This is a genomic window from Microbispora sp. CA-102843 (assembly GCF_050936215.1).
Classification (GTDB): domain Bacteria; phylum Actinomycetota; class Actinomycetes; order Streptosporangiales; family Streptosporangiaceae; genus Microbispora.
Window position 1 is genome coordinate 9,042,018 of record NZ_JBNJNF010000001.1, and the last position, 110,912, is coordinate 9,152,929.

The following is a 110,912-nucleotide window of genomic DNA, read 5'->3' on the forward strand; positions in this document are numbered from 1 at the left end:
CCGATGGTGATCTTGCCGCCGTCGACCGCGCCGATCTCGGCCGCCGTCGCCTCGGACAGTAGCGCCGCCGTCGAGCGGGCGGTCCCCGCCAGGTAGGGCTCGCCGTCCTGCATCCGGCCGTCGTCGAGCAGCAGGTGCCAGGTCGCCAGCACGGCCTCGCCCGCCTGCGGCTCCCTGACCGGGCGGCCGGTCACGGAAGGCGCGACCGGGCGGGTGCCCTTCCACGCGCCGAGCGCGGCCATCTCGCGCCGGGCGGCGGCGGGGTCGGGCAGGCCGAGGTGCACGTCCATCTGGTCGGCGATCGAGGCGATGGCGCGCAGGTCGCTCATCAGGCCGGGGACGGCCGTGGCCACGCCGAACGAGCGGCCCCTGCCCTCCCAGTCGACGAACGTGCCGGACTTCTCGGCCACCGCGGCGACCGGCAGGACCACGTCGGCCCGGTCGGTGACCGCGCTGGCGCGGATCTCCAGGCTGACGATGAACGGCGTGTTCTCCAGCGCCGCCAGGGCCCTCTCCGGGTCGGGCAGGTCGTAGGGGTCCACGCCCGCCACGACCAGCGCGTCGACCTCGTCGTTCAGCGCGGCCTCGATGATGCCGGCCGTGTCGCGGCCGGGCGCCTCGGGCAGCGCGGCGACGCCCCACGCCCGGGCGACCTCCGCGCGGGCGGTCTCGTCGGCGGCCGGGCGGCCGATCGGCAGCAGGCCCGGCAGGGCGCCCGCCTCCAGCGCGCCGCGCTCACCGGCCCGGCGCGGCACCCAGGCGAGCCGGGCGCCGGTGGCCTGCGTGAGCCGTAGGAGCGCAGACAGGGCGCCGGGGGAGGTGGCGAGCCGCTCGCCGGCGAGGATGATCGCGCCGGCGGGCAGCACGTCGCCGGTGACGAGGTCGCCGAGCGCCTCGGCCTCGCCGCCGGGCAGCGTGCGGATCAGCGTGCCCTTCATCTTGGCCAGGCCCGGCGTGGCGAACGGCGCGAGCGAGTAGACCTTCAGGCCCCGCTTGCGCGCCGCCTTGCGCAGGCGCAGGAAGACGATCGGCGACTCCTCCTCGGGCTCGAACCCGGCCAGGAGCACGGCCGGGGCCGTCTCCAGGTCGGCGTAGGAGACCTCGATGCCCTTGCCGGCCACGGCGTGGGCGAGGAACCGCGTCTCCTCCTCGGAGTGCGGGCGGGCCCGGAAGTCGATGTCGTTGGTGCCGAGGGCGATCCTGGCGAACTTGCTGTACGCGTAGGCGTCCTCGACCGTGAGCCGCCCGCCGACCAGCACGCCGGCCTTGCCCCGGGCCCGCAGCAGGCCCTCGGCGGCGACGGCCAGCGCGTCCGGCCAGGAGGTCGGGACGAGCTTGCCGCTCTCGTCACGGACCAGCGGCGACCGCAGGCGGTCGGGCTGGGTGGCGTAGGTGAAGGCCCAGCGGCCCTTGTCGCAGTTCCACTCCTCGTTGACCTGCGGGTCGTCCCCGGCCAGGCGGCGGGTGACCTTGCCCCGGCGGTGGTCGGTGCGCAGCGAGCAGCCCGACGCGCAGTGCTCGCACGCGCTCGGCGTGGAGACCAGGTCGAACGGGCGGGAGCGGAACCGGTAGGCCGCGCCGGTCAGCGCGCCCACCGGGCAGATCTGGATGGTGTTGCCCGAGAAGTAGGACTGGAACGGCTCGCCGTCGGCGACGCCCACCTGCTCCTTGGCCCCGCGCTCGAAGAAGTCGATGAGCGGGTCACCGGCGATCTGCTCGGAGAACCGGATGCAGCGCGCGCACTGGATGCACCGCTCGCGGTCGAGCAGCACCTCGCTCGACAGCGGGACGGGCTTCTCGAACGTCCGCTTCTGCTCGACGAACCGGCTCTCGCCCTGGCCGTTCGACATGGCCTGGTTCTGCAGGGGGCACTCGCCGCCCTTGTCGCAGACCGGGCAGTCGAGCGGGTGGTTCAGCAGCAGCATCTCCATCACGCCGCGCTGGGCCTTCTCGGCCACGGGCGAGGTGAGCTGCGTCTTGACCACCATGCCCTCGGCGACCTCGATCGCGCAGGACGGCTGCGGCTTGGGGAAGCCGCGGCCGTTGCCCGCGTCGGGGATGTCGACCAGGCACTGGCGGCAGTTGGCCGCGGGCGAGAGCAGCGGGTGGTCGCAGAACCGGGGGATCTGGATCCCCAGCAGCTCGGCGGCCCGGATGATCAGCGTGCCCTTGGGGACGCTGACCTGGAAGCCGTCGATGGTCAGGGTGACCATGTCCACGACAGGCTGCTCCGGCTGCGTCGTCTGAACTGTCACTTGGACCCCCACACCGTGGAAGCGGCGGGATCGAACGGGCAGCCGCCGATCTCGAAGTGCTTGAGGTATTCGTCGCGGAACTGCTTCACCGACGAGTGGATCGGGCTCGTCGCGCCGTCGCCGAGGGCGCAGAACGAGCGGCCGAGGATGTTGTCGGCGATGTCGGTGATCGTGGCCAGGTCCTCCTCGGAGCCCTGGCCCTTCTCCAGCCGCTTGAGCACCTGCTTGAGCCAGTAGGTGCCCTCGCGGCAGGGGGTGCACTTGCCGCAGGACTCGTGCGCGTAGAACTCGGTCCAGCGCAGCACGGCCCGCACCACGCAGGTCGTCTCGTCGAAGATCTGCAGGGCGCGGGTGCCCAGCATCGAGCCCTTGGCCCCGACCGACTCGAAGTCGAGCGGCACGTCGAGGTGCTCGGCCGTGAAGATCGGCGTCGAGGAGCCCCCCGGCGTCCAGAACTTCAGCTCGTGCCCCTCGCGGATGCCGCCCGCCATGTCGAGCAGCTCGCGCAGCGTGATGCCCAGCGGGGCCTCGTACTGGCCCGGCCGGGTCACGTGGCCCGACAGCGAGAAGATGCCGAAGCCCTTGGACTTCTCGGTGCCCATCCCGGCGAACCAGTCGGCGCCGTTGGCCACGATGCTCGGCACGCTCGCGATCGACTCGACGTTGTTGATCACGGTCGGGCACGCGTACAGGCCGGCGACCGCCGGGAACGGCGGCTTGAGCCGGGGCTGGCCGCGGTAGCCCTCCAGCGAGTCGAGCAGCGCGGTCTCCTCACCGCAGATGTACGCCCCGGCGCCGCTGTGCACGACGAGTTCGAGGTCGTAGCCCGAGCCGAGGATGTCCGTCCCGAGGTAGCCCTTCTCGTACGCCTCCCGGACCGCGGCCTGCACCCGGCGGATGACGTGGAGCACCTCGCCGCGGATGTAGATGAACGCGTGGTTGGCCCGGATGGCGTAGGACGCGATGATCACGCCCTCGACCAGCGCGTGCGGGTTGGCCATCATGAGCGGGATGTCCTTGCAGGTCCCCGGCTCCGACTCGTCGGCGTTGACCACGAGGTAGTGGGCCTTGCCGTCGCCCTGCGGGATGAAGCCCCACTTCATGCCGGTCGGGAAGCCCGCACCGCCACGGCCGCGCAGGCCGGAGTCCTTCACCGCCTGGATGACGGCGTCGGGCTCCATGCCCAGGGCCTTCTTCGCGGCCGCGTACTCGCCGTACCCGTCGAGGGTGAACGAGTCGGCCTGGTCCCAGTTCCTGGTCAGAACGGGCGTGAGGGTGGTCACTTCTCTTCGCTCCCCTCGGCCTTGGGGGCCTCCCAGCCGTTGGCCTTGGCGACCTTCAGGCCCTCCAGCGACGGGCCGGCGGCCGACGGGCCGTCACCGGCCTGGCCGTCGGGCAACCCGGCGAGGACCCGGGACGCCTCCTTGAACGTGCACAGCCGGCGCGGGCCGCGCGTGGGCGCGACCTCCTTGCCCGCGCGCAGGTCGTCGGCGAGCTGCTTGGCCGACTCCGGCGTCTGGTTGTCGAAGAACTCCCAGTTGACCATCATGACCGGCGCGAAGTCGCAGGCGGCGTTGCACTCCAGCCGCTCCAGCGTGATCTTGCCGTCCGCGGTGGTCTCGTCGTGGCCGACGCCCACGTGCTCGCTGAGCTCTTCCCAGATCTGGTCGCCGCCCATGACCGCGCACAGCGCGTTGATGCAGACGCCGACGTTGTACTCGCCGGCCGGCTTGCGCTTGTACATGGTGTAGAAGGTCGCCACACCGACGACCTCGGCCTTCGACAGGCCCAGCATCTCGGCGCAGAACTCCTGCCCGTCGTCGGAGACGTAGCCGTCCTCCGACTGCACGAGGTGCAGCAGCGGCAGCAGCGCCGAACGCGGCCGGGGGTAGCGGCCGATGATCTCCTTGGCGTCCGTCTCCAGACGCTCGCGGACCTCGGGCGCGTAGCTCACTTTGCCCTCCTCGCCTTCGGCTCGGAGCCAAGTTCGCTATTGGCGCTGTGCTTAATGGTTCGCTCGCTGCGCTCGCTCACCGGTCCACACCTCCCATGACGGGGTCGATCGAGGCGACCGCGGAGATGACGTCGGCGACCATGCCGCCCTCGCACGTCGCGGGCACCGCCTGCAGGTTCGTGAACGACGGGTCGCGGAAGTGGACCCGGTAGGGCCGGGTGCCGCCGTCGCTGACCACATGCGCGCCGAGCTCGCCGCGCGGCGACTCGACCGAGGCGTACGCCTGCCCGGCCGGCACCCGGAAGCCCTCGGTCACCAGCTTGAAGTGGTGGATCAGTGCCTCCATGGAGCTGCCCATGATGTGGGCGATGTGGTCGGGCGAGTTGCCGAGGCCGTCGGGACCGAGCGCGAGCTGCGACGGCCAGCCGATCTTCTTGTCCTCGATCATCACCGGGCCGCCCTTGAGCGGGCCGGACAGCCGGTCGAGCGCCTGCTCGATGAGCTTGAGGGACTCCTCCATCTCGGCCACCCGCACGAGGTAGCGGCCGTACACGTCGCAGGTGTTCTGCGTCGGCACCTCGAACTCGTACGTCTCGTAGCCGCAGTAGGGCTGCGACTTGCGCAGGTCCCAGGGCAGGCCGGCGGCGCGCAGCATGGGGCCGGTGACCCCCAGCGCCATGCAGCCGGTCAGGTCGAGGTAGGCCACGTCCTTGGTGCGCCGGGTGTAGACCGGGTTCGCGTCGAGGAGCTTGCGCATCTCCTTGATCCGCCCCGGCATGATCTTGAGGAACTCACCGATCTTGTCGACCGCGCCGGCCGGCAGGTCGACGCTGACGCCGCCCGGACGGATGTACGCCATGTTCATCCGCAGGCCGGTGATGTACTCCATCAGGTCGAGCACCATCTCGCGCTCGCGGAAGCCGAACAGCATCGGCGTGGTCGCGCCCAGCTCCATGCCGAACGTCGCGATCGCGACCAGGTGCGAGGAGATCCGGGTGAGCTCCATCGTCAGGACCCGGATGGCCTGCGCCCGCTCCGGGATCCGGTCGGTGATCCCGAGAAGCTTCTCGACGGCCATGCAGTAGGCGGTCTCGTTGAAGATCGGCGCGAGGTAGTCCATGCGGGTGACGAACGTGACCCCCTGGGTCCACGTCCGGAACTCCATGTTCTTCTCGATGCCGGTGTGCAGGTAGCCGATCACCGTGCGCGCCTCGGTGACGGTCTCGCCGTCGAGGGTCAGCACGAGCCGGAGCACGCCGTGGGTCGACGGGTGCTGCGGGCCCATGTTGACGACCAGGCGCTCTTCGGCCGACTCGCTGACGGTCTTGACCAGTTCGTCCCAGTCCTGACCGGCGACGTCGTAGATCCGGCCCTCGGTCTCGGTGGTGCTCACGACGCTCTCCTCGCTGCCCTCGTCCACTCGTGCAGGTCGCCGCGGATGCTCATGAGTACGACCTCCTCCGGTCCGGCGCGGGGACCTCGGCGCCGCGGTACTCGACCGGGATGCCGCCGAGCGGGTAGTCCTTGCGCTGCGGGTGCCCCTCCCAGTCGTCCGGCATCTCGATCCGGGTCAGCGCCGGGTGGCCGTCGAAGACGATTCCGAAGAAGTCGTACGTCTCGCGCTCATGCCAGTCGTGCGTGGGGTAGACCTGAACCGTGGAGGGGATGTGCGGGTCGGCGTCGGGGCAGGAGACCTCCACCCGGATGCGCCGGTTGTGCGTGATGGAGCACAGGTGGTAGACGGCGCGCAGCTCCGCACCGGTCTCCTCGGGGTAGTGGACGCCCGAGACGCCGAGCGACAGCTCGAACCGCAGCGCGGCGTCGTCGCGCAGGTGCTGCATCACCTCGGGCAGCCGCTCGCGCCGCACGTGGAAGGTGACCTCGCCGCGGTCGACGACCACGCGCTCGACGGCGTCGGCGAACGTCGGCTCCAGCGCGTCGGCCACCTCGTCGAAGTACGAGCCGTACGGCCGGCTGCTGGACAGCTTGGCCGGGCGGCGGACGACCAGGCGGTTGTAGCCGGAGGTGTCGCCGCTGTCCTTGACGCCGAACATGCCCTTGCGGGCGACGGGCTCCTCGGGCAGCCCGGGCAGGTTCTCGGTGGTCACTTCCCGGCCCCCTGGTCGATCAGCGGCAGCGTGCGCAGCGCCTGGAGCTCCAGCTCCTCGATCTGCTTCTCCCGGTGCGCGCCGAACTTGATGTTCTGAATCTTGTCGTGCAGCTTCACGATGGCGTCCATCAGCATCTCCGGGCGCGGCGGGCAGCCGGGCAGGTAGATGTCGACCGGCACCACGTGGTCCACGCCCTGCACGACGGCGTAGTTGTTGAACATGCCGCCGCTGGACGCGCACACGCCCATCGCGATGACCCACTTGGGCTCGGCCATCTGGTCGTAGATCTGGCGGAGGACGGGCGCCATCTTCTGCGACAGCCGGCCGGCCACGATCATCAGGTCGGCCTGGCGCGGGGACGCGGAGGCGCGCTCCATGCCGAACCTGGCCAGGTCGTGGTTCGGGCCGCCGGTGGCCATCAGCTCGATCGCGCAGCAGGCGAGACCGAAGGTCGCAGGCCAGACGGAGTTCTTCCGGGCCCAGCCGGCCACCTGCTCGACGGTGGTGAGGACGAACCCGCTCGGGAGTTTCTCTTCAAGACCCATGGCTAATCCCAATCGAGGCCGCGACGCCGCCACACATAGGCGTACGCCACGAGAACGGTGACGATGAACAGCACCATCTCGACGAGTCCGAACACGCCGAGTTTGTCGAAGGCCACCGCCCACGGATAGAGGAAGATGATCTCGATGTCGAACACGATGAACAGCATCGCGGTGATCATGTACTTCAGCGGGAAGCGGCCGCCGCCGACCGGCTGCGGAGTGGGCTCGATGCCGCACTCGTAGGCGTCCAGCTTCGCGCGGTTCCAGCGCTTCGGACCGGTGAAGGGCGCGATGCTCACGGAGAACACGGCGAATCCCGCCGCGATGACCGCGAGCACCACGATCGGCACATACAGCTCCATGGCTACATGTCCTCGCTTACTCGGTGAATTTGGGCGATCACGAGAATGCCGGAGAGCACGGCCGGCCGGGCGGCCACCTGCGGGGCCGGCGGCGATGTGCGCGTCGTCTCGGTCATGCGGGCTTCAGTCATGCTGGCTTCGGTCATGATGGCGGAGCCACCTTGGACAGGGCGTTGATTATGCGGTCGGAGACGTCGCCCCGCCGGTCTGTGAGATTAGCGAGCAGCTTGAAGGCGAATCTCATCAGGGTGGGATGGGGCATCCCGTGCCGGGTGGCGAAGCTCATCACTCCCGGCCTCCCGATCGCCTCGACGAACAGGCGGCCGAGGGTGAAGTATCCCCCATGGGCGTCTTTGAGGATACGCGGGTAGGCGAGTAACACGCGCTCACGCTGGGCGGGCGTCGGCCGGGACAGCGCCTGGACGATCACTTCGGCCGCGGTCCTGCCCGTCTCCATGGCGTACGCGATGCCCTCGCCGTTGAACGGGTTGATCGACCCGCCCGCGTCGCCCACGAGCACCAGCCCGCGGGTGTAGTGCGGCTGCCGGTTGAAGCCCATCGGCAGCGCGGCGCCCCTGATCGGGCCCGTCATGTTCTCTTCGGTGAAGCCCCACTCGGCCGGCGTGTTCTTCATCCAGCGCCGCAGCAGGTCGCGGTAGTCGATGTTCTTGAACGCCTCGCTGGTGTTCAGCAGGCCGAGGCCGACGTTGGAGGTGCCGTCGCCGACGGGGAAGATCCAGCCGTAGCCGGGGAGCAGCCGGTCGCCGTCCCACAGTTCGAGCCACGTCTCCAGATAGTCGTCGTCATGGCGGGGGCTCGTGTAGTAGGTGCGCACCGCCACGCCCATCGGGCGGTCCTCGCGCTTGTGCAGGCCCAGCGCGAGCGACAGCCGGGTCGAGTTGCCGTCGGCCGCCACCACGAGCCGCGAGCGGTAGGACACCTCTTCGCCGTCCGTCTTGGCCGTCACGCCCACGACGTGGCCGCTGCGCTCGTCGAGCAGCGGGCCTGTAACGTTCACGCCCTCGCGCAGCCGGACGCCCGCGCGCTCGGCGTGCCTGGCGAGGATCTGGTCGAAGTCGGCACGGGTGCGCACGAGGCCGAAGTCGGGGTAGCTCGACAGCTCGGGCCAGTCGAGTTCGAGGCGCATGCCGCCGCCGTAGACGCGCAGCCCCTTGTTCCTGATCCAGCCGGGCGCGTCGATGTCGACGCCCATGGCGACGAGTTCCTTGACCGCCCGCGGGGTCAGCCCGTCACCGCAGACCTTCTCACGCGGGAAGCGCGTCTTCTCCAGCAGCAGCACGTCGAGACCGGCGCGCGCGAGATGGAAGGCCGTCGTCGCACCCGCGGGACCAGCACCGACGACGATGACGTCGGCGTCGACCTCTCTCCGCGTCACGCGGGCTTGCTCGCTCACGGGGGACCTATCCATTCCAGGGAAGGAAGGCCTCGAATTGGTTTAGACCTTCGTGCCTTTGTGAACAACTTCACAAACTGTCGCGCCGCAGTCTAACCCCTATCGGGCGCGCAGTGTCAGAGGGGTATGGCCAAGCGCGCATCATCAGGCTTTGACCGCCCGATGCAGGGCCGCGATGCCGAGCGTGAGGTTGCGCCAGGCCACCTTCCGCCAGCCGGCCTCCTGAGTGATCCTCGCGAGCGCCTCCTGGTCGGGCCAGGCCCGGATCGACTCGGCGAGGTACTCGTAGGAGTCGGGGTTCGAGCTGACCATCCGGGCCACCGACGGCAGCAGCTTCATCAGGTACTGCGAGTAGACGAGGTCGAACGACCGCGGCGTCGGCCGGGAGAACTCGCAGATCACCAGCCGGCCGCCCGGGCGGGTCACCCGCAGCATCTCGCGCAGCGCCTGCCCGGTGTCGGCCACGTTGCGCAGGCCGAAGGAGATCGTCACCGCGTCGAACGTCTCGTCGCGGAACGGCAGGCGCAGCGCGTCGCCCGCGACGAACGTCACCCCGCGCACGCCCCCGCCGTACAGGCCGGAGCCGCCGCGCCGCTCGACGCCCGTGCGGAGCATGCCGAGCGAGAAATCGCACGCGATCGCCCGCGCACCGAGCGCGGTGAACGCGTCGGTCGAGGTGCCGGTGCCCGCGGCGAGGTCGAGGACCAGCTCGCCGGGCCCTGCGTCGATCGCCGCCGCGGTGGCCTTTCGCCACAGGCGGTCCTGGCCGAGCGAGAGGACGTCGTTTACCAGGTCGTAGCGCCGGGCCGTGCGATCGAACATCGCGGCGACCTCGTGCGGCTGCTTGTCCAGCGATGCGCGCGTCATGCACGCAAGCCTAGGCGGCGACGGGCAGGCCCCCTCACCGCCGCCACAGGATGAGCGGAACGTAGTTCATCGATTACGCTGAGTCTGCTAGAAATTGGGGAATGCGCGTCACCACCGCACTGCTCGCAGTCGCATCACTCGCCACATGCGCCGCCGTCATCCCCGCCGTCCAGGCGTCCGCCGGGGTGCCGCAGCCCCGCGTGGTGTCGGAGAACCCGGTGAACACCACTCCGCACGTGCTGGACGGCATCGTCACCGCGTTCGCGCTGGTCGGCCGCACCGTCGTCGTGGGCGGCGATTTCAGCGCGGTCCGCGAGGCCCGGGGCGGGGAGGAGCTGCCGCGGGCCAACGTCTTCGCCTTCGACCTCTACACCGGACGGGTCCTGCGCGACTTCGCGCCGGACCTCGACGGGCCGGTGGCCGCGCTGGCCCCCGGTCCCGGCGGCACGGTCTACGTGGGCGGCGCGTTCGGCGCGCCCTCCCGGGGCCTGGTCCGCCTCAACGTGTCCGACGGCGCTCCCGTCGACGATTTCTCCGCCCCCGTCTACGGCGGCGAGGTCACCAGCCTGGTACGGCTGGGCGACGCGCTCTACGTCGGCGGCGACTTCAGCAGGATCGGCCGCAGCCCGCGCACCGCGCTGGCCCGGGTGGACGCCGAGACCGGCGAGGTGGACCCCCGATTCACCGTCACGCCCGGCGACGGGCGCCACGGCGATCCCCGGATCTACGCGATGGCGGCCGTCCGCGACCGCTTAGTCGTGGACGGCTCGTTCTCCACGCTCGACGGCCTGCGCCGCCCGCAGCTCGGCGTGATCGACCTGACGACCGGGCGGGTGGCCGACTGGCACACCGAGGCGTACGCCCCGGCGTGCAAGCCGGACTTCCCGTCATACGTGCGGGGGCTCGATCTGTCCCCCGACGGGCGGTACTTCGTGGTCGTCACGACCGGCGGGCCGGCCCCGCGCACGTCCAAGCTGTGCGACTCGGCCGCCAGGTTCGAGACGTACGCGAAGGGCGAGGCGGTCCGTCCGACCTGGGTGAACCTGACCGGAGGGGACTCCCTGTACTCCGTCGCGGTCACGGGGTCCGCCGTCTATGTGGGCGGACACCAGCGCTGGCTGGACAACCCCCGGGGCGCCGACACGGCCGGTCCGGGAGCGGTCCGCCGGCCCGGGATCGGGGCGATCGACCCGGTCAAGGGCAAGGCGCTGCGGTGGAACCCCACGCGGGAAAGGGGAATCGGGGTAAAGGCCTTCCTGACCGTAAAGACAGGTCTTTTGGTGGGAAGCGACACGACGGAGCTCGGGCATGAGTACCATGCCCGCGTCGGCATGTTCCCGACGGCCTAGTTCTTCCCCGCCTCCCGCCGTTTCCCGGCGATGCGCTCGCTCACCGCGTCGCGCTGTTTGGTCAGCAGCACGTAGCTGGCCAGACCGCTGACCAGGACCGCGACCAGGAGTAGTGGGAACGACCGCAGGCCGACGAGATACAGGACGCCGAGAGCCACGGCGAACAGGCCAAGGCGCGAAAGGGTGTAAACGACAACCGGATGCACAGCGTCGAGGTTACGTCACTCTCCCGACGCGCCAGTCTCTCTTCGCATCTGCTGCGGGCACTGCTAGTGTTCACAACAAGGCGCTTTTGTAAAGAAACACCCATGAGCGCCCCAAAGAGGCTCTATCATATAACAATCGGGCACTGAGCCGGTAACAACCCGTGATCTTCTGCGAAAACCACGGATAAATCAGGCTTCGCTCGGCACACTGGTTACCTGTCCGCCCGCTGCAGGACGCGGGACGCGAGGGGGAGAGATTGTGGAGAGTAGCAGCGAGCGACTGCTGACTCCTGGAGAGGTTGCCGCTCTCTTCAGGGTCGACCCGAAAACCGTGACCCGTTGGGCCGCGGCCGGGCGCATCAGCAGCATCCGTACCCCCGGGGGGCACAGGCGGTTCCGTGAATCGGAAGTGCACGCCCTCCTTCGCGGTGAGGACGTCCTCACGGCCGAACGGCCGAACGGCGACTCCCCGCGAGTCTGACGCAGTACCAGCACCAGGTGATCCTGCGCGCTACCCGGACGCCGCAGGGTCACCGGAGCCAGCCCCACGTCGAGTCTGCGTCCCGGCCTGTCCTGCTCCCTTGCCGGGTACGTCAGTCCTGCTCCGCCTTGAAGGCCAGGAACGCCTGCTCAAGCGCGTCGTCGCCCTCACGCCAGCGGCGCCGCCGCTCGGCGTCCTCTTCCTCGGTGATCGACTCGGCCAGCCAGCGATCGTAGTCCGGCTCGCCCGGCGCGACCTCCACGTACGCGTTGCCGATGATGCGTCCGTCATCCGTGGTGAGTGACCTGGGCACGCGCAGCGTCCCGTCGCCGAGCCGGATCACGTACATCCGAATCACCTAGATTCCGTAACGCCGGTTGAAGAAGAGCATGACGTTGAGGGCGGCCCGTGTGTCGCCGCCCAGCATGTCGACCAGGGCCGGACGCTGCCGGGACGCGATCGCCGCGAACGCGTCGGCGAAGAACTCCTTGCACCCCAGGCCGCCGGGCTGCCGGTGGAACGACGACGCGAACAGCGGCAGGCACTCCTCGTAGAGCGCCGCGAACTCCGGGGAGTCCGACACCCACTCTCCCGGACCAGCGTCCACGTCGTCCAGCGCATGCCCGACTTCGTGCATCATCACGTCGGGCGTGGGCGACGGCCGGTCCCCCACCACGATCTTGCGGTCGCCGTACGCGCCGGCGCAGATGTCCCAGGTGGCCCGTCCCGACGGCAGCGGCGCCCCGCGGAGGTAGCCCATGTCGTCCAGATCGGGCACCCCGCCGCGCCCGACGTAGATGCCTTCGAGCCCGATGGCGAGCTTGGTCTTGAGCTGCTCGGGCAGACTCGCCAGGCTGTCCACGGCCCGTACGGCGTCGGCGGAGGGAGGCCCTTCCGCGGCGTCCCACTCGCGGTAGAGGATGCGCTCCAGCGGTCCGCAGTGCCGCCTGCCGTCCCGCAGGTCGGGCGCGTCCGGTGGGTGGGGCGCGGCCCGCGTCGGCAGGTCGTCGAGCTCGAAGTCCCGCCAGGTGTACTGCGGCCGGTCGTCCACCACCGGCGCCGTCACGGTGTGGACCCGGTCCACCGGCTGCTCCGGCGGCCAACCGGTCCAGTCGGCGCCCCACTGCGCTTCCCACTGCGCGCGACGGCCCTGCGGCCGTTCCGCGGGCCGGTCCTGGGTTCGCTCCGCCGTGCGGTCGGCGGCCCGGTCGGAAACGCGGTCGGTGGCACGATCGGGAGCGCGTTCAGGGACGTCCGTGCGGCGGTGGGAGGACCAGTAGGGCCCTCGCTGCCACCACCGCGACCCCCGCCGGTGGCGGCCCCTGTCGCCCGGCTCCGCCATCGCACCCCTCTGTCAGGCTCCGCGTCCCTCGGCATGCCGTGTACCGGTCCACCGTACGATGCCGGGCTGTCCCCGTCACCCCGAAGCCCGACACGATCAGTCGCCGGTATGGCTTACCGTGTGGGCATGCCTAGCGTGATTATCGGCCTGGCGCTGCTTGCCCTCTGGCTTTACTGCCTGTTCGACGTGATCACGACCCCCGAGGAGAACGTGCGCAATCTCCCCAAGTTCATGTGGGTCCTCATCGTGATCTTCCTGGCGGACGTGGGCGCGCTGACCTGGCTCCTCGTGGGTCGTCCCCGCACCCGGCACGCCATGTACGCGGCGGGGAGCGGCGGATGGGCCCCGAGCGGCGACGCGCCCCGCGGCCCCGACGACGACCCCGAGTTCCTCCGCAGCCTGGAGCGGCGCCTGCGCGACGAGGACTGATCCCCCCGCAGGCGCCGCCGCCCGTCACTTCGGGACGTCGGCGTAGGAGTGCAGTCCCGAGAAGAAGATGTTGACGCCCACGAGGTTGAACAGCAGGCAGGCGAAGGCGACCAGCGAAACGATCATCGCGGCCTTGCCGCGCCACCCGGCCGTCGCCCGGGCGTGGAGATAGGCGGCGTAGACCACCCACGTGACGAACGCCCACACCTCCTTCGGGTCCCAGCCCCAGTAGCGGCCCCACGCCCGGTCGGCCCACAGAGCGCCGGCGATGACGGCGAAGGTCCAGATCGGGAAGGAGATGACGATCGCGCGGTGCGCGACGCGCTCCAGGCCCTCCCTGCTCGGCAGCACCGACGGCCGCCCGTCCTTGCGGATCAGGTAGAGGATCGCGCAGACGCCCGCCAGGATGAACAGCCCGCTGGCCACGATCGCCGCCGTGACGTGGATCGCGATCCAGTAGGAGTGCAGCGCGGGCATCACCGGGCCCGCCTGGACGTGCAGGAACAGCACGGCGAAGCCCAGCCCGAGCGCCGCGGTGACGGTCACGAACGCGCCGAGGAAGCGGATCGGCTGGCGGATGAGCAGCGCGAGGAACGCGGTGACGGCGGCGAAGCAGATGGCCACCACGAACTCGTACATGTTGGCCCACGGCCACCGGTCGACGGCGATGCCCCGGGTGAGGATGCCGCCGAGGTTGCCGGCCCACGCGATCCAGGTGAGGACCACGCCGACGGTCCCCGCCCTGACCGCCCACGCGGCCGGCTGCGGACCTGAATCCTCCGTCGTTTCCTCAGGCAGCGCCGGGCCGCCCGCGCCGACGAGCTCCCGCCGGCGCGCGGCCACGACCGTGCGGGCCCGGCCGAAGGCGAGATCCAGCGCGTAGCAGATCATCGCGGCGAGATACAGCAGGACGGTGACCAGGATGAGCTGGTCGCTCAGCGTGGCGAGACTCTCGTTGACCTCGGCGGGCATCACTCACTCCTCGTCCGGGCGGGCACCCGGCGCAGCGTTTCCGGTGGGCGCGTCCGGCGCGACGTGCCCGGCGCTTCCGGACTCGTCCGGCTCGCCGCCCTGGTCGCCGTCCGGGTCGCCGGCGGGCTGGTCGCCGCGCAGGGCGGTGACGATCTGGGCGAACTCCTCGGCGAAGGCCGGGCCGCCGCCTTCGGTGCGGGTCAATCCTCCCACCGTGGCCGTCCCGTCCTTCACCCGCACCCAGACGCGGCGGCGGCGGATCGTGAGGGACAGCACGAGCCCGATCACCGCGGCGGCCGCCGCCAGCAGGGCGGGCTCCCGGCCCGGGTCGTAGGTGATCTGGAGGCTGATCCACTCCTTGACGCCGGTGAACTGGATCTTTCCGGCGCCGTCGGCGAGCTCCTTGGTCTCGCCGACGTTGAGCGGGGTCGGCTGCGCCGACATCTTGCCGAGCGGCTTCAGGCTGGTGGTGTCGAGCTGGTACACCGACTGCGGCTGCCCCGACTTCAGGCCGAGGTCGCCGGCGAACGGGAAGACCTGCACGGTCGGGTTCGCGGCGCCCGGGAAGACCGACACCCAGGCGTCGCCGTTCGGCACTGTCGTGGGCAGGAAGCGCGCCAGGAACCCGAGCTGGGTCGGCTGGGCGTCCGGCACCTTGATCACGCACTCGGACGTGTACGTGGCCTGGTCGTCGGCCAGGCACGGCACCGGGCCGTCGTAGGCCACCTGGCCCTTGCCGTCGGTCACCCGGAACGTGGGGGCGTAGCCGTGCCCGATCAGGTAGGTCAGCGTGCCGTTCACGTCCAGCGGGTCGTTGACCTTGAGGTCCACCTCGCGCGGCGCGGCCGTCGGCGAGTCCTGCACGGTCAGCTTGGCGAGGTAGTCGAGCGGCTGCCCCTGCTTCTCCCCCGCGGCGACGTAGCTGGCCTGGAAGTCCTTCAGGGTGAAGGAGAACGGCTCCAGCGACTCGGCGGTGACCCGGCTGCCGGGCATGAAGCGGTCGTAGGCCGCCACGGCGTTCGAGAAGCCGTCGCCCTCCACCACCAGCACGTTGCCGCGGTAGCCGAACAGGCCTCCGGCGCCGACGGCGAACAGCAGCACGAGCAGCGCGACGTGGAACAGGAGGTTGCCGGTCTCGCGGAGGTAGCCCTTCTCCGCCGCCACCCAGCCGTCGCCGGTGACCACGCGGAACCGCCTGCGCCTGAGCGTGGCGGCGGCCTGCTCCAGGGTGAGACCGCCCTCGAACGCCTCGCTGTGCGGCAGGCGCAGGAGGTTGCGCGGCGCGGCGGGCGGGCGGCGCCGGATCTCCTTGATGTGGGTCAGCGCGCGCGGGAACACGCAGCCGGCCAGCGAGATGAACAGCAGCAGGTAGATCGCGGCGAACCAGGGCGAGCTGAAGACGTCGAACAGCCAGAACCGGTCGAGCCACTTCGCCTGGGTCGGGTTGTCCTTGAAGTACTGCGCGACCCTGGCCGGATCGACGCCACGCTGCGGATAGATGGACCCGGGAACCGAGCCGAGCGCGAACAGGAACAGCAGGATCAGGGCCGTGCGCATCGAGGTGAGCGTGCGCCAGGTCCAGCGCATCCAGCCGATCGGGCCCAGGCCGACCGGCCGCGTCCGCTCCTGCGTCTCCTGCCGGGCCTGCTCCTGTGCCTGCTCCTCGGCCGCGGTCTCGTCGCGTACGGCGGAGGCGAGGTCGTCGGGGGGGCTCATCAGATCACCGGCCTGAAGCCGCCGACCCACACCTGCAGGTGGACGATGATCTCCGACCACTGCCCGGTCACGAGCAGCACGCCGACGGCCACGAGCATCACGCCGCCGACCTTGGTGATCAGCGGGGTGTAGCGGCGCACCGCCTTGAACGTGTGGAGCGCCTTGCGGTAGGCCAGCCCCGCCAGTACGAACGGCAGGCCGAGGCCCAGCGCGTACGCGAAGGCGAGGGCGGCGCCGCGCAACGCGCTGCCCTGGTTCACCGAGAGCGTCATCACCACCGCCAGCGTCGGGCCGATGCACGGCGTCCAGCCGAGGCCGAAGACGACCCCGAGCAGCGGGGCCGTCGCGATCCCGGCCGCGGGAAGCCGGTGGATGCGCACGTCACGCTGGAGGCCGGGGACGATCCCCACGAAGGCCAGCCCGAGGACGATCGTCACCACCCCGAGGACCTTAGTGATCACGTCGGCGTTGCCGTGCAGGGCCGCGCCGAGGCCGCCGAACAGCGCGCCCCCCAGCATGAACACGACCGCGAACCCGAGCACGAAAAGCGCGCTGCCGAGCACCATCCGGCCCCGCTTCGGGTCGCCGCTCATGCCCGTGACGTACGACAGGTAGCCGGGGACAAGCGGCAGCACGCACGGCGAGACGAACGACACGAGCCCGGCGACCGCGGCGATCGGCGCGGCCAGCAGCAGCGACCCGGTCGCGACGGTGCTGCCGAGGTCACTCATCGGTCACCTTGGTGACGGCCGAGAGCAGGTCGTCGTACTTGACCGCGCCGAGCGCGCGGGCGGCGATGCGGCCCTGGGCGTCGATGATCAGCGTGGAGGGGATGGCGGCGGGCGGCACCGTGCCCTGGAACTGCAGCAGCACCTTGCCGCTCTGGTCGTAGATGCTCGGATAGCCGGGCTTGACCGCCCGGTCGTACGCCTGCGCGGACGCCTCGAGGTCCTTGAAGTTGACGCCGAGGAACTCCACGCCCTTGGACTTCGTGGTCGCCGCGATGTCCTTGAGCGTGGGCGCCTCGGCCCGGCAGGGCGCGCACCAGGAGGCCCAGAAGTTCACCACGTGGACCTTGCCCGCGGTCAGCGTGGCGGTGCCGCCGTCGAGGGTCGTCCCCTCGATCACGGGCGCCTTGTGACGCTGCGCCGCGGCGAAGAATTCGACACGACCGTCCCCCGCGACGAAGCGCGTGTCGCCGGAGCGGGGCTGAGCCGCCTGGCCACCCGCGCAGCCGGCGAGGGACGTGACGACCACGGCCACGGCGGCGAGCGCGGTCATACGCTTGGCGGTCAGGCGCTTGGCGGACACGGGAGGAGGATCTCCTTGTACTACGACCGGTAGAGCTGTAAGCCTACCGACCGGTGGGGGTGCCCCGTCCGGCGGGTCACACGCCGGGAACGGATTGCGGACCGGGCGTCTCCTCGTCCTCCGAGCCCGCCCGAAGGGCCTCCGGGAGCGCCTCGTCGGCCTTGTCGAACAGCGCGGCCTCGCCCTGCGGCGACGTGCCGACCCTGAGCAGCGCCCCGGCTGGCTCGCTGTAGCCGACGCTGATGAGCCGGTCGCCCTCGAAGGTCAGGCTGGTGAGGCTGGCGAGCGCGCACTGACGGCGGCGCGGGTCGTGCCACAGCCGCCTGCCCTCGGCCGCCAGTCGAATGATCCAGATGGGCAGCTGGTGGCTGACGAGCAGTGCCTCGTGGCCGCGCGCCGCCGCCCGCGCGTCGTCCACGACCGCCTTCATGCGTGCCACCACCTGGGTGTACGGCTCGCCCCACGACGGACGGAACGGGTTCCTGAAGTGGCGGTAGGAGCGGGGGTCGCGGAAGACGTTGTCGCTCCCGGTCATCCGCAGGCCCTCGAAGACGTTGCCCGCCTCGATCAGCCGCTCGTCGGCCGCCACCTCCAGGCCCAGGGCCCGGGCGGCCGGAGCCGCGGTCTCCTGGGCGCGCTCCATGGGAGAGCTCCACACCGCGACGATGTCCCTGCCCTCGACGGCCTTGGCGACCACCTCCGCCATCCGGCGGCCGGTCTCGGACAGGTGGTAGCCCGGCAGCCTGCCGTACAGGACCCCACGGGGATTGTGAACCTCACCGTGCCGGAGCAGGTGAACGATGGTCATCTCTGTCATGACCTGGACAGCCTACCCGCCGGGCAGCTCGGAGCACGCGGAGCGCAGCGCGTCGGCGGCGGCGCGGATCGCGGGACGCCGGGCGGCGTCGGTCCGCCAGGCCGCGTAGATCCGCCGCACCGGCGGCGGCTGGACGGCCAGGACGGCGACTCCCTCGGGCAGCGGTCCCCGGCCCAGCCGGGGGATGAGCGCGCAGCCGTGGCCCTCGGCGACCAGCGCGAGCTGGGTGGGGTACTCGTCGGCCATGCAGACGATCCGCGGCTCCCGCTCCTCGGAACGCAGCAGGAACACCAGGAAGTCGTGACACACCGTGCCGGGGGTCGAGCTGATCCAGCTGTCGCCGGCCAGGTCGCTCAGCCGCACCCGGTCGGCGCCCACCAGGGGGTGGTCGGCCGGCACGACGACGTCGGCCACATCGTCGAGCAGCGCCGTGCGCGACAGGCCCTCGGGCAGCGCCATCGGCCGGTTGAGCCAGTCCTGCAGGACGGCGAGGTCGAGGTCGCCGCGCGCCAGTTCGCGGGTCTGCCGCTCCGGCTCCCTCTCGTAGACGAGCAGGTCGAGATCGGGGTGCTGCCTCTTGAGCGTGGTCAGCGCGCGCGGCACGATGCCCCGGGCCGCGGTGGGGAAGGCGGCCATGGTCAGCTTGCCGACCACCGCCCCGCGCAGCGCCTCGAAGTCGGCCTCCGCCGTCTCCACGAGCGCGAGGATGCGCTCGGCGTGCTCGGCGAGCAGCCCGGCGGCGTCGGTCAGCTTGACGCCGCGCCCGTTGCGTTCGATCAGGACGGCGCCGGTCTCCCGTTCGAGCTTGGCGAGCTGCTGGGAGATCGCCGAAGGGGTGACCATCAGCGCGTCGGCCGCCGCGCCCACGGAGCCGTAGATCGACACGGCGTGCAGGGCCTTCAACCGGTTCAGGTCCAACATGTAGACAGTCTAAACCGTTCTCCTTAGAAAAACTTGTTTGTGCTCAACTGTTTAGCGATGCGACGATATAGCCATGCGAATCTTCAACAAGCTCTTCACGAAGTCCACCCGTTCCGAGCAGACCTCCTATCTGGAGACCCTGGCGAGGCAGGCCCGGCAGACCCGCGAGCGCCGCCCCTCCTCCGCCCGCTGACCTCACCGCAATGCCGCGGGAGGCGGCGGGGTCCACCGGGCCGTCGCCGAGCGAATGCCGTATTGGGGCTTGAGTTCCTGCGGGATCGCGTAGTGCATCACGCGCCCGCGGGTCAGCGACGACAGCTCCAGCATCGTCAGCAGATGCCCCAAGCGGTCGGCCAGCTGCGCCGCCCAGGGCCCGCGGTCCTCGAAGCTCTCCAGCGCCCGCAGCAGCGTGGGCGCGACCTTGATGACGGAGTCCCAGCGGGAGCGGGGAACCTCCAGCCAGTCGGCCGCGGTGTCGCCGATGAGGAAGCGGATGAGAGCGGGCACCACCGGGTCCAGCAGCGTTCCCGGCACGACCTGCTCGTACATCTCGATCAACTGCCGGGTCAGGTGCGCCCCTTCGGGTGACGGGCCCATGTGGCGCACCATGTACCGGTCGGAGAACTCCCGGGCCGCCGGCAGATCCGGGGGGATGTCCGCCGGATCGCAGCCGAGGATCGCCCCTACGACCCGCCAGGCGTAGTAGTACGCCTCGGCCCCGTCCGGCGTGATGTGGACGCCCATGCGGTGCAGCGCGTCCAGGACCTGCAGGCTGAACATCATCAGCCCGCCGAGCATGTCCTCCTGGCAGATCGGAACCGGCTCCGGCCACCTGTCCTCCTGCTTGAGGTGACGGCGGATGGAGGCGTGCAGCAGTCGCACTTTCTGCGCGGCGGGCAGGAACCGGCCGCCGGCCTCGAACGCGTCGGGCTGCATCAGGTACACGGTGAACTGGCCGGTCTCGGCCATCCGCCGGGAGGGGTAGGCCAGCGAATGCGTCGCCGACAGCAGCCTGGCCACGTGCGGGACGACGTAGCACGCCGGCATCGCCGCGAACGAGAGCGCGGTGGATATGTGCACGTCGTTGTCGATGAAGAACTGCCTCGCCTGCTCCATGACCGCCCAGTCGACCCAGTCCGGCGGCATGGCCGTCGCCCTCAGGTAGTCCCTGGCGACGTTGGGCAGCCCCTCGGGCAGTTCCTGGCCCGAGGTCGTGAACCAGCGCATCAGCGTGTTGAACCTGCCCACCTGCCCGTCCACGAACAGGGCCTCGACCGTCGCGTCCGCCAACTCGTCCCCGCGCAGCCGCAGGCCGTTCATGTACTCGTCCGTGTAGCCCCTGCAGTCAGGCATCCGCTGTCACCTCGTCGATCAGTTCGGTCAGGGCGTCGGCGGCGTGGGATGCCAGCCGGGCCGTCCGCAGCGCCGCCCGCGCGGTCTCGGCCCGTTCCGCGATCATCCGTCGGACGCCTTCGGGCGCTCCCGACCGCCGCATGATGTCCCGGATCTCCATGGCGCCATGCGGGGTGACGACGCCGTCGAGCAGGTCGTGCAAGCGCCGGCGGTCGGGCTCCGAGGCCTCGGCCAGTGTGAGGGCCAGCAGCGCGGTCGGCTTGCGGCCTGAAAGGTCGTCCAACACCGATTTGCCGGTCCGCTCCGGGTCGCCGAACACTCCCCACAGGTCGTCGCGGAGCTGGAACGCCTCGCCGAGCGGACGGGCGTAGGCCGCCAGCGCGGCCAGCACGGCCGGGTCCGCGCCGCCCAGCACCGCGCCGATCCGCAGGGGTCCCTCGATCGTGTACGACCCGGTCTTGAATCTCACGATCGTCAGGGACCGGGCCAGTTCCGGAGAGCGTCCGGTACGCAGGATCTCCAGGCATTCGCCCGCCACCAGCTCGCGGCCCATCGCGGTCCACAGCGGCACGGCGCGAGCGAGGAACGCCCGCGGCAGGCCCGAGGTGTGGAACATCTGGGCCGCCCACACCATCAGCAGGTCACCGATCAGGACAGCAAGAGCGTCCCCCAGCTTCTCGTGTGCCGTGGGTCGTCCGCGGCGTAACGGACTGCGGTCGATGAGATCGTCGTGGACGATCGCGGCGGCGTGCACCAGTTCCAGCGCGGCCGCGGCGCGGACTGCCGCGTCCGCATCGGCCTGTCCCGACGCCCGCCAGCCCCAGTAGCAGAAGGCCGGGCGGATGCGCTTGCCGCCGGCGACTGACACACGCAACTGCTCGGCGACGGGGGCGAGCTCCCCGTCCAGCGCCAGCAGCTCGGCGATCTCCGTGTCGACGAACTCCCCCAGCGCCTTGTCCACGCGGACCAGGAGGTCACCCACGGGAGTGCCGCTCGGCCGCTCGTCTGGCCAGGATCTCCATGTGCGCCTCGGACGCCGGGGCGGCCCGCTTGAGCGCCAGCTCGCCGCGTGCGCGCAATTCCTCCCTGACCTCCGTCAGGCCGGGAAGCAGCCGGGCCGCGCCGCGCAGCCTCTCCGCCACCAGATCGGCCGCCCCGGCCACCAGGTGAAGCACCTCGTCCTGCGGCTTCACTCCACCCACCCCATCCGTACGCTCGGTTCACAGGCCACCACAGAAAGTGATATCAGCCGAACCGTCGCCCTGTACGGTGAATGCCGCATCGCTCAACACGGCCCCCCACACCCACCGGCGCTCCCCTCGCCGTTCTCGTGCGGATCAGCCTTCTGGCGGGTGGAGGAGAACGACGGGCGTCCCGTCGTCTACGTGTACGAGCGGGACCCCGCCACGGGCGCGTACACGCCGACAGGGATAGGGCGTCAGACCCCGGCGGCCTGGGCGGCGGCCTTGGCGGCCAGGGGCAGGGCCTCGGCCACCCGGGTCAGCGCCTCGTCGTCGTGGGCGGCCGACAGGAACCACGCCTCGTACGCCGACGGCGGCAGGTAGACGCCCTGGTCGAGCATGCTGTGGAAGAACGCGCGGTACGCGTCGGTGTTCTGCGTCCGGGCAGAGTCGAAGTCAGTGACCGGGGTGTCGGTGAAGAAGATCGAGAAGAGGTTCCCGGCCCGCTGGAGGCGGTGCGGGACCCCGGCGGCGGCCAGCGCGTCGGAGGCGGCCCTGCCGATGACCAGCGCGGACGCGTCGATCCTGTCGTACACGTCGTCGTCGCAGGCGCGCAGCGTGGCCAGCCCGGCCGCACAGGCGAGCGGGTTGCCCGACAGCGTGCCGGCCTGGTAGACGGGCCCCTCGGGGGCGAGGGCGGCCATGACCTCCGCCCGCCCGCCGAACGCGGCGGCGGGCAGCCCGCCGCCCATGACCTTGCCGAACGTCATGAGGTCGGCCTCGACGGGATCGATGCCGTACCAGCCGGAGGCGGACACGCGGAACCCGGTCAGCACCTCGTCGATGATCAGCAGCGCGCCGTGCTCGGTGCACAGCTCGCGCAGGCGCCGGTTGAAGCCGTCGGCGGGCGGCACCACGCCCATGTTCGCCGGGCACGCCTCGGTGATCACGCAGGCGATCTCGAACGTGCGGAACGCCTCCTCGACCGCCTCGAGCGAGTTGTACGGCAGCACGATCGTGTCGGCCGCCGAGGCGCCGGTGACGCCGGGGGTGTCGGGCAGGCCGAAGGTGACGACCCCGGACCCGGCCGAGGCCAGCAGCGCGTCCACGTGCCCGTGGTAGCAGCCGGCGAACTTCACGACCTTCGCCCGCCCGGTGAAGCCGCGGGCCAGCCGTACGGCGGACATGGTGGCCTCGGTGCCGGAGCTGACCAGGCGGACCTTCTCGACGGGGACCACCCGGGAGACGATCTCCTCGGCGAGCAGGACCTCGCCCTCGGTCGCGGTGCCGAACGAGAAGCCGTGCGCGACGGCCTCCTCCAGGGCCTCCACGACGGCGGGGTGGCGGTGGCCGAGGATCATCGGGCCCCAGGAGCACACCAGGTCGACGTAGCGGTTGCCGTCCACGTCGGTGATGTACGGCCCCTCTCCGGAGGCCATGAAGCGGGGCGTGCCGCCCACGGCGCCGAAGGCGCGCACCGGCGAGTTGACGCCGCCGGGAACGATCCGGCGGGCGCGGTCGAACAGGTCCTCGGAGGTCTGCGTGCGAGTCACGCCCTCCAGATTACGGGCCCACCCGTGCGGGGCCCGTACCGGGAACTACTCGCAGAAGTCGGCGAGCAGGTCGAGCACGCGCAGCGGTTCGGGCAGCGGACGCCCGTCAGGGGGCCTGATCCAGCTCACGACCCCGCCCGTGGGCGTGGTGGACGGCGGCGCGAGCACGTAGCTGTCCCGGCAGTGCCAGCGCAGCCCCGGCGTGCTGTCGATCGTCTCGGGTCCCGCGTCCAGGCTGCAGGACCACCACTCGTCCTCGTCCTCGGGAGCGCCGCGCGTGGCCACGAAAAAAAGCACCCGGTCGCCGTTCTCGGCGACCGGGCCCGTGTCGAAGCCTGCGGCGTCCATGGCGGCCAGGGCGGGACTGCCCGCCGAGGCCGGTACGTCGAACACGTCGAACACCCTGCCGGTGGGCAGGATCACGTTCGCGTCCGGGTCCTGTTTCCACCACCGCGTGAGCAGCGCGGTGTCCGTCGTGGCCTGCATCTGCCACGCGGGCGACAGCGGGTGCATCCCCGGGTCGGGACAGCCGACCCGGTCACAGGAGCACGCCCTGCCTCCTTCGCTCAGCGGATGGGCGCCCATACAGCTCGCCCAGCCCAACTGCGCGTACTCGAGCACCGACGTCATCTTGCGCGGCGCGTGATGCGCACGCCGTTTCGCACGTCGGGCCAGCGGTACCCCCACCATGGCGCTCCTCCCCACAAGCGTCACACCCGCTGCCTTCCTGCGGTACGCAAGATGCTCGCGGTACGTACCTGATAATGCCTTCTGGCCGATTTCGGTGCGGCAGGACCCCCCTGATGAGGTGTCAGGATAGTCCGCGGGCGACCTCTGTGGCCCAGTAGGTGAGGATCATGTCGGCACCGGCGCGGCGGATCGCGATCAGCGACTCCATGATCACCCGCTCCCGGTCGATCCAGCCGTTGGCCGCCGCCGCCTCGACCATCGCATACTCGCCGCTCACCTGGTAGGCCGCGACCGGCACCTCGACGGTGTCGCGCACCTGCCGCAGGATGTCGAGGTAGGCCAGGGCGGGCTTGACCATGACGGCGTCCGCGCCCTCGGCCAGGTCGAGGCGCACCTCGCGCAGCGCCTCACCGATCGGGCCGGCCGGGTCCTGCTGGTAGGCGCTGCGGTCGCCGAACTGCGGCGCGCACTCCGCCGCGTCGCGGAACGGCCCGTAGAACCCGGAGGCGTACTTGGCGGCGTACGCCAGGATCGGGACCTCGGCGAAGCCGTTGGCGTCGAGAGCCGCGCGGATGGCCCCCACCTGGCCGTCCATCATGCCGCTCGGCGCGATCATCTTGGAACCGGCCGCCGCCTGCGCGACCGCCGCCGACGCGTACCGCTCCAGCGTCGCGTCGTTGTCCACCTCGCCATCGGCCGTCAGCAGGCCGCAGTGGCCGTGGTCGGTGTACTCGTCCAGGCAGGTGTCGGTCATCAGCACCAGCGCGTCGCCCAGGTCGGAGGCGAGGTCGCGCAGCGCCACCTGGACGATGCCGTCCGGGTCGTCGGCGCCCGAGCCCCGGGCGTCCTTGTCCGCGGGGATCCCGAACAGGATGATCCCGCCCACGCCGACCTCGGCCGCCTCGTGGGCCGCCTTGCGCAGCGACTCGCGGGTGTGCTGGACCACCCCGGGCATGGAGCCCACCGGCTGCGGCTCGGCGATGCCCTCCTTGACGAACATCGGCAGGATGAGCTCGGCCGGGTGCAGCCGCGTCCCGGCGACCATCCGGCGCATGGCGGCGGTACGGCGCAGCCGCCGGGGCCGCGCCACCGGGTATTGGGCGTTCACAGTGATCTCTCCGCTCTGGATCGCGCCGGCCCGCCGGGTGTCCCCGGCGGGCCGTACGCGAGTCGGTTCATTTCACGCGTCGCCGCGCGCCCCTGCGCATCTGGGACGGACGACGGGGCACCTCCCCCGCCGAGACGGCGGCGTGCCGCATCTTCGCACCATAGTCCGCCAGCGCGGCGGCGAGGGCCGAAGCGGACGGCTTGTCGGACATCACGTCGACCCGCAGACCGAACTCCTCGGCCGTCTTGGCCGTCTGCGGCCCGATGACCGCGATCACCGTGACGTTGTGCGGCTTTCCGGCGATGCCGACGAGGTTCCGCACGGTCGAGGACGAGGTGAACAGCACGGCGTCGAACCCGCCGCCCTTGATCGCCTCGCGGATCGGGGCGGGCGGCGGCGCGGCGCGCACGGTCCGGTAGGCCGTCACGTCGTCGCACTCCCAGCCGAGCTCGGTCAGCCCCGCCACCAGCGTCTCGGTCGCGATGTCGGCCCGCGGCAGCAGCACCCGGTTGATCGGGTCGAGCATCGAGTCGTACGGCGGCCACTCGGCCAGCAGGCCCTCGGACGACTGCTCGCCCGTCGGCATGAGGTCGGGCTTCACGCCGAACTCCACGAGCGCCCGCGAGGTGGCCTCGCCCACGGCGGCGACCTTGAGCCCGGCGAACGCCCGGGCGTCCAGGCCGTACTCCTCGAACTTCTCGCGCACCGCCTTGACGGCGTTGGCGCTGGTGAAGGCGACCCATTCGTAGCGGCCGGTCACCAGGCCCTTGATGGCGCGGTCCATCTGCTGCGGCGTGCGCGGCGGCTCGACGGAGATCGTCGGCACCTCCTCGGGCACCGCGCCGTACGAGCGCAGCTGCTCCGACAGCCCCTTGGACTGCTCCTTGGTGCGCGGCACGAGGACCCGCCACCCGAACAGCGACTTGGTCTCGAACCAGGACAGGCGGTCGCGCATGCCGACGGCGTCGCCCACCACGATCAGCGCGGGCTCGGTCATCCCGGCGTGCTTGAGATCGGGACCGAGCCGCCCGAGCGTGGAGACCACCGTGTACTGCTCGGTGGTCGTGCCGTCGCTGGTCACCGCCACCGGCGTCGAGTCGGGCTTGCCGGCCGCGATCAGCGCCTTGCTGATCGGGACCGCGTCCGCGACGCCGTTGTAGATCACCAGGGTGCCCTCGCACGCGGCGTGTTTCGCCCAGTCGTCCACCTGCGCGGCGTCCACGATGCGGAACTCCGGCGCCGACGCCGCCGGCGGGATGCCCGCGTACGTCAGCACGGCCGTGGCCGGCGGCACGCCGGGCACGATCTCGAAGTCCACGTCCGCCTTCGCACAGGCGGCCACCTCGTCGGTGACCGACGAGAAGAAGGACGGGTCGCCCGAGCACAGCCGCACAACCGTGTGGCCCGCCTTGGCGGCCTGGATGGTCTTCAGCGACACCGAGTTCTCCGCCGCGTCGGCGGAGATGTCGACGACCTCGGCGCCCTCGCGGCAGTGGCGCAGCAGCGAGCCGTACACCTGCCGGTCGAGCACGACGACGTCCGCCCTGCCCAGCAGGTCGGCGCCGCGCAATGTGAGCAGGTTTTCGTCACCGGGGCCGGCGCCGACGAAGGCGACGAACCCCGACCGGGTCTGAGTGCTGTGATTCGCGGGGCTCAATGGGCCTGCTCCCCCATCAACGTGTCGGCCCCCTCGGCGATCATGGCTGCCGCGAGTTCGCGGCCCATCTCCACGGCCGTCGTAGAGGGTCCGGAGGCGGACTTGCGCACCGACCGTGTGCCGTCGACGGCGACGACGGTGGCGGTCAGATTGAGAATGTGCCCGTCACCGGAGGCGAAAGCACCTACCGGGGCCGCGCAACCGGCCTCGAGGGCGGCGAGCACCGAGCGCTCGGCGTCGACCGCGGCCCGCGTCAGCGGGTCGTCGACGGCACGCAGCAACTCGATGAGATCGTCACGGTCGGCCAGGCACTCGACGGCGAGGGCGCCCTGCCCGGGAGCGGGCAGCATCTCGTCGACCTCGAACACCTGGGCGATCTCCCCGTCCCGGCGGATCCTGGCCAGCCCTGCGGCGGCCAGCACGATGGCGTCGAGCTCGCCCGACGTCACCTTGCCGATGCGGGTGTCCGCGTTTCCCCTGATGGGGACGTAGTCGATATCCGGCCGGAGCAGGCGCAGCTGGGCCACCCGGCGCGGTGATCCGGTGCCCACGCGGGCCCCGGCTGGCAGGTCGTGCAGCTTGACCGGGCCGACGAGCGCGTCGCGCGGGTCGTCCCGCCGGGTGATCGCGGCCATCGCGATCCGCTCGTCCGGCTTGGTCGGCAGGTCCTTCAGCGAGTGGACCGCGAAGTCGACCTCGCCGGCGAGCAGCCGGCCGCGCAGGTCGTTCACGAACACGCCGGTGCCGCCGAGCTGGGTCAGGTGGGCCCGGGACACGTCACCGAACGTGGTGACGCCGACGAGCTCCACCTCCCGGCCGGTCAGGGCGGTCAGCCGGTCGGCGACGATCTGCGACTGCGAGGTCGCCATCAGGCTCTTGCGGGTGCCGAGCCGCAGGGGGGCGGTCACTGCTCCACCTCCAGGCTCGAAACGGCTTCGGGCTTCTTCGGGTCGAGGCCGAACAGCTCGCGCAGCGCCTCCGCGTACTGGTCGCCGCCCGGGGATGCGGCCAGCCGCTTGACCCGTACGGTCGGCTCGTGGAGCAGCTTGTCCACGACCCGCCGTACAGTCTGGGTGATCTCGTCGCGCATCCGCCCGTCGATGTCCGGCAGGCGGGACAGCAGCCGGCCCATCTCCGCCTCGACCACCCCGGCGGCCTTGCTGCGCAGGGCCACGACCGTGGGGGTGACGAGCGCGGCGCGCGCGGCGTCGAGGTAGGCGGCGACCTCCTCGGCCACGATGCGCCTGACCTCGCAGATCGCCTCGGCCCGGCCGCCGTCGGAGACGTCGTCCACGCCGTCCTGCTGCATCGACTTCAGGTCGACCAGCGTCACGCCGGGCAGGTCCCGTACGCCGGGGTCCACGTCGTGGGGCAGCGCGAGGTCGAGGACGAACAGCGGCCTGCCGCGGTCCCCGATCGTCTCCGGGGTGATGGTGCGGGTCCCGGCGCCGACGCAGGAGATGACCAGGTCGGCCTCCGCCAGCTCGGCGGGGACGTCGGCCAGGTCCGCGGCCCGCCCGCCGACCGTCTCCGCGAGCCGCTCGGCCCGCTCGCGGGTGCGGTTGGCGATGACGATGTCGGTCACGCCCGCGCGGGACAGCGTCGCGGTGGACAGCGAGCTCATCGAGCCGGCGCCCACGACCAGGGCCCGCCTGCCGGTGATCGGGCCGAGCACCCGCTCGGCGAGCGTCAGCCCCACCCCGACCAGCGACGCGCCGGCCCGGTCGATGCCCGTGTCGGCGTGCGCGCGCTTGCCGACGCGCAGCGCGTGCTGGGCCAGCTCGTTGAGCGTGGTCCCGGCCGTACCCTCCTCCTGCGCCAGGCGCAGCGCGGCCCGGATCTGGCCGAGGATCTGCCCCTCGCCGATCACCATGGAGTCGAGCCCGCAGGCGACGGTGAACAGGTGCTGGACCGCCCGGTCCTCGTAGTGCACGTACAGGTGCCGCGCGAGCATCTCCTGCGGCAGGCCCGAGTGCGCGGCGAGCATGTTCGTCACCGCGGTGACGCCGCCGTGGAAACGGTCGACCACGGCGTAGACCTCGACGCGGTTACACGTCGAGACGACCAGTGCCTCGGACACGTTCTCGTCGGACTGCACGTCGTGCAGCAGCTTGACGAGCGCGTCCCCGCTGACCGTGACACGTTCGAGCAGCGCGACCGGCGTGGTCCGGTGGCTCAGGCCGACGACGAGGACACTCATGAGCTCGCTCCGATCGATGGCTCACTCACATGACCACCCCGTCCGGCCACTCCTCGGCCATGATGGGCCCTCCATTAGCCTTGCGCTGCTCGTGGAACGCAAGTATCTGCAGTTCGATGGATAAATCGACTTTACGGACATCCACGCCGTCAGGCACAGCCAAGACGACGGGGGCGAAGTTCAAAATACTGGTGACACCGGCCGCGATGACACGGTCGCAGACCTGCTGCGCCGCCGTGGCGGGGGTGGCGAGCACCACGATCGAGACTCCGCGCTTCTTGATCACGGACTCCAGTTCGTCGGCGTGTTCGACGACGAGACCCGCGATGCGGTCGCCCACGACGTGCGGATCGGCGTCCAGCAGGCCCGCGATCCGGAATCCGCGGGAGGCGAACCCCCCGTAGTTGGCCAGCGCCCGGCCGAGGTTTCCGACGCCCACGATGGCGACGGCCCAGTCCTGAGTGAGACCAAGCTCACGCGATATCTGGTAGATGAGGTACTGCACGTCGTAGCCCACGCCCCGGGTGCCGTACGACCCGAGGTGGGACAGGTCCTTGCGGAGCTTGGCGGAGTTCACGCCGGCGGCGAGCGCGAGATCCTCCGAGCTCACTGTCGCGGTGCCCCTTTCAGCCATCCCGTTGAGTGCGCGCAGATAGAGCGGCAACCTCGCCACCGTGGCGTCGGGAATGCCACGGTCGCGGGCCTGCGGGATACGGCGGATCACTTGCCGGGGCTCCAGGGGGACGGACGGCCGGTTGCGCCCCCGGCCGCACAGCGGATGCGACGGATGAGTACAGGTTAGTGCCTTTGTGAAGCTATGCACAAAGTCGATCGTGCGCGGCCTCCTATGTGTCAAGGGTCCCAGGAGGGGGCGGCGGTCTCCATTCCGGGCCCGAGGGATCGCGATAATCGAGAGCATGGCTCCTCGAGACCACCGGATCACGCTGCTCGGCAAGCCCGGCTGCCACCTGTGCGACGACGCCCGCGCGGTGGTCGAGCGCGTGGCCGCAGAGCTGGGCGTCCCCTGGGACGAACGCGACATCACCGCCTCGCCGGAAGACCAGGCCGAGTACTGGGAGATGATCCCCGTCGTCCTGATCGACGGCGTGCAACACGACTACTGGCGGGTGAACGAGAACCGGCTCCGCGAGGCCCTGCTGCGTTGAAGCCGAGGCCGGCGTCGATGCGGTCACCCTGATCCGGCTCAGGGTCGTCTCGTCCGGCCGGACGAGCCCGACCTTGGTCAGCGAGAACGATGCCGGGCGCGCGAACCGCTGCGAGCCTCCTGGCTATGTCCATGCGAGCACTCATGTCCATACGAGCATTCAGTGCGGCGATCGCGGGATCGATCGCGGTCTCACTTCTGCCCCTGTCGGCCGCGGCGGCCGCCGACCATCCAGGGTTACGCCAGGCTCTCCAGCGGCTGACCACCGGCGACGACGTGCCGGGAGCGCTGGCGGAGCTGCACGACCGGCACGGGGACGTGACGATCACCAGTGGGGTGCGGGACACGGTCACCAAACGACCGGTACAGAAAGACAGCAGGTTCAGGATCGGCAGCAAGACCAAGACGTTCGTCGCGACTGTGGCGCTCCAGCTCGTCGCCGAGGGCAGGATCGAGTTGGATGCGCCGGTCGACCGCTACCTGCCCGGCCTGCTGGGGCCCGACATCACCGTGCGCCACCTGCTGCAGCACACGAGCGGTGTGCCCGACTACCTGGCGCTGCTGAACCCCGCCGACATCGTGGCCCACCGCTACGACCACTGGAACGCGACGGACCTGGTCGAACTCGCTCTGCGACACCCCATGGAGTTCCCCGCCGGCACGGACTGGAGCTACTCCAACACCAACTACCTCATCGTCGCCCTGATCATCGAGAAGGAGACCGGCAACACCTACGGCGCGGAGATCCGCAGGCGTATCCTGCGCCCACTGCACCTGAACGCCACCTCCGTCCCCGATGACGGGCTCGACATCCCCGGCCCTCATCCCCGCGGATATCTCAAGACCGGTGAAGGCCTGCTCGACATCACCCGCCTCAACCCCACGGTCGCCGGGGCCTCAGGCGGGATGATCTCCAGTGCGTCGGACCTCAACCGCTTCTACGCCGCCCTCCTGCGAGGTCGCCTGCTGCGTCCCGCCGAGCTGAGGCAGATGATGGCGACCCGTCCGACAGGCCCCGGCGGCACCGGCTACGGCCTGGGGCTGATGAGCACGCCGCTGCCCTGCGGCGGGGTGCTCTGGGGCCACAGCGGCGACATGCTCGGCTTCAGGACCAGCGGCGGGGCGACCCTCGACGGCAGGCAGATAACGGTGATGACCAACCTGTACCGCATCGACGGCGTCCACAACGCCGACCTCGACTCAGTGGTCACCGCCGCCCTGTGCGAGACCGCGGAGAAGTCGTGATCGAGGGGTCCTCGCGGGCCTAGAGGATCTGGCGGGTGGGGAGGGGGACCACCTTGGCGGCGTTGACGCTGAGCTCGATGACGTTGGCCGCCAGCACGTACTTCACCCGCTCGGTCGCGAACCGCTCCATGTGCGGCTGTCGCTGGTGCTCGCCGTAGCCGACCTCGTCCCGGTAGAGCTCGTAGACGATGCGCTGGAGCGGGGCCGACTTGACCGCGTGGCAGACGAACAGCAGCGTGTCGGGCTCGTTGCGCTGGACGGCCTCCACCGTCTCCTCCGCCAGCTTGTCGAACGCCTCGCCCGAGCCGTCGAGCAGTGTGAAGACGGTGAGCAGGCCGTAGATGCCGGGGGCCGGCTTCACCGAGCCCCCCTGACCGGCGGGCCGGCCCGTCTGCTGCGGCGCATGCGGGTCCCCCTGCCCGCCGCCCTGGCGGCTCATGGCCGGCCGGGACCTGCCGCCGAATCCCACGCCGAAGCTCGCCGCGAGATCGGCCGGGTCGGGGACCTCCGCCCCGGGATAGAGGGCCCCCGTGGCGGGCATCGCCCGGTCGGGCTCGGCCGGAGACGCCGCGGGCATGCCGTACTCGGGCCGGCGGGGCTGGCCGTACTGGTCGGCCGCGAGAAGCTGGCCGGTCGCGGGCCCGCCGAAGTCTTCGGCGGACGGAGTGCCGTCGGAGGGCCGCATGCGGGCGGCGTAGTCGACCTCGCCCGGCTCTCCCGCCCGGTATTCGGCCACCAGGTCGCCGAGCCCGGAACGGCGCGGCCCTCCTTGCCCCCTAGGCGCTCCCGGCATCCCGGGCGGAACCGCGCCCGGTCCGGCCGGGTGGCCTCCCGGAGCCCCACGCGGCGGCACGGGCGGCCCGGAGGGCGCGGAGGGCACGCGGGTCTCGGCCCGCAGGGCGCTGTCGGCCCGGCCGCCGCGCCGCCCCTGCCATTCCTCCTGCGGAGCCTCGTCGTCCTCGCCCTCGTCGTCGTACGGCGCGAGCGGGCGGGCCACGGCGTACCAGACGCCTCCGGCGGAGGCGGCCAGCACCACGACGACGACCAGCCCCGGGAGTCCGAATTCGAGCACACCCGAGATCGCCATTCCCGCCGGGGCGAGCACGACGGTCGCGTTCATGTTGTCGACGTCGTACTCGTCTCCGTCCCGCCACGCCATCACCGCCATGGCGAGGCAGAGCAGGAGCAGGAAGACCACCAGGCCGTGGACGCCCCGCAGCAGCCACTCGGGCCAGAGGTCCCAATGGGTCGGCCCGTCGGGCAGCGACTTGTCGAACCCCGCGGTGACGACGGGGTCGAGCACCATGATCACCGTGCCCACGACCGTGAGCGCGGCGCCGAGGAGCCAGCCGGCGAAGCGCGCGCTGCCCTTCTCCGCGAGGAGCTGGATGACGCCGACCGCCAGCCAGAGCGGCGCCAGCAGCGAGCCGGTGATCTGGTAGGCCCGGAACGTCACGGGCCCGAACCCGGTGAGGTGGCCGACGGCGACGGCGCCGAGCGACAACGCCAGCGCGCCCGTGGCGATGCTCCACGCGATCAGCCAAGCGGCCGGCTCGTCACGGAGACGCCCGACGAGGACGCCGGTGGTGATGCCGGCGAGCAGGGCGCCGGCGAACGCGAGGATGGCGACGAGGACTTCCATGGTGGCACCCATGCTGCCGGACATCGGCTCCCCACCGGTAGCCGGTCACCCTGTCCGGGAATGTCACCACCCGCGTCTCCACTCCTGAAGTCGATTCCTCCACCCGAACGGATTGTGTTATCTCCCGTTGATTTCTAGAGTGTTCGAGCACGCCGACTCCCCTTCCTCCATGGGATAACGGATGCCGAACACGTGGCCGTTGGCCGGGCTTTCCCCTCCGGCCGCCGCAGGAGCAGCGCAACCCGCGCGTTCCGCCGGTCTCCCCGACCGCGAGCACGAGCACGACGAGATGCGGAGCCTCGTGCTGCGCGCCAAGACCGGCGACAGCGAGGCGTTCGGCGTGCTCTACGACCACTACCTGGAGCTGGTCTACCGATACGTCTACTTCCGGGTCGGCAGCCACGCGCTGGCCGAGGACCTGACGAGCGAGACGTTCCTGCGGGCGCTGCGGGGCATCGCCGAGTTCACCTGGCAGGGCCGCGACTTCGGCGCCTGGCTCGTCACGATCGCCCGCAACCTCGTCACCGATCACTACAAGTCGGGCCGCAACCGGCTCGAGGTGACCACCGCCGAGATACTCGACACGCCCCTGGACGGCCCGCACATTCCCGAGAACGCGGTCGTCACGAACATGGTCAACGAGCGCGTGATGCAGGCGATCAAGCAGCTCGGCGCGGAGCAGCAGGAATGCGTGATCCTGCGCTTCCTGCACGGGATGTCGCTCGCGGAGACGGCGAAGATCATGGGCAAGAAGTCCGGGGCGATCAAGGCGCTCCAGTTCCGGGCGATCAGGGCGCTCGCCCGGGCGCTCCCCGACGATCTCGGCTGAGAGCCCCGTAACCATTACCCATACCCCATCGTTGGGCATGTGGCAGGTCGGATCTTCAGGCGGATTTCGCGGGCCGGCCGGGAGGCGACGAACGCTTCCCGAGGGCCCGCGACGGATCTCCGCTGGGCGTCAAGCGGGGAATGGCGGGAGCGGTGATGGGCTGGTGGCGATCCCCGCGCCGCGCGGGCGGCCGGTCGGCGGCCCGCACCCGCGGCGTCGCCGCGCGCGTGGCCGGCCTCCGCTCCGTTCTCGGCGGCGGCCCGAGACCGGAGTTCCGCGAAAGGCTGCGGGCCGAGCTGATGCGCGCCCACGCCGCCGAGCGCGCCGCGGGCAGGCACACGGCGGGAAAGCGTGTGGCGCCCCCAGGCGCATCCCCGCGGCCCCGGCCCCGCCGGTCCCTGCTCGTACGGCTGCGCCCCCCGCTGGTGTTCTGCGTGCTACTGGCGGGGATGTTCGGCACCGGTGTGCGCACCTACCACTCGGTGCCCGGCGAGGTGCTGTATCCGCTGAAGAGGATGGCGGAGTCCACGGTGCTCGACCTCGCGTACGACCAGGAGGATCTGGCGCAGCGGCAGATGGTCGCGGCGCGGCAGCGGGCGAACGAGACCGCCTCGCTGGTGGACACGTCGACCCCGGAGCGCCGCCGGCTGATCGGGCAGACGCTCGACGACATGGAGTCGACCACACGCGCCGCGTTGAGCCGGGTGGCCAGGCAGGGGCGCACCGGCGGCGAGGCGCGCGAGTTCGCCCGTGAGCAGCGCAATCTCGTGGAGCCGCTGCTGCCGAAACTCGACCGGGAAAATCGCGATAAGGCCAACCAATATCTGAGTTATATCGAGTCGTTCACGGGTTCCGGACGTTGACACGTCATGTCCCGCTCCCGTTCCGTCCACTCTCCGGCGGTTAAGCTGATGAGTCATGAGGCGGCTATTGCGACGGCGGGAAGCGGCGGAGATCGCCGGCGAGGTGGCGGCCGCCGCGGCGGTGTCCGTCCCCGAGGTCGTCCCCGACCTCACGGCGGCGGCGTTCTTCGACGTCGACAACACCATGATGCGCGGCGCCTCGATCTACCACTTCGCCCGGGGACTGGCGGCGCGCGGCCTGTTCACCAGCCGTGACCTCATGAAGTTCGCGCTCGGGCAGGCGTGGTTTCGCGTGCGGGGCAACGAGAACCCCGAGCACATCGCCAAGGCCAAGGAGATGGCCCTCGCCTTCGTCGCCGGGCTGAAGGTGGACGAGGTCGTCCGGCTGGGCGAGGAGATCTACGACGACGTGATGGCCGACCGCGTGTGGCAGGGCACCCGCGCGCTGGCCCAGGCGCACCTGGACGCCGGCCAGCGCGTGTGGCTGGTCACCGCCACGCCGGTCGAGCTGGCCCGGGTCATCGCGCAGCGGCTCGGGCTCACCGGCGCGCTCGGCACGGTCGCCGAGACCGCCGACGGCGCCTACACCGGAAGGCTCGTCGGCGACCTGCTGCACGGCCCGGCCAAGGCCGAGGCCATCCGGGCGCTGGCGCGCCGCGAGGGCCTCGACCTGGCCCGCTGCTCGGCCTACAGCGACTCGGCCAACGACCTGCCGATGCTCTCCCTGGTCGGGCACCCGCACGCGATCAACCCGGACAGCGAACTGCGCGAGCACGCCAGGGAGAACGACTGGGAGATCCGCGACTTCCGCACGGGCAGGAAGGCGACGATGATCGGCCTGCCGATCGCCGCGACCGCGGGGGCCATCGCGGGCGGGGTCGCCGCGGGCATCGCCCTGCGCCGCCACTACCGCTCCGCCCTCTGATCAACCCCCCGGTCACCGGCCCGCGGGCTCCGCAGGGGACTCGCGTACGCCCATCAGCGCGGCCGTGACGGCCGTAACGGCGACGAGCGCCGCGGCGATCCAGAACGTGAGCTGGATCGCCCCCAGGGCGGCGCTGCCCGGATCGGCGTGCGACCGGACGTCCGCGGTGAACCTGTGGAGGAACGCGGTGCCGAGAACGGCTACGCCGAGGGTGCCGCCGAACTGCTGGACGGCGTTGAGCAGGCCGGCGGCGGAGCCGGTCTCGTGCGCCCGCACCCGTGACAGGGCCGTGGTGAAGAACGGGACGGTGAACAGCCCGTTTCCCGCTCCGCTGAGCGACAGCGCCGCGAGCAGGGGCCAGGGGTAGCCGTCGGCGGGTGCCGAGTGGTAGACGGCGACGGCGCAGACCAGCCCGGCGAACAGAGCCGCGAGCCCGACTAACATGATCTTCGCTCCGTGGCGGGGAACCAGACGGGCGCCGGCGTACCAGGAGGCGGCGGCCATGGCGGCCGACCACGGGAGCAGGGTGAGCCCGGCGGTCAGGACGTCGCTGCCGAGCCCCAGCTGCACCTGCAGGACGATCGCCACCATCAGTCCGTTCATCACCGCGAAGAACAGCGTGGAGGTCGCCAGCGCGGCCGGGAAGGCCCGGTCGCGGAACAGGCTCGGTTCGATCAGGGGGCTGCGGCCCCGCCCGGCGCGGTGACGCTGGTGCCATCCCAGGACCGCGAGGACGACGACGCCCGCGGCGAGAGCGATCCAGACCCAGGTCGGCCAGCCGGCGGCGTCGCCCTGGATGAGGGGATACACGATCAAGCCGGTGCCGAGCACCACCAGCCCCGTGCCGGGCAGGTCGACGCGGGGAGGGTGAGGCGACCTGCTCTCCCGCAGGGCCGGCCCGATGGCCAGGACGAGGGCGGCGAGGGGAACGTTGACGAGGAACGCCGCCCGCCACGACATGCCGAACAGGTCGGCGCGGGTGAGGAGAGCGCCGAGCACGGGCCCGCAGACGGCGGCCAGGCCCATCACCGGCCCGATGGACCCCATGGCCCTGGCCAGTTCGTCGCCCTCGAACATGGTCCGGATCAGTCCGATGGTCTGCGGAATGACCAACGCGGCCGCGGCTCCCTGGACCGCACGTGTGGTGATGAGCATTCCCGAGCCGGTCGCGCAGGCGCAGATCGCCGATGCCAGCGCGAAGAGGGCGACCCCGGCCGCGAACACCCGCTTCCGTCCGGCGAGATCACCCAGGCGGCCGCCGGGCACCAGCAGCACGGCGAAGGGCAGGGTGTAGGCGGCGCTGAACCACTGGATGTCGGACTCGGCGCCGCCGAAATCGCGGTGGATCACCGGCGCGACCACCGTCGTGATCGTGGCGTCCAGCAGGTTCATCGCCTCGGCGACCAACAGCGCGAGCAGGGCCGCCCACCGCCATCGATATCCCGTCGTGGCGGCGGTGTCCTCCCGTACGAGCATGGCTTGTCCTTCCCGATCGCGTCGTGGGCAGGCAGCAGCCTGGGGCGTACGGGTGGGACGTTCCAGCCAGCAAGCCGAATTTGCGGATTTCTTCCGTGGAGGGCGAAACAGCGAGAGAATCCGACGATGCTGGATGAACTGGACCGGGGTCTCGTCCATGCCCTGCACATCGACGGGCGAGCGCCGTTCAGCCGGATCGCCGATGTCCTCGGCGTGTCCACCCAGACCGTGACGCGCCGTTACCGTCGGCTGCGCGCCGAGGCCGGGCTGCGCGTCGTCGGCCTGCCCGAGCAGGACCGCACCGGCCAGGCACAGTGGGTGGTCAGACTCACCACGACCCCCACCGCGTCTCAGGCTCTGGGGCACGCGCTGGCCCGGCGTCCCGACACCTCCTGGGTCAAGCTGGCCTCCGGAGGCACCGAGATCTTCGCGATCGTCCACGCGGAGGACGACAGCCGGCCGTCACGGTCGCTGCTGCTGCACGACATCCCGCGTACGTCCGGGATCACGGCCGTCTCGGCGCATCTGCTGCTCCACACCTACCTGGGCGGTCCGACCGCCTGGCGCGGACGGCTGCGCACGCTCAGCGACGAGCAGCGACAGGCACTCGCAGGGCCGGCCCCCTCACCCGACAGCCGCGACCAGGTGAGCCTGACGGACGGCGACCGCGTCCTCGTCGACGCCCTGCGCCACGACGGCCGCGCCGGCTATGCCGAACTCGCCGCGGCCACCGGCTGGTCCCCGGCCACCGTGGCGCGCCGTCTGGCCGACCTGCGCGCCAGCGGGACGATCTTCTTCGACGTCGAGGTCGACGTCGCCGGCTACGGCGTCACCGCCCAGGCGCTGCTGTGGATGGCCGTCGCGCCGGCGCATCTGGACCAGGTCGCGGCCACCCTGGCCACCCACGACGAGCTCGCCGTCGTCGCGGCCACCACCGGCGCCACCAACCTGCTCGCCCACGCGCTCTGTGCCGGCCCCGCCGACCTGCACCGCTACCTCACCCGCAGGCTCGGCACGCTCGACCAGATCCGCACCCTGGAGACGGCACCCGTCCTGCACACGCTCAAGGCGGCCGGACACCTCACTCCCGTGGCCGCCCGGCCGGGATTCCGCGCGGCACGCACCTGATCGGCGATCAGGCCGCGGACCGGCGCGGCACGGCCCGCTCGATCAGGCCGGTCAGCTCCCGGTGCACCAGCCCGGGGCGTTCGAAGCCGATCATGTGCCCGGCGCCGGGGATCTGGACGAACCGGGCGCCGGGCAGCGCATCGGCGATCCGGCGGCTGTGGGCGAGCGGGGTGAGCCGGTCTCGCTCACCCACCATGACCAGCGTCTCCGTCCGCTGGAGCGCCTTCAGCGCGGCGAACTTGTCGTGCACCCGGAAGTCGCGGAAGAACCCGACCATGACCTCCGTCGGCGTCGCCGCGGCCATCGCGTTCACCAACCGGATGTGCCGCCGGCTCGCTCCCTTGCCGAAGGCGACGTATCGGGTCACCGGCAGGTTCGTCCAGTCCTTCACGCGGGGCCGCGCGTCGATGGCCGCGGCGCGGGCCAGCATGTTCTCGAACAGCAGGGGCGTGACGCGGGGAGCCAGCCGCCCGAGCGGCCCGGGGAGGCCGAAGGTGCCGGCGTCGAGCCCGCCGGACGAGGTGCTGAGCAGCGCCGCGCCGGCCATCCGCGACTCGACCAGGGCGGGATGCCGGTCCGCGAGCGCCATGATCGTCATGCCGCCCATCGAGTGGCCGACGAGGACGACGGGCAGCCCCTCCGGCACAGTGGCCTCGACGACGGCGGCCAGGTCGTCGCCCAGCCGGTCGATCGTGCACGCCTCCAGCGCCCCGGCCGAGGAGTCGCCGTGCCCGCGCTGGTCGTATAAGACGAGCGTGCCCAGGCCCGCCAGGGCCTCGCGCTGGGGCTGCCAGCAGTGCCGGTTCATCAGCCAGCCGTGCGCGAAGACGACGGCGCAGCGGGGTTCGGGGTGGTCGTCGATCTCCACGGCCAGGCGGACCCCGTCGTCGGTCGTGACCGTCGTCCGGCGCCCGGACGCGCCGTTCGGAGCCGGTGCGGCCTTCGCCCGTCTGGTCTGGATGCGTCGCGCGGTGCCGATCGCCAGGCCGAGGGCGAGCCCGGCGAGGGCGGCGTTCCGCCCCTTGCTCATGGTGGTGCTCCTCCGGAGGTGAGAGTGAGCACACCATACCGACCAGTAGGTCTCTTTGTTAGACGTCGTCGCCAATAAGTTTCCGGCGGTGCCGTGTCAGATCGGGGGAAACGCCGGCCCCCGGCGCAGCCGCAGAGCGTCGAGCTGCCGTTGCATGGTCTCCCGGATGTGGTCGGTCAGGTCGAAGACCAGCATGGGGTCGTCGGCCTCCTCCGGGGCGTACTCGTCGGTCCGGATCGGCTCGCCGAACTCGATCAGCCACTTGGACGGCAGCGGAAGCAGGCCGAGCGGCCCGAGCCAGGGGAACAGCGGCGTGATCGGGAGGTAGGGCAGGCCGAGCAGCCGGGCGAGCGACGGAATGTCACCGATCTTGGGGTAGATCTCCTCCGCCCCCACGATGGCGCACGGGACGATCGGCACCCCGGCCCTGATCGCCGACGCGACGAACCCGCCCCGGCCGAACCGCTGGAGCCGGTAGCGCTCGGAGAACGGCTTGCCGATGCCCTTGAAGCCCTCCGGGAAGACGCCGACGACCTCGCCCTTGCGCAGCAGCCGGTCGGCGTCCTCCGGGCACGCGAGCGTGTGCCCGGACTTGCGGGCCAGGTGCCCGAGCACGGGAAGCTGGTAGACCAGGTGCGCCCCGAGCAGGCGCAGCGGCCTGCCCAGCTCGTCGTGCACCGCGACCTGCAGCATCAGCGCGTCCACGGGCAGCGTGCCGGAGTGGTTGGCCACGATCAGCGCGCCCCTGTTTGGCGGCACGTTGTCGAGCCCGAGGGCCTCGGCCCTGAACCAGTGCCGGTAGAGCGGGCGCAGCGCCTCCATCAGCACCGTGTCGTTGAGGTCGGGGTCGAAGCCGAACTCGTCGATCTCGTACTCGCCGGTGACCCTGCGCCGCAGGAAGGCGAACAGCTCGGCGAGCCGCTCGTCGGCCGTGCTCCCGTCCTCGCGCCGACCCTGGAAGTCGTCCATCAACGTCCCGTCACGAAATCGGCCGGACGAAGTCGGCCAGCCAGTCGACCAGGGCGCGCGGCAGCTCGCCGGGTCCGCCGCGCGATCGGAGGAAGTCGTCGAACGCCGCCGCCGTGCTGTACTTCGGCCGCCAGCCGAGCTCGGCGGCGAGCCTGGTGGTGTCCACCGCGCGGCCGTGGCTCATGAGCGACAGCTGCTCGGGCGAGAAGTCCACCAGCCGCGCGCCCCGGGCGAGCCCGCTGACGAGGCGGAAGGCGGGAGACGGCATCGGGACCACCGGACGGCCCGTGCGCCGCGCGCACTGCGACAGCAGCAGGACGCCGTCGCCCGCGAGGTTGAACACGCCCGGGTGGTCGGCCCGCGCCGTACGGCACAGCACCTCGACGGCGTCGTCCTCGTGGACGAACTGCAGCCGGGGGTCGAAGCCGAGCACGGTGGGCAGCACGGGCTGGGAGAAGTACCGCGTCAGCGGCGAGTCGACGCCCGGCCCCATGAGGTTGGCGAACCGCAGCGTCGTCGTCGTCACGTCGGGCCGGCGCCGGGCGAAGCCCCGCACGTACGTCTCGACCTCGGTGGCGTCCCTGGCGTACCCGGAATGCGACACCTCGACGGGCTCGGTGTCCTCCGCGAACACGGCGGGAGCGTGCGGCGAGGAGCCGTACACGGCCGTGGTGGACCGCACGACCACCCGGCGCACCGTGGCGGAGCGCTGACACGCCGCGAGCAGCTGCATCGTCCCGATGACGTTGTGCTCCTTCATGGCCGGCCGGCCGCCGCCCGTGCCGCTCACCCGGCCACTGCCGCCGGGACCGCTGACCAGGCTGAGATGCACGACGGTGTCGACATCGGCGTCCCTGATGACCTTGATCAGGTCGGGACTGCGCAACGCGACCCGGACGAACTCGGTGCGGCCGAGCGCCGCGCCGTCCTCCCCGGCAGGGGATGGCGGCGGCGCCGTGTCCACGCCGATGACCCGGTCGATCTCCGGGTCGGCCGCGAGCGCGATCGCCACGCGAGCGCCGATGTGACCGGAGACACCGGTGACCAGCACAGTACGAGTCATCGACGCCTCGCCGGGGGTGTGCGTGTTCACGGTCGCCCGGTCCCTTGGGACCGGTGCGCGCTCCGTCTCGGCTACTTCTTGTTACGCCGCTGGATGCGGGTCTTCTTCAGCAGCTTGCGGTGCTTCTTCTTGGCCATGCGCTTGCGGCGCTTCTTGATCACAGAGCCCACGGGACCCCCAGGTGAAGGTGTGACTGTCAGACCGGCGCGCGAGCGCACACCGGCTCAACAGACTACCGGCGATCCGTGGTAGATCGCTCCCCCGGGGGACCCCGCGTCGACCGGGAGTCGGCCACGCCACCGTCAAGCGTGGTCGCCCGGACGGTTCATCCTGCTTCGATGAACGCGTCCCGCAAGTAGTCGTGGACCGCCTGCTCGGGCACTCTGAAGGACCGGCCGACACGGATGGCCGGTAACTCCCCGGAGTGCACAAGCCGGTACACGGTCATCTTGGACACCCGCATGACGGTCGCCACCTCGGCCACCGTCAAGAACTTCACCTCGCTGAGAGGTCTTTCGCCTGCACCCATCGGACGCCTCTTCCGCACGTGTTTCCGGGTTATCCCCACTGGTGCCATTGCTCACGCACGTGTACTGCTGTCAGCGTAAGTCCGGACCCCGAGTAGGCAAACCCCTCATTCCATCAGTCAACGGAGCCGTGTGCCGTCAAAATCGGGAAAGTCGCTGGCAGCAGCCGGGCCGTGCCCCTCGCCTCAATCTTGGAACGGACCAACTTCTCTCACATTAGAGTCGCCCAGACACACGAAAAAGTTGGCAAACGGTCGACACAGAGGTACAAAAGCGGGCGCGAAATGCCCGGTTTGGGAGGTCCGGAAGGGGAGTCAGAGGCTGCGGGCGACCCGGGCGAGCAGGTACGCCGTCAACGGAGCGTAGAAGCGCGGCAGCACGTTGTCATCCAAGGGCACGGTGACGGCGATCTTCCCCTCGGCCTCGCCCACGAACAGCGCGGGGTCGTTGCTGTCGGCGAAGCCCACGGTCTCGACCCCTGCCTCGCCCGCGGCCCCGGCCCAGCCGTGGTCGGCGATCACGAAGTCGGGCCGCTCGTCGGCCAGCATCGCCTCCATCGGCGCCGCCTCGTGGGTGTGCACGAACGTGCCCCGGTCCTCCAGCATCGCCACGCCGTCGAGGTAGCGGATCCGCCTGCGGCGGCCGAGACCGCCGACGTACGTCCACCCCTCGGCCGGGAAGAGCAGGGTCGCCCCGTTCTCCGCGAGGAACCGCGCCAGCGCGAGGTGGATGGTGAGCAGGCCTGTCGGGTGCCCGGTGGCGAGCACGATCCGGGGCGAGCCGCGCCGGAGCACCTTGGCGATCCGCTCGCCCATCTCCTCGACGGCGTCGATGGTCCGCTCGGGGTCGATCGTGTCGGGGCCTTCGCGGTGGCCGGGATCGGCCGCCACCCCCGCCTTGCCGGCCATGAGCGCCAGCACCTCGTGGTAGGACCACTCGCCTTCGAAGGTGAGCCCGAAGAGGTAGTGCGGGTCGCGCAGCGCGAGCGACCGGTAGTGGTCGAGGTTGTTCTCGCGGCTGGTCGCCACGTCACCCGCGATGGCGGTCCGGACAAGGTGTTCGCGCAGTTCGGCTCGGGTGGGCTTTCGGGAGGGTGGTGGTGCGGTCACGACAGGTACAGCGCTCCTCGGCTCGGCATGATTCCAGACCTCTCACGGCATGGGGTCCAGGCCGTGGAAGGGGAACACCGCGTTCCTGGTCGCCATGACGGCCCGGTCGACGGCGTCGGCCGGATCGTACCCTTCCGAAATATCCCGCCATTGCGGGTGCCGTCCGTCCGTCATCGTCAGAGGCGGTATCTCCCCGGTGCGCTCCTCCACGTACGTCCGCCAGGTCGCCGGTGTGGCGGTCGACGGTTCGACGGGGCGTCCCAGCGCCTCGGCGATCAGATGCGTCCACGCCCGCGGCACGACCTGGACCAGTTCGTATCCCCCGCCGCCCACCGCGATCCACCGGCCGCCGGCGGTCTCGTGGGCCAGCCGATGCAGCGCGGCGTACGCCGTGCGCTGCCCGTCCACGCTGAGCATGAGATGGGCCAGCGGGTCGAGGGCGTGGCTGTCGCAGCCCTGCTGGGTGACCAGGATCTGCGGCGCGAAGGCGCGCAGCAGCGGCGGGACCACCGCGTGGAAGGCGCGCAGCCATCCGGTGTCGCCGCACCCGGCCGGCAGCGCGACGTTGACCGCGGTGCCCTCCGCGCCGGTCTCCTGAGGGAAGCCGGTGCCGGGGAACAGCGTGCGCGGGCTCTCGTGCAGGCTGATCGTGAGCACCCTCGGGTCGTCGTAGAACGCCGTCTGCACGCCGTCGCCGTGGTGCACGTCCACGTCCACGTACGCGATCCTCGTCGCGCCCTGCGACAGCAGCCACGCGATGGCGACGGCCGGGTCGTTGTAGACGCAGAAGCCGCTGGCGGCGCCGGGCATGGCGTGGTGCAGCCCGCCCGCGACGTTGACCGCGTGCTCGGCCTCGCCCGTCCACACCGCCCTGGCGGCGGCCAGCGTCGCGCCGGTGACCAGGGCGGACGCCTCGTGCACGCCCACGAAGGCGGGGTTGTCCTCGGTGCCGAGCCCGTAGCGCAGGTCGGGACGGCCGTCCTTGGAGACGTTCTTGACCGCCTCGATGTAGTCCCGGTTGTGCACCAGCGCGATCTCGTCCTCGGTGGCGGGGGCGCAGCCGGTCATCACGGCGCCGTCGAGCACGCCCAGGTCGCGGGCGAGCGCCATGGTGAGCTCGACGCGTACGGGCGCGAGCGGATGGCCGGGCCCGAAGTCGTAAGAAACCAGAGCGTCGTCCCAGACGACCCGCACCGCCTGACTCATGCCGCGACGGTACCGCACAGGCCGTCGACGCCCTTCATTCGGGCGTCACACGCCCGATCAGTCCGTACGCAGGGCGACGACGGGGTCGAGCCTGGCCGCCCGCCGGGCGGGGGCGACGCCGAAGAAGACGCCGACGGCCGCGGAGACCCCGAAGGCGAGCGCGATCGACCACCAGGTGATCGACGCCGGCACCGGCGAGACCGCCTGGATCAGCAGCGCCCCGCCGACCCCGGTCAGGATGCCGATCACACCGCCGATCGTGGTCAGCAGCACGGCCTCGATCAGGAACTGGCCGAGGATGTCGCGGCCCCGGGCGCCGAGGGCCTTGCGCAGGCCGATCTCCTTGGTCCGCTCCCTGACGCTGACCAGCATGATGTTGGACACCCCGACGCCGCCGACCAGCAGGGAGATCCCCGCGATGGCGGCCAGCACGCCCGTCAGCATGCCGAGGACCGTGCCGATCGTGCCGAGAAGCTGGGTCTGCGTGACGGCCGAGAACGTCTCGCCCGGGTAGCGGGCGGCCAGGGCGGCCACGACCCGCTGCCGCAACGGTTCGATCTCGTCCGGGCCGGAGGCGCCGACGGCGATGCCGTTGATCCTCGGCAGCCCGATCAGCCGCTGCGCGGTGGTGACCGGCAGATGCACCTCCTGGTCCCGCGCCACCCCGAACGTGGATCCGACGGTCTCGTACACGCCGATCACCCGGAACCGCACTCCTGCGATCGTGACCTGGCGGCCGATCGGATCGACGTCCCCGAACAGCTTGGCCGCGACCTCCGAGCCGAGGATCACCACCCGCCGCCGCGTGTCCACGTCGGTCTCGGTGAGATAGCGCCCCCGGCGCAGCGGCCGGTCGAAGACGTGCGGCATGTTCTCGTCGGTCCCGGTGAGCGTGGCGAACACCTCCACACGGCCCACCCGGACCGGCTCGCCGGAGTTCACCGCGACCGTCACCTTCGAGGGGTCGCCGACCACGCGCCGCACGTACGCGACGTCCGACAGGTCGAGGCGGCTCTGCGTGGGGGCCGCGCCCAGCCCCACCTGCCCGGGGACCACGAGGATGATGTTGCTGCCGAGCCCCGCGATCTCCTTCTCCACGGCGTTCTTGGCCCCGGTGCCGATGGCGACGAGGATCACGACAGAGAGCACGCCGATGATCACGCCGAGCATGGTCAGCATGCTGCGCAGCCGGTTGACCCGCAGCGCCTCCACCGCCATCCGCAGCGCCTCGGCGGTCCTCATTCGTCACGCTCGATCCGGCCGTCCCGTACGTGGATCTGGCGGCGGGCCCGGGCGGCGACCTCGGCGTCGTGGGTGACGAGGACGACGGCGACGCCGCCCTCGTTGAGCCGTTCGAGCAGGCCCATCACCTCCTCGCCGTTGCGGGTGTCGAGGTTGCCCGTGGGCTCGTCGGCCAGCAGCACCCGGGGATCGCCCACCAGCGCCCGGGCGATCGCCACCCGCTGCTGCTCGCCGCCGGACATCTGGGACGGCCGGTGCGTGAGCCGGTGGCCGAGCCCGACCGCCTCAAGCGCCGCCCTGGCCCGCTCCCTGCGCTCGGCGCGGGACACGCCCCGGTAGACCAGCGGCAGCGCCACGTTGTCGAGCGCGGACGTGCGGGCCAGCAGGTGGAAGGACTGGAACACGAAGCCGATCGTGCGGTTGCGCAGATCGGCCAGCCCGGCGTCGTCGAGCGTCGCCACGTCCACACCGTTCACCCGCAGCGTGCCGGAGGTCGGCCGGTCGAGGCAGCCGAGCAGGTGCATGAGCGTGGACTTGCCCGAGCCGGACGGGCCCACGATCGCCGCGAACTCCCCCCGCCCGATGCGCAGGCTCACCCCGCGCAGCGCGTCGACCAGCACCCCGCCGTCCAGCCGGTAGGAGCGGGTGAGGCCGATCGCCTCGAACGCCGGCGGTGCCGCCGGCGCCGTCCCGGAAGCCGTCACCGGCGTCGCCGGCGTGGCGGGCCCGCCGGCACGGTCGTCGTGGCTCACGACAGCGACTGGCCGGGGCGTATGGCGTCGGCACCCCTGACGACCACCTGCTCGCCCGGGGACACCCCGCTGAGGATCTCCACGACCGCGTCGCCCTGCGCGCCCAGCCGGACGACCCGCCGCTCGGCCTTGCCGCCGCGTACCGCCCACACGATCGTCTCCCGGCCGCTCGTCACGATCGCCGACGCGGGCACGGCGGTGGCGTTCTCCGACCGGCGTACGGCCAGCCGCACCACGGCGCTCATCCCCGGCTTGGGCGCGGGGGCCGCGCCGCCGTCGTCGTAGGCGCCCCGGCCCAGGCGCAGCCGTACGGGATAGCTGACCCCGCCGGTCGCGCCCTCCTTGGGGGTGACCCCCACGCCCGTCACGGTGGCGGTGTACGTCGCGCCGGTCACCGCGTCGAACTCGACCTCGGCCGGTGTGCCCCTGCGCACCAGCAGCACGTCGGTCTCGTCCACGTCGGCGGACAACGTGAGCACGGACACGTCGGTCACCGTGACCAGCGGGTCCCCGGCGGCCACCGGGACGCCGGTGGCGATCGTCCCGCCGGAACGGCCCGCCGGAGCGGCCGCCGCGGCTCCCGCCTGGCCCGCCAGCCCGGCCGGCAGCTGCGAGACCAGCGCCCCGAGGCCGGCCGCGCCCGAGGCGGAGGACGCGCCGCCGAGCGTGACCACGCCGCCGAACGGCGCCCTGACGACCAGGGCGTCCACGGTCTGCTCAGCCGCGCGCACGGCCGCCCTGGTCTGGGACCTCGACGCCACACGCAGGGACGCCATGGACGCGCTCAGCCCGCTCATCCCCGCGTTCACCTGGCCGCTCACCTGCGACAGCGTCTGGTCGAGCGAGCGGGTCAGCCCGTCGAGCACCTCGCCGAGCGCCCGCCGCTGGGCCCGCCGGTGCTTGTCCGCGGCGTCGATGGCGGCCAGCAGCCGGGCCCTGGCCGCGCGGTCGTCGATCGACCTGGCCGCCTTCCTGGCCTTGGCGAACGACCGGTCGACGTGCGCGTCGAGCGAACTCGGCAGTCGCAGGCGCGGCAGCCGTACGCTCACCGGAGCGCCGCCGAAGGACACCGGGCGGGCGGCCTGCCTGTCGGCCTTCCGCGCGGCCGAGAGCTGCTGCCTGGCCTGCGGAGAGCTGATCCTGGCGAGGATCTGGCCCTTCTTCACCGTGTCGCCGTCCTGGACGTACAGGCGGGCGACCGTGCCGGAGGCGGGGGCGGTCAGGGTGGCCGTCGCACGCGCGCCCACCGTCGCCGGGGCCTCGACGACCTCGCTGACAGTGGTCCTGGTGACCACCGCCACCGGGGCTTTCCGCGGTTCTGACGAGGAGCACCCGGCGGCGAGCAGGACGGCGAGAAGCGGGACGATCCCGCGACGAGACGTCACCCGCCAATCGTAAAGCGGTGGTCATCTTCCGTCCCGGGAATGCCGGTCGGCACAGGGCATCGGCGCGGCAACCGGGACACTGTCCGTGAACCGGGGCAGTGTCAGGAGGAAGCGCCGTATGTCAGCCGGCGGCGAGACGGCGGCTGCGCTCGCAGGCCGCCTCGATCGCGTCGAGGAACGCGGCCCGCACCTTGTGGCGCTCCAGTTCGGCGATGGCGGCGATCGTCGTGCCTCCCGGCGAGGTCACGGCCTCGCGCAGGATCACCGGGTGTTCCCCCGAGTCGCGCAGCATGATCGCGGCGCCGACGATCGACTGGGTGACCATGTCGAGGGCGGCGGCGCGCGGCATGCCCAGCAGGATCCCGGCGTCGACCATGGCCTCGACCAGGTAGAAGAAGTACGCCGGGCCGCTGCCGGACAGGGCGGTGGCGGCGTCCTGCTGCGACTCGGGGATGCGCAGCACCTTGCCCACCGGGCTGAGCAGCTCCTCGGTGCGCTTGAGGTGCTCCTCGGAGGCGTGCGCCCCGGCCGAGATGACGCTCATGGCCTCGTCCACCAGGACGGGCGTGTTGGACATGACGCGCACGACCGCCACGCCGTCTCCGAGCCTCGCCTCCACGAACGCGGTCGTGATGCCGGCGGCCACCGAGATCACCAGCCGGTCGGCGGCCACATGCGGGGAGACCTCGGTCAGCAGCGCGCCCATGTCCTGCGGCTTGACCGCGAGGATCAGCGTCTCGGCCAGCTTGGCGGCCTCGGCGTTGCTCGCGACCCGCACGCCGTACCGCTCGCGCAGCGCCTCGGCCCGCTCGGGCCTGCGGGCCGTCGCCACGATCTCGTCCGGCCGCAGACCGGCGCGTACCAGCCCGGAGAGCAGGGCCTCGCCCATCTTTCCGGTCCCGAGAATCGCGATCATTCCTGCACCTCTTCTGGGCTTCGCCGGGATCTCCCCGCAGCCTACCGACCTCGCGGGACGGAGCCGAATGCGCTGCGCCCGTGGTGTTCCGCCAATCGGATCGCGGAATTCGGCGAGGAGGCGTCGGTGAGGCGCTGCGCCTGCTGCACGCCGCCGTACGCCCTGAGCCCATGCTCAAGGCGTACGGCGGCACTCAGGGGATTCGGAGACACTCAGGGGGTTCGGCGACGCAGGGTGGCGGCCCCGAGCAGAAGGGCCAGCACGGCCGACCCCGCCACCACGGCGACGTCGCGCCAGAACTCGGCGCCCGGGTCGGCGTCCGCGACCGCGTGCGCCATCGCCTCGATCGCGTACGACATGGGCAGCACGTCCGAGATCCACTCCAGCACGGTCGCCATCTGCCCGCGCGGCACGAGGATCCCGCCGAGCAGGATCTGGGGGATCATCACGATCGGCATGAACTGCACGGCCTGGAACTCCGTACGGGCGAACGCGCTGCACAGCAGGCCGAGCGCGGTGCCGAGCAGGGCGTTGAGCAGCGCGACGAGCACCAGCGGCCACAGCGGGCCCGGCAGGTCCAGGCCCAGCCAGGTGAGGGAGACGGCCAGCGCCAGCGCCACCTGGGCACACGCCGCCAGCCCGAACGCGAGGCCATACCCGAGGAGGAGGTCGAGCCGGCCGAGCGGCATCGCCATGAGCCGCTCCAGCGTGCCCGACGTGCGCTCGCGCAGGGTCGCGATCGAGGTGATGAGGAACATCACCAGGAAGGGGAAGACGCACAGCAGGATCGGCGCCCAGCGGCCGAACGACCGCTCGTCGTCCATCACGTAGTAGAGCAGGATCATGACCAGCGTCGGCACCAGGACCATCAGCGCGACCGTCCGCCGGTCGTGGCGGAGCTGGGTCGTGATCCGCCTGGCGGTGGCGAGGGTGATCGCGAGGTTCATGCCGCCGCCCTCTTCTCGATCAGGCGCAGGAACGCCTCCTCCAGGTCGGCCGTGCCCGTGTGCGCGCGCAGGGCGCCTGGGGTGTCGTCGGCGAGGATCTCCCCCTGACGCAGCACGATCAGCCGCTCGCACCGCGCGGCCTCGTCCATGACGTGGCTGGAGACCAGGATCGTGGTGCCGCCCTCGGCCAGGCGGTGGAAGAGCGTCCACAGCTCCTGCCGCAGCACGGGGTCGAGCCCGACCGTCGGCTCGTCCAGCACGAGCAGTTCCGGACGGCCGAGCAGGGCCACGGCGAGCCCGGCGCGGCCCAGCTGGCCGCCCGAGAGCGTGGACCCGAGCTGGTGGGCGGCGCCAGCGAGCCCCACCTCCGCCAGCACCCGCTCGGGGTCCTCCTTCGGCGCGCCGAGCACGGCCGCGAAGTAGCGCAGGTTCTCCAGCACGGTCAGATCCCGGTAGACGGCCGGGGTCTGCGTGGAGTAGCCGATCCTGCGGCGCAGGCCCGAGCTCCCGGCCGGCTCGCCGAGCACGCTCACCTCGCCCCCGGACACGATCTGAACGCCCACGATCGCCCGCATGAGCGTCGTCTTGCCGCAGCCGCTCGGCCCGAGCAGGCCGGTGACCTGCCCTCGCGGCACCTCGAAGGTGAGGCCGTGCAGGACCTCTGCCCCGCCCCGCGACACCCGCAGATCCCGTACGGCGATCGCGGGACCCGATAAATTCATCATGCGTTGAAATTAGCCCCACGACACGGGCGCGTCAACGCGTGGGCGGCCGGTCGCGGGTGAACCGGAGAGCCTTTACAGCCGTGTAAGGGGCATGAGAAAGCTCTGGCTCGTGGCCCTCCTGTTCCTGGCGGTCGCCTGCGGAGGGACCTCCTCCACCTCGGCCTCACCCGAGCAGCCGGAAGGCTCCCCCTCCGGCGCCGGGGCCGATCACGGCTCGCCCGCGCCGACCGGCCCGTCCGGGGCACCGAGCGGCACCCCGTCTCCGGTGACGCCGGCCGGGCCCACGCTGAACCCGCGCAAGGTGCCGTGGGAGAGCGCCACCCCCGTCGACGACGGCAGGTCCCTCGACGTCGTGTGGTGGTCCGGAGTGGAGCCCTGCAACGTGCTCGACCGCGTCGAGGTGACCGAGACCGCGCGCGAGGTCACCGTCACCCTGTACGAGGGGCAGGACCGGCGTTCGCCCGACGCCGTCTGCATCGCGATCGCGATCCTGAAGACCACGAAGGTGCACCTCAAGGCCCCGCTCGACGGGCGGAAGGTCGTGGACGGCGCGAAGTAGGCCGCCGAGCCGGGTCAGGTCCGCTTCGGGGCCGGAGCCGGGTCCACACCCCGGGCGGGGCAGGGAGGACAGACCACACAAGTTCGCGATGACGGGATGAAATCCGCGCGCTCCAGGGTTGAGCCTCATAGACTCAAGACGTTTGACAGACCCCCCAGCGGGGCTAGTATTTGAGTCTGACCGACTCAACTTTGACTACAAGGACGTACTCATGGCACGTGCGGTAGGTATCGACCTGGGGACGACCAACTCCGTCGTCTCGATCCTCGAGGGCGGCGAGCCCACGGTCATCACGAACGCTCAGGGCTCGCGGACCACGCCGTCCGTGGTCGCGTTCGCGAAGAACGGCGAGGTTCTCGTCGGCGAGGTCGCCAAGCGGCAGGCGGTGACCAACGTCGACAGGACCATCCGCTCGGTCAAGCGCCACATGGGCACGAACTGGTCGATCGAGATCGACGGCAAGAAGTTCACGCCCCAGCAGATCAGCGCGTTCGTCCTGCAGAAGCTCAAGCAGGACGCGGAGGCGTACCTGGGCGAGAAGATCACCGACGCGGTGATCACCGTCCCGGCGTACTTCAACGACGCCCAGCGGCAGGCCACCAAGGAGGCCGGCCAGATCGCGGGCCTCAACGTGCTGCGCATCATCAACGAGCCCACCTCCGCGGCCCTGGCCTACGGCCTGGACAAGGAGAAGGACCAGACCATCCTGGTCTTCGACCTCGGCGGCGGCACCTTCGACGTGTCCCTGCTCGACGTCGGCCAGGAGGACGGGCACGGGTTCGTCGAGGTCAAGGCCACCAGTGGTGACAACCTCCTCGGCGGCGACGACTGGGACCAGCGGGTCGTCGACGAACTGGTCACTCGCTTCAAAAACGCGCACGGCGTGGACCTGTCCAAGGACAAGATGGCCCTCCAGCGCCTGCGCGAGGCGGCCGAGAAGGCCAAGATCGAGCTGTCGGCCCAGACCGAGACCACGATCAACCTGCCCTACATCACCGCCTCCTCCGAGGGCCCGCTGCACCTGGAGGAGAAGCTGACCCGGGCGGAGTTCCAGCGGATCACCGCCGACCTGATCGAGCGCTGCAAGGGCCCCTTCCACCAGGTCATCAAGGACGCGGGGATCAAGATCTCCGACATCGCCCACGTGGTCCTGGTCGGCGGCTCCACCCGTATGCCGGCCGTGTCCGAGCTGGTCAAGGAGCTGACCGGCGGCAAGGAGCCCAACAAGGGCGTGAACCCGGACGAGGTCGTCGCCATCGGCGCCGCGCTCCAGGCCGGTGTCCTCAAGGGCGAGGTCAAGGACGTCCTGCTGCTCGACGTCACCCCGCTCAGCCTGGGCATCGAGACCAAGGGCGGGATCTTCACCAAGATCATCGAGCGCAACACGACGATCCCGACCAAGCGCTCGGAGGTCTTCACCACGGCCGAGGACAACCAGCCGTCGGTGCAGATCCAGGTCTACCAGGGCGAGCGCGAGATCGCGGCGTACAACAAGAAGCTGGCCACCTTCGAGCTGACCGGCATCGCCCCGGCACCGCGCGGCATCCCGCAGATCGAGGTCACCTTCGACATCGACGCCAACGGCATCGTGAACGTCTCGGCGAAGGACCTCGGCACGGGCAAGGAGCAGTCGATGACCATCACCGGCGGCTCGGCCCTGGGCAAGGAGGACATCGAGCGCATGATGCGCGAGGCGGAGTCCTACGCCGAGGACGACAAGCAGCGCCGTGAGGAGGCCGAGGTCCGCAACAACGCGGACGCGCTGGCCTACCAGACGGAGAAGTTCCTCCGCGAGAACGACGAGAAGGTCCCGGCCGACGTGAAGACCGAGGTCAACGACTCGCTCGCCGAGCTGAAGAAGGCGCTGGAGGGCACCGACATCCCCGTCATCCGCACCGCCGCCGAGAAGCTCGCCACGGTCAGCCAGAAGATGGGCTCGGCCATCTACGCCCAGTCACAGGCCGGTGCCGAGGGCGCCGCGGCCGGCGCGGGCGCGGAGGACGCGCAGGCGAAGGCCGACGAGGACGTGGTCGAGGCTGAAATCGTCGACGACGAGCGGGAGGGCGGCCGCAAGTGAGCCCGCGTGAGAACGGCCCCGAGGAGGAGCCGGTGATCCGCGACAACCGCAAGATCGACCCGGAGACCGGCAAGGCCCGCGAGGCCGCCGGGGGCGTGCCCGAGGCCGCCCCCGGCGACCAGGGCACGGAGACGGCGGCGGCGCCCGCCGAGGGGTCCGCGACGGACCTGCTCGCCGAGCGCACCGCCGACCTCCAGCGGCTTCAGGCGGAGTTCAGCAACTACCGCAAGCGGGTCGAGCGCGACCGGATCGCCGTCAAGGAGCAGGCCGTCGCGAACGTGCTGACCGAACTGTTGCCGGTGCTCGACGACATCGGCCGCGCGCGCGACCACGGTGAGCTCACCGGCGGCTTCGCGAAGGTGAGCGAGTCGCTGGAGGCGACCGTCGGCAAGCTGGGCCTGACCGTGTACGGCGCGAAGGGCGACCCCTTCGACCCGACCGTGCACGAGGCCCTGCTGCACAGCTACTCGGCGGAGGTGACCGAGCCGACGTGCGTCGAGATCCTCCAGCCGGGCTACCGGATCAACGACCGGATCCTGCGCGCCGCCCGCGTGGCCGTCGCCGAGCCGAGCGAGGAGGCGGCGCCGGAGGAGACGGCGGCCGGCTCCGGCGGGCCGGACGAGAACTGAAACCGCGGAGGTCTCTCCCGATCGGCGAAGATCGGGAGAGACCCGCGAGGGCACCCGCGACGACAGCCGCGGGGACGGCCGCGAGAACACCGATTCACTCCCCTTTCGTGTGCGAAGGAAGCGATAGATGAGCACCAAGGACTACTTGGAAAAGGACTACTACGCCGTCCTTGGTGTGCCCAAGTCCGCGAGCGCGGAGGAGATCAAGAAGGCCTACCGCAAGCTCGCCCGCCAGTACCACCCCGACGCCAACCCGGGGAACAAGGAGACCGAGGAGAAGTTCAAGGAGGTCTCCGAGGCGTACGACGTGCTCTCCGACGTCAAGCGGCGCAAGGAGTACGACGAGGCGCGCACGCTCTTCGGGTCGGGGCTCGGCGGCTACGCCGGCGCGGGCGGGACCCGGGCCGGCGGCGGCTTCAACTTCGACCTCGGCGACCTGTTCGGCGGCACGGGGTCGGGCGAGCGCATCGGGGACCTGTTCGGGGGGCTGTTCAACCGGGGCGGAGCGGGCACGCGCACGACCACCGCCCGGCCACGGCGCGGCCAGGACATCGAGTCGGAGGTGACGCTCGCCTTCGGCGAGGCGGTCGACGGCACCACCGTGTCCCTCCGGCTCACCAGTTCGGCCGCCTGCACCGCCTGCGGCGGCACGGGGGCGAAGGCGGGCACCACGCCGCGGGTCTGCCCGACCTGCGAGGGAACCGGGGCGGCCAGCCGCAACCTCGGCAACTTCGCCTTTTCCGAGCCGTGCCGCGACTGCCGCGGCCGGGGCCTGGTGGTCGACGACCCCTGCCCCGTCTGCGAGGGCAGCGGGCGCGGCAAGAGCACCCGTACGATCCAGGCCCGCATCCCGGCCGGGGTCGGCGACGGCCAGCGCATCAGGATCAAGGCCAAGGGCGCGCCCGGCGAGAACGGCGGCCCGGCCGGCGACCTCTACGTGCTGGTCCACGTCAAGCCGCACCCCGTGTTCGGGCGCAGCGGGGAGAACCTGACCGTCACGGTCCCCGTCACCTTCCCCGAGGCCGCGCTCGGCGCCGAGATCAAGGTGCCGACGCTGCGGGGGATGCCGGTGACCCTGCGCATCCCGGAGGGAACGCCCAACGGGCGGACGTTCCGAGTGCGCGGCCGGGGGGCCTCCCGCAAGGACGGCACGAAGGGCGACCTGCTGGTCACCGTCCAGGTCACGGTGCCCCAGAACCTCGACGACAAGGCCCGCGCGGCCCTCGAGGAGTTCAGGAACGCCACGGAGGGCCAGGACCTTCGCGAAGAGCTGATCAAGCAGGCCAGAAGCGAGTGAGCCGATGGATGCCAGGTTTTTCGACATCTCCGACGACACCCCCGTCTATGTGATCTCCGTAGCCGCCCAGCTGTCCGGGCTGCACCCGCAGACGCTGCGCCAGTACGACCGGCTCGGCCTCGTCAGCCCCGGCCGTACGGCCGGGCGGGGGCGGCTGTATTCGACAAGGGACATCGTGCTTCTGCGCGAGGTCCAGCGGCTCTCCCAGGAGCACGGCATCAACCTCGCCGGCATCAAGCGCATCCTCGAACTCGAAACCGAGAACATGCGCCTGCGCGAGGAGGTCACCCAGCTCAGGGGTGAGCTCACGATGTTGCGGGCACTGGTCCGCTACGAACTGCCACCTGCCTGACCGGCGAAACGAGGCATTCACATATGGACTACAAGTTCACCCAGAAGAGCCAGGAGGCACTGTCCGCGGCCGTCCGGCGCGCCGCGGCCGACGGCAACCCCGAGGTCGCGCCCGCGCACCTGCTGACGACCCTGCTGGCGCAGAACGGCGGCATCGCCGGGTCGCTGCTGCAGGCCGTCGGCGCCGACCCCCGGCACCTGCGCGCCCAGGCCGAGGATCTGCTCGACCGGCTGCCGAAGGCGCAGGGCTCCACCGTGAGCGCGCCGTCCAGCTCACGCCAGCTGCTGACCGTGCTCAACACCGCCGCGCAGCGGGCCAAGCAGCTCGAGGACGAGTACGTCTCGACCGAGCACCTGCTGGTCGGGCTCGCCACCGACGGCGGGCAGGTCTCCGACCTGCTGAAGGCCGCGGGCGCCACCCCCAACGCGCTGCTCGAGGCGTTCGAGAAGGTCCGCGGGCATGCCAGGGTGACCAGCGAGACCCCTGAGGACACCTACCAGGCGCTGGAGAAGTACGGCGTCGACCTCACCGAGCGGGCGCGTTCCGGCAAGCTCGACCCGGTGATCGGCCGCGACAGCGAGATCCGCCGGGTCGTCCAGGTGCTGTCGCGCCGCACCAAGAACAACCCCGTGCTGATCGGCGAGCCCGGCGTCGGCAAGACCGCCGTGGTCGAGGGCCTCGCCCAGCGGATCGTCGCGGGCGACGTGCCCGAGAGCCTGCGCAACAAGCGCCTGGTCGCGCTCGACCTCAGCGCGATGGTCGCGGGCGCGAAATACCGCGGCGAGTTCGAGGAACGCCTCAAGGCCGTGCTCAACGAGATCAAGGAGAGCAACGGCCAGATCGTGACGTTCATCGACGAGCTGCACACCATGGTGGGCGCGGGCGCCGCCGAGGGCGCGATGGACGCCGGCAACATGCTCAAGCCCATGCTGGCCCGCGGCGAGCTGCGCATGATCGGCGCCACCACGCTCGACGAATACCGCGAGCGCATCGAGAAGGACCCGGCCCTGGAGCGGCGGTTCCAGCAGGTCTACGTCGGCGAGCCGACCGTCGAGGACACGATCGCGATCCTGCGCGGGCTCAAGGGCCGCTACGAGGCCCACCACCAGGTGCAGATCTCCGACAGCGCCCTGGTCGCCGCCGCGACGCTCTCCGACCGCTACATCACGGCGCGTTTCCTCCCGGACAAGGCGATCGACCTGGTGGACGAGTCGATGTCGCGGCTGCGCATGGAGATCGACTCGCGGCCGGTGGAGATCGACCAGCTCCAGCGCAGCGTGGACCGCCTGAAGATGGAGGAGCTCGCGCTCGTCAAGGAGACCGACGAGGCCAGCCGGCAGCGCCTGGAGAAGCTCCGCGAGGAGCTGGCCAACCGCCAGGAGGACCTCAACGCCCTGGTCAGCCGGTGGGAGCGGGAGAAGGCCGGCCTCAACAAGGTCGGCGAGCTGAAGAAGCAGCTCGACGAGGCGCGCGGCGCGGCCGAGCGGGCCCAGCGCGACGGCGACTTCGAGGCCGCGTCCCGGCTCATGTACGGCGACGTCCCCCGCCTGGAGAAGGAGCTCGACGAGGCCACCAAGGCCGCCGAGACGGCGGAGGCCGAGGCCGAGCCGATGGTGAAAGAGGAGGTCGGCCCCGACGACATCGCCGAGGTCATCTCCTCGTGGACCGGCATCCCCGCCGGGCGGCTGCTGGAGGGCGAGACCGCCAAGCTGCTGCGGATGGAGGACGAGCTGGGCCAGCGCCTGATCGGCCAGCGTGAGGCCGTCCAGGCCGTCTCCGACGCCGTACGGCGTGCCCGGGCCGGCATCGCCGACCCCGACCGGCCGACCGGCTCGTTCCTCTTCCTCGGCCCGACCGGCGTCGGCAAGACCGAGCTGGCCAAGGCGCTCGCCGAGTTCCTGTTCGACGACGAGCGGGCCATGACCCGCATCGACATGAGCGAGTACGGCGAGAAGCACAGCGTGGCCCGCCTGGTCGGCGCGCCGCCCGGATACGTCGGCTACGAGGAGGGCGGCCAGCTCACCGAGGCCGTGCGGCGCAGGCCGTACACCGTGGTGCTGCTGGACGAGATCGAGAAGGCCCACCCCGAGGTATTCGACATCCTGCTGCAGGTGCTCGACGACGGCCGGCTCACCGACGGGCAGGGCCGCACGGTCGACTTCCGCAACACGATCCTGATCCTCACCTCGAACATCGGCTCGCAGTTCCTCGTGGACCCCGCGATGGAGAACGGGGCCAAGCGCGAGGCCGTGCTGAACGCGGTGCGGGCGTCGTTCAAGCCCGAGTTCCTCAACCGGCTCGACGACATCATCGTGTTCGACGCGCTGGGCACCGAGGAGCTGTCGCAGATCGTGGACCTGCAGGTCGCCCGGCTTGCCCGGCGCCTGTCGGACCGGCGGCTGAAGCTGACCGTCACGCCCGCCGCCCGCGACTGGCTCGCGCTGACCGGCTACGACCCGTTGTATGGCGCCCGCCCGCTGCGCCGCCTGATCCAGTCGGCCATCGGCGACAAGCTCGCCAAGGAGCTGCTGTCGGGGGCCATCCGGGACGGCGACGAGGTAATCGTCGACTTTGACGAGGCAGGTGACACGCTGACGATCCGGCCCACTCGGTAAGGTCTTCCCCACCATTGGGGCAAGCGCGCCCCGCCCTTTCTCCTCGCTGCTACGTTCGGCGTTCGTCGGACTACGGTACGCGATCAGGGGGACGTGGATGTCCAGGACATCACGAAGTATTCGAGGGCGGTGCGTCGCGCTCGCGGCGGTCACTGCCGGAGTGAGCTGGCTGACCGGGGGCCCGGCGATGGCGAAGGGCGGCGCGCTGGCCGACGCCTGCCGGGCCCAAAGCCGCGACGTCACAAGCCATGACGTCACGGGCCGCGACGTGACGGGAGGACTGACCACCCTCGCTCCGGCGGCGGGCGTGCTGAGCATCGCCGACGCGGCCGGAGCGGCCGCCGGGCAGGGACGCAACTCGCTTCCCGCCGGCTCGGCCACGACCGCCCGCACCGTCCCGGGGCCCGCTGACCTGCCGGCCGTGCCAGGCCCCCGTACGCTGCCGGGCACGATGCCCGCTGCGGTGCCCGCTGCGGTGCCCGCTGCGGTGCCCGCTGCGGTGCCCGGCGGCGCGGCGGCACTGCCCGCACCGGCGGGCGCGAAGACGCTGCCCGCCGACGCCAGGACCCTCTCGGCGCCCGCGAAGGCGGTCTCCGCCCCGGTGCAGAACGCCGTGGCCGGCGCCACGGCCGTCTCCGAACCGCGCCGCGCGCCCGCCGCTCCCGCGGCGGATGCCAAGACGCTGTTCCCGGCCAGGAGCACCGTGCCCCTCCTCGCTGTCGCGCCGACCAGGCCCAGCGCCGCGAACGCCTGCGCCCCGCAGGCGCTGCGGACCGCGCCGGTCGCCCAGGAGCGGGAGCACCCCGTCGTTCAGGGGCATCCGAAGAAGAGCCACCGGCATCCCAAGCCGGAGAACGAGCCGGCGGGCTCCGCGTCCCGGGGCGACTCGGCCCAGGGCCCGGCGTCGCAGAAGCCGGGGGTACAGAAGCCGGGGATGCGGAAGCCAGGGGCGCAGAACCCGGGAGCACAGAACCCGGGGGCGCAGAAGCCGGAGGCGCGGAACCAGGGCACACAGGGCGCTCTCGCGCCCCAGAGCGAGTCCCACAGCACCAGTTCGCAGAGCGGCGCCTCGGGCCAGGAGCAGAGCACGCAGACCTTCCCGGTCCGGAACCACCGCCACCGCAAGGCGCACCACCCCCACAAGCAGCCCGGCGCCATGGCGCCGGCCCAGGCCGCCAACCAGAGCGCCAATCAGGCGGCCCCGCAGGCGGGTCAGGCCGGCCGGCCCATGACCGGCACGCGGAACTCCTCCCTGCCGGAGGGCGAGCTCAAGAAGGGAGCCAAGGACAGGCGTCAGCGTCACGACGACGCGCGCGGACGGGGGACGGCTGCGGCCGTGCAGCCCGACGCGATGGACGGCCGGCACGTGCCGCGGCTGCTGCCGCGCGAGCACCCCAAGGCGGCCACGCGCCAGCAGAACGGTGACATCACCGCCCCTGCCGCCCTCACCAAGGCGACGGGCACGCGCGCGGTGACCGATTTCGCCACCGCGACCGGCAAGAAGCTCCTGCCGTAACCCTGCGGCCGCCGTACGCCACGGACGCGCGAGGACGGCGCCTCGCGGCCGGCGGCCCGGGTTCGGCGACCGGGCCGCACGAGGAACGAGTTCGCCGGGCGGGGAGAGACGCGAGCACCTGCCGGGAAGGTTCACACCGGCCCGGCCGAGTGAGCGGCGTCGCCCCGGCTCCCACCCGGACTCGACCACCGAGATACCGAAGACAACGAGACCAAAGACAGCGTGACCGAGGGGCCGTGATCCACGGCCCCTTTTCACATGCCCACACCACCTGCTCCGGCAAACGGTCCGGAGGGCTCAGCGGAGGCCCTCAGCCGTAGCCGGGACGCCGAGAGGGCTCAGCGGGAGACGTCGAGGAGGGCGTCGAGGTCGTCCTCCGGCAGGCCGAGATCGACCCGGATGCGGTAGCGGGTGCGCAGCAGCGAGTCGCGGATGCCCGGCCCCGTCGCGCCGCAGGAGCGGATGCCGTCGGTGGCCCACTCGTGCGCCGCATCGAGGTCGCCGTAGGCCACGAGTGTCTCGGCGACGGTCAGCGCGGTGGCCGGGTTCCAGTCCCCTGCCCTGATCGCGGCGATCACCGCCCTGGCCTCCTCGGGCCGGTCGAGTTCGAACAGCGTGTCGGCGATGCCCGCACGCGGGTCCACCGGCACCTCCCCGCCGTCCTCCAGGGCGCCCTGGTAACGGTCGAGGGCGGTCGCGGGCTGACCGGCCTGGCGCCACTCCTCAGCGGCGAGCACGAGGATCGCCGCCCTGGACATTTCTCCCGACTCGTACCCCTGGGCCAGCTCGTCGAGGCGGCGGGCGAGGGCACCGTGGTCATCGAGCAGCAGGGCCTGTTCGAGCAGTCGGTCGACCTGCTCATTTGTCACATGTGCCACAGAGCCGAGGCTACCGATCCCGGCCTGTTTTCGCAGGGCAACACCAGGCATTGCCGAAGCAACGATTAGTACACGTTTGGCTACTATGCGCTTTTCCCGGCAGATAGTCGGGCATATCGCACCACGCCTGTGCCAATCGAAGCTCGGCGAGGAGCGTTACAGCATGTCCAAGCGGGTGATATTGACTCTCGCCTCCACAACGGTGCTCGCCGCCGTGGTCCCGGGTTTCGCCGGCTTCGTCACGGCCCAGTACGAGGCGCTCGACCAGGCCCGCGCCGAAGTGGCCCGACTGCAGGCCAAGCTGCAGATTATGGAGCTGAGAGTCGAGCCCGCGGCGTCTCTGAGATGCCGTGCCGACGCGGCCGGGAAGAGACAGCCGAGCCTGATGGACGAGGACGACATGCGGGAGCTGACGATACCGCCGCGCACCCGCACCAGGTCGTGGCAGAACACCGCCTATGTCCCGGCCACCGCGCCGGGGCTGTGGCCCTCGATCGGCGTCCCCCGCGCCGTACCCGGCCCGCAGGCGCCGGGCGATCCCGGCCGCCCCCGCGAGTGAGCCGCTCGCACGACGCCACCCGCCTCCCGGCACGAGCCGCTCCGCCCGCCGCGTCGTCACTCGTGCCGCGAGATGGCGGAGGCCAGTTGGCGGGACAGGTATCCGCGGACGAGCTGTTTGGCTTCGGCCACGATTCCGGGGTCTCCATTCGGATCGTGCCGGAAGGCGAGCTTCAGCACCGCGTCCCCCGCCTCGACGGCGACGATGATGGCACGGTCCAAATCCTCGCTGTCAGCCAGTCCGAATTCGGTGAGAAGCAGCGCGCGGAGCCGTCCGGCGATCACGGTGTTGTTGTCGGCCACGGAGTCGAGGAGGTCGAGGTCGAAGACCTCGCCGAAGTGCAGCGAGCGGAACCCGGGCACCGTGCGGTGCATCTCGACGTACTCGTCGATGATGGCGTCGACGGCGTCCCACCAGCCGGCGTAGTCCTCGACCATGAAGCGACGCCCGACCCGCGCGACGAACAACTCGACGTTGCGCCGCGTCAGGGCCTGGCTGAGCGCCCGCTTGTCGGGGAAGAACTGGTAGACCGAGCCGATCGCCACCCCGGCCCGCTCGGCCACCCTGGTGGTCGTCAGCGCGTCGTACCCGCCCTCGTCGAGCAACTCGGCGCAGGCGTCGAGCATCCGCTCCACTCTGCGGGCGCTGCGACGCTGCGAAGGACGCCGCCGCAACGGCTCACCGGGATGCGACGAGCGCGGCGACATCCCCTCATCACCCCCACGGCCCCACTTCTCGACGGCGGCACAGTGCTCGACGACGAAAGCGGGACCGCCTGCTTCCCTCACGTACCGGCTGGACACCCACCCATCTTGCCTGTTTCACGCGCCGTGGTCAGCGCTTATCGACCAGTCGCCTGAATTGCGGCAAGAATCCCGTAGCGCCGCCGTCAGGAGTCAGCGGGTGCGGCCGACAGGCCGGTGCAGCCGCGCAGCGCGCGGTAGGCGCCGAGCGCCTGCTGCTTGGCGCCGCCCGTCACGGGAATCGGCACGCCGCCGTTGATCCGGGCAGGGGTCCACTCGTCCTTGAGGACCTTCCTGCCGTTGATCGTCAGGGTGAGCACGCCGGTCGCCCCGGTGTCCGGGCCCCAGTTGTAGAAGGCGAAGTTGCCCAGGCCGTACTGCACGTACGCCGGACCCGAGTAGCCGCCGCCCAGCAGGATGTGCGCGTGGCTGCCCACGATCACGTCGGCCCCCGCGGCCACGAGCTTGTCCGCCAGGCTCCGCTGCACCGGCGTCGGGCACTTGACCAGCTCGGTGCCCCAGTGCAGGAACACGATGACGGTGTCGGAGTTCTTGCGGGCCTGCCGTACGGCACGCAGGAGACGGGGCTCGTTCTTCGCCGAGGCGAGCCCGCCCTTGTCGCCGGAGGCGGTCCACGACTGGATGAACTGCTCGTCGAGCACCTGGGTCGCGCCGATGATCGACACCCGGTTGCCGTTGACCGTCCTGCGGTAGGGCCGGTATGCCTCGGTCTCGTTCGCGCCGATGCCGATGACGGGGAACTTCGAGGACCTGATCGCGGCGAGCGTGTCCCGCAGGCCGCTCTCCATGTAGTCCATGCCGTGGTTGTTGGCCATCGTGACGACGTCCACCCCGGCGGCCTTGAGCGCGGTGAACGCCGTGGCCGGGGCGCGGAAGGTGAACTGCTTGCCCGGCGCGGGAGTGCCGGCGGTGGTGATGGCCGTCTCGAGGTTGAGCGCGGTGAGATTGGATTTGCGCAGCACGGCGGCGATCGGGCCGAGCGCCGTACGCGGGTCCGCGTTGAGCCGGTTGCGGAGGACGCCCTCGAAGTGCACGTCGCCCGCGAAGGAGATCGTGAAGGGCCGCCGCTGCGGCTTGGGAGACGGCGTCGCGGTCTTGGCCTCCAGTTGCGACGCACTGGGGACGGGCTCACTCTCCGCCGGGCTGCACCCCGCGACGAGGAGGGGAGCCGCGAGGAGGGCGAACAGGGACAGGGCGAGGGGCTGACGTCTCACGGCACCCGAGCATGCCATCTCCCGACGACATCCGGGGAGCCGTGGGAGATCCCGGGGCAAAAAACTTGGAGAGTTCCTTTACTTGAGTCATTCAAGTTTACTGCTAACGTGAGGGCTGTGGACGACGCCGGGCGCCTTCGCCAGGCCGGACTGCGGGTGACCGCGGCCCGGCTGGCGATCATGCAGACCGTGAGCGGAGGCGACCACCTCGACGTGGACGCCATCCATCGCGGTGTGTGCGAACGCCTCGGCCAGGTGTCCCTGCAAGCCGTCTACGACTCGCTGAACGCGTTGCAGCGCGGCGGACTGCTCCGCCGCATCGAGCCCGCGGGCAGCCCGACGCGGTACGAGACGCGGGTGGGCGACAACCACCACCACCTCGTCTGCCGCCGCTGCGGAAAGGTCACGGACGTCGACTGCGCGGTGGGGCACGCGCCCTGCCTGGAGCCGGCGTCGGACGCCGGCTACCTGGTGGACGAGGCGGACGTCATCTACTGGGGCCTGTGCCCCCCGTGCCGGGCCGAGGCCGGCAGCGCCCAGCCCGACTCCGCCCGCGTCTGAGCCTCGCGTCCCTGCTTTCCGTTGCTTTCCGCACGCATTCCCATGAAGTGACCCCGGAGGACAGCCCTATGACCGACAGGCCCATCACCACCACCGACGCCGGGATTCCCGCTCCTAGCGACGAGTTCTCGCTGTCCGTCGGCCCCAACGGCCCGCTGCTGCTGCAGGACCACTATCTGATCCAGAAGATGGCCCACTTCAACCGGGAGCGGGTTCCCGAGCGCGTGGTGCACGCCAAGGGCGGCGGCGCGCACGGCGTGCTGCGGATCACCGAGGACGTCAGTCAGTACACCAAGGCCAAGCTGTTCCAGAAGGGCCAGGAGACCGAGCTCTTCCTGCGGTTCTCGACCGTCGCCGGCGAGCTGGGCAGCGCCGACACCGTACGCGACCCCCGAGGCTTCGCGATCAAGTTCTACACGGAGGACGGCAACTACGACATCGTCGGCAACAACACGCCGATCTTCTTCATCCGCGACCCCTCGAAGTTCTCCGACTTCATCCACTCGCAGAAGCGCCGCGCCGACACCCACACGCGCGACCACAACATGCAGTGGGACTTCTGGACGCTGTCGCCCGAGTCCGCCCACCAGGTGTCGTTCCTCATGACCGACCGCGGCACTCCGCGCACCTGGCGGCACATGCACGGCTTCGGGTCGCACACCTTCCTCTGGTACAACGCCGGCGGGGAGAAGTTCTGGGTCAAGTACCACTTCAAGACCGAGCAGGGCATCGAGAACCTCACCGACGCCGAGGCCAAGGCGCTGGTGGCGGCGGATGCGGACTTCCACATCCGCGACCTGCACACCGCCATCAGGAACGGCGACCACCCGGCGTGGCGGGTCAACGTCCAGATAATGCCGTTCGAGGACGCGGCGGACTACCGGTTCAACCCGTTCGACCTCACCAAGGTCTGGCCGCACTCCGACTACCCGGAGATCACGATCGGCCGGTTCGTGCTGAACCGCAACCCGGAGAACTACTTCGCCGAGGTCGAGCAGGCGGGCTTCGAGCCGGCGAACCTGGTGCCGGGCATCGGGCCCTCCCCGGACAAGATGCTCCAGGGGCGGCTGTTCTCCTACCCGGACGCCCACCGCTACCGCATCGGGCCGAACTACCTGCAGCTTCCGGTCAACGCGCCGAAGGTGCCGGTGCACAGCTACAACCGCGACGGCCAGATGCGCTACCGCAACCCCGGCGACCCGGTCTACGCGCCGAACAGCGTCAACGGCCCCGCGGCCGACCCGTCGCTCTACGAGGGCGAGAACTACCAGGTCGCCGGTGAGATCATCCGGAGCGCCCACGTCAGGCACCGCGAGGACGACGACTACGTCCAGCCGCGCGCGCTGTGGGAGAGCGTGCTCTCGGACGTCGACCGCGACCACATGGTGAGCAACATCGTCGGCCACGCCTCGGCTCCCGAGGTCACCGCCGACATGAAGAAGCGCGTGGTCGAGTACTGGACCAACATCCACAAGGACCTCGGCCAGCGCGTCGCGCAGGGGCTCGGCGTCGCCTGACCCCCTTCCCCTCACGTACGGCTCGCGCCCCTTTCCGGGCGCGGGCCGTACGCGCTTGTTCGTTTCTCCTGGACCTCGCCACTTACTCCCAAGTGCCTGTCCGGTGAGGAATTGACATGACATAGTTGCGGGGTGTCACGGCTCCGTCGTCGCAACACTCACAAGCCGGTCTACCTGCTCCCAATAACGCTGACGGTGCTTACCGTGCTAGTCGGAGCAGCGCTGACCATCGCCTCCCCCATCGCCATGAGCAAGATCGCGGCTTCCCCGGATGTGGACTGGGAGCAGCTCAGCTATATCGGACAGACATACGGTGCCGCTTCAGCGATTTTTTCGGCCCTCGCCCTCACGGGAGTCGCAGCCTCCCTGATCCTGCAGGCCAGGCAGGCCCGCGCGGCGAGAAAAGAAATCGAACGAAACCACCATTTCCAGTTGATGGAAATGGCCATCAATAATCGCGAGCTTCTCGCCTGCTGGGGCGCCCTCGACTCAGAACATGAGGCGCGGATATTACGGCAGCAGCTCTACTTGAATCTGATTGTTTCTTACTGGGAGATGATGTACGAGGTCGGGGAGACCTCTACTCAAATGCTTCGGTCACACGCACAGACCGCACTCTTTTCCCAGCGATTGGGATACGACTTCTGGACGGACACACGTATGGCTCGTCTCGCAGTCGCGAACAACGCACGTAAGCGCCGATTTTGGCAGATCATAGATGAGGAATACAGGGCTGTCCGATCCTCGCGGACCGTTCCTTCGAAGACAAGCCGGCCTCGTCGCAACAGGCCGTCACCCTCAGCTCTTGCCTCAATAGCTGTTGTAGCCACCACCGCCGCCTACTGGGCGGTAGAAGTTCTCAGGAGGAAGAAGAAGGGCCTGGCCGCCGGAAGGGCCGGCCAGGCCGAGGATTAAAGGTCGAACTCGCCGTCCTTCACGCCTCCGATGAACGCGTCCCATTCGGTGGGGGTGAAGATGAGAGCGGGACCGTCCTGGTTCTTACTGTCGCGCACACCCACATGGCCGTCGGGCAGTACGGCCACCTCCACACAGGCGCAGTTGTTGGCGCTCCGGCTGCTCTTCCACCAGGCGGCACCGGACAGGTCAATCGAGTTCATGGACAATGTTTCTCTCCCCCCGGAAATCATCCGCGCGGGTTTCCGGGGCGGTCTAGAGCTGGCTAACGCCAGTGACGGACGGTTTTCTCCAAGAACCGGCGGGAGTCGTCCACGTCGAGGGCCTTCGTCTCCAGGTAGTCGAATGCCACCTCGTACCGGTAGACGATCGCCTCGTCCTCGACCAGACGTCCGCCCAGAAGTGCCTCCAGGTACACGACATCGTGGAACTCGGGCAGCTTGAGGTGGCAGAACGCCCCGGTGTTGATCGGGTGGTCCGCGTCGAGCGGAAGGATCCGCAACTCGACGTTCGGCAGCTCTGACACCTCGATCAACCGCCTGAGCTGTTCCCGCATCACCTCGTGGTCGCCGAACCGGCGCAGCAGGACCGACTCCTCCAGGACGGCCGAGATGGCCAGCGGGCTCTCCGCCCTGAGAACCGCCTGCTGGCGCGCCATCCGGACCTCGATCCGGCTGCGGACGCCGCCCGGCGCCTCAAGGGTGCTCCGCTGTCCGCTCTCCATCATGGCTCGGACGTACGCCTCTGTCTGGAACAGACCCGGCACCACCTGGGGTTCCCAGTCGCGTGCCGCCGTGGCTTCGGCCTCCAGGCCAAGGAACGTCGTGTATTCCTTCGGCAGGGAGTCGCGATAATCCTCCCACCAGCCCTTCCGGGTCGCGTCCCGGTGCAGGGCGAGCAGCTCTTGGCGTTGGCGGGAATCTACCATGTAGATCACCAGAAGTGCCTCAACATCGCTCGTGCGAGGCGAGGTGCGCGCCGTCTCGATTCTGCTGATCTTCGCTGCCGACCAGCCCAGCCGGGAGGCGACCTGGTCGCCCGTCAGGTCGGCGCGCTCGCGTAACCGGCGCAGTTCCTGCCCCAGCCGCCGGCGGCGGACGGTGGGACTGCCGTGCTCGGGCACCCCGGCCGACCTCCTTCATCCGGTGAATCCGGTGGTTGCGGTGGACGCACGGATGGTGGGCGCGCCCTGCGGTTCGGGCGCGCGGGTGAGGAGCGCCCTGTCCGAAGATTACCGCGCCCTCTCGTGCAAGTTGCACCGTGATTTGCAGCGTATCCGCACAAGATTCTTGCGGATTTCTTTTCGTCAAGTATTGCAGGGCATTGCGTCCTGAGTCACGATCGATGCGGGAAGGGTCTTCCGGAGTGTGGGGGCGCCGGCGGTCGCCGGCGAAATACTCCGAGGCCCGTTTCCCATCCGGGGCACGCGCCCGGCGAGGGGCGCCGGCCGCCTCGGATGCGCGTGACAACGGGAGGCATCCGGGCCAGCGGGATTTCGACATTCGGCCGGCGTCGCCGGCGCTCGCACTGCACGAGCAGCGAACACCGAATGGGCCGTTCCGTGAATGGAGCGCGCCCTCCGTACGACGAATTCAGGACGACGAGATCTCCGCTTGGCACCCATCCGGAAGGAGTCTCTTGGTGAATCCCCCCGGTGCCGCCTGGTTATCGCTGATCAAAAGCCGGATGACGATGGCCGACCTGGCGCTGTGCGCCGACCAGGACAGGTGGGCCCGCGAACTGAGATGGACCGTGAGCCGCACCGGCTTCGGCGCCCGCCACTACCGCGACCCCCGCTTCGACCTCGTACGCGAACTGGAGGAGGTCGGCCGCCTCTTCACCGTCTGACGCCCTCTTCACCGTCCGGCACTCCGCGACAACCGCACAGGTTCGCCATAGGTCCCCCGGTGGGCTCGCATCCGAGGGTGCGACCGCGTACGACAAGGCGCGACGCGTCGTCGGACGGGAGGAGGGCGTGCGTTTCATCGAGCGGACGGCACGCGGCGCCGGATCGGGGACGAACTGATCGTGACCGGTTAGGCTTGCGCAGGTGACGACCGCGCTCATCCACGAACGGCTGCAGTCCCAGCTCGCCTTCCACACGGAGATCGACAAGCTGAAGCGCGTCATCCGCCGGAACTCGCTGATCGACGGCTCGCGCCGGGAGAACGACGCCGAGCACTCCTGGCATCTGGCCATGATGGCGATGACGCTGGCCGAGCACGCGCCTCCGGGAACCGACATGTCCAGGGTGGTCGCGATGCTGCTCGTCCACGACATCGTGGAGATCGACGCCGGCGACACCTTCGTCTACGACTCCGTCGCGGTCGAGGGGCAGGCCGCTCTCGAACGCGCGGCGGCCGACCGGATCTTCGGGCTGCTTCCGGAGGACCAGGGGGCGCGGCTGCGCAACCTGTGGGACGAGTTCGAGGAGCGACGCACACCGGAGGCGAGGTTCGCCAGGGCGCTCGACCGGCTCGCGCCGATCATCGCCAACCACCACAACGACGGTGGCACGTGGGCTCTCTACAAGGTGACGGCCGGCCAGGTCATGGAGAAGGTGCGGCTCATCGAGGAGGGGTCTGCCACGCTCGGCGAGTACGCCGCGGGGCTGGTCGCCGGATCGGTCGCCCGGGGTCATCTGGCGCCCTGACCGGGGCGTGCCAGCCCGAAACTCGCATATACCGTCTCATGCCTGTCCATGTTCACACCCGTGACGCGGGGGTACGTGATCCCGTGTTAGGGGGCGAAACATGGAAGAGACGACCAGGCCGCGTGCGGGCCGTACGGCACGGAGGGTCCCTTCGGCAGAGCTCCTCGACGGGCTCGAGCGGGCCACCGTGCTCGACCGGCCGATCAACGTCATATCCAAGAAGGTGCGCCGCAGTCTCGGCCCCGGCAAGCTCCGGGACTTCCTGCACGGGGTGCCCATGGGACACCCGCTGCACCCGGCGCTCGCCATGGTCAGCTTCGGCTGCTGGCTGTCGGCGGGCGTGGTGGACATGACCAAGACGGGCTCACGCGCGGCGCGGACGCTGATCGTGGCGGGACTCGGCAGCGCCGTTCCCACGGTGGCGGCCGGCCTCACCGACTGGTCCACGATGCACCGGGAGCAGCAGCGGGTCGGCCTGGTGCACGCGATGACCAACGCCACCGCCGCGATCTGCTACACCGGCTCGCTGTTCTTACGGATGACCGGGCGCGAGCGGGCCGGGCGCACGCTGGCGTACGCGGGACTGGCGGCGGCCTCGGCGGGAGGCTACCTCGGCGGGCACATGTCCTACCGCCAGGCTGCAGGGGCCAACCACGCGGAGTCGGTCAGCCACCTCATGCCGCTCGGCTGGCACGACCTGTGCGCGCTCAAGGACCTGCCCAACGGGCGGCCGGTCCGGCGGCGGCTCGGCTACATCGACCTGTTCGTCCTGCGCCTCGGCGACGACGTGAGCGTGCTCGCGGACAACTGCTCCCACCTCGCCGGCCCCCTCCACCAGGGGCGGGTCGCCATGGAGGAGGGCGAGGCATGCATCGTCTGCCCGTGGCACGGCAGCGCCTTCCGCATCTCCGACGGCCGGGTCATACACGGTCCCGCGACGTCGCGCCAGCCGGCCTTCCAGACCCGCCTGCGGCAGGACGGCGTCATCCAGGTCCGTCCCGCGGAGTGACCGCGCAGTGACCGCGCGGTGACTCCACCACGGCGACTCCACCGCGGCGGCGCACCCATGCCTGGACCCCGGGTCAGCCGGTGTCCGGGCCGCGGTCGTCGGCGGGATGTTCGACCAGCGCGAGTACGCGGTTGGACATGAACCTCGCGGTGCGGACGGGCGTGCCCGCCCGCGTGACCTCGGTGACCTCGACCACTCCCCGGCCCGTCGTGATCTCGATCCGACGGCCCGCCCTGGTCGCGACCACCTCGTAGGTGTGCGGGGTTCCCCCCGCATCGATGACGATCTCCACCCGGTCGCCCTTCACAAGGGCAGACATACCCTTTCAGGACACCAGCTTCACTATCGCCACGATTCCGACGACAACAATGAATCCCCGTAGCAAGGGCGCGGGCAGCCGGCGGCCGACGCGGGCGCCGAGGAAGCCGCCGACGGCCGAGCCGAGCGCGACCATCAGCACGGCGGCCCAGTCCACCGGCGCGATGAACGCGAACAGCACCGCCGCGGTGGCGTTGACCAGCAACGACAGCAGGTTCTTCGCCGCGTTCACCCGTTGCAGGTCCTCGTCGAGGAAACTGCCGAGCAGGCCGATCAGCACGATGCCCTGGGCGGCGCCGAAGTAGCCGCCGTACATGCCGGCGCCCATGACGCCCAGCCACAGCCACGGCCCGCCGTGGGGGTGCGGCCTGCGCCGTACGGCCAGCCACTCGTTGATCCTCGGCTGGAACACCACGAGGAGGCAGGCGACCGCGATGAGCACCGGGACGATGATCTTGAACGCCTCGGCGGGCAGGAGCAGGAGCAGCACCCCGCCGGCGAGCGAGCCGATCACGGACGCGACGCCGAGCCGGAGCAGCCGCTCACGCTGTCCCTTGAGTTCGGCGCGGTAGCCGAGCACCCCGGTCACGCCGCCGGGCACGAGTCCGACGTTGTTGGACACGTTCGCGACGATCGGCGGGAAGCCGACGGCCAGCATCGTCGGGAACGTGATGAGCGAACCCGATCCCACGACGGCGTTGATCGCCCCGGCCCCGACACCGGCCGCGAAGACCGCGGCCGCCTCCCACGGCGTCACTCGCACCTCTCCCTCGTACGGCTATCCGCCAAGGGTAGGCGCCGGGCTCCGCGTGGGGTCAGAGGGGCCGGGCGTACCAGCGGCCCTCCTGGCCGCGGTCGAGGTGCAGCGGCACGCCGAAGGTCGCGGACAGGTTCTCCGGCGTCATCACCGAGTCGATCGGCCCCTGGTCGACGACCGAGCCGTGCCGCAGCAGCAGCACGTGGGTGAACCCGGCCGGGATCTCCTCGACGTGGTGGGTGACCAGCACCATCGTGGGCGACTTCGGGTCCCGGGCCAGCGCGCCGAGGCGGCGTACGAGGTCCTCGCGGCCCGCGACGTCGAGCCCGGCGGCGGGCTCGTCGAGCAGCAGCAGCTCGGGGTCCGGCATGAGCGCCCGGGCGATCTGCACCCGCTTGCGCTCGCCCTCCGACAGCGTCCCGAAGCGCCGCCGGATCAGATGGGCGCAGCCGAGCTGGTCGATGAGCTCGACCGCCCGGGTGACGTCGTGGGAGTCGTACTCCTCCGTCCACCGGCCCAGGATCGCGTACGACGCGGTGAGCACGAGGTCGATGACCTTCTCGTCCGGCGGGATGCGCTCCGACAGGGCCGCGCTGGCCAGGCCGATGCGAGGTCGCAGGTCGAACACGTCCGTCTGGCCGAGCCGCTCGCCGAGGATCTCCACCGAGCCCTCGGACGGGAACAGCAGCGATGCGGCCACCTGGAGCAGCGTCGTCTTCCCCGCGCCGTTCGGCCCGATCACCACCCAGCGCTCGTCCTCGCGGACACTCCAGTCGATGCCGCGCAGCAGGGCGGCGCCGTCCCTGCGGACGGCCACGTCCTGAAGCTGAAGCACCTGACCGCCCATGTGGCCCCCTCCCGTGGTTCGCTGAGATAAAACTATGGCAGTCCGACCACATATCGTGGATCGGGTGCGCATCGATTCACCGATCTCCGCCACGCTCGTCGCCTGGGGCAATGCCTGGCTCGGGGGACACGTGAGCCTGGAGCACGCCCTCGACCGCGTCGAGCGCGAGGCCGGGCCTCAGGTGGTGGCGGCGGATGACGTCGAGACCCCCCTGCTCGCCTACCTCGTCGACCGGCGTATCGAGGGGCTCGGCGGGTTCCGGCTGGCCCTGCCGGTCCCCGGCGACCCGCTCGGGCTCACCGGCCCGCCCGCCTTCAACGGCGCCGCGCTCGACGCGGGCCAGGCCGCCGTGGCCATGCTGCCCGGCCGGTGCCTCGGTCTCGTGCCGTCCGCCGACCGGCGCGGCTCGTCGTACTCCGGGGTCCGCTGGACCGTGGCCGAGGCGTCGGCCGTCCCGCCCGACGTGCCGTCGCTGGCCGAGGCGGAGCAGGCGCTGCGGACCGCCATGATGGCCGCCACCGATGCGCTGCTGGCCGTGGGCGGCCCGGCGCAGGGCTTCCCGGTGCCGGACGCGCTCGACCGCGCGGGCGAGGCCCTCGCTCCCGGCTATCCCGGCAGGGCACACCGGGTCGGCACCCTCGCCGCCCGGCTGTCTGCCGCGCTCCGTCTCGCCGACGAGCGGGGGCTCACCTCCGAGCAGGTCGCCACCCGAGGGCAGGCCCTGCGCGACCTCGACCGCGCCGTACGGCGGGCCAGGGTGGCCGCCCACAACGCGATCGTGGAGTCCCAGGTCTGACGCGCGCGCGAGACCTGGCTCACTGCTTCGCGATCGCCTCGCGGACGGCGGGCACGACCTCCTGGGCCCAGCGGGCCAGGAGGGTGGGGTCGGGGTCGCCGTGATCGGCGGAGAAGAGTGTGAAGCCCGACGCGCCGTGCTCCAGCACGGCTCCGGTCAGTTCCTCGACCCACTGGCCGACGGAGCCGCCGATCCAGCGGCCGTCGGCGTCGCGGGTGGCGGGCAGCGGCCGGTCGGTGATGCGCCCGGGGAAGTTGAAGATCGTGCGGATCTCACGCGGATCGCGGCCGGCGGACGCCGCCGCCTCGTCGACGACCGGCCGCGACGTGCGGTAGCGCTCGCTGAGCCAGTCGGCCGCGTGGCCGGGGATCCAGCCGTCGGCCACCCGGCCGGTGGCGGCGAGGGATTTCCGGCCGACCGATCCGGTCCACACCGGCGGCGCGGGCACGGGAGCCGGCTCGATCCGGTTCACCTGGTAGTGCTTGCCCTGGTAGGTGACCGGAGGGCCGCCGCCCGACAGCAGCTTGACCAGGACGATCGCCTCCTCGAAGGCGTCCACGGCGTCGCCGGGCGTCAGCCGCGGCACCCCCATGTCGGCGATGCGATCCCACAATCCGCCCGCGCCCATGCCGAGCACGATCCGGCCGCCCGACAGCGCCGACAACGACGTCACCATCCTGGCCAGCATGGGAGCGGGCCGGGTCGGCAGGTTGGTGACGTTGGCGAACCCTGCGATGCGCTCCGTGCGCCCGAGAATGAAGCCGAGCGCGGCGTAGGCGTCCACACGTCCGCCGAGGTAGGGATGGTCCGACAACGTGAAGATGTCGAGCCCGTCCCGGTCGGCCTGCTGAGCCATGCGCAACAGCTCGGGTATGTCGTCGATGCCGGAATGCGCGCCGAACCCGAAGACGACGTCATGTGCTGACAACGTTCTGCCTTTCCATGCGGACGGAAGGGGGTCGTAGTTCGCGCCACGAACTATATTAGTTCGTAACACGAACCACAACTCCCCCCTGCGGGTTCAGCGCATGGAGTCCGGTTCCAGGAAGACGGTGGGGACCTTGTTGTCCGTCACGACGCGGCCGAGCAGGGCGGCGAGCGTGTCGCGCTCCGCCGGGGCCAGCCCCGCCGCGAGTTCCTCGACACGACGGCAGGTCTCGGTGTAGAACTCGTCGGCCAGCTTGGCGCCCTGCCTGGTGAGCGACACCCGCACCGCGCGGGAGTCCTGGGGGTCGGGTGCGCGCTGGACCAGTCCGTTGCGCTCGCTGCGGTCCACCAGGCCGGTCAGGCTCGACTTCGCCAGGCCGAGCATCGCGCCCAGCTCGCTCATGCCATAGGGCTGCGCCATCAGGACGCACAACAACTGGCCCTGCTGCTGGGTGAGGCCGTACTCGCGGGCGGAATTCGCGTACACGGCGTTCACCAGAAACGTGGACCGCACCAGTGCGGCCACCGCCCCAATCTGGCCGCCGACATCCTTGCTCACCGGCCCAGAATAACCAATTCGCGAGACGAACTACCGTGTCCTCTGGCGTACAGAAGGAGCGGCTATCGGGGCGGCTGGAGCGGGGCGGCGGCCCGGTCCACGTTGTCGGCCACGCGCCGGAGCAACCGGATCAGTTGCTCCGCCTCCTCGGCGGTGAGACCGGACAGCGCGTCCCGCTCCCCCTGCACCAGCGCCTCGCGCACCAGGTCGAGGTGGCCCCGCGCCAGGTCGGTGACGGAGAAGAGGCTGCCCCGCCGGTCACGGGGATTCCGCTGCCGGCACACCAGGCCGTCCCGCTCCATCCGCGACAGCATCTCGGCCATCGTCGGCTGTTCGACCCGCGCCAACCGGGTCAGGTCCTTCTGCGAGAGCGGGCCGCCTTCGGCCAGCGTCAGGAGCACCGCGGCGTTGGCCATGCTCAACCCGAGGGGGCGCAGTCGCAGCTCATGGAGGCGGATCACCTTCCTCGACGAGTGGTTGATCCAGTACGCCGCATAGCGCTCCGGGACCCACCGCTCCCCCTCGCCTTCCATTGGCGCCTCTTTCCCGCTCGACCGGCCGTCCGGCGTGGGCACGCGACGGCATGCCCCGCGCGGGGCGCCCGTCCGCCGCCCGGCAAAAGGCTACCGACACCGTGCGGGCCAATTGCATAGGGTCCTATGCATCTGTTTACATAGGGCCCTATGTACCAGCCCGACAGATCGGACAAGGCATGAAGACAGCCATCGTCAACGCCCGGGTGTTCGACGGCGAGAGGCCGATCGGCCCCGCCGGTGTGCTCGTCGGCGACGGGCGGATCCTCGCCGTGGGAGGGGACATGCCCTCCGACGCCGAGGTCGTCGACGCCGCCGGGGCGACCCTTCTCCCCGGCCTGATCGACGCCCACGTCCACACCAGCGAGGACTCCCTCGCGCTCGCCCTGACGTTCGGCGTGACGACGGAACTCGAGATGCAGGGCGGGCACACCCGGCACGCCCGCGCCCACATCGAGGACGACGACACGCTCGCCGACGTCCGCTCCGCCGGCTTCGGTCTCACGGCGCCCGGCGGGCATCCCAGCGAACTGGTCCCCGAGGACTTCGACATCCGCCCCTTCATCGGGAACGGCGCGCCGGATGACCGGCGGCAGGCCGGTCCTCCCCCGGAACCGCACGTGACCACCCCCGAGGAGGCGGTGGCGTGGATCCCTCGCCTCGTGGCTTCGGGCTCGGACTACATCAAGTTCATGGTCGACGACGGGACCGTCGAAGGGCACCCGGGCCTTCCCATGCTCGACCAGGCGACACTGAACGCCGGCGTCGCCGAGGCCCACCGGCACGGGATGCTCGCCATCGCCCACGCGCTCACCGTCGACGCCACCCGCATGGCGATCGAGGCGGGCGTGGACGGCCTCGCCCACCTGTTCATGGACCGCCCGCACACCCCCGAGATCATCCGGGTGATCGCCGACTCCGGCGCCTTCGTCGTCGCGTGCGTCTGCCTGAACGCCTCGCTGATGGGGATGACCGGCGAGGCGCTGGCCGACGACCCGCGGGTGAGCAGGCGTCTCGACGACCGCTGGGACAAGACCCTGCGCGGCAGCTTCAACCGCTACCCCCAGGGCAGGCTCGACGACGTGCTGGCGTCCGTGGCAGCCCTGCACGAGGCCGGCGTGGACGTCCTCGTCGGCACCGACACCTCCATCCCCGTGCCGTTCCTCGGCGGGCTGGCCCACGGCGCGAGCGTGCACCACGAACTGGGATACCTCGTCCGCGCCGGTCTCGCCCCGTCCGCGGCGCTCCACGCGGCGACCGCCGCCACCGCCCGGCGGTTCCGGCTGGACGACCGCGGGCGCATCGCCCCAGGGCTGCGCGCCGACCTCCTCCTGGTCGACGGCGACCCCACCACGGCCATCGGCGACACCCTGAACATCCGGGCCGTCTGGCGGCGCGGCGCCCAGCTGGCCGGGTGAGCCGGCGGGCGCTCAGGCGAGGCCGTGGCGTACGGCGTAGAGCGCGGCCTGGGTGCGGTCCTGCACGCCGAGCTTCATGAGCACGTTGGAGACATGGGTCTTCACCGTCTTCTCCGCCACCACGAGCTCGCGGGCGATCTCGCGGTTCGAAAGGCCGACGGCCAGCAGCCGCAGCACCTCGCGTTCCCGGTCGGTCAGGGCGGACCCCGCTCCATCCTGCTCGCGGTCCGCCGGGCCGGCCAGCATCGCCTCGGCGGCCTCCGGCGCGAGCAGGACCTGCCCGCCGTGCACGGCCCGGATCGCCTGGACGAGGGCGCCGGGGTCCACGTCCTTGTAGAGGAAGCCCGCCGCGCCCGCCCGCATGGCCGGGGCCACGTCGCCGCGGTCGCTGACCGAGGTGAGGACGATCACCCGCACATCCCGGCCGGACAGCTCCGCGAGCGTGCCCAGGCCGTCGAGCACCGGCATCTTCAGGTCGAGCAGCAGCACGTCGGGGGCGAGCGTGCCGGTCATCTCGACCGCCTCGGCGCCGTCGGCCGCCTCCCCCACGACGCTGATGTCCTCCTGGATCTCCAGGAACGTACGCAGGCCCTGCCGTACGACGGGGTGGTCGTCGGCGATGAGCACGCGGATCACGCGGGCACCTCCAGTCGTACGGTCGTGCCGCGGCCGGTCGCGGAGGAGACCGACAGCGTGCCGCCGACGGCTTGGGCCCGGTCGCTCATGGAGAGCAGCCCCAATCCGCGCACCCCCGCCCCGTTGAGTCCGGCACTGTCGAACCCGGCGCCGTCGTCGGTCACCTCCAGCACCAGCGCGGCCTCGCGATGCGCGAGCCGTACGTCGATGCGGGCCGCCCCGGCGTGCCGTACGGCGTTGTGCAGCGCCTCCTGGGCGACCCGGAGCACGGCGACCTCGATCTCGGGCGCCAGGTCGCCGGGCGGCTCACCCTCGGCCAAGAACGCGACCGTCGTGGGGTGCAGTCGGTCGAGGAGGGCCGCCTGCTTGCGCAGGCTCTCCAGTAGGCCGTGCCGGTCCAGCTCGGCCGGGCGCAGCTCCACGATCACCGCGCGCAGCTCGGTCAGCGCCTCTCCCGCCATCCGCTCGACCCGCTCGATCGCCTCGGCCGCCCGCTCGGGGTCCGTACGGGCGAGCGCGGCGGCGGCCCGCGCGGTCAGCCGCAGCGAGAACAGCTTCTGGCTGACGGCGTCGTGCAGCTCGCGGGCCATTCGCGTGCGTTCCTCGACGACCGTGAGCTCACGCCCCCGCTCGTACAGCCGGGCGTTGGTGATCGCGATGGCGGCGTGCGCCGCGAACAGCGTCAGCAGTTCCTCGTCGGCCTCGCCGAACCCGCCGGGCGTCCGTTTGTTGGACAGGAAGATGATCCCGAGGACCGTACCGCCGTCCATGATCGGCACGCCCAGGAAGTCCTTGAGGATGGGGTGGGCCTTCGGCCACCACTCGAACCGGGGATCCCTGCGGATGTCGGCCAGCCGGACCGGCGTCCCCTCGCGGAGCATCGCGCCCAGCATGCCGTGCTGGCGCGGGGTGGGGCCGATGGCCGCCCACTGCTCGTCGGAGATGCCCTCGGCCACGAACTCGGCGAACGCGCCGTCGTCGTCCGGCACGCCGAGCGCGGCGTATTTCGCGTCGAGCAGCCGCGCCGCGGACCGCACGATCACCTGGAGGACCTCGCGGACCGACAGGTGACGGGTGACGGCGAGCACGGCCGAGCTGACCGCGTGCAGCACCGCGTCGCGGTCCCGCGCGGAGGCGGCGACGGGGTCGGCAGGCTCGGGCACGGACACAGACTAGTACCGCGACCGCCAAGGGGCCTGCGTCGGCCGCAGGTCCTAGACCCAACTGCCGAGCGACGGCCGGACCTCGGTCGGATGTGCGTCTGACGTGCTGATTCCTAGCGTGAAGCGCATGAAGCACGCACTCATCACCGGAGCGTCGCGAGGGCTGGGACTCGCTCTCGCCAGGGCGCTCGCCGACGACGGCTGGTCGCTCCTCCTCACCGCGCGGGGCGAGGAGGACCTGATGTCGGCCGCCTTCGACCTCGACGCCCGGGCCATCCCCGGAGACGTCGCCGACCCCGCGCACGTGGCCAGGCTCGCCGAGTCCGTGCCCGAACTGGATCTCCTGGTCAACAACGCGAGCGGGCTCGGTCCCGCCCCGCTGCCCCCGCTCGCCGACTATCCGCTGGACGCGCTGCGCGCGCTGTTCGAGACCAACGTGATCGCGCCGCTCGCGCTGGCGCAGGCGACGCTGCCCGCGCTGCGCAAGCGGCGGGGCGCGATCCTCAACATCTCCTCCGACGCCGCCGTCGAGGCGTACGAGGGCTGGGGCGGCTACGGCGCGACCAAGGCCGCCCTCGACCAGGTGTCGAACGTCCTCGCCGCGGAGGAGCCCGACGTGGCGGTCTGGTGGGTGGACCCGGGCGAGATGCGCACCCGCATGCTGGCGGACGCCGTCGGCCCTGAGGAGGCCGGGGCCGCGCCGCCGCCCGAGAGCGTGGTCCCGGCGCTGCTGCGCCTCGTGGGCACCCGGCCCGCCCCCGGCCGCTTCACCCGGGGAGAGTTGGAATGACCGCCCCTGACCCGGCGATCCGGCCGTACGGGGCGGGAGGGTCGTTCGAGTTCGCGCTGACGGCGCCGCTGGAGGCGCACGAACCGCCGGAGGCGCGCGGGCTGCGCCGCGACGACGTCAGGTTGCTGGTGTCCCGCCGCGACACCGGCGAGGTCACCCACCACGTCTTCGCCGACCTGCCGTCGCTGCTGTCCCCCGGCGACCTGCTGGTGGTCAACAACTCCGCCACCCTGCCCGCGGCGGTGCGGCTCGACCGGCTGGCCGTCCACTTCTCCGGCCGCCTCGCGTCCGGCGAGTGGCTGGTCGAGCTGCGCCGCCGTACGGCGACGGCGACGGAGCCCTACTCCGGCGCCGCGCCCGGGGAGTGGCTGCCGTTGCCGGGAGGGGCCACACTGCGCCTGCTGGCGCAGGAGACGCCACGCCTGTGGCGTGCCCTCCTGGACCGCGACGTGCTCTCCTACCTCGCCGCGCACGGCGTGCCCATCCGGTACGGCTACGTGGGGCGCGACTGGCCGCTCGCCGACTACCAGACGGTCTTCGGGGTGGAGCAGGGCAGCGCGGAGATGCCCAGCGCCGGCCGTCCGTTCACCCCGGAACTCGTCACCGCCCTGGTCGGCCGGGGGATCGGCGTCGCACCGATCACGCTGCACACCGGGGTCGCGTCTCCGGAGAAGGACGAACCGCCCTATCCCGAGTGGTTCTCGGTCTCCCCGTGGACGGCACGGCTGGTGAACATCACCCGCGAGCACGGGGGCCGGGTGATCGCCGTCGGCACGACCGTCGTACGGGCTCTGGAGACCGCCGCCCTCGACGCTCCCGCCCCGGGCGCGGTGCGGGCGGCGTCTGGCTGGACCTCGCACGTCGTCACGCCGGTGGGAGGCGTGCGAGCGGTCGACGGCCTCGTCACGGGCCTGCACGAGCCCCGCTCCAGCCACCTGATGATGCTGTCGGCGATCACCGGGACCGGCGTGCTGGCCCGCTCGTACGAGGCGGCACTGGAGGAGGGCTACCTCTGGCACGAGTTCGGCGACAGCCATCTCATCCTCTGAATACGTGATCGAACCGTGATCTCGATCGTCAAGGCTGACCGCATGCGTACCCTCATCGGCAAGCCGATCGCGCTGCTGGCCGTGCCACTGGCCGCGGGCGCGCTGGTCGCGTCCGGCGCGCCCGCCTCCGCCGCGTCGGCCGCGTCCACCTCGTCCACGGCGGTCGCGGCGTCTGCGGCGTCCGCCTCGTCGAAGGCGGCATCCGCGCCCGTCCGCATCCAGGTCAGTTTTCCCTACAGCGTCCGCGCCGGGCGCGTGGTGTCCTTCAAGGTCACGCTTGTCAACAAGCTCAGGACCAAGACCGACGAGATCTTCCTGGCGGTCAAGTTCCCCAAGAACGTCACCAAGACCCGGATCTACGTCCCGCACGGCACCAACTATCACGAGCAGTGCACCCGGGAACGGACCCGCTCCCTGTGCGTGCTGCCCGGTCTCAAGAAGGGCAAGAGCTACACGTTCTGGGCGAAGGCCCAGGTGAGCGGGTCCGCCCGCGGCAAGCTCTACGGCTACTTCGGCGGCGCGGTCGTCGACACGTCGCTGAACAGCGACCCGAAGGAACTGCTCAGCGAGTTCGGCGACAGCATCGGCTGGGTGAAGTCGAAGAGCACGATCACCCGCTGAGCTCCCCGCCACTCACGACAATCCCCCGCCCCACGGCGCCCGCCCGGCCTCCCCGGGCAGGCGCCGGCGATCGTGAGCGGGCCCCTGTCAGGCCGCCACGGCCTGCTCCTCGGGTTCCATGAGCCCCGTCCTGACCTGAGCCTCGGCGATCCGCGCCAGGGCCGCCCGCGCCTGCCCCCGGTGGGCCCGCCCGCCGTACGCGGCCGGGCGGTCGAGCCGTACGGCGGGGAAGACCGTCACCTCCGCGACGAGGCCCCTGGTCGCGACGATCCGCAGGACGGACGCGAGCAGCGTGTCGTCCCCGACGTACGACGGCCGGGTGGAAGGGGCGGCGCGCTCCCCAGTGCCTCGACCGGCCGCAGCGCCCTCCAGGAAACGCAGCGCCACCGGCCGCACGGGCACCCCCGCGTCGAGCGCCGCCTGGAACACCGCGGGCCGGAAGCGCCCCATCTCGCGCCCGCACCACGTCGTGCCCTCCGGGAACGCGGCCACGCTCTCGCCGCGCCGCAGCGCGGCGGCCATGTCCGCGACGACCCCCGGCAGGGCGGACAGCCTGTCCCTGTCGATGAACAGCGCGCCGCCCCCGGCGGCGAGCGTACGGACGACCGGCCACCTGCCCACCTCCGCCTTGGCCAGCGGGCGGCAGGCGAAGGTCGCCGTGATGACCAGGGGGTCGAGCCAGGAGACGTGGTTGCCGACGAGCAGGGTGGGCCCGTCCTCCCCCGGTACGGCTCGCGCCCGCGGCGAACCACCGATGCAGGAGAACCCGCGGCGCGTCACGACCCTGACACCGAGGGCCCGCAGCAGCAGACGCGACCAGCGCGTCGTGACCGCCCCGCGCCATGCCGTACGGCCCAGCGCGAGCGCGATCGGCAGACCGGCGAGCAGCACGGCGACCGCGCCCGTGAGGCGGGCGGCCCGGCGCAGAGGGCCGGCCGTACGCGCCTGCGCGCGCAGGCAGACGTCCGGCGCGCAGGGAGACACCGGCAGCCAGGCGGAGGAGGCCGCCGGCAGGTGCGCGACGGCGCTCACCGCGTCTGTCCCAGGAAGTGGCGCAGATAGCGGGGGTCGGCGTCGGCCACGGAGAGCAGCACGAAGAAGTCCGCCGTGCCGAACTCCGGGTCGTACGCGGGAGCGCCGCAGATCCACGCGCCGAGACGCAGGTAACCACGCAGCAGCGGCGGCAGCACGAACCGGTCGGGGCGGGAGACCCCTGCGTCGCGCCAGGGCGTGTGCGGCGTGACGCGATACTCCTCGGGCCCCAGCTGGACCCGGTCGACGACGCCGGCCGCGACCGCGCCGCCGTCGTCCAGGGGCACCGAGCAGCAGCCCGCCAGCCAGCCGTGCCCGCGGCTGGTCATGTACTGCGCGATCCCGGCCCACATCAGGGCGACGACCGCCCCGCCGCGGTGGTCGGGGTGCACGCACGTGCGCCCGGCCTCGACCAGGTCGCCGCGCAGGCCCTTCAGCGCGCCGAGGTCGAACTCCGAGTCGGAGTAGAGCCGGTCGGACCGCCGGGGCGGCAGCAGGCGGTAGGTGCCGACCACCGTGTTCCCCTCGCGGACGAGGAGGTGGTCGCAGTACGCGTCGAGCGGTTCGACGTCGAGCCCGTTCAGAGGGGAGTCGAGCCGGGCGCCCATCTCCTCGGCGAACACCTCGTACCGCAGGCGCTGGGCGGCACGCAGGTCGGCGGCGCTCTCGGCGAGCCCGACGGTGTACCGGCCGGCGTCGGTGGAGCGGCCGGGGCCAAGGGAGTGTCCAGGCTGGAGGGAGATCGTCATGCGCGTCGCGTCCTTCCTCGGGGGTGCCGGCCACGATGAGGCGGACGCGGCGAGGCGGACGGCGTGGGACGTCCCGCCTCGGGTCCTGGCCTGTTCGCGGCCCACCACCATGACGACATGCGGAAATGACAGCGGACCCTCAGTGCGGGGGCATGAAGGCGTCCGCATCGTGAACCTCGTGCGCGCTCATGACAAGCCGCGCAGTAACCTCAAACAACGTGAACCAGCGCACGCTCCTGATCACGCTGACCGGTCCGGATCGCCCGGGCGTAACCTCGCGGCTGTTCTCCGTGTTGGCCGGGTTCCCGGTCGTCGTGGCCGACGTTGAGCAGGTCGTTATCCGTGGCCGCCTTACCTTGGGCGTGCTCGTCGCCTATGCCGGGGGGCCGCCCACCGGCACCGGAGGCACGATCGGCGGCCTGTGGACCGCCGTCGAGCAGGTCGCCGCCGACCTCGACATGGACCTGGAGATCGCGACCGGCACGACCTCCAAAGAGAAGCGGCGACGCGGGCGGCTGCACGTCACCGTCCTCGGGGCGCCGCTGCTGCCCGCCGCCATGGCCGGGATCGCCGGCCGGATCGCGGCGAGCGGCGCCAACATCGACAGGATCGAACGGCTGTCGAGCTATCCGGTGACCTGCATCGAGCTCGCCGTGTCCGGCGCCGACCCCCAGGCGATGCGCGCGGAACTGGCCGCGGAGGCGGCGGCGCAGCAGGTGGACGTGGCCGTGCAGCGCAGCGGCCTGTACCGCCGCGCCAAGCGCCTCATCGTGATGGACGTCGACTCGACGCTGATCCAGAACGAGGTCATCGAGCTGCTGGCCCGGCACGCCGGCTGCCTGGACGAGGTCGCCCGGGTCACCGACGAGGCCATGCGCGGCGAGCTCGACTTCGCCGAGTCGCTGGTCAGGCGGGTCGCGCTGCTCGAAGGGCTGTCGGAGGAGGTCTTCGAGAAGGTCGTCAAGGAGGTCGTCCTCACCCCCGGCGCGCGCACGCTGGTGCGGACCCTCAAGCGGCTCGACTACCGCTTCGCGATCGTCAGCGGCGGCTTCACCCAGATCACCGACTCCCTCGTGGCGGACCTCGGCATCGACTACTCGGCCGCCAACACCCTTGAGGTCGTGGACGGCCGGCTCACCGGCCGGGTCGTCGGCGAGATCGTGGACCGGCCAGGCAAGGCCCGCGCGCTGGAGCGCTTCGCCGCCGAGTCGGGCATCCCGCTGAGCCAGACGGTCGCGATCGGCGACGGCGCCAACGACCTCGACATGTTCGCCGTCGCCGGGCTCGGCATCGCGTTCAACGCCAAGCCCATCGTGCGGCAGGCCGCCGACACCGCGGTCAACGTGCCGTATCTCGACTCGATCCTCTACCTGCTCGGCATCTCCCGTGAGGAGGTCGAGGCGGCCGACGCCGAGGACGGCATGCCGCCTGCCATGTCCTGACGCCTCAGGGAGTGTCCGCGAAGGCACCGGCCGCCGCCGCGCACAGCCGTACGGCGTCGGCGTCCAGCGAGCGCAGCGCCTGGTCGACGGCGGCGGTGCGCAGCAGCGCCCGCCCCGAGCCCGGCTCGGTCGCATCCGCCTCCAGCTCGGTGAGCCGGCGCTCGGCCTGGGCGCCGACCCACACGGCGTCGTCCGCGAGCCCCCGGCTCACCTCCGCCGCCGGCTCGTACGGCTCCCGCCCCCGTACGGCCTCCGCGGCGGCCCGCAGGTGGCCGGCCACGGCGTCCAGGACGTCGGGAACCGGCCCGGCGCCGGTCGGCTCGTCGCGCAGCACCGAGATCAGCGTCAGCAGGTCGTCGCGGACCCGCTGGGCGGCCTCCAGTGCCTCGTCGACGGCGTCGGGGGCCGTGCCGCCGGGCTCCTTGGCGATGTAGCCGAGCGCCCCCGCGACCATCTCGGCGTCCACCGCGGCCTTCCTGATCCGCTCCTCGGCCCGCTCGGCGCCCGCTTTCCCCCTGGCCAGTTGCGCGAGCGTCCGGGTGACCGCCGCGTGTGAGTCGAGCATCCGGCCGACCCGCTCGGCCAGCCGTTCCGTCTCCCCCCGCGGCCACAGCAGGCGCGCGCACGCGATGGCGATGACGCCGCCGACGACGGTCAGCACGACCCGCGACTCGGCGATCCGCGCGGTCTGCTGCACCTGGAAGTCGAGCAGCAGCAGCACACACATCGTCATGAACGTCGCCCAGTAGGCCTGGTGCGTCGGGGCCAGGCCGAACGCCAGCGCGGCCGACACCCCGATCAGCGCGACGAGCAGCCAGTGACCTGGCGTGATGTGCAGGATGGCGGCTGAGACCAGCCCCCCGGCCGTGCTGCCGCCCACTCGCGCCCAGACCTTGGCCCGCGTCTCCCCGTACGTCGGCTGGATGGTGACCAGCACCGCGATCACGAGCCAGTGCGGGAACGCGGGCTTGAACACCACGATGACGATCGAGGCGAAGGCGGTGCCGAGCACGACCCGCAGGGCGTGCCGCACGCGCGGGTCGTCGAAGGCGAGCGGCGGGGGGACCGCCAGGGTGGCCAGATCGAGGCCGGGCGCGCACAGGCGGCGGGCCGCCTCAGCGGAGCCGTCGAGCGCCTCCCGGATCCGCCGCGCGCTGTGGGCGATCTGCCGGAGGAGGACGAGCACGACCATCTCGCGCTCACCGCCCGCGGCCCGGTCGCGCAGCCGGTTCACCCGGTCACCGAAGTCCACGACGGGCACGTGCTCGGGCGGGCACTCGGCCAGATAGGCCCGCAGCGACGCGGACAGCGAGCCCACGAGGTCGCCGAGCCCCGCCTCGTCGGCCGCGCCCGGCGCGCGCCGGGCCAGCGTGTCGCACAGCCCGCGCAACGCGACGATCTCGTGGAACACCCGGCGCAGCGCGATCGCGACGTCCTCGGCCGCCCGCGACCGCTCCCACCGCAGGCGGCGGGCCCGGGCCGTACGGATCTCGGCGATCGCGTCGGCGGCCTTCCTGCGGCGCTCGTCCCACTCGTCCTGGCCGACCGCGGGGTCGGCCACGGCCTCGACCAGCCCGGCCAGGGTGTCGGCCGTCTCGTCCAGCATCGTGACGACCGGGCGGGTGCGCCGCCACGGCCAGGCCAGGGTGAGCAGGACGGCCGCCAGCAGACCGCCGAGCAGTTGCAGGCCCGTGTGCGGCGCGGGGTCGAGCGGCAGCGGGTTGGCGGCGGTCAGCAGCAGCGTGAGCGCCGGGGTGACGCCGATCGGGCGCACCAGACCGCCCAGCCCGGCCAGGGCCGAGGCGACCATGACCATGAGCCAGCTGCTGCCCGACAGCAGGATCCCCAGCGACGTCCCCACGCCGACCGACAGCACGACACCGAGCAGATACGGCGTACGCACGCCCGCGGGGTTCGCGATGGCCCGCGCCGCGACCAGCCACGCGCCGAGGCCGACGGTCGCGCCGCCCGCGGGGTGACCGGTGAGCAGGCCCGTGAGCAGCGGGACCACCAGGCAGGCGGCTCCGGTCAGGCCGAAGCCGAGCGCGAGGCGCGGATCCTCCAGCCTCGGCGCCCTGGCGAGCACGACGTTCCTGAGCGGCAGGCGCTTCTTACTACCCGCCTTGCCGGGCCGCAATCAGGGGCGGCTCACCTGGACCAGCCGTCCGGTGCCGGGGGCGGCGTCCTCCCACGGCACGTCCAGCTCGATCACCGCGTACGCGCCGGGCGGGAAGCCGTCGAGCCTGGCGTCCGTCAGGGCGGTGACGAGCTCGTGCACCCCCGGGTTGTGGCCGACGAGCACCACCGACGCGATCTCGCCGTCCGTACGGCGCAGCACGCCGAGCAGGTCGTCGGGGTACGCCTCGTAGATGTCGCGTTCGATCTCGACGGAGGCGTCGAGGCCGAGCAGCTCGGCCGTCCTGCGGGTGCGGACCGACGGCGAGCACAGGACGAGCACTGGGTTGAGCATGGTGGCGAATCGCCGGATCTCCTCCCCGGCCGTCCGGGCGTCCCGCTCACCGCCGGAGGTGAGCGGACGTTCGCTGTCCGGGAGGCCGGGCGCGTGGCCGGCCTTGGCGTGCCTGACCACGACGAGCGTCCGGGCACTCATGGCATGGCCCAGATGGCGAGACCCACGATCACGGCGATCATCACCGCCATGGTCAGCAGGATCAGCGCCAGCGTCCTGCCCCCGTTCGGCTTGTCCATAAGTGCTCAGTGTATGGAGAAGGTCCCCCGCTCCAGGAGCGAGGGACCTTCGGGCCGCGTGAAGGGCCGTGTGGAGGCCGCGTCAGTGGGCGACGGGCTCCGTGGCACGGGAGGCCTTGTCGGCCTCGCCGGACGGGGCGATGCCCGAGGCACGGCGCTTGGAGACGACCACGGCGCCGACGACGACCGCCACCGCGACGACCGTCGCGGTGACGCGGACCGCGACGTTGTCGGCGTACGCGACGACGGCCGGGGCGATCAGCAGCGCGACCAGGTTCATCACCTTGATCAGCGGGTTGATGGCCGGGCCCGCGGTGTCCTTGAACGGGTCGCCGACGGTGTCGCCGATCACGGTGGCGGAGTGCGCCTCCGAGCCCTTGCCGCCGTGGTGGCCGTCCTCGACCAGCTTCTTGGCGTTGTCCCAGGCGCCGCCGGAGTTGGCGAGGAACACCGCCATCAGCGTTCCGGCCGCGATGGCGCCGGCCAGGTAGGCGCCGAGCGGCGCGTACCCGAACGCGAAACCGACCGCGATCGGGGTCAGCACGGCGAGCAGGCCGGGGGTCGCGAGCTCGCGCAGCGAGTCGCGGGTGCAGATGTCCACCACGCGGCCGTAGTCGGGCAGCTCGCTGCCGTCCATGATCCCCGGCTTGGTGCGGAACTGCTCGCGCACCTCGTACACGACCCGGCCGGCGGCGCGGCCGACGGCGCTGATCGCGAGGCCGGAGAACAGGAACACCACGGCCGCGCCGATGATGAGGCCGACCAGCACGTTCGGGGCGTCCACCGACAGGCTGAAGTTGGCGAACGAGCCCAGGGCGTCCTTCACGCCCTGCGTCGCCTTGGCGAGTTCGCCCTCGACCGCGGTGCGGAACGAGCCGAACAGCGCCGTCGCCGCGAGCACGGCGGTCGCGATCGCGATGCCCTTGGTGATGGCCTTGGTGGTGTTGCCGACCGCGTCCAGGGAGGTGAGGACGCGGGCGCCCTCGCCCTCGACGTCGCCCGACATCTCGGCGATGCCCTGGGCGTTGTCGGAGACCGGGCCGAAGGTGTCCATCGACACGATGACGCCGACCGTGGTCAGCAGGCCGGTGCCGGCGAGGGCCACGGCGAACAGCGCCACGGTCACGTTGCCGAAGCCGAGCAGGAAGGCGCCGTAGACCGCGCCGCCGATCAGCAGCGCCGAGTAGACCGCGGACTCCAGACCGACGGAGATGCCGGACAGGATGACGGTGGCGGGACCGGTGAGCGAGCTCTCGCCGATCTCCCGCACCGGGCGCCGGTTGGTCTCGGTGAAGTAGCCGGTGAGGATCTGGATGGCGCTGGCCAGGACCAGGCCCACGAGCACCGCGCCGATGGCGATCAGGCGCGGGTCGGCGGTGAGCGCGGCGACGTCCGCGGAGGCGCCGGACAGTTCGGCGAAGCTCGACGGGAGGTACGCGAACGCCGCGACGGCCACCAGCACGGCCGAGATGGCGGCGGAGATGAAGAAGCCGCGGTTGATGGCGGCCATGCCGGAACGGTCCCGCCCGCGCGGCGAGGTGGCGAAGATGCCGATGACGGCGGTGATCACACCGATCATGGGGACGATCAGCGGGAAGACCAGGCCCTCGGTGCCGAACGCCGCCTTGCCCAGAATCAGGCTCGCGACCAGGGTCACCGCGTACGACTCGAACAGGTCGGCGGCCATGCCGGCGCAGTCGCCGACGTTGTCACCCACGTTGTCGGCGATGGTGGCGGCGTTGCGCGGGTCGTCCTCCGGGATGCCCTGCTCCACCTTGCCGACCAGGTCGGCGCCGACGTCGGCGGCCTTGGTGAAGATGCCGCCGCCGACACGCATGAACATCGCGAGCAGCGCGGCGCCGAAGCCGAACCCCTCGAGGACGTTCGGCGCGTCGCCCTTGTAGACCAGCACGACGATCGCGGCGCCCAGCAGGCCCAGGCCGACCGTGAACATGCCGGCGACGCCGCCCGTGCGGAACGCGATGCGCATCGCGGTCCTCTCACCCGACTCGCGGGCGGCGGACGCGACGCGGACGTTTCCGCGTACGGCGAGCCACATGCCGATGAAACCGGTCAGTGCGGAGAACACCGCGCCGACGACGAAGAAGACGGACCGGCCGATTCGCTCGCCGGTCGAGCCCGCCGGGAGCAGCAGAAGCAGGAACGGAATGATGATGACGAATACGGCAAGCGTCCGGAACTGCCGCGTGAGATACGCGGCGGCGCCCTGCTGCACGGCACGCGCGATGTTCTGCATTCGCTCGGTGCCCTGCCCGGCGGCGAGCACTTCTCGCACCAAGCCGCCCGCGACGGCCAAAGCGAGCAGCGCCACGACGGCGACGACTATGACAAGGGTGAGATGGGAACCGTTCAAAGCTACCGCTGCGCTCTCGCCAGCGGCGTGATAGGCAGACATCCGTCCTCCTCGGCCAGACGGGGTTTCGGTCCTGCCCGGACGGCGCCGACGATCCGACTGGCCGTGCGGCGCACTTCCGGGCGGTTGGCAAGTGCCGCTTCCGGTTGCATCCGCAATACCTTGGCCGGTGCCGGGAGTCTACGCAGCGACGCCACGGATATGAAGGCCCTCGTGCCCCGTAATCGAGGCGGCGTCCAGTAATGGACGAACATTTGCACCGCTATGAAGGTGCTTTGACCAGCGAAGTAAGAGGCGTGGCGGTGATGGTCGCCCTGGTTACGGTACTCCCTTGTCCCCATTTCGAGCCATCCGAAATTAGGGCGGGCATAGCAAAAAGATCGAGTGCCACGCCGGGGGCGACACTCGATCTGCTCGAAGGTCATGCCTCGAAGGTCCTGCTCGGAAGGTCTTCGAGGGTCCTTGAAGGTCCTCGGATGTCCTCTGAGGTTCTGGACGTCCTCAGAGGCTTTCGGAAGGTTCTCGGAGGCTCTTGGAGGTCAGAGGGCGGCGACGCCGTTGGGAGACGCGGGCCAGCTCATGCGGATCCGCATGCCCTTCGGCCCGGGAAGCACCTCGACGTCGTCGGCCAGCCCCGCGATGACCGCGATGCCCAGGTTGTCGATCTCGGGCATGAGGCTGCCGTTCGCCTCCAGCACCTGGGGCGTCACGTCCTCGCTCGGAGCGGCGTCGGTGACCGTCACCTCGAAACGCCCCGCGTCATCGCGTAACTCGATGCGTACCGGCTCCCCCGGGCAGTGGAGGCGGTGCGCCTCCACAGCCCGCGAGCACGCTTCTCCGACGGCGAGCCGCACCTCGTCCAAGATCGCCTCCGCCACGCCCGTGCGCCGGGCGATGGCCGTGGCGACCAACCGGGCCGTACGCACGTGGGCGGGCAGGGCGCTGAACGTCAGCTCGACGGTGGCCATGTTGCTGAGTCCCCGGCCGTCACTTGTCCCGGCCGTGGGCTTCCTTGGCCTCCTCGACCGAGGCGTAGATCCCGAAGACCTTCGTCAAGCCGGTGATCCGGAAGATCTTCAGGATGCGCTCCTGCGTGCAGACGAGTTCCAGGGAACCGTCGTGCGCCCGCACCCGCTTGAGGCCGCCGACCAGCACGCCAAGGCCCGTCGAGTCGAGGAAGTCCACCTTCTCCATGTTCACGAGCAGGTGGAAGTTGCCCTTGTTGACCAGGTCGATCAGCAGCTCACGCAGTCTGGGCGCGGTGTAGACGTCGATCTCACCCTCGACATCGACGATGGTGAGATTGTCCTCGGAATGGTGGTCCAACTTCAGATCCACAGATCCTCCAGCGCCTTACTTGCGTAGGTCTCGATACAGGTCATGCATCCTGGTAGCCCAGAGGCACGACCCGATGCGCGGCATTCAACCACGCTACGACTCCGTGTCTATACGAAATCACGACTCCGGGCGACTCTCCCCGCAGATGCCAAACTGGAAACCAGTGACTCCGACTTCTTCGTCCTCTGCCCGAACAGGCGACCTTCTCACCCGTCTGCTCGCGGTTCCCGCACGCCGGGGGCGCGTGACTCATGTGGAGCACGTTCCAGCACGTCAGGCAGGTGAGGCAAGGTGGCCGGAATGGGCTCCTGATCTGCTGGTCTCGCGCCTGCGCCTGCAGGGGGTCTCGGGCCTCTGGGAGCACCAGCTTATAGCCGCCGAGCTGGTTAAACGTGGCCAAAACGTGATCATTGCCACAGGGACCGCGTCCGGGAAGTCCCTGGCCTACCTGGTTCCGGCCGTCACGGAGATCTTCTCCGGCGGCACCGTGCTGTATCTCACTCCGACCAAGGCGCTCGCCGCCGACCAGCTCAGGGCCCTGCGGAAGCTGCGGCTGACTCAGGTGCGCGCCGCGACGTACGACGGGGACACGCCACCCGAGGAACGCCGGTGGGTCCGCCAGAACGCCAACTACGTGCTGACCAACCCGGACATGCTGCACAGGTCGATTCTGCCCCGGCACTCGTCCTGGTCGTCATTCTGGCGGCGGCTGCGGCTGGTGGTCGTGGACGAGTGCCACGGCTACCGGGGCGTCTTCGGCTCCCACGTCGCCCAGATCCTTCGCCGGTTGCGCCGGGTCGCCGCCAGGTACGGCTCCTCTCCCGTGTTCCTGCTGGCATCGGCCACCGCGAGCGACCCCGCCGCCGCAGGAGTGCGCCTGACCGGCCTTGAGATGGCCGAGGTGACCACGGACGCCTCCCCCAGGGGTTCGACTACCTTCGCCCTGTGGGAGCCTCCCCTGACCGATTTACGCGGGGAGAGCGGGGCTCCGGTCCGCCGTACGGCCACGGCCGAGGCGGCCGATCTCCTGGCGGACCTCGTGATCGAGGACGTGCGCACTCTCGCGTTCGTCCGCTCCCGCCGCGCCGCGGAGGCCGTGGCCCTCACCGCCCGCCGCACGCTGGAGGAGGTCGAGGCCCTCCTCGACGCCGGGCCCGCGCCGTACGGGGAGGACATCGAGGGCCTGCCGGAAGAGGTGAGCGACTCGGACGACGGCGGAGCTTCGGGCGAGGCCTTCGACGAGGTTGGCGCGCGGTCCTCCATGGAGGCCGCCGGCACCGGAGAGGTGGCCGAGACCGCCGTGGGGCTCCGGACGGGTGGTGGAGTTCGGCTGGCCGACCGGGTGGCGGCCTATCGGGCGGGCTACCTGGCCGACGACCGGCGGGTGCTCGAAAAGGCCCTGCGCTCCGGCGAGCTGACCGGCCTGGCCACCACCAACGCGCTCGAACTCGGCGTCGACGTCTCAGGGCTCGACGCGGTCCTCATCGCCGGATGGCCCGGCACCCGCGCCTCGTTGTGGCAGCAGGCGGGCCGGGCCGGCCGCGCGGGCCAGGACGCGCTGGCCGTGCTGATCGCGCGTGACGACCCGCTGGACACCTACATCGTCCACCACCCGGAGGCGGTGTTCGGACGGCCGGTGGAGGCCATCGTCCTCGACCCCGACAATCCGTACGTGCTGGCACCCCACCTGTGCGCGGCCGCCGCGGAGATCCCGCTGACCGAGGACGACCTGGAGATCTTCGGCCCTGCGGCGCAGGGCGTGCTCGACGACCTCGTGAGCCGGGGACTGCTGCGCAGGCGCCCCACGGGGTGGTTCTGGACGAGCCGGGACCACGCGGCCGATCTGGCGGACATCCGCGGCTCGGGCGGCGCCCCGGTGCAGGTCGTGGAGGCGTCCACCGGTCGCCTGTTGGGCACGGTCGACGAGCCGTCGGCGCACACCATGGTCCATGCCGGGGCCGTCTACCTGCACCAGAGCGAGACGTTCGTAGTCGACGTGCTCGATCTGGACGCGGGGGTCGCCCTGGTCACCGTCGCCGAACCCGACTACGCGACCTTCGCGCGGGACGTCACGGACATCCGGGTGATGGAGTCGCTGCGTTCGCGGCCCTTCGGGCCCGGCACTCTGCACTTCGGCTCGGTGGAGGTCACCCGCCAGGTCGTCTCGTACCTCAAACGGCGCGCGCAGACCGGGGAGGTCCTCGGCGAGGAGCCGCTCGACCTGCCGCCGCGCACGCTCTGCACACGCGCGGTCTGGTGGACCCTGCCCACGCCCGCACTCGCCGATCTCGTCCAGCCCGGACACGCGGTGGATCTCGGCGGGGCGGCGCACGCGGCCGAGCACGCCTCGATCGGCCTGCTGCCCCTGTTCGCGACCTGCGACCGCTGGGACATCGGCGGCGTGTCCACCGAACTCCACCCCGACACGGGCCTGCTGACGGTCTTCGTCTACGACGGCCACGACGGAGGCGCGGGCTTCGCCGAGCGCGGGTACGCCCGGGCGTCCGACTGGCTGACGGCGACGCGGGAGGCGATCGCCTCATGTGAATGCGAACGCGGCTGCCCCTCCTGCATCCAGTCCCCCAAGTGCGGCAACGGCAACGAGCCGCTCGACAAGGCCGGGGCGATCCGCCTCCTCGACATCCTCCTGGACGCCTGACCCGGCGCGCGGAGACGCGAGCCGGGGCCGCTGGAGCCGACGACCATGCCCACTCAGCTCTCGGGTGGACGAGTCGGGCCGGCGGCGGGTGACCGCCCAGGTGATCGCCGCCGCCCGCGGTGAGGTCGGCTCCGGCGCTGCGGGCCTTGGCCCAGTGGGCGGGTCGAGCCGTGAACTCTCCGGGTCAAGCCGGCTTGCGCCAGACGACGGCGTAGCGGAAAAGCGGAAGCCGACGCCAGCGCATCCCCGGCAGAGCAGCCGAGGCGATCTGCTTCACCTGCGCGTACGTGTGGGGAAAGGCCATCTCCACGGGTGCCGTGTGCTGCCAGTAGCCGCGTGTACGCGAAAGCACCTGGTGCTGGGCGACGCCGACGGCATCCATCAGGTAGTCGCGCAGGCGTCCGTTGTTCGCGCAACCGATCACGACGAGCGCCCCACCTGGCGCTGTAAGCGAGGCCAGCCTTGCGAGTCCGGCGCTCAGATCAGGCAGGTGGTGCACGGTCGCGATGGACGCGACAACGTCGAAGTGTCCCTCGGGCAACGGATTCCTCATCACGTCGCCCGCGACCCAGTCCACGTCCGCCCTCGTCGCGCGAGCCCGATCGAGGACTGCCGGATCCAGATCGATGGCGGTCACCTGCGGCACCAACTCGCGTAGATCGGCCGCCAACAGACCATCGCCCGTGCCGACGTCCAGAGCCGTCTTCGCCCCTGGCGCGACGGCTTCCAAGGCCAGACGATGGTAATGCGTGTTGTGATTCCATCGGCTGCGCAGATCAGTGGGCACGCTCAAGATGTTCGCACGAGCACCGCGAACCGAGGCGAGCCGCCGCGGCCGTCAGAGGTCGCGGTGGCGGCCGGAGTAGAGGCTGTCGTCGTCCTCCGTCCAGACGTCCGGCTCGGGCTGACGGAGAGGCCGTTCCGGCATCTGACCGTTGAACGCCGCCCCCGCGGGCACCACCGGCGTCGGGACCACCGGCATCTGACCGGGCAGCGCCGCCGGAGCCGGCGGCGGCTCCTGCTGGTCCGGCCGGTCGAGAGTGGCCGTCGGCTGCCGATCGGACAACGGGGTCTCCTGGCCCATGTCGGTGCCCGTGATCGCGCCCGTGATCGTGTCCGTGCTCTCGGTCGTCGGGGAGACGGCGGCCAGGCGGGTCTCGGTGTCGGCCTCCGTCTCCGGGGGATTCTCCCGGGCCTTCGGCCTGGCCAGAATCACGGAGGGACGTCGTACAGGCGCGTTCCCCCGGGCCTTCGCCGTGGCGGCGCCGCCGAGCGCGGCCGCACCGCCGGCCACCGTGGCGGCCTGAGGCGAGGCTCCCGTCTTTCCTGTCGCCGGCTCCGAGCCCCCGGATCGTCCGTCTCCTCCGCTGTCACTTGTGAGGCCCTTGCGCCGCAGCCAGGCGCCCAGGTTCGCGCCCGTGAGCAGCAGGACGACGGCGAGCGCGACGTACACGCCGAAGCTCAGCCCGCCGAGCGGCAGGAAGGAGGACTGAGCCGTCATCTTCGGATCGTCGGTCTCCTCCGGGACGACCACCGGCTCGGTCTGGTCACTGCCACCGTTCGCCTCCGGCAGCGTGAGCTCGGTGTCCTTCGGCAGCTCGGTGTCCTTGGGAGACGTGGTGTCCTGAGGCAGTACCGGTTCCGGGTTCGGCACCGCGGTGGTCTGGTGCGTCTTCGGGGTCTTCGCGGCGGGCGACTCGACCGCCGACTGACCCGGCTTCTTCGACGGGGTCGGGGAGGGGCTCGGGGACGGCTTCGGGGCGGGAACGGTCACGTACACGGCCGCGGAGCGCTGAGACGCGACGGTGCCGCCGGTGCCGTCCGATCGGAACGCGCGGACGGAGACGTCCACCTTCTGTCCGCCCACGCCGGCCGGGAGCGGGAGGCTCGTCCGACAGGTGGAACCCGAGCAGGCGGAGTCGGCGGAGACAGAGCCGGACTTGCCGGCCTTGATCGAGGTGATCTCGTACGACTGGAGATCCGGCTCGGCGCCCTTCGCCCAGCTGACCAGGATTGTCGAGGAATTCTTGAGCCGTGCCTCGACCCCGGAGGGAGCCTCCGGCGGACGGCTGAGCACAAAGGTGGAGGTGGCGTAGGTCTTGTGCGTGACCTCACCCGACAGGGTGACCGTGAACGTGCCGTTGGGGGCGTCGCCGGGGTCGAAGGATCCGCTGATCGTCTGGTTCGCGCCACCAGAAGCGATCTTCTGCCGGGACACGGAAGGGCCCTCGACGTACAGGGACATGCTGATCTGGTACCAGTCCGTCTTCGCGGTCACGGCCACCGGACCGGACGACTTGACGACCTCCCCGTCCGCGGGGGACAGGATCTCGGCGTTGGCCGCGTTCGCCGGTGCGACACCGACCATCGGCATGGACGCCAAAGCCACCAAAACGATCATCGCCGTTGTGCCCAGCCTACGAACCCTGGTCACGACGCATCCCTTCGTGGAGAACCGTCCGCCCCGGCTACCTCGGCCGAATGCGTACGGCGACTGAGAGTACGCGGCACCTTACGCCAGCCGTCCGCTCTTGGACCGAATGTCTAAGAAGTCGTGATTCTATTGCTACAGAAGGAGTCTCACATTACGGAAGATCCATAATTCGTCGTGGCTCTCTCCATCATCGGGTCGAACGCCGGCGCACCCCCGGCCTCCGTCCAGATGGGCTTGTACGTGCGCTCCTTTCGCCCGCCAGGGGCTGTCGAACCTAAGGCGGACCTGTGGGAGAGAGCAGTCTTGTTCTTTTCCGCGGGGTGATCCGCCCGCGGCGATCGCCCCCTCATGCCGCGGCACCGACCGGACCGGCCTTGGCGGAAGCGGCAGCCGTCGCGGGACCAAGGAGGGGGACCGCGAACCGCACGGTTACCGCGACCTCGGCGACGCCGCCCGACAGCGAGCACGACCGCAGCGACGCACCGTTGGCGACCGTGATCGCCTCGGCGCGGTCGCACGCCTGATCCGGGACCGCGAGCGCCACGCGCGCGGCCCCGAGCGCGCCGAGATCGGCGGCGCTCTGCGCCCGGTGCCGTGCGACGCGGGCGACGCCCACCTGGACGACGACCATCGCCACCGCCCACACGGCGGTCATGAGCGCGATCGTCCAGATGGTCGCCGAGCCGCGTTCCCGCGCGGAGCGCACTCCGTCCCCGCAGGCCGGAAATCTCCTCATTCACATACCCCCGTGTCCGAAACGATCTGTCATTCACGTGTCCTCGCTGCCGTGATCCGCGCTCCTCCGGATTCGGGCGACTGCCGGCCGGGTTCATGTGGCGCCGGAGCCGCTCCTCATTCGCGTTCGCCTGGTCTCGGAGCGACGAGGTCTTCGCCGCGGCCCGGCCGGGTCGTCGCCGCATCCCCCGTCGATGCCGGGAGGACGCCGGGTTCGGTGGCGGAGACGGCGGCGGCGTGGAGGCGAGCCGGCGGGAGCGGCGACCTGAACGGAGGCCTGACGGTCGCGATGACCTCGACCCGGGTGGTGTCGGCTCCCACCCGAATGGACACCGTGGCACCCTCGGGAGCCAGCCGCAGGACTGCCGCGCTCACCTCCTCAGCTGCCTCACCCCGCGCGGCCGCGCGTGCGCCGGCGCGGGCGGCGTCGACGCATCGCAGTTGCGCGCCCACGATGGTCACCGCCCACAGTGCGGCGGTCAGCACCAGTACGAGGGCCGGAAGGGCGACAGCGGTCTCCGCGGTCACCGAGCCTCGCTCCCGCCCGGGCCGCACGTCCACCACACGACGTCGCGGCACCCGGGCACAACGGCGCACCACCGGTAGCCTCAGGCAGCCAGCTTCAGCGCCTTCTGGATGAGCGCGGCGAGCATGGACCTCACTTCGGCACTGGTGACCACCTTCCAGAGCAGCGCGGCGAACCCGCAGGCGGCTATCGTGCCGACGGCGTACTCCGCGGTCGACATGCCCGCGTCGGCCCTCGTCCCGGCCTGCACGGTCCATCGAATGCTCAGCTCTCGGGCGCGGCACGAGGCTCTGGCGACGGAACGCCGAAGCGCGGCGGGCAACCGCCGCAGGGCATCGCACATCGACCATCGCGCCGGCCTCGCCCTGTGACGGCCCACAGCGGCACCGTCTCGCCGCCTGAGGCTGGTGCCCGTCTGGTTCCTCCGGCCGGTCGCGGCGTGCTTGCTCATCGGTCCTCCTGACCCGCTCGGGGCGGCTCCTCCGCCCGTGCTGGGCCAGACTGCGGGATCGCGGGCGGCGGGATTCGGGCCGAGCGCGGTTCTGTGGACAAGAGCCCCGCCACCGCGGTTGTCCACAACCAAAGAGCCCTCGCCTGTGGATTGACGGCCAGAGATTGGCGAGCTTGTCAGCCATTTGCCCCGCTCGCTGTCCACAGGTGTGGATTGCAGTGTCCACAGGTTGTTCATGGCAGGAGGATCTGGCCCGCCAGACCCGCGACCATGGGGATGATCCCCAGGAAGACGAAGGCCGGCAGGAAGCAGAGCCCAAGCGGTGCGACGGCGTGGACGCCCACCCTTCGCGCCGCGGCCGAGGCCGTCGCCTGAGCCGCCCGCCGGGTGTCGTCGGCGAGCCGGGTGAGGACGTCGGCGACCGGCGCACCGCTCTGGGAAGCCCGGATCATCGTCCTGGCCAGGGCGGCGAGCGCCGGCTCATGGGACAGAGCGGCCCACGCCTCCTCAGGAGGAGCGCCCAGGCGCATCTGAGCGCCGGCCCACGAGAGGCGCTCGCCCACCGGGCCCGCGATCGCGACGGCCGTCGTCTCGACGGCCCCGCTCATCGGTTGTCCGGCCCGGAGACAGGCGACGATCAGATCGACGGCGAACGGAAGGTCGGCCCCCATACGCTCCCGGCGGCGCCTGACCTCGGCCGGTTCCCGCCGACGAACGGCGACGAACAGACCGACGCCCGTCACCGTCCCCGCGAGCACCCCCACCGGACCGCCGAGAAGCAGGAAGAGCGCGAATCCCACGGGTGCCGCGACGGCCACCCCCCGGCGTGACGCGCTCGCACCCACCGGCGCGGAGCCCGGCGATCCCCGCGTCGGCGCCTCCGGCGACGACGCCGACGACGCGATGGCGTTCAGGCGCACGGCCGGTGAACGGGCAACCGGCCATGTCAGCATCGCCAGCGTGGTCAGGACCCCGGCCAGCACGGCGATCACGTCTCGCCCCCTTCCCGGCAGGACAATCGGCTCCAGCAGGACAACCGGTGTCGCCTTCCGATACGGCAGCGCGTCCGATGACGACGCCGTCCGATCACGGCACCGTCAGCTCCTCCGCCCGGGTGACGAGCCTGTGGGTCCACCAAACGCCGGCGGCATCGAGAGCGAGCCCGACGACCAGGCAGGCGAGCCCCGCCGCGTTGCCGAACAGGAACGCCAGCGGATCCATGCCGAGTCCGGCGGCCATCAGCAGGCCGAGCACGGGCAGGCCCGCCAGCATCCGGGCGGTCGCCCGAGGTCCGGAAAGCTGGGCGGCCACCTCCTCTCGATGAGCCTGTGCATCACGCAGTGACGCGCACACCCGTTCCACCAGTGCGGTCAGGCCGCCGCCCACGGCCACGCTCACCCGCCAGCACGCGGCCAGCCGGACCAGGCCCTCGCCGCCACGGGCGGGCGCGGCGTTCAACAAGGCCGCGGCGACGTCACCGCCATCCCGGGCGGCGGCGACCACCGGGGCGAGTGCGGCCGGATCGGGTGGGCTGATCGAGGAGACCGCCCGCGCGAGGGCGTCGCCGGGAGTCCTGCCCGCCGACAGCTCGGCTGCCAGGCTCTGGCACAGCTCGACGGACGCCGCACGCCAGGCCGCCGCCGTCGCCCCTGGCCGTGGACGGCGGGTGAGCGCCGTCCAGAACCTGCGCATGTCGCTTGGCCGCCGCGTCCGGGTGAGCGATGCCAGCCGTGTCGTCCCGGAATCCGGCCCCGCCCACACCCAGGCGGCGAGGGCGGCGGCGAGCATCGCGGCCAGTCCCGTGACCAGCCCGCCCGGCGGCGTCATGACGGCCACGAGGCCGGGCAGCGCGCGAGCAGCGCCTCGAAGGACGGGCCCCGGCGCGCCCGGCCGTCCGGGCCGAAGGTCAGGGCCGGGACCGCCGTCACCAGGCCGGACGGGCCGCGTTCGAGCACGCAGATCTCCGACACGCGGCGACGGCCGCCGCCCGCCTCCCGCACGAGGTGGATGACGAGATCGAGCGCGGCGGCGATCTGGCTGTGCACCGCCTCCCGCGACAGCCCCGCCGCGCAGGCCAGAGCCTCCAGCCGCGCGGGCACGTCGGCGGCGTTGTTGGCGTGCAGCGTGCCGCAGCCCCCTTCGTGGCCCGTGTTGAGCGCCGCCAGGAGGTCGACGACCTCAGCTCCGCGCACCTCGCCCACCACGAGGCGGTCGGGCCGCATCCGGAGGGCCTGCCGTACGAGATCGCGCAGCCCGACCCCGCCCGCGCCTTCGAGGTTCGGCGGCCGGGCCTCCAGCCGTACGACGTGGGGGTGCAGGGGCTGCAACTCGGCGGAGTCCTCGACCAGCAGCAGGCGCTCCGCCGGACCCGCGAGGGAGAGCATGGCGCTCAACATGGTCGTCTTGCCGGTGCCTGTTCCTCCGGTGACCAGGAACGCCAGCCGGGCCGCCATGATCGCGCGGAGCACGGCGGCTCCGCCCTCCGCGGCGAGCTCCTCCACCGTGAACGCCCGCCGCGACGGCAGCCGCAGGGACAGGCAGGTCCCCTCTGCCGCGATCGGCGGGAGGACCGCGTGCAGGCGCACGCCGCCGGCGAGCCGGGCGTCCACGTAAGGACAGGCGTCGTCGAGACGACGCCCGGCCGCCGCGGCCAGACGCTGGGCGAGCCTGCGGACCTCGTCGTCGCCCGGAAACGTCACGCTCGTCCTGCGCAGGCCGTCTCCGTCGTCCACCCACACCTCGCGCGGGCCGTTGACCAGGACGTCCGTGACGCCCGGCTCGGCCAGCAGGGCTTCGAGCGGGCCCGCGCCGATGAGATGGGCGCGCAGCGTCCGAGCGACGGCCAGGATCTCGGCGTCGCCGAGCACGGCCCGCTCCGCGCGCAGGGCCGCCGCCACCTGGGCCTCGCTGGGGGCGGCACCGGTCTGCGACAGCCGTACCCGGACCGCCTCGACCAGATCCGCGCCGACGCCGGGAACGGTCACCGGGCCTTCGCGGGTCATGGGCCACCTGCCCCGGCGGGCGGCCGGCTGCCGGTCTGGGAGAGCCCGCCCAGGAGAGACTCGAGCAGTTCCGTACAGAAGCGGCCCAACGGGGAGCGGCGCAGCGGCGGCGGGTCTCCCCGATCCAGCGTCTCCACGAGTCCGCGCACCTCCGGGAGCACGCCCGCGCACGGGACCGACAGAGAGGCCGCGACGACCTCAGGGTCGAGCGTTCCCGCGCGCATCACCAGGCGCAGATCGCCCGTCCCCGGGCGGAGCAGCGTCACCGTCTGGGCCGCCGCGAGCGCTCCTCGCAGGTCCGCGGGAACGACGACGATCGTCGCGGCGGCCCTGGCGAGCGCCTCGGCCTCGCCCTCACCGGCATGCCGGGGCAGGTCGACCACGACCAGGTCGCAACCGCGTTGCGCGGCGTCGAGCACGACGCGCATCGCCTCCCGGGGAATGCGCACCGACTCGCCACGATGCGCCGACAGCACGGTGAGCTCCCCGAAGGTGGGCAGCGCCTCCTGAAGGGCGGCGAAGCTCACCCTGCCTTCCCTTCCGACGATGTCGGGCCAACGGGCGCCCAGGGCCTCCTCCTGACCGAGCAGCACGTCGATGCCGCCGCCGAGCGGGTCGGCGTCGACGAGGAGCGTGCGCAGCCCGCCGCGGGACGCCGTCAGCGCCAGGGACGCCGCGAGGACGGTGGCACCGGCGCCGCCCTTCCCTCCCGCGATGCACAGGACTGTGCCGGCCCTGGTCGCGGGCTCTGCGGCGTCGCCGAACTCCTCCACGAGGAGCCGCTCGGCCTCGGGCAACTCCAGCACGGTGTGCGCCCCGACGGCGACGCACCTGCGCCACATGTCGGGATCGTCGGCCGTCCGCGTCACGACGACCACGTTCTGCCGGGGCGGCGGACCCGTGGCGGCCAGATCGTCGGCCAGGTCACTGCCGACCACGACCAGCGGAGCCCGGATCCAGTACGGACGGGCGTGGGCGGCCGCGTGGGCCACGTCGAGTTCGACGCCCGCGGCGGCGGCGATGCGGAGCAGGTCGTCGAGGAGTTCCTGATCGTCGGTTATGGCCAGTGGGCGTGGCATCGGTGTCTCCCCTGTCGTCCGGGACGACTCGGCGTTTCGGGAGGACCACGATGCGAGAGGCCGCGACCGGCCCGGGAGAGCGAACCGCGTTCTGTGGACGAAGCCCGGCCTGTGGACAAGACCGGGTAGTTCGGGTCGTCCACTATTGGTCACGTTGATCAGCGGGGAAAAAAGGCGACCCCCGCCGGGGGGGGAGAGCGGGGGTCGCCTGGTGGTCCGGCTCTGGGGGGGTAGAGCCGGTCCCGTATTACAAGAAAGCTTTAAACAAGGGACCAGGGCATGGCAAGGGTTTCCCAAAGGTCGCATGCCGTCCGTATGGGGAGACACACCGTATGTTGCCTGATCACGAGAGGTACGTCGAGAACCCTCTCCAATCTGAGCAAAACTTTTTCCAAAAGTCAGTGTGACATGTCGGCAGGTGCGGTCGCAACGGGTGCGGACGGCCACCACGAGGAGTCACCGATCACACCCTCTCATGCCGAACAGCACCAATGGGGACAGAAGTACAGGAATGACCCAAGTGACTCGGTAAAGCTCTTGGCCGTAGGGGTTTCCATCCCGGGGAAACGGACGTAAAAAGGGATTACGGACCTGCGGGTCCGCGTACGGCATCGGGTACCCACGCGCGACCAGCCGCGGGAGGCGTGTCGAGACGGGCTTGACCCGCTCCGACAGATTCAGGTGCACGCTTGGTAACCCGGTGACACGTACCGGCGACGGCGTTCCACACCAGGGACGCCGTCTGCTTTGTCCACGCAACACCAGGGCTGAGCGATATACCGGCGCCGCGCACCGCGGCCCGACACACGGCCCAGGGGACCGCGCTCGCCCGCACCAGTGCGCACGCCGCGGCCCGCAAGAGGCGGATCAGCGGGACATGGCCTCGCAGATCGCCGTCGTCTCGCGGACGCCGAGGACGACCGCCGAGGCGCAGTGCCTCACCCAGATGCCGACGCCCTCACTCGTGCCCTTGAGATACGCCCTGAGGCCCTCGCCGTACGCGTCGCCGAGGTCGGCGTGGCCCACCTCGACGGCGGCGAGCGACTTCGGATCGAGGCCGAGGTCGACCAGCGTGAGCCGCTCGGCCGCGCGGGCGACCAGGCCGTCGGCCACGCCGAAGGGACGCAGCACCGCCAGCTCCGCATGCACGATCGCGGCGAGCACGAGGGCGGGCGCCGCGGTGGAACCCGTGACCAGCCCGGCGAGGGCCGACATGCGGGCCGCGGTCTCCTCCGGTCCGGGCGCCGGGCCGAGCCCGAGCGGATCGGCGGTCGTGAGCTCGGTCCGGGGCCTGCCGGGGTCGGCGGTCAGCCCGGCAGCCGCCAGCGCGTGCAGCCGGGCGAGGACCTGCCGCGGCGCCGACCGCCACGTCGGGGCCAGCCGGCCGAGTTCGGCCGAGGCGCGCAGCGCGCCCTGCACGACGGGGTCGGTCACCTCGCCCATGCGCAGCGGCTCGAGTGGCACGTCCACGCCCTCGATCGCGGCGGAGGCGCGCGCGCCACGCAGGGCCGACTCGGCCGACACCTCGGGACTGCGCCGCCGCAGCACCCGATGCCGGTAGAGCCGGTCGACGGCCTCTCGGGCCTCCTGTACGGCCTCGGACACGCCGGGCAGCCCGGCGATCACGGCCAGGGGATCGCTCACAGCCCCCGACCATACCCGCCGGTAGAACGTCGTTCGCCGAGGAGGTGCGGCCGTTCAGCGCACAAAAGCGACGCCGGTCTCGGCCGTCTCCTCGCCTGTCGCTAAGTTGGCAGGTTATAGGCGGTAACCGGACAAAACGCGCCCACCCCGATTACTTGTACTTGACACCACTCGCCTGGTGAAGTGGGACACGACATACCCCAGCTTGGCCGAGGCGGCCGAACGAGAGACAACCTTTTAGACGCTGTGAAGGAGTACGGAGTGGCCACCGAGACCCCCGGTCAGGAAACCCAGGAGACGCTGTCGAACCTGCTGAGCGAGACGCGCAGGTTCGAGCCTCCGGCGGACCTGGCGTCGGCCGCGAACGTCACGGCGGACGCCTACGAGGAAGCCGCACAGGACCGGCTCGCCTTCTGGGAGCGCGCCGCGGAGCGGCTGACGTGGGCGGAGCGCTGGGACACCACGCTGGAGTGGAAGCCGCCTTTCGCCAAGTGGTTCATCGGCGGCAAGCTGAACGTCGCCTACAACTGCGTCGACCGCCACGTGGAGGCCGGCCGGGGCGACAAGGTCGCCTACTACTGGGAGGGTGAGCCGGAGGGCGACAGCCGCACGATCACCTACGCCGACCTGCAGCAGGAGGTCTCGAAGGCGGCGAACGCGCTGCAGGAGCTGGGAGTGGGCAAGGGCGACCGGGTCGCGGTCTACATGCCGATGATCCCCGAGCTGCCGATCACCCTGCTGGCCTGCGCCCGGATCGGGGCGATCCACTCGGTGGTCTTCGGCGGCTTCTCCGCCTCCGCCCTGAAGAGCCGCATCCATGACGCGGACGCCAAGGTCGTCGTCACGGCCGACGGCGGCTTCCGCCGCGGCGCGCCCAGCGCGCTCAAGCCGACGGTCGACGAGGCGGTCGCCGAGTGCCCCGGCGTCGAGCACGTCGTCGTGGTGCGCAGGACCGGCCAGGACGTCGCGATCAGCGAGCGGGACATCTGGTGGCACGACCTCGTGGACCGCCAGCCCGCCGAGCACGAGCCGGTGCCGCACGACGCCGAGGACCCGCTGTACATCCTCTACACCAGCGGCACGACCGGGAAGCCGAAGGGCATCCTGCACACCACCGGCGGTTACCTCACCCAGGTCGCCTGGACCCACCACGCGGTCTTCGACCTCAAGCCCGACAACGACATCTACTGGTGCACGGCCGACATCGGCTGGGTCACCGGGCACTCCTACATCGTGTACGGCCCGCTCGCCAACGGCGCGACCAGCGTCATCTACGAGGGCACCCCGGACACCCCCCACCGCGGCCGTTTCTGGGAGATCGTGCAGAAGTACAAGGTCACGATCCTCTACACCGCCCCCACCGCGATCCGTACGTTCATGAAGTGGGGCGACGACATCCCCGCGAAGTACGACATGTCGTCCCTGCGGGTGCTCGGGTCGGTCGGCGAGCCCATCAACCCCGAGGCGTACGTCTGGTACCGCGAGCACATCGGCGCCAGCCGCTGCCCCGTGGTGGACACGTGGTGGCAGACGGAGACCGGCGGCATCATGATCAGCCCGCTTCCCGGCGTCACGGCCGCCAAGCCCGGCGCCGCGATGCAGCCGCTGCCCGGCGTCGTGGCCGACGTGGTCGACGACCAGGGCAACTCGGTGCCGAACGGCGGCGGCGGCTTCCTCGTGGTCCGCGAGCCGTGGCCGTCCATGCTCAGGACCATCTGGGGCGACGACAAGCGCTACGTCGACACCTACTGGTCGCGCTTCGAGGGGATGTACTTCCCCGGCGACGGCGCCAAGCGCGACGAGGACGGCGACCTGTGGCTGCTCGGCCGGGTGGACGACGTCATGCTCGTCTCCGGGCACAACATCTCCACGACCGAGGTCGAGAGCGCACTGGTCAGCCACCCGAAGGTGGCCGAGGCGGCCGTCGTGGGCGCCACCGACCCGGTGACCGGCCAGGCCATCGTGGCCTTCGTGATCCTGCGCGGCAGCGCGGAGGAGAGCGACGACATCGCCGCCGAACTGCGCGCCCACGTGGCCAAGACGCTCGGCCCGATCGCCAAGCCGCGGCAGATCCTGGTCGTGCCCGAGCTGCCGAAGACCCGCTCCGGCAAGATCATGCGCCGGCTGCTGCGCGACGTGGCGGAGAACCGCTCGCTCGGCGACGTCACCACGCTGACCGACAGCTCGGTCATGAACCTGATCGCGGACAAGCTGCCCAGCGCCAAGAGCGACGACTGATCGCGAGCCGCCCGATCTCGTGAGGAAGGCGTGGACGAACGGCGTCCACGCCTTTCCTCGTCTCCGCGCCCGCACGGGATCCGGGGCTGCTTTCGTCGCGACGAGGAGCGGGCAGATCGCCTGAGGCGTCATATTCCGGCCGCCTGCGGGCAGGTCCCCGCGTGTGCGGCCTTCGGGCTGTCGTCATCCACAGGCGAGAGGGCTTGACGTGCACGTGCGCGGACGGGCACGAGATGATGTTTGATAGTCGCAGATAGGAGATCGCTCATGCCCGAGGACGAATCGCTCGGTGCGCTGGTCGCCCAGGCGAGCCATCACATCTCGACCCTCGTACGGTCGGAGATCGAGCTGGCGAAGGCCGAGCTCAAGTTCGACGCGAAGCGGGTCGGGACGGCCGCCGGGCTGTTCGGCGCCGCGGCCTTCATCGGGCATCTGTGCCTGATCCTGGCCTCGTTCGCGATCGCGTACGCCCTCGTGGCCGCGGGGCTGGCCACGTGGCTCGCATTCACGATCGTCACCGTGTTCTACCTCCTCATGGCCGGGTTGCTGGTCCTCGTCGGCTACCGCCGGCTCAAGGGACTGACCGGCATGAAGCGCACCAGGCGGAGCCTGCGCGGCCTCACGGGCCCGGAAGAGGCGGAGGAGACGCTGCCGGAGAAGGTCCCGGCCCCCGCGCCGCGGCCCGCTGCCCCGGCGCCGCCGCCGTACACCGGCCCGACCGCCGGCCAGGTGGGCGCCCACCGGGAGTCCGTGAGCGATGCCGGTTGACGAGACGCTGATCGAGGCCGACGGCCCCTGGACACACCGGGTGGTGCACGCGGGCGGTGTGCGGTTCCACGTGGCGGAGGCCGGGGACGGGCCGCTGGTCCTGCTGCTGCACGGGTTCCCCCAGTTCTGGTGGACCTGGCGCCACCAGCTTCCGGCGCTGGCGGAGGCCGGCTATCGAGCCGTCGCCGTCGACCTGCGCGGTTACGGCACCAGCGACAAGCCGCCACGCGGCTACGACCTGCCCGCGCTGGCCGTCGACGCGGCGGGCCTGGTGCGCGCGCTCGGCGAGACGAGCGCGATCGTGGTGGGCCACGACTGGGGCGGCCTGCTGGGCTGGACGATGGGCGTCCTCGACCCGAAGGTGGTGGGGCGGCTGGTGCCGGTGTCGGCGCCGCATCCGCTGCGCATGCGCTCCGCACTGTTCACCGACCCGCTCGGCCAGCTCAGGGCCAGCCGCTACGCCCTGGGATTCCAGCTCCCCTTCCTGCCGGAGCGGAAGCTGACCCGCAGGGGCGGCGCCGCGGTGGGCAGGCTCGTCGAGAGGTGGGCCGGGCCGCAGTGGCCGGGCGAGGGCGTGACGCGGGTCTACCAGGAGGCGATGCGGCTTCCGACGGTGGCGCACTGCGCGCTGGAGTACTACCGCTGGTTCGCCCGCTCCCAGCTCCGCCCTGACGGCTTCCGCTACGCCCGTCAGATGCGCGCGGAGATCGAGGCGCCGACGCTGCAGCTGCACGGCGCGCTCGACCCGTGCATCCTGCCGCGGACCGCCCAGGGCTCCAGCAGGTTCGTGGCCGCGCCCTACCGGTGGCGGCTGATCGAGGGCGCCGGGCATTTCCCGCACGAGGAGCGCCCCGAGCAGTTCAACGCCGAGCTCATCTCCTGGCTCTCCGACCCCGAGCCCGACCGCTGAGTCCCACCACTGAATCCGACCGCTGACCTGGCGTTCGGCGCCGGGCACGGTCCCGCCGTCGCCGGTCTCGCACATCGTGACCACCCCAGTGCGGTCGTCCCGGCTGCCGGATCCGGTACCCGTGATCTTGAAGAAGATAGTAGAAATGTGCCCTGAAGTGGCCCAACTTCCTGGCTGATCTCCGGGTGGTCCGGAAGATCGCCGCCGCTTCGGCCGCTCTGAACCGCCCACGCGCCTTGCGGAGGGACCATGCGTGACCGTGACGAAGCGGGTCGCCCCCGCAATGCACGCCCTCGCGACGAGTACGGCAGGCCGCTTCCCAGAGGCACAGAGGGAGTGCCCCGGGTGCCGGACGACTACGCCCCCGCCGCCGAGGAGGCGCTGGAGGAGGCCAGGAAGCTGCTCGCGGCGGGCCGTCCGTTCCACGCCCACGAGGTGCTGGAGGCCCGCTGGAAGACCGGCCCGGCCGAGGAACGCGAGCTGTGGCAGGGGCTCGCGCAGATGTGCGTCGGTCTGACGCACATCCAGCGCGGCAACCTCTCCGGCGCCGCCGCCCTGCTGACCCGCGGGTCCGCCCGGCTCTCCGCGTACGGCTCCACCCGCCCCTACGGGCTGGACCTGCGGGCCCTGGCCGTGGAGGCCGACGCGGTCACGACCGCCATCGACGAGGGGAACGCCGACGCCGGCTCCGCCGTCGCCGCCATCCTGGCCCGCCTGACCCCCGGCGAGTAGCGAGGTCGCCGTCCCGACCTAGCCGCCGCCCTGACCTAGCCGCCGCCCTGACCTAGCCGCCGCCCTGACCTAGTCGCCGCCCTGACCTAGTCGCAGTCCTGGGTGCCCACGCGGACGACGGCGCCGCTACCGTCGTTGGCGTCGGTCATGACCTCCTCCGCCGTGAGGGCGTAGCCCGTCTCCGGCTGGTCCGTCGCGGCGGCGAAGATGACTCCGAACACCCGGCCGTCCGGGCTCAGCAGCGGCCCGCCCGAGTTGCCCGGCTGGACCTTGCCCCGGATGGCGTAGACCTCGCGCTCCACCTTGCGCTGGTTGTAGATGTCGTACGACTCGGCGCGCTGCTTGATCCTGATGCGCGCGGCGAGCGGCGTGAAGGGGTGGCCCTTCGGGTAACCGGCGATGATCGCGCTGTCGCCCTTGTCGGCGTTCATGTCGAAGCGCAGCGCGTTGATCGGAAGGCCCGGGACGAACAGGATCGCGATGTCGCGCTCGGGGTTGTACAGGACGACCCGGGCATCGTACTGGTTGCCCTCGTAGTCGGTCACCCGCAGCCCCTCGGTGACCCCGGCGACGACGTGCGCGTTCGTCATGATCCGCTGCCGCGCGTAGACGAACCCGGTCCCCTCGATGCGCTTGCGGCAGCTCGGGGCCGTGCCCTGCACCTTGACGATCGCCCTGCGGGCCCGTACGAGGGCGGGGCTGCTGTTGATCAGGCTCTGGTCCGGCGGCGGCACGTTCTGGCCGCCGATCGAGGTGATGACCTGTGGCCACTCCGACGTGGTCACGAAGTCCCTGAACGGCTTCTGCATGGCCCGCACACCGTCCGGGATGGCCTCGTCGACCGTCTGCCACACGAGGGATCCGTTGATCTGGTCCTTGACCAGCGGCTGGCCGATGCTCATCGAGACCATCAGGGAGCCGATCAGCCAGGCGATGGCCAGAACGGAAAGGCCGCTGGCGACGGAGCCGCCGAAGGCGTCGACCGCCTTGGCCGGCTCCCATGTGACGTGGCTGCGGGCCACCGCGCCGATGGTCGAGGACGCGAACTGCCCGATCGTCGCCGTCAGGAAGACGATGACGATGGCTAACAGGGCCCTCTCGATGTCGCCGCTGACGATCGCTCCGGCCAGGGGTGGTGCGATGAACAACCCCAGGATGGCGCCGCCGATGAATCCGATGAAGCTGAAGGCCCCGATGATGAAGCCCTGCCGGTAACCGGATACCGCGAAGGCCACCACCAGGCCGATCAGGATGAGATCCAGAAGATCGCCGCGCACAGTTTCCACGGTATAGCCACGCCACCCGTCGCGCGGGCGTCTGCCCGGTCTCGTCGCCATCCGCGGCGTACGAGCACCCCGCGGCCGGCCGGGGCGCGCTCAGCCCCGCGCGGCCAGATCCACGACCTCGGGGGGAAGATCCTCGACTCGTGAGCGGTCCCAGGGGCGCTCGAAGCCGGCCGCGGTCAGCACGCCGTCCAGCACGCCGGCGGTGAACCCCCACACGAGCAGGCCGCGCACGCGGAACGCCACGGAGGGGACGACGCCGCGCGGGTGGCGCAGCCGCAGCCGGTTGGCCGGGTCCACCAGCTCCGCGACCGGGACCCGTTCGACGGTCTCGACCTCGTCGGGAGACGCGGCGTGCACGGCGGAGGGCGTGTGCCACCAGGCGAGAACGGGCGTCACCCGGTTGTCGCTGCGCCAGACGTAGAGCTCCGGCATGGTCCCGACGACCTCGACGCCCGAGGGGTCGAGCCCGGTCTCCTCCTGGGCCTCCCGCAGGGCCGCGCCGATCGGGCCGTCGTCACCGGGATCGACGCCGCCGCCGGGGAACGCGGGCTGGCCTGCGTGGGTTCGGCCCTTCGAACTGCGCTGGATGAGCAGGACGTCGGGCCCTTCGGGCCCCTCGCCGAACAGCAACAGCACCGCCGCCGAGCGGCCGGCGCCGTTCGCGGGCGGCCGCAACGCGGTGGGAACAGGGCTGTGCGCGGCCTTCGCGGCCAGCTCCGTCAGCCAAGCGGGACCCACGACCACCTCCACATCGTCACACCGGGCACGCGCGGGCCCAGGCGTGCCGTACAACCACGCGAGAGCGCGCCAGCTTCCCGATCACCGCGTACTCACGAGAACGGGCCCGGCCGCACCAGTTTGCGCGCCTGGTCCGCGTCGGTGGGGCCGGTGCCGTACGACGGGCAGAGCGCGGCGAGGGGGCACACGCCGCAGGCGGGCTTCCTGGCGTGGCAGATGCGCCGGCCGTGCCAGATCAGGCGATGCGACAGCATCGTCCACTCGGACTTGGGGATCAGGTCGCCGACCTCGTGCTCGATCTTCACGGGATCGGTCTCGGTCGTCCAGCCGAAGCGCCTCGTCAGCCGCTGGAAGTGCGTGTCGACGGTGATGCCGGGGACGCCGAAGGCGTTGCCGAGCACGACGTTCGCGGTCTTGCGGCCCACACCGGGGAGCTTGACCAGGTCGGGCAGCTTGCCCGGAACCTCCCCCTTGTGCTGTTCGCAGAGGGCCTGCGCCATCCCGATGATGCTGTTGGCCTTCGCCCGGAAGAACCCGGTCGACTTGATGATCTCTTCGAGTTCGGCGCGGTCGGCCCCGGCGTAGTCGGCCGCGGTCCGGTACTTCGCGAAGAGCACCGGAGTGACCATGTTGACCCTTTTGTCGGTGCACTGCGCCGAGAGGATCGTGGCGACCAGCAGCTCCAGGGGGTTGCCGAAGTCGAGCTCGCAATGGGCGTCAGGGTAGGTCTCGGCCAGGATCCGGTTGATTCGCCGCGCCCGCCGCACGAGTCCCAGGCGGGTCTCGGCCTGGCGCTGACGCCCTCGGGGAGCGGCCGTGTTCGTCGCCATGCCGCAAGCGTAGGGCCTCGCGTCCCCGGCCCGCTCCCAGGTCATGGCTTGTCACACATGCCACATATCCAGCCTGTATTTGCCAATTTGTCCCTACGCTGCGCAATACACTGTGCCCGTAGGGGGACGACCGGCTGCCCGAGCCGGTCGAGCGCGCGATGGGCGTCAGGATAGGTTTTCGCCAAGATTGTGTTGTTTCGCCAGGCACGACGCACACGAGTGCGAGCCGGGAGCTACGCCCATGCGACGTAACGGGACACCCCGCAATGCGCCGTGGAGGGCGTGGGTCACAATGGCTAGCACGGAGCCGGCGACCGAGCGCGCCCGCAGCAAGGAGGCACCGTGAGCACCGAGGAAGTACTGAGCAAGGCGCCGCTGTTCTCCGCGCTCGACCGCGAGAGCGCCGCGGCTCTGCGTACGAGCATCACCGAGGTGGAGCTGCCCAAGGGGCGCACCCTCTTCAGTGAGAACGAGACGGGCGACCGGCTCTACGTGGTGCTCGAAGGCAAGATCAAGCTGGCGCGCACCGCTCCCGACGGCCGGGAGAACCTGCTGAGCGTGCTGGGTCCCGGCGAGATGTTCGGCGAACTGTCGCTGTTCGACCCTCGTCCGCGTACGGCCTCGGCGATCGCGCTGACCGACGTGCGTCTGGCCGGGCTCGGCCACGACGACCTGCGGCCCTGGCTGACCGGCCGGCCCGAGGTCGCCCTCCATCTGCTGCGCGCCCTGGCCCAGCGGCTGCGCCGCACCAACGACGTGCTCGCCGACCTCGTCTTCACCGACGTGCCCGGCCGTGTCGCGAAGCAGCTTCTCGACTTGGCCGACCGCTTCGGGCAGAAGACCGACGACGGCATCCGGGTGCATCACGACCTCACCCAGGAGGAGCTCGCCCAGCTCGTGGGCGCCTCGCGGGAGACGGTCAACAAGGCCCTGGCCGACTTCGCCCAGCGCGGCTGGCTGCGCATCGAGGCCAAAGCCGTGGTGATCATGGACAGGGAGCGGCTCTTCAACCGCTCCCGCTAGAGCGCGCTAGAGCGTCTTGAGGTAGGTGAGCTGGGCCGCCACCGACATCTCGGCGGCCGGCCACAGCGACCGGTCCACCTCGGCGTAGACCATCTCGACGATCTCGCGCGCGTCCCTGGCGCCCCTGCGGATCGCCTCGCGGATCTGCTCCAGCCGCTCGCGCCGGTGGGCGATGTACGCGTCGAGCACCCCGGTGGGATCGGGCAGGACGGGCCCGTGACCGGGCAGCAGCGTCGTGGCCTCCAGCATCTCCGCGCCCTGCCTGAGCCTGTCCAGGCTCCGCAGGTAGTCGCCGAGGTCCCCGTCGGGGGCGATGACGGTCGTCCCCCGGCCGAGGACGGTGTCACCGGTCAGCATCGCCCGGTCGCCGGGCAGCCAGAAGCACAGCGAGTCGAACGAGTGCCCGGGCGTGCCGACGACCCGCACCTCCACGTCGCCCGCCGTCAGCACGTCGCCGTCGGCCAGGCCCTCCTCGCCAAGGCGGTGGCGAGGGTCGAGCGCCCGCACCGGCGCGCCGAGCATCCGCGCGAGCGTCGTCGCGCCCTCGCTGTGGTCGGGGTGGCCGTGCGTGAGCAGGACGGCGGTCACCCGGCGGCCGTCCACCCGCTCGGCGACCCGCCGCAGGTGCGCCTCGTCGTCGGGGCCGGGATCCACGACCAGTACGGCGTCGGTCCCGCCGACGATCCACGTGTTGGTGCCGTCGAGGGTCATCGGCGACGGGTTGGGCGCGAGCACGTTCACGGCGC

The 110,912-nt window shown here is 71.3% G+C and carries 113 protein-coding genes (2 of these 113 cut by a window edge); 35 read left to right on the plus strand and 78 right to left on the minus strand.

All coding sequences use genetic code 11. The features are described 5' to 3' along the window. The 10 genes from ACQEVJ_RS42090 to ACQEVJ_RS42135 all read right to left on the minus strand — a co-directional run. Positions 1–2,255: the 5' portion of an NADH-quinone oxidoreductase subunit G gene (locus tag ACQEVJ_RS42090; protein WP_433110626.1), read on the minus strand. 142 nt of this gene lie to the left of the window's left edge; the window shows 2,255 of its 2,397 coding nt (coding positions 1–2,255); its start codon is at positions 2,253–2,255; its stop codon lies beyond the left edge, outside the window. Further along, positions 2,252–3,538: an NADH-quinone oxidoreductase subunit NuoF gene (gene nuoF, locus ACQEVJ_RS42095; protein WP_433110628.1), complete on the minus strand. Its 1,287-nt coding sequence runs from the start codon at positions 3,536–3,538 to the stop codon at positions 2,252–2,254. Before nuoF ends, ACQEVJ_RS42090 begins: the two co-directional genes overlap by 4 nt. Beyond that, complete coding sequence (nuoE, locus tag ACQEVJ_RS42100) at positions 3,535–4,209, minus strand: NADH-quinone oxidoreductase subunit NuoE (RefSeq protein WP_433110630.1); 675 nt, start codon at positions 4,207–4,209, stop codon at positions 3,535–3,537. Before nuoE ends, nuoF begins: the two co-directional genes overlap by 4 nt. 76 nt (positions 4,210–4,285) lie before the next feature. Beyond that, positions 4,286–5,602: an NADH-quinone oxidoreductase subunit D gene (locus ACQEVJ_RS42105; RefSeq protein ID WP_433110632.1), complete on the minus strand. Its 1,317-nt coding sequence runs from the start codon at positions 5,600–5,602 to the stop codon at positions 4,286–4,288. 49 nt (positions 5,603–5,651) lie between these two features. Continuing rightward, positions 5,652–6,317, minus strand: coding sequence for an NADH-quinone oxidoreductase subunit C (locus ACQEVJ_RS42110; RefSeq protein ID WP_433110634.1), 666 nt, complete (start codon positions 6,315–6,317; stop codon positions 5,652–5,654). Continuing rightward, on the minus strand, positions 6,314–6,865 hold the full coding sequence (locus ACQEVJ_RS42115; RefSeq protein WP_433110636.1) for a NuoB/complex I 20 kDa subunit family protein: 552 nt from the start codon (positions 6,863–6,865) through the stop codon (positions 6,314–6,316). Before ACQEVJ_RS42115 ends, ACQEVJ_RS42110 begins: the two co-directional genes overlap by 4 nt. A gap of 2 nt (positions 6,866–6,867) precedes the next feature. Continuing rightward, the gene (locus tag ACQEVJ_RS42120) at positions 6,868–7,227 is read right to left on the minus strand and encodes an NADH-quinone oxidoreductase subunit A (RefSeq protein WP_433110638.1); all 360 of its coding nucleotides are present in this window, start codon (positions 7,225–7,227) and stop codon (positions 6,868–6,870) included. A 2-nt stretch (positions 7,228–7,229) separates the two neighbouring features. Next, the gene (locus ACQEVJ_RS42125) at positions 7,230–7,373 is read right to left on the minus strand and encodes a hypothetical protein (protein WP_433110640.1); all 144 of its coding nucleotides are present in this window, start codon (positions 7,371–7,373) and stop codon (positions 7,230–7,232) included. After that, positions 7,370–8,656 (minus strand): geranylgeranyl reductase family protein, encoded by a 1,287-nt coding sequence (locus ACQEVJ_RS42130; RefSeq protein WP_433110642.1) that lies wholly within the window; start codon positions 8,654–8,656, stop codon positions 7,370–7,372. The genes ACQEVJ_RS42125 and ACQEVJ_RS42130 overlap by 4 nt, the downstream gene beginning before the upstream one ends. 129 nt (positions 8,657–8,785) lie before the next feature. Then, on the minus strand, positions 8,786–9,508 hold the full coding sequence (locus tag ACQEVJ_RS42135; RefSeq protein ID WP_433110644.1) for a demethylmenaquinone methyltransferase: 723 nt from the start codon (positions 9,506–9,508) through the stop codon (positions 8,786–8,788). 101 nt (positions 9,509–9,609) lie between these two features. On the opposite strand from ACQEVJ_RS42135, the gene ACQEVJ_RS42140 reads away from it, so the two are divergent. Next, positions 9,610–10,857, plus strand: a complete 1,248-nt coding sequence (locus ACQEVJ_RS42140) for a hypothetical protein (RefSeq protein WP_433110646.1) — start codon at positions 9,610–9,612, stop codon at positions 10,855–10,857. On the opposite strand, the gene ACQEVJ_RS42145 is transcribed toward ACQEVJ_RS42140, so the two are convergent. Beyond that, entirely contained in the window at positions 10,854–11,063 is a 210-nt protein-coding gene (locus ACQEVJ_RS42145; protein WP_433110648.1) for a DUF4229 domain-containing protein, read from the minus strand. The genes ACQEVJ_RS42140 and ACQEVJ_RS42145 overlap by 4 nt on opposite strands. Before the next feature lie 259 nt (positions 11,064–11,322). Here ACQEVJ_RS42145 and ACQEVJ_RS42150 point away from each other — a divergent pair, with 259 nt between their 5' ends. Beyond that, entirely contained in the window at positions 11,323–11,544 is a 222-nt protein-coding gene (locus ACQEVJ_RS42150; protein ID WP_079315524.1) for a BldC family transcriptional regulator, read from the plus strand. A 112-nt stretch (positions 11,545–11,656) separates the two neighbouring features. On the opposite strand, the gene ACQEVJ_RS42155 is transcribed toward ACQEVJ_RS42150, so the two are convergent. After that, the gene (locus ACQEVJ_RS42155) at positions 11,657–11,893 is read right to left on the minus strand and encodes a hypothetical protein (RefSeq protein ID WP_433110651.1); all 237 of its coding nucleotides are present in this window, start codon (positions 11,891–11,893) and stop codon (positions 11,657–11,659) included. Between the two features lie 9 nt (positions 11,894–11,902). Next, positions 11,903–12,886, minus strand: a complete 984-nt coding sequence (locus ACQEVJ_RS42160) for a hypothetical protein (RefSeq protein WP_433110653.1) — start codon at positions 12,884–12,886, stop codon at positions 11,903–11,905. A gap of 126 nt (positions 12,887–13,012) precedes the next feature. On the opposite strand from ACQEVJ_RS42160, the gene ACQEVJ_RS42165 reads away from it, so the two are divergent. After that, entirely contained in the window at positions 13,013–13,315 is a 303-nt protein-coding gene (locus ACQEVJ_RS42165) for a PLD nuclease N-terminal domain-containing protein (RefSeq protein ID WP_433110655.1), read from the plus strand. A gap of 24 nt (positions 13,316–13,339) precedes the next feature. Here ACQEVJ_RS42165 and ccsB read toward each other — a convergent pair whose 3' ends face one another. The 16 genes from ccsB to ACQEVJ_RS42245 form a co-directional block, all read right to left on the minus strand. Next, positions 13,340–14,287, minus strand: a complete 948-nt coding sequence (gene ccsB, locus ACQEVJ_RS42170) for a c-type cytochrome biogenesis protein CcsB (RefSeq protein ID WP_433110657.1) — start codon at positions 14,285–14,287, stop codon at positions 13,340–13,342. Between the two features lie 3 nt (positions 14,288–14,290). Then, positions 14,291–16,003 carry a cytochrome c biogenesis protein ResB gene (gene resB, locus ACQEVJ_RS42175; protein ID WP_433110659.1) on the minus strand — a complete coding sequence of 571 codons (1,713 nt, stop codon included), beginning with the start codon at positions 16,001–16,003 and terminating at the stop codon, positions 14,291–14,293. Next, on the minus strand, positions 16,003–16,734 hold the full coding sequence (locus ACQEVJ_RS42180) for a cytochrome c biogenesis CcdA family protein (RefSeq protein WP_433110661.1): 732 nt from the start codon (positions 16,732–16,734) through the stop codon (positions 16,003–16,005). The genes resB and ACQEVJ_RS42180 overlap by 1 nt, the downstream gene beginning before the upstream one ends. Next, a complete protein-coding gene (locus ACQEVJ_RS42185) occupies positions 16,727–17,314 on the minus strand; it encodes a TlpA family protein disulfide reductase (protein ID WP_433110664.1) in 588 nt (195 codons plus the stop codon). The genes ACQEVJ_RS42180 and ACQEVJ_RS42185 overlap by 8 nt, the downstream gene beginning before the upstream one ends. Positions 17,315–17,390: 76 nt before the next feature. After that, positions 17,391–18,131, minus strand: coding sequence for a histidine phosphatase family protein (locus tag ACQEVJ_RS42190; protein ID WP_433110666.1), 741 nt, complete (start codon positions 18,129–18,131; stop codon positions 17,391–17,393). Positions 18,132–18,143: 12 nt separating this feature from the next. Continuing rightward, positions 18,144–19,052, minus strand: coding sequence for a LysR substrate-binding domain-containing protein (locus tag ACQEVJ_RS42195; protein WP_433110668.1), 909 nt, complete (start codon positions 19,050–19,052; stop codon positions 18,144–18,146). A 195-nt stretch (positions 19,053–19,247) separates the two neighbouring features. Then, on the minus strand, positions 19,248–20,405 hold the full coding sequence (locus tag ACQEVJ_RS42200) for an oxygenase MpaB family protein (protein WP_433110670.1): 1,158 nt from the start codon (positions 20,403–20,405) through the stop codon (positions 19,248–19,250). Further along, entirely contained in the window at positions 20,398–21,387 is a 990-nt protein-coding gene (locus ACQEVJ_RS42205) for a polyprenyl synthetase family protein (RefSeq protein ID WP_433110672.1), read from the minus strand. Before ACQEVJ_RS42205 ends, ACQEVJ_RS42200 begins: the two co-directional genes overlap by 8 nt. Then, entirely contained in the window at positions 21,380–21,598 is a 219-nt protein-coding gene (locus tag ACQEVJ_RS42210; RefSeq protein ID WP_433110674.1) for a hypothetical protein, read from the minus strand. Before ACQEVJ_RS42210 ends, ACQEVJ_RS42205 begins: the two co-directional genes overlap by 8 nt. Before the next feature lie 245 nt (positions 21,599–21,843). Next, a complete protein-coding gene (gene hemL / locus ACQEVJ_RS42215; protein WP_433110676.1) occupies positions 21,844–23,139 on the minus strand; it encodes a glutamate-1-semialdehyde 2,1-aminomutase in 1,296 nt (431 codons plus the stop codon). A gap of 45 nt (positions 23,140–23,184) precedes the next feature. Further along, complete coding sequence (locus ACQEVJ_RS42220) at positions 23,185–23,829, minus strand: bifunctional DNA primase/polymerase (protein WP_433110677.1); 645 nt, start codon at positions 23,827–23,829, stop codon at positions 23,185–23,187. 121 nt (positions 23,830–23,950) lie between these two features. Continuing rightward, the gene (hemB, locus tag ACQEVJ_RS42225) at positions 23,951–24,937 is read right to left on the minus strand and encodes a porphobilinogen synthase (protein WP_433110679.1); all 987 of its coding nucleotides are present in this window, start codon (positions 24,935–24,937) and stop codon (positions 23,951–23,953) included. A gap of 67 nt (positions 24,938–25,004) precedes the next feature. Continuing rightward, the gene (locus tag ACQEVJ_RS42230; RefSeq protein WP_433110681.1) at positions 25,005–26,594 is read right to left on the minus strand and encodes a uroporphyrinogen-III synthase; all 1,590 of its coding nucleotides are present in this window, start codon (positions 26,592–26,594) and stop codon (positions 25,005–25,007) included. Then, positions 26,591–27,463: a hydroxymethylbilane synthase gene (gene hemC, locus ACQEVJ_RS42235; RefSeq protein WP_433113249.1), complete on the minus strand. Its 873-nt coding sequence runs from the start codon at positions 27,461–27,463 to the stop codon at positions 26,591–26,593. The genes ACQEVJ_RS42230 and hemC overlap by 4 nt, the downstream gene beginning before the upstream one ends. 35 nt (positions 27,464–27,498) lie before the next feature. Continuing rightward, positions 27,499–28,794 (minus strand): glutamyl-tRNA reductase, encoded by a 1,296-nt coding sequence (locus ACQEVJ_RS42240; RefSeq protein ID WP_433110683.1) that lies wholly within the window; start codon positions 28,792–28,794, stop codon positions 27,499–27,501. A 25-nt stretch (positions 28,795–28,819) separates the two neighbouring features. Then, on the minus strand, positions 28,820–29,518 hold the full coding sequence (locus ACQEVJ_RS42245) for a redox-sensing transcriptional repressor Rex (protein ID WP_139574065.1): 699 nt from the start codon (positions 29,516–29,518) through the stop codon (positions 28,820–28,822). Positions 29,519–29,711: 193 nt separating this feature from the next. On the opposite strand from ACQEVJ_RS42245, the gene ACQEVJ_RS42250 reads away from it, so the two are divergent. Further along, a complete protein-coding gene (locus ACQEVJ_RS42250) occupies positions 29,712–29,960 on the plus strand; it encodes a glutaredoxin family protein (RefSeq protein WP_433110685.1) in 249 nt (82 codons plus the stop codon). A 143-nt stretch (positions 29,961–30,103) separates the two neighbouring features. Further along, complete coding sequence (locus ACQEVJ_RS42255) at positions 30,104–31,204, plus strand: serine hydrolase domain-containing protein (RefSeq protein ID WP_433110687.1); 1,101 nt, start codon at positions 30,104–30,106, stop codon at positions 31,202–31,204. Between the two features lie 19 nt (positions 31,205–31,223). On the opposite strand, the gene ACQEVJ_RS42260 is transcribed toward ACQEVJ_RS42255, so the two are convergent. Beyond that, complete coding sequence (locus tag ACQEVJ_RS42260; RefSeq protein WP_433110689.1) at positions 31,224–32,846, minus strand: hypothetical protein; 1,623 nt, start codon at positions 32,844–32,846, stop codon at positions 31,224–31,226. Between the two features lie 181 nt (positions 32,847–33,027). On the opposite strand from ACQEVJ_RS42260, the gene ACQEVJ_RS42265 reads away from it, so the two are divergent. The 3 genes from ACQEVJ_RS42265 to ACQEVJ_RS42275 all read left to right on the plus strand — a co-directional run bounded on the left by ACQEVJ_RS42265 (position 33,028) and on the right by ACQEVJ_RS42275 (position 35,463). Then, positions 33,028–33,675 (plus strand): sigma-70 family RNA polymerase sigma factor, encoded by a 648-nt coding sequence (locus tag ACQEVJ_RS42265; RefSeq protein WP_433110691.1) that lies wholly within the window; start codon positions 33,028–33,030, stop codon positions 33,673–33,675. Positions 33,676–33,830: 155 nt separating this feature from the next. Next, positions 33,831–34,538, plus strand: a complete 708-nt coding sequence (locus ACQEVJ_RS42270; RefSeq protein ID WP_433110693.1) for a DUF5667 domain-containing protein — start codon at positions 33,831–33,833, stop codon at positions 34,536–34,538. Between the two features lie 55 nt (positions 34,539–34,593). Continuing rightward, positions 34,594–35,463: an HAD family hydrolase gene (locus ACQEVJ_RS42275; protein WP_433110695.1), complete on the plus strand. Its 870-nt coding sequence runs from the start codon at positions 34,594–34,596 to the stop codon at positions 35,461–35,463. A gap of 12 nt (positions 35,464–35,475) precedes the next feature. Here the strand turns inward: ACQEVJ_RS42275 and ACQEVJ_RS42280 are convergent, their stop codons facing one another. Then, positions 35,476–36,939, minus strand: a complete 1,464-nt coding sequence (locus tag ACQEVJ_RS42280; protein ID WP_433110697.1) for an MFS transporter — start codon at positions 36,937–36,939, stop codon at positions 35,476–35,478. Positions 36,940–37,065: 126 nt separating this feature from the next. Here ACQEVJ_RS42280 and ACQEVJ_RS42285 point away from each other — a divergent pair, with 126 nt between their 5' ends. Beyond that, positions 37,066–38,067, plus strand: coding sequence for an Lrp/AsnC family transcriptional regulator (locus ACQEVJ_RS42285; RefSeq protein ID WP_433110699.1), 1,002 nt, complete (start codon positions 37,066–37,068; stop codon positions 38,065–38,067). A gap of 7 nt (positions 38,068–38,074) precedes the next feature. On the opposite strand, the gene ACQEVJ_RS42290 is transcribed toward ACQEVJ_RS42285, so the two are convergent. The 13 genes from ACQEVJ_RS42290 to ACQEVJ_RS42350 form a co-directional block, all read right to left on the minus strand. Then, positions 38,075–39,097 carry an alpha/beta fold hydrolase gene (locus tag ACQEVJ_RS42290; protein WP_433110701.1) on the minus strand — a complete coding sequence of 341 codons (1,023 nt, stop codon included), beginning with the start codon at positions 39,095–39,097 and terminating at the stop codon, positions 38,075–38,077. Between the two features lie 96 nt (positions 39,098–39,193). Next, complete coding sequence (locus ACQEVJ_RS42295; RefSeq protein WP_433110703.1) at positions 39,194–40,066, minus strand: lysophospholipid acyltransferase family protein; 873 nt, start codon at positions 40,064–40,066, stop codon at positions 39,194–39,196. A gap of 10 nt (positions 40,067–40,076) precedes the next feature. After that, complete coding sequence (locus ACQEVJ_RS42300) at positions 40,077–41,159, minus strand: NAD-dependent epimerase/dehydratase family protein (RefSeq protein ID WP_433110705.1); 1,083 nt, start codon at positions 41,157–41,159, stop codon at positions 40,077–40,079. Positions 41,160–41,200: 41 nt separating this feature from the next. Beyond that, the gene (locus ACQEVJ_RS42305; protein ID WP_018654693.1) at positions 41,201–41,299 is read right to left on the minus strand and encodes a 30S ribosomal protein bS22; all 99 of its coding nucleotides are present in this window, start codon (positions 41,297–41,299) and stop codon (positions 41,201–41,203) included. A gap of 155 nt (positions 41,300–41,454) precedes the next feature. Further along, a complete protein-coding gene (locus tag ACQEVJ_RS42310) occupies positions 41,455–41,658 on the minus strand; it encodes a helix-turn-helix domain-containing protein (protein ID WP_030456159.1) in 204 nt (67 codons plus the stop codon). Between the two features lie 312 nt (positions 41,659–41,970). After that, positions 41,971–42,765, minus strand: coding sequence for a phosphatase (locus ACQEVJ_RS42315; protein WP_433110707.1), 795 nt, complete (start codon positions 42,763–42,765; stop codon positions 41,971–41,973). A 42-nt stretch (positions 42,766–42,807) separates the two neighbouring features. Continuing rightward, complete coding sequence (locus tag ACQEVJ_RS42320; RefSeq protein ID WP_433110709.1) at positions 42,808–43,971, minus strand: acetoin utilization protein AcuC; 1,164 nt, start codon at positions 43,969–43,971, stop codon at positions 42,808–42,810. Between the two features lie 57 nt (positions 43,972–44,028). After that, the gene (locus ACQEVJ_RS42325) at positions 44,029–45,213 is read right to left on the minus strand and encodes an ABC transporter permease (protein WP_433110711.1); all 1,185 of its coding nucleotides are present in this window, start codon (positions 45,211–45,213) and stop codon (positions 44,029–44,031) included. Further along, the gene (locus ACQEVJ_RS42330) at positions 45,210–45,917 is read right to left on the minus strand and encodes an ABC transporter ATP-binding protein (RefSeq protein ID WP_433113252.1); all 708 of its coding nucleotides are present in this window, start codon (positions 45,915–45,917) and stop codon (positions 45,210–45,212) included. Before ACQEVJ_RS42330 ends, ACQEVJ_RS42325 begins: the two co-directional genes overlap by 4 nt. 44 nt (positions 45,918–45,961) lie before the next feature. After that, a complete protein-coding gene (locus ACQEVJ_RS42335) occupies positions 45,962–47,350 on the minus strand; it encodes an efflux RND transporter periplasmic adaptor subunit (RefSeq protein ID WP_433110713.1) in 1,389 nt (462 codons plus the stop codon). 121 nt (positions 47,351–47,471) lie between these two features. After that, positions 47,472–48,266 (minus strand): pyrroline-5-carboxylate reductase, encoded by a 795-nt coding sequence (proC, locus tag ACQEVJ_RS42340; protein WP_433110715.1) that lies wholly within the window; start codon positions 48,264–48,266, stop codon positions 47,472–47,474. Between the two features lie 212 nt (positions 48,267–48,478). Continuing rightward, positions 48,479–49,213: an ABC transporter permease gene (locus ACQEVJ_RS42345; RefSeq protein WP_433110717.1), complete on the minus strand. Its 735-nt coding sequence runs from the start codon at positions 49,211–49,213 to the stop codon at positions 48,479–48,481. Then, positions 49,210–49,938 carry an ABC transporter ATP-binding protein gene (locus tag ACQEVJ_RS42350; protein ID WP_433110719.1) on the minus strand — a complete coding sequence of 243 codons (729 nt, stop codon included), beginning with the start codon at positions 49,936–49,938 and terminating at the stop codon, positions 49,210–49,212. The genes ACQEVJ_RS42345 and ACQEVJ_RS42350 overlap by 4 nt, the downstream gene beginning before the upstream one ends. A 91-nt stretch (positions 49,939–50,029) precedes the next feature. Here ACQEVJ_RS42350 and ACQEVJ_RS42355 point away from each other — a divergent pair, with 91 nt between their 5' ends. From ACQEVJ_RS42355 to ACQEVJ_RS42385, 7 genes are all read left to right on the plus strand, one after another. After that, entirely contained in the window at positions 50,030–50,497 is a 468-nt protein-coding gene (locus ACQEVJ_RS42355) for a hypothetical protein (RefSeq protein WP_433110721.1), read from the plus strand. 211 nt (positions 50,498–50,708) lie between these two features. Then, entirely contained in the window at positions 50,709–52,574 is a 1,866-nt protein-coding gene (gene dnaK, locus ACQEVJ_RS42360; protein ID WP_433110723.1) for a molecular chaperone DnaK, read from the plus strand. Then, positions 52,571–53,203: a nucleotide exchange factor GrpE gene (gene grpE / locus ACQEVJ_RS42365; RefSeq protein WP_433110725.1), complete on the plus strand. Its 633-nt coding sequence runs from the start codon at positions 52,571–52,573 to the stop codon at positions 53,201–53,203. The genes dnaK and grpE overlap by 4 nt, the downstream gene beginning before the upstream one ends. Positions 53,204–53,330: 127 nt before the next feature. Next, on the plus strand, positions 53,331–54,500 hold the full coding sequence (gene dnaJ / locus ACQEVJ_RS42370) for a molecular chaperone DnaJ (protein ID WP_433110727.1): 1,170 nt from the start codon (positions 53,331–53,333) through the stop codon (positions 54,498–54,500). 4 nt (positions 54,501–54,504) lie between these two features. After that, the gene (locus tag ACQEVJ_RS42375) at positions 54,505–54,852 is read left to right on the plus strand and encodes a heat shock protein transcriptional repressor HspR (RefSeq protein ID WP_433110729.1); all 348 of its coding nucleotides are present in this window, start codon (positions 54,505–54,507) and stop codon (positions 54,850–54,852) included. A gap of 23 nt (positions 54,853–54,875) precedes the next feature. Next, the gene (gene clpB, locus ACQEVJ_RS42380; protein WP_433110731.1) at positions 54,876–57,467 is read left to right on the plus strand and encodes an ATP-dependent chaperone ClpB; all 2,592 of its coding nucleotides are present in this window, start codon (positions 54,876–54,878) and stop codon (positions 57,465–57,467) included. A 160-nt stretch (positions 57,468–57,627) separates the two neighbouring features. Beyond that, positions 57,628–58,983: a hypothetical protein gene (locus tag ACQEVJ_RS42385; protein WP_433110733.1), complete on the plus strand. Its 1,356-nt coding sequence runs from the start codon at positions 57,628–57,630 to the stop codon at positions 58,981–58,983. Positions 58,984–59,321: 338 nt separating this feature from the next. On the opposite strand, the gene ACQEVJ_RS42390 is transcribed toward ACQEVJ_RS42385, so the two are convergent. Further along, positions 59,322–59,861, minus strand: a complete 540-nt coding sequence (locus ACQEVJ_RS42390; RefSeq protein ID WP_433110735.1) for a hypothetical protein — start codon at positions 59,859–59,861, stop codon at positions 59,322–59,324. A gap of 163 nt (positions 59,862–60,024) precedes the next feature. On the opposite strand from ACQEVJ_RS42390, the gene ACQEVJ_RS42395 reads away from it, so the two are divergent. Continuing rightward, positions 60,025–60,420: a hypothetical protein gene (locus ACQEVJ_RS42395; protein WP_433110737.1), complete on the plus strand. Its 396-nt coding sequence runs from the start codon at positions 60,025–60,027 to the stop codon at positions 60,418–60,420. A gap of 56 nt (positions 60,421–60,476) precedes the next feature. Here ACQEVJ_RS42395 and ACQEVJ_RS42400 read toward each other — a convergent pair whose 3' ends face one another. Together ACQEVJ_RS42400 and ACQEVJ_RS42405 are read right to left on the minus strand one after the other, a co-directional pair. Beyond that, on the minus strand, positions 60,477–61,046 hold the full coding sequence (locus ACQEVJ_RS42400; RefSeq protein ID WP_433110739.1) for a TetR/AcrR family transcriptional regulator: 570 nt from the start codon (positions 61,044–61,046) through the stop codon (positions 60,477–60,479). Between the two features lie 263 nt (positions 61,047–61,309). After that, positions 61,310–62,398, minus strand: a complete 1,089-nt coding sequence (locus tag ACQEVJ_RS42405) for a CapA family protein (RefSeq protein WP_433110741.1) — start codon at positions 62,396–62,398, stop codon at positions 61,310–61,312. Between the two features lie 117 nt (positions 62,399–62,515). Here ACQEVJ_RS42405 and ACQEVJ_RS42410 point away from each other — a divergent pair, with 117 nt between their 5' ends. The 3 genes from ACQEVJ_RS42410 (at position 62,516) to ACQEVJ_RS42420 (ending at position 65,391) form a co-directional block, all read left to right on the plus strand. Beyond that, positions 62,516–62,959, plus strand: coding sequence for a Fur family transcriptional regulator (locus ACQEVJ_RS42410; RefSeq protein ID WP_433113255.1), 444 nt, complete (start codon positions 62,516–62,518; stop codon positions 62,957–62,959). 68 nt (positions 62,960–63,027) lie between these two features. Then, complete coding sequence (locus ACQEVJ_RS42415) at positions 63,028–64,476, plus strand: catalase (protein ID WP_433110743.1); 1,449 nt, start codon at positions 63,028–63,030, stop codon at positions 64,474–64,476. A gap of 246 nt (positions 64,477–64,722) precedes the next feature. Further along, positions 64,723–65,391: a DUF6082 family protein gene (locus ACQEVJ_RS42420; RefSeq protein WP_433110745.1), complete on the plus strand. Its 669-nt coding sequence runs from the start codon at positions 64,723–64,725 to the stop codon at positions 65,389–65,391. Here the strand turns inward: ACQEVJ_RS42420 and ACQEVJ_RS42425 are convergent. Further along, positions 65,388–65,594 (minus strand): DUF397 domain-containing protein, encoded by a 207-nt coding sequence (locus ACQEVJ_RS42425; protein WP_433110747.1) that lies wholly within the window; start codon positions 65,592–65,594, stop codon positions 65,388–65,390. The genes ACQEVJ_RS42420 and ACQEVJ_RS42425 overlap by 4 nt on opposite strands. 62 nt (positions 65,595–65,656) lie before the next feature. Next, positions 65,657–66,514, minus strand: coding sequence for a helix-turn-helix domain-containing protein (locus tag ACQEVJ_RS42430; protein WP_433110749.1), 858 nt, complete (start codon positions 66,512–66,514; stop codon positions 65,657–65,659). Positions 66,515–67,077: 563 nt separating this feature from the next. On the opposite strand from ACQEVJ_RS42430, the gene ACQEVJ_RS42435 reads away from it, so the two are divergent. From ACQEVJ_RS42435 to ACQEVJ_RS42445, 3 genes are all read left to right on the plus strand, one after another. After that, on the plus strand, positions 67,078–67,239 hold the full coding sequence (locus tag ACQEVJ_RS42435; protein ID WP_193202180.1) for a hypothetical protein: 162 nt from the start codon (positions 67,078–67,080) through the stop codon (positions 67,237–67,239). Positions 67,240–67,441: 202 nt separating this feature from the next. Then, positions 67,442–68,044 (plus strand): HD domain-containing protein, encoded by a 603-nt coding sequence (locus ACQEVJ_RS42440; protein WP_433110752.1) that lies wholly within the window; start codon positions 67,442–67,444, stop codon positions 68,042–68,044. Between the two features lie 100 nt (positions 68,045–68,144). Beyond that, positions 68,145–69,053: a Rieske 2Fe-2S domain-containing protein gene (locus ACQEVJ_RS42445; RefSeq protein ID WP_433110754.1), complete on the plus strand. Its 909-nt coding sequence runs from the start codon at positions 68,145–68,147 to the stop codon at positions 69,051–69,053. A 73-nt stretch (positions 69,054–69,126) separates the two neighbouring features. Here ACQEVJ_RS42445 and ACQEVJ_RS42450 read toward each other — a convergent pair whose 3' ends face one another. From ACQEVJ_RS42450 to ACQEVJ_RS42460, 3 genes are read right to left on the minus strand one after another with little or no spacing between them, the layout of a single operon-like run. Beyond that, positions 69,127–69,372, minus strand: a complete 246-nt coding sequence (locus tag ACQEVJ_RS42450; protein ID WP_433110756.1) for a hypothetical protein — start codon at positions 69,370–69,372, stop codon at positions 69,127–69,129. A 6-nt stretch (positions 69,373–69,378) separates the two neighbouring features. Continuing rightward, positions 69,379–70,128 carry a sulfite exporter TauE/SafE family protein gene (locus ACQEVJ_RS42455; RefSeq protein ID WP_433113257.1) on the minus strand — a complete coding sequence of 250 codons (750 nt, stop codon included), beginning with the start codon at positions 70,126–70,128 and terminating at the stop codon, positions 69,379–69,381. A gap of 58 nt (positions 70,129–70,186) precedes the next feature. Beyond that, entirely contained in the window at positions 70,187–70,975 is a 789-nt protein-coding gene (locus ACQEVJ_RS42460) for an ABC transporter ATP-binding protein (RefSeq protein ID WP_079316427.1), read from the minus strand. A gap of 64 nt (positions 70,976–71,039) precedes the next feature. Here ACQEVJ_RS42460 and ACQEVJ_RS42465 point away from each other — a divergent pair, with 64 nt between their 5' ends. Beyond that, positions 71,040–71,771, plus strand: coding sequence for a hypothetical protein (locus ACQEVJ_RS42465; RefSeq protein WP_433110757.1), 732 nt, complete (start codon positions 71,040–71,042; stop codon positions 71,769–71,771). Between the two features lie 19 nt (positions 71,772–71,790). On the opposite strand, the gene ACQEVJ_RS42470 is transcribed toward ACQEVJ_RS42465, so the two are convergent. From ACQEVJ_RS42470 to ACQEVJ_RS42480, 3 genes are all read right to left on the minus strand, one after another. Beyond that, positions 71,791–72,699: an LLM class flavin-dependent oxidoreductase gene (locus tag ACQEVJ_RS42470; RefSeq protein ID WP_433110758.1), complete on the minus strand. Its 909-nt coding sequence runs from the start codon at positions 72,697–72,699 to the stop codon at positions 71,791–71,793. Between the two features lie 93 nt (positions 72,700–72,792). Next, positions 72,793–73,257 carry a MarR family winged helix-turn-helix transcriptional regulator gene (locus tag ACQEVJ_RS42475; RefSeq protein ID WP_433110760.1) on the minus strand — a complete coding sequence of 155 codons (465 nt, stop codon included), beginning with the start codon at positions 73,255–73,257 and terminating at the stop codon, positions 72,793–72,795. A 62-nt stretch (positions 73,258–73,319) separates the two neighbouring features. Next, on the minus strand, positions 73,320–73,790 hold the full coding sequence (locus ACQEVJ_RS42480; protein WP_433110762.1) for a MarR family winged helix-turn-helix transcriptional regulator: 471 nt from the start codon (positions 73,788–73,790) through the stop codon (positions 73,320–73,322). A 179-nt stretch (positions 73,791–73,969) separates the two neighbouring features. Between ACQEVJ_RS42480 and ACQEVJ_RS42485 the strand changes: the two genes are divergently transcribed. Further along, entirely contained in the window at positions 73,970–75,208 is a 1,239-nt protein-coding gene (locus ACQEVJ_RS42485; RefSeq protein ID WP_433110764.1) for an amidohydrolase family protein, read from the plus strand. A 12-nt stretch (positions 75,209–75,220) separates the two neighbouring features. Here ACQEVJ_RS42485 and ACQEVJ_RS42490 read toward each other — a convergent pair whose 3' ends face one another. After that, on the minus strand, positions 75,221–75,844 hold the full coding sequence (locus ACQEVJ_RS42490) for a response regulator (protein WP_433110766.1): 624 nt from the start codon (positions 75,842–75,844) through the stop codon (positions 75,221–75,223). Next, positions 75,841–77,007, minus strand: coding sequence for a GAF domain-containing sensor histidine kinase (locus tag ACQEVJ_RS42495; RefSeq protein WP_433110768.1), 1,167 nt, complete (start codon positions 77,005–77,007; stop codon positions 75,841–75,843). The genes ACQEVJ_RS42490 and ACQEVJ_RS42495 overlap by 4 nt, the downstream gene beginning before the upstream one ends. Before the next feature lie 127 nt (positions 77,008–77,134). On the opposite strand from ACQEVJ_RS42495, the gene ACQEVJ_RS42500 reads away from it, so the two are divergent. From ACQEVJ_RS42500 to ACQEVJ_RS42510, 3 genes are read left to right on the plus strand one after another with little or no spacing between them, the layout of a single operon-like run. Then, complete coding sequence (locus ACQEVJ_RS42500) at positions 77,135–77,797, plus strand: SDR family NAD(P)-dependent oxidoreductase (protein ID WP_433110770.1); 663 nt, start codon at positions 77,135–77,137, stop codon at positions 77,795–77,797. Beyond that, entirely contained in the window at positions 77,794–78,846 is a 1,053-nt protein-coding gene (locus ACQEVJ_RS42505; RefSeq protein WP_433110772.1) for an S-adenosylmethionine:tRNA ribosyltransferase-isomerase, read from the plus strand. The genes ACQEVJ_RS42500 and ACQEVJ_RS42505 overlap by 4 nt, the downstream gene beginning before the upstream one ends. 42 nt (positions 78,847–78,888) lie before the next feature. Beyond that, positions 78,889–79,467 carry a hypothetical protein gene (locus tag ACQEVJ_RS42510; RefSeq protein WP_433110774.1) on the plus strand — a complete coding sequence of 193 codons (579 nt, stop codon included), beginning with the start codon at positions 78,889–78,891 and terminating at the stop codon, positions 79,465–79,467. Positions 79,468–79,554: 87 nt separating this feature from the next. On the opposite strand, the gene ACQEVJ_RS42515 is transcribed toward ACQEVJ_RS42510, so the two are convergent. Then, complete coding sequence (locus ACQEVJ_RS42515) at positions 79,555–80,499, minus strand: lysophospholipid acyltransferase family protein (RefSeq protein ID WP_433110776.1); 945 nt, start codon at positions 80,497–80,499, stop codon at positions 79,555–79,557. Then, entirely contained in the window at positions 80,496–81,248 is a 753-nt protein-coding gene (locus ACQEVJ_RS42520; protein WP_433110778.1) for a GNAT family N-acetyltransferase, read from the minus strand. Before ACQEVJ_RS42520 ends, ACQEVJ_RS42515 begins: the two co-directional genes overlap by 4 nt. 218 nt (positions 81,249–81,466) lie before the next feature. Between ACQEVJ_RS42520 and serB the strand changes: the two genes are divergently transcribed. Continuing rightward, positions 81,467–82,690, plus strand: a complete 1,224-nt coding sequence (serB, locus tag ACQEVJ_RS42525) for a phosphoserine phosphatase SerB (protein ID WP_433110780.1) — start codon at positions 81,467–81,469, stop codon at positions 82,688–82,690. 4 nt (positions 82,691–82,694) lie between these two features. Here serB and ACQEVJ_RS42530 read toward each other — a convergent pair whose 3' ends face one another. From ACQEVJ_RS42530 to ACQEVJ_RS42550, 5 genes are all read right to left on the minus strand, one after another. Further along, a complete protein-coding gene (locus ACQEVJ_RS42530; RefSeq protein ID WP_433110782.1) occupies positions 82,695–84,827 on the minus strand; it encodes an FUSC family protein in 2,133 nt (710 codons plus the stop codon). Beyond that, positions 84,828–85,301, minus strand: a complete 474-nt coding sequence (locus tag ACQEVJ_RS42535) for a SixA phosphatase family protein (protein WP_433110784.1) — start codon at positions 85,299–85,301, stop codon at positions 84,828–84,830. It abuts the gene before it with no gap. Positions 85,302–85,481: 180 nt separating this feature from the next. Beyond that, positions 85,482–87,815, minus strand: a complete 2,334-nt coding sequence (locus ACQEVJ_RS42540) for a sodium-translocating pyrophosphatase (RefSeq protein WP_433110786.1) — start codon at positions 87,813–87,815, stop codon at positions 85,482–85,484. Between the two features lie 497 nt (positions 87,816–88,312). Then, entirely contained in the window at positions 88,313–88,741 is a 429-nt protein-coding gene (locus ACQEVJ_RS42545; RefSeq protein ID WP_079316414.1) for an ATP-binding protein, read from the minus strand. Positions 88,742–88,760: 19 nt separating this feature from the next. Then, positions 88,761–89,111, minus strand: coding sequence for an STAS domain-containing protein (locus tag ACQEVJ_RS42550; protein ID WP_030506779.1), 351 nt, complete (start codon positions 89,109–89,111; stop codon positions 88,761–88,763). A gap of 145 nt (positions 89,112–89,256) precedes the next feature. On the opposite strand from ACQEVJ_RS42550, the gene ACQEVJ_RS42555 reads away from it, so the two are divergent. Further along, positions 89,257–91,770 carry a DEAD/DEAH box helicase gene (locus ACQEVJ_RS42555; RefSeq protein WP_433110789.1) on the plus strand — a complete coding sequence of 838 codons (2,514 nt, stop codon included), beginning with the start codon at positions 89,257–89,259 and terminating at the stop codon, positions 91,768–91,770. A 184-nt stretch (positions 91,771–91,954) separates the two neighbouring features. On the opposite strand, the gene ACQEVJ_RS42560 is transcribed toward ACQEVJ_RS42555, so the two are convergent. From ACQEVJ_RS42560 to ACQEVJ_RS42605, 10 genes are all read right to left on the minus strand, one after another. After that, positions 91,955–92,557 carry a class I SAM-dependent methyltransferase gene (locus ACQEVJ_RS42560; protein ID WP_433110791.1) on the minus strand — a complete coding sequence of 201 codons (603 nt, stop codon included), beginning with the start codon at positions 92,555–92,557 and terminating at the stop codon, positions 91,955–91,957. 51 nt (positions 92,558–92,608) lie between these two features. Continuing rightward, positions 92,609–94,159 (minus strand): hypothetical protein, encoded by a 1,551-nt coding sequence (locus tag ACQEVJ_RS42565; RefSeq protein ID WP_433110793.1) that lies wholly within the window; start codon positions 94,157–94,159, stop codon positions 92,609–92,611. 391 nt (positions 94,160–94,550) lie between these two features. After that, complete coding sequence (locus ACQEVJ_RS42570) at positions 94,551–94,940, minus strand: Rv3654c family TadE-like protein (RefSeq protein WP_433110795.1); 390 nt, start codon at positions 94,938–94,940, stop codon at positions 94,551–94,553. 116 nt (positions 94,941–95,056) lie between these two features. Then, positions 95,057–95,518, minus strand: a complete 462-nt coding sequence (locus ACQEVJ_RS42575; RefSeq protein WP_433110797.1) for a TadE family type IV pilus minor pilin — start codon at positions 95,516–95,518, stop codon at positions 95,057–95,059. A 29-nt stretch (positions 95,519–95,547) separates the two neighbouring features. After that, a complete protein-coding gene (locus tag ACQEVJ_RS42580) occupies positions 95,548–95,916 on the minus strand; it encodes a DUF4244 domain-containing protein (RefSeq protein WP_433110799.1) in 369 nt (122 codons plus the stop codon). A 233-nt stretch (positions 95,917–96,149) separates the two neighbouring features. Continuing rightward, positions 96,150–96,908 carry a type II secretion system F family protein gene (locus ACQEVJ_RS42585; protein WP_433110801.1) on the minus strand — a complete coding sequence of 253 codons (759 nt, stop codon included), beginning with the start codon at positions 96,906–96,908 and terminating at the stop codon, positions 96,150–96,152. A 94-nt stretch (positions 96,909–97,002) separates the two neighbouring features. Beyond that, on the minus strand, positions 97,003–97,743 hold the full coding sequence (locus ACQEVJ_RS42590; RefSeq protein ID WP_433110803.1) for a type II secretion system F family protein: 741 nt from the start codon (positions 97,741–97,743) through the stop codon (positions 97,003–97,005). Next, complete coding sequence (locus ACQEVJ_RS42595) at positions 97,740–98,918, minus strand: TadA family conjugal transfer-associated ATPase (RefSeq protein WP_433110805.1); 1,179 nt, start codon at positions 98,916–98,918, stop codon at positions 97,740–97,742. Before ACQEVJ_RS42595 ends, ACQEVJ_RS42590 begins: the two co-directional genes overlap by 4 nt. Next, the gene (ssd, locus tag ACQEVJ_RS42600; protein WP_433110807.1) at positions 98,915–99,997 is read right to left on the minus strand and encodes a septum site-determining protein Ssd; all 1,083 of its coding nucleotides are present in this window, start codon (positions 99,995–99,997) and stop codon (positions 98,915–98,917) included. Before ssd ends, ACQEVJ_RS42595 begins: the two co-directional genes overlap by 4 nt. Positions 99,998–100,864: 867 nt before the next feature. Beyond that, positions 100,865–101,641 (minus strand): oxidoreductase, encoded by a 777-nt coding sequence (locus ACQEVJ_RS42605; RefSeq protein ID WP_433110809.1) that lies wholly within the window; start codon positions 101,639–101,641, stop codon positions 100,865–100,867. Between the two features lie 261 nt (positions 101,642–101,902). Between ACQEVJ_RS42605 and acs the strand changes: the two genes are divergently transcribed. The 4 genes from acs to ACQEVJ_RS42625 all read left to right on the plus strand — a co-directional run bounded on the left by acs (position 101,903) and on the right by ACQEVJ_RS42625 (position 106,289). Further along, positions 101,903–103,879: an acetate--CoA ligase gene (gene acs / locus ACQEVJ_RS42610; RefSeq protein ID WP_433110811.1), complete on the plus strand. Its 1,977-nt coding sequence runs from the start codon at positions 101,903–101,905 to the stop codon at positions 103,877–103,879. 267 nt (positions 103,880–104,146) lie between these two features. Next, on the plus strand, positions 104,147–104,647 hold the full coding sequence (locus ACQEVJ_RS42615) for a phage holin family protein (RefSeq protein WP_433110813.1): 501 nt from the start codon (positions 104,147–104,149) through the stop codon (positions 104,645–104,647). Then, a complete protein-coding gene (locus tag ACQEVJ_RS42620; RefSeq protein ID WP_433110815.1) occupies positions 104,637–105,557 on the plus strand; it encodes an alpha/beta fold hydrolase in 921 nt (306 codons plus the stop codon). Before ACQEVJ_RS42615 ends, ACQEVJ_RS42620 begins: the two co-directional genes overlap by 11 nt. A 345-nt stretch (positions 105,558–105,902) precedes the next feature. Beyond that, on the plus strand, positions 105,903–106,289 hold the full coding sequence (locus ACQEVJ_RS42625) for a DUF309 domain-containing protein (protein WP_433110817.1): 387 nt from the start codon (positions 105,903–105,905) through the stop codon (positions 106,287–106,289). An 86-nt stretch (positions 106,290–106,375) separates the two neighbouring features. Here the strand turns inward: ACQEVJ_RS42625 and ACQEVJ_RS42630 are convergent, their stop codons facing one another. From ACQEVJ_RS42630 to nth, 3 genes are all read right to left on the minus strand, one after another. Next, a complete protein-coding gene (locus ACQEVJ_RS42630) occupies positions 106,376–107,566 on the minus strand; it encodes a MarP family serine protease (protein ID WP_433110819.1) in 1,191 nt (396 codons plus the stop codon). Positions 107,567–107,665: 99 nt separating this feature from the next. After that, on the minus strand, positions 107,666–108,313 hold the full coding sequence (locus tag ACQEVJ_RS42635; RefSeq protein WP_433110821.1) for an NUDIX hydrolase: 648 nt from the start codon (positions 108,311–108,313) through the stop codon (positions 107,666–107,668). A 92-nt stretch (positions 108,314–108,405) separates the two neighbouring features. Further along, on the minus strand, positions 108,406–109,143 hold the full coding sequence (gene nth / locus ACQEVJ_RS42640) for an endonuclease III (RefSeq protein ID WP_433110823.1): 738 nt from the start codon (positions 109,141–109,143) through the stop codon (positions 108,406–108,408). A 342-nt stretch (positions 109,144–109,485) separates the two neighbouring features. Between nth and ACQEVJ_RS42645 the strand changes: the two genes are divergently transcribed. Beyond that, entirely contained in the window at positions 109,486–110,166 is a 681-nt protein-coding gene (locus ACQEVJ_RS42645) for a Crp/Fnr family transcriptional regulator (protein ID WP_030506761.1), read from the plus strand. A gap of 6 nt (positions 110,167–110,172) precedes the next feature. Here the strand turns inward: ACQEVJ_RS42645 and ACQEVJ_RS42650 are convergent, their stop codons facing one another. Then, on the minus strand, positions 110,173–110,912 hold the 3' portion of the coding sequence (locus ACQEVJ_RS42650) for an MBL fold metallo-hydrolase (protein WP_433110825.1). Its footprint extends 70 nt past the window's final position; only the last 740 of its 810 coding nucleotides appear in the window; its start codon lies off the right edge, out of view; the stop codon is at positions 110,173–110,175.

What these genes read in the sequence shown, in the direction of transcription:
- hemC (WP_433113249.1), bottom strand. Translation starts at nt 27,463, where the DNA reads ATGGCGACCTCGCAGTCGCAGATCGTCGCCGACCGGCTGACCGCCCTG.
- ACQEVJ_RS42445 (WP_433110754.1), top strand. Translation starts at nt 68,145, where the DNA reads ATGGAAGAGACGACCAGGCCGCGTGCGGGCCGTACGGCACGGAGGGTC.
- ACQEVJ_RS42590 (WP_433110803.1), bottom strand. Translation starts at nt 97,743, where the DNA reads ATGACGCCGCCGGGCGGGCTGGTCACGGGACTGGCCGCGATGCTCGCC.
- ssd (WP_433110807.1), bottom strand. Translation starts at nt 99,997, where the DNA reads ATGCCACGCCCACTGGCCATAACCGACGATCAGGAACTCCTCGACGAC.
- ACQEVJ_RS42345 (WP_433110717.1), bottom strand. Translation starts at nt 49,213, where the DNA reads ATGAACCTCGCGATCACCCTCGCCACCGCCAGGCGGATCACGACCCAG.
- ACQEVJ_RS42570 (WP_433110795.1), bottom strand. Translation starts at nt 94,940, where the DNA reads ATGAGGAGATTTCCGGCCTGCGGGGACGGAGTGCGCTCCGCGCGGGAA.
- ACQEVJ_RS42125 (WP_433110640.1), bottom strand. Translation starts at nt 7,373, where the DNA reads ATGACCGAAGCCAGCATGACTGAAGCCCGCATGACCGAGACGACGCGC.
- ACQEVJ_RS42540 (WP_433110786.1), bottom strand. Translation starts at nt 87,815, where the DNA reads ATGTCTGCCTATCACGCCGCTGGCGAGAGCGCAGCGGTAGCTTTGAAC.
- nth (WP_433110823.1), bottom strand. Translation starts at nt 109,143, where the DNA reads ATGGCGACGAACACGGCCGCTCCCCGAGGGCGTCAGCGCCAGGCCGAG.
- ACQEVJ_RS42120 (WP_433110638.1), bottom strand. Translation starts at nt 7,227, where the DNA reads ATGGAGCTGTATGTGCCGATCGTGGTGCTCGCGGTCATCGCGGCGGGA.
- ACQEVJ_RS42435 (WP_193202180.1), top strand. Translation starts at nt 67,078, where the DNA reads ATGACGATGGCCGACCTGGCGCTGTGCGCCGACCAGGACAGGTGGGCC.
- ACQEVJ_RS42580 (WP_433110799.1), bottom strand. Translation starts at nt 95,916, where the DNA reads ATGAGCAAGCACGCCGCGACCGGCCGGAGGAACCAGACGGGCACCAGC.
- ACQEVJ_RS42290 (WP_433110701.1), bottom strand. Translation starts at nt 39,097, where the DNA reads ATGAGCAAGGGGCGGAACGCCGCCCTCGCCGGGCTCGCCCTCGGCCTG.
- ACQEVJ_RS42460 (WP_079316427.1), bottom strand. Translation starts at nt 70,975, where the DNA reads ATGGGCGGTCAGGTGCTTCAGCTTCAGGACGTGGCCGTCCGCAGGGAC.
- ACQEVJ_RS42310 (WP_030456159.1), bottom strand. Translation starts at nt 41,658, where the DNA reads ATGGGTGCAGGCGAAAGACCTCTCAGCGAGGTGAAGTTCTTGACGGTG.
- ACQEVJ_RS42240 (WP_433110683.1), bottom strand. Translation starts at nt 28,794, where the DNA reads ATGAGTGTCCTCGTCGTCGGCCTGAGCCACCGGACCACGCCGGTCGCG.
- ACQEVJ_RS42255 (WP_433110687.1), top strand. Translation starts at nt 30,104, where the DNA reads ATGTCCATACGAGCATTCAGTGCGGCGATCGCGGGATCGATCGCGGTC.
- ACQEVJ_RS42155 (WP_433110651.1), bottom strand. Translation starts at nt 11,893, where the DNA reads ATGTACGTGATCCGGCTCGGCGACGGGACGCTGCGCGTGCCCAGGTCA.
- ACQEVJ_RS42520 (WP_433110778.1), bottom strand. Translation starts at nt 81,248, where the DNA reads ATGACGATCTCCCTCCAGCCTGGACACTCCCTTGGCCCCGGCCGCTCC.
- ACQEVJ_RS42615 (WP_433110813.1), top strand. Translation starts at nt 104,147, where the DNA reads ATGCCCGAGGACGAATCGCTCGGTGCGCTGGTCGCCCAGGCGAGCCAT.
- ACQEVJ_RS42195 (WP_433110668.1), bottom strand. Translation starts at nt 19,052, where the DNA reads ATGTTGGACCTGAACCGGTTGAAGGCCCTGCACGCCGTGTCGATCTAC.
- ACQEVJ_RS42325 (WP_433110711.1), bottom strand. Translation starts at nt 45,213, where the DNA reads ATGAGGACCGCCGAGGCGCTGCGGATGGCGGTGGAGGCGCTGCGGGTC.
- ACQEVJ_RS42500 (WP_433110770.1), top strand. Translation starts at nt 77,135, where the DNA reads ATGAAGCACGCACTCATCACCGGAGCGTCGCGAGGGCTGGGACTCGCT.
- resB (WP_433110659.1), bottom strand. Translation starts at nt 16,003, where the DNA reads ATGAGCCCCCCCGACGACCTCGCCTCCGCCGTACGCGACGAGACCGCG.
- ACQEVJ_RS42375 (WP_433110729.1), top strand. Translation starts at nt 54,505, where the DNA reads ATGGATGCCAGGTTTTTCGACATCTCCGACGACACCCCCGTCTATGTG.
- clpB (WP_433110731.1), top strand. Translation starts at nt 54,876, where the DNA reads ATGGACTACAAGTTCACCCAGAAGAGCCAGGAGGCACTGTCCGCGGCC.
- ACQEVJ_RS42485 (WP_433110764.1), top strand. Translation starts at nt 73,970, where the DNA reads ATGAAGACAGCCATCGTCAACGCCCGGGTGTTCGACGGCGAGAGGCCG.
- ACQEVJ_RS42280 (WP_433110697.1), bottom strand. Translation starts at nt 36,939, where the DNA reads ATGCTCGTACGGGAGGACACCGCCGCCACGACGGGATATCGATGGCGG.
- ACQEVJ_RS42420 (WP_433110745.1), top strand. Translation starts at nt 64,723, where the DNA reads ATGAGCAAGATCGCGGCTTCCCCGGATGTGGACTGGGAGCAGCTCAGC.
- ACQEVJ_RS42415 (WP_433110743.1), top strand. Translation starts at nt 63,028, where the DNA reads ATGACCGACAGGCCCATCACCACCACCGACGCCGGGATTCCCGCTCCT.
- ACQEVJ_RS42400 (WP_433110739.1), bottom strand. Translation starts at nt 61,046, where the DNA reads ATGCTCGACGCCTGCGCCGAGTTGCTCGACGAGGGCGGGTACGACGCG.
- ACQEVJ_RS42535 (WP_433110784.1), bottom strand. Translation starts at nt 85,301, where the DNA reads ATGAGTGCCCGGACGCTCGTCGTGGTCAGGCACGCCAAGGCCGGCCAC.
- dnaK (WP_433110723.1), top strand. Translation starts at nt 50,709, where the DNA reads ATGGCACGTGCGGTAGGTATCGACCTGGGGACGACCAACTCCGTCGTC.
- ACQEVJ_RS42140 (WP_433110646.1), top strand. Translation starts at nt 9,610, where the DNA reads ATGCGCGTCACCACCGCACTGCTCGCAGTCGCATCACTCGCCACATGC.
- ACQEVJ_RS42350 (WP_433110719.1), bottom strand. Translation starts at nt 49,938, where the DNA reads ATGATGAATTTATCGGGTCCCGCGATCGCCGTACGGGATCTGCGGGTG.
- ACQEVJ_RS42450 (WP_433110756.1), bottom strand. Translation starts at nt 69,372, where the DNA reads ATGTCTGCCCTTGTGAAGGGCGACCGGGTGGAGATCGTCATCGATGCG.
- ACQEVJ_RS42180 (WP_433110661.1), bottom strand. Translation starts at nt 16,734, where the DNA reads ATGAGTGACCTCGGCAGCACCGTCGCGACCGGGTCGCTGCTGCTGGCC.
- ACQEVJ_RS42160 (WP_433110653.1), bottom strand. Translation starts at nt 12,886, where the DNA reads ATGGCGGAGCCGGGCGACAGGGGCCGCCACCGGCGGGGGTCGCGGTGG.
- ACQEVJ_RS42130 (WP_433110642.1), bottom strand. Translation starts at nt 8,656, where the DNA reads ATGGATAGGTCCCCCGTGAGCGAGCAAGCCCGCGTGACGCGGAGAGAG.
- ACQEVJ_RS42620 (WP_433110815.1), top strand. Translation starts at nt 104,637, where the DNA reads ATGCCGGTTGACGAGACGCTGATCGAGGCCGACGGCCCCTGGACACAC.
- ACQEVJ_RS42115 (WP_433110636.1), bottom strand. Translation starts at nt 6,865, where the DNA reads ATGGGTCTTGAAGAGAAACTCCCGAGCGGGTTCGTCCTCACCACCGTC.
- ACQEVJ_RS42220 (WP_433110677.1), bottom strand. Translation starts at nt 23,829, where the DNA reads ATGGTGGGGGTACCGCTGGCCCGACGTGCGAAACGGCGTGCGCATCAC.
- ACQEVJ_RS42295 (WP_433110703.1), bottom strand. Translation starts at nt 40,066, where the DNA reads ATGGACGACTTCCAGGGTCGGCGCGAGGACGGGAGCACGGCCGACGAG.
- ACQEVJ_RS42425 (WP_433110747.1), bottom strand. Translation starts at nt 65,594, where the DNA reads ATGAACTCGATTGACCTGTCCGGTGCCGCCTGGTGGAAGAGCAGCCGG.
- ACQEVJ_RS42165 (WP_433110655.1), top strand. Translation starts at nt 13,013, where the DNA reads ATGCCTAGCGTGATTATCGGCCTGGCGCTGCTTGCCCTCTGGCTTTAC.
- ACQEVJ_RS42505 (WP_433110772.1), top strand. Translation starts at nt 77,794, where the DNA reads ATGACCGCCCCTGACCCGGCGATCCGGCCGTACGGGGCGGGAGGGTCG.
- ACQEVJ_RS42395 (WP_433110737.1), top strand. Translation starts at nt 60,025, where the DNA reads ATGTCCAAGCGGGTGATATTGACTCTCGCCTCCACAACGGTGCTCGCC.
- ACQEVJ_RS42265 (WP_433110691.1), top strand. Translation starts at nt 33,028, where the DNA reads ATGCCGAACACGTGGCCGTTGGCCGGGCTTTCCCCTCCGGCCGCCGCA.
- ACQEVJ_RS42510 (WP_433110774.1), top strand. Translation starts at nt 78,889, where the DNA reads ATGCGTACCCTCATCGGCAAGCCGATCGCGCTGCTGGCCGTGCCACTG.
- ACQEVJ_RS42250 (WP_433110685.1), top strand. Translation starts at nt 29,712, where the DNA reads ATGGCTCCTCGAGACCACCGGATCACGCTGCTCGGCAAGCCCGGCTGC.
- ACQEVJ_RS42285 (WP_433110699.1), top strand. Translation starts at nt 37,066, where the DNA reads ATGCTGGATGAACTGGACCGGGGTCTCGTCCATGCCCTGCACATCGAC.
- ACQEVJ_RS42355 (WP_433110721.1), top strand. Translation starts at nt 50,030, where the DNA reads ATGAGAAAGCTCTGGCTCGTGGCCCTCCTGTTCCTGGCGGTCGCCTGC.
- ACQEVJ_RS42200 (WP_433110670.1), bottom strand. Translation starts at nt 20,405, where the DNA reads ATGCCTGACTGCAGGGGCTACACGGACGAGTACATGAACGGCCTGCGG.
- ACQEVJ_RS42135 (WP_433110644.1), bottom strand. Translation starts at nt 9,508, where the DNA reads ATGACGCGCGCATCGCTGGACAAGCAGCCGCACGAGGTCGCCGCGATG.
- dnaJ (WP_433110727.1), top strand. Translation starts at nt 53,331, where the DNA reads ATGAGCACCAAGGACTACTTGGAAAAGGACTACTACGCCGTCCTTGGT.
- ACQEVJ_RS42595 (WP_433110805.1), bottom strand. Translation starts at nt 98,918, where the DNA reads ATGACCCGCGAAGGCCCGGTGACCGTTCCCGGCGTCGGCGCGGATCTG.
- ACQEVJ_RS42555 (WP_433110789.1), top strand. Translation starts at nt 89,257, where the DNA reads ATGCCAAACTGGAAACCAGTGACTCCGACTTCTTCGTCCTCTGCCCGA.
- ACQEVJ_RS42320 (WP_433110709.1), bottom strand. Translation starts at nt 43,971, where the DNA reads ATGAGTCAGGCGGTGCGGGTCGTCTGGGACGACGCTCTGGTTTCTTAC.
- ccsB (WP_433110657.1), bottom strand. Translation starts at nt 14,287, where the DNA reads ATGCCCGCCGAGGTCAACGAGAGTCTCGCCACGCTGAGCGACCAGCTC.
- ACQEVJ_RS42190 (WP_433110666.1), bottom strand. Translation starts at nt 18,131, where the DNA reads ATGACAGAGATGACCATCGTTCACCTGCTCCGGCACGGTGAGGTTCAC.
- ACQEVJ_RS42480 (WP_433110762.1), bottom strand. Translation starts at nt 73,790, where the DNA reads ATGGAAGGCGAGGGGGAGCGGTGGGTCCCGGAGCGCTATGCGGCGTAC.
- ACQEVJ_RS42270 (WP_433110693.1), top strand. Translation starts at nt 33,831, where the DNA reads ATGGGCTGGTGGCGATCCCCGCGCCGCGCGGGCGGCCGGTCGGCGGCC.
- ACQEVJ_RS42545 (WP_079316414.1), bottom strand. Translation starts at nt 88,741, where the DNA reads ATGGCCACCGTCGAGCTGACGTTCAGCGCCCTGCCCGCCCACGTGCGT.
- proC (WP_433110715.1), bottom strand. Translation starts at nt 48,266, where the DNA reads ATGATCGCGATTCTCGGGACCGGAAAGATGGGCGAGGCCCTGCTCTCC.
- ACQEVJ_RS42260 (WP_433110689.1), bottom strand. Translation starts at nt 32,846, where the DNA reads ATGGAAGTCCTCGTCGCCATCCTCGCGTTCGCCGGCGCCCTGCTCGCC.
- ACQEVJ_RS42275 (WP_433110695.1), top strand. Translation starts at nt 34,594, where the DNA reads ATGAGGCGGCTATTGCGACGGCGGGAAGCGGCGGAGATCGCCGGCGAG.